Below are 113,859 nucleotides of genomic sequence, written 5' to 3'. Positions count from 1 at the left end.
TGCTTCCACTCTTGCAGTCCATCGCGGGTGAATCCGCTCCCTCCCTGCCGGCAAGCGGCCGAAGCCCTCGAAGGGGTTCCACCCCCGCCTCTCCCGCACGGGAGAGGCGCCAGGCGCCACCACGGACGGAAGACGTCGCCCGAAGGCACTCAATACGGCAAGGCCCGGCCCGCCTCGCCGCCCGCCCCCCGCAGCCTCGTACAGCAGCGGCCGAAGTCGGGCGGCAGGCCTCTTTCCCGGAGAAGCCCGATCATCGCGTAGTAGCAGGCGTTGAACAGGGGCCCGTCCTTCCAGTCGCGCCCCTGGTGTTCGGCGCTGTCCTCCAGCCCCTCGATGAACACGATCTCCGCGAACCCGGCGCCCGCCCGCCGGCACAGCGCGCCGCGATGCACGGGATTCACGTTCAGCAGGTCGCATAGATCGTCGAAGCCCAGGGTTTCGCTTATCCCCTGCCGCTCCCGCATCAGCCTGCGTCCGAAGCTCGCCAGGGCCCGACGGAGATCGTGCCGCGCGTCGCGCCGGCAGGCGCTGGCCTGCCGCTCCAGATCGCTCACCGCCAGCCCGGTGAACGGCAGGAAGACGCGCAGCCTGCCGGCCTGTCGTCTCAGGGCGCGACGCTCGGCGTCGATGGCTTCCAACTCCTGGGTGAAGGCCCGACAGAGACGGCGGATGGCGATCAACCGGGTGCGCGCGGTAGCCGTCGGCCGGCTGGAAATGTCGGCGAGAAGATGCAGATGCTCGGCTTTCATGAAAACGACTCCATCCTGGATACAGGACCGTGGACGACGTCCGGATCGGCCGCCAGGAAACTCCTGCAGCTCCCGTACGCTGCCTTGCGAATGGCGCAAGCCCTCCCTCCCAGTCTCGCGCCTCGTTCCGCTTTCGGCCAGTGCCGGCGCCTGCTGTCCGTCCGATCCGGCCGGCGTGTCCACATGCATTCGCATCCATGGGTACGGGCGGAATTCCGCCGTCCCGGACGAATTGGCCACCCTGCTCCTGGCGACATTTCGCCACATACGGCCGAAAAAATGCCGATTCATTGCTCCAGGACATGGATTTTCGGCACCTTCCGAAAAATGGCATACATCCTGCCTTTCGAATCCTCGTGCGATGCGGACAGCCCCGCATCCACCGACGAACGCCTTCGAATGCGAAGGCCAGCGCATCGAGGAAACCATGCTCGGTCCGAATCGGGCATGGCTCCAGGAGAAACGGCCCGGGACTGCCCCCATGCCCCGGGACGACGCCCGGACAGGCGGCCGAAAGGCACGACGGTCAGGGCCGTGGCGAACAAGAACAACAGTTGATCCGGATGCGACAGCTTTATCGACAGTAACGGCAGGCGCGCGTCGGCGATCCCGACCCGGCCATCGGCAGCGCGCGAACCAGTGCCCGCCGCAGCCTTGCGAAATCCATTCATAACTTCAACAGGTCCGTCTTATGAAGAAACTGTTACTGACCTTCTTGTGCGCCAGCATCGTCGGCTGCGCCAAGCAGGACGACGCGGAGAAGACCGTGGACGTCCTGCTGATCGGCGGCGGCATCATGAGCGCCAGCCTCGGCACTTACCTCAAGGAGCTGGAGCCCGACTGGACGATCGACATCTACGAACGCCTCGACCAGGTCGCCGAGGAAAGCTCCAATCCCTGGAACAACGCCGGCACCGGCCACTCGGCGTTCTGCGAACTGAACTACACCTCCGAGAAACCCGACGGCCATGTCGACATCAGCAAGGCGCTGGCGGTCACCGAATCCTTCGAGATCTCCCGGCAGTTCTGGGCCCACCAGATCGATAAGGGCGTGCTGAGCAATCCGAAATCCTTCATCAACGACGTGCCGCACATCAGCTTCGTCTGGGGCGACGAGAACGTCGCCTTCCTGAAGAAACGCCACGAGGCGATGCAGCACAGCTCCCTGTACCGCGGCATGGAGTACACGGAAGACCACGCGACCATCAACGAATGGGCGCCGCTGGTGATGGAGGGCCGCACGGCCGGCCAGAAGGTCGCCGCGACGCGCATGCCGATCGGCACCGACGTCAACTTCGGCGAAATCACCCGCCAATTGATGGGTGCGCTGACCAGGCACGGCAACGTCACGCTGAACCTCAAGCACGAGGTACGCGACTTCGTACGCAACGACGACGGCACCTGGAACGTGACGGTCGCCGACCTGGCCAAGGGCGGCGAGGAGAAGACCGTCAAGGCTAAGTTCGTGTTCATCGGCGCCGGCGGCGGCGCGCTGCCGCTGCTGCAGAAGACCGGCATCCCCGAGGCCGACGGCTATGCCGGCTTCCCGGTGGGCGGCCAGTTCCTCTACACCACCAACCCCGAGGTCGTCGAACGCCACCTGGCCAAGGTCTACGGCAAGGCCTCCGTCGGCGCCCCGCCGATGTCCGTGCCGCATCTGGACACCCGCGTGATCGACGGCAAGCGGGCGATCCTGTTCGGACCCTTCGCCACCTTCTCCACCAAGTTCCTGAAGAAGGGCTCGCTGCTGGATATGCCGCGCTCGCTGAGCACGGACAACTTCATGCCGATCATGCACGCCGGCCTCGACAACCTGCCGCTCAGCACCTACCTGATCGGCCAGTTGATGCTCAGCCAGGAAGAACGCATCGAGGAACTGCGCGAGTATTTCCCGCAGGCCAAGGCCGAGGACTGGAAACTGCTGACCGCCGGCCAGCGCGTCCAGGTCATCAAGAAGGACCCGGAGAAAGGCGGCGTCCTGCAGTTCGGCACCGAAGTCGTGGCCGCCGCGGACGGCAGCATCGCCGCGCTGCTGGGCGCCTCGCCGGGCGCCTCCACCGCCGCGCCGATCATGCTCACCGTGCTGGAAAAGACCTTCAAGGACAGGATCGGGACTCCCGAGTGGCAGGCCAAGCTGAAGGAAATCGTTCCCTCCTACGGCCAGAAGCTCAACAACAACATCGAGCTGACCAATAACATCCGCGCCATGACCAGCGAGCGCCTGCAACTGCGCTTCATGCCGGTCGAGCCGGAAGCCGCCGAGGCCCAGGCCGAGGCCACTGCTCCCCAACCCGCCCAGGCGGCCCTGTAAGGTCCGCCCCGCTATCCCCCTCGCCGAGGGGGATATGCCTTTCCCTGCCGTCGACCGCCGAAGTCCTCGTCCTCCGGGAACGCGCTTCAGGCCACCCCGCTCTCCTCCAGCGTCACCACGCAACCCGGATCGAAGGCGATCCGCTCGCTTTCGTAGCCGCGCGGATTGGAAATCACCCGGGTGCCGCCGAACTGGTAGTCGACCGGGTAATGGGTATGACCGTGAATCCACAGATCGAGGCCCTCGCCCATCAGTTCGTCCCAGGCGTTGACGAAGGCCGCGTCGAGGGGCGTGCCGGCATGGGGGTGGCCGGCGATCGAGCGCAGCGACGGCGCATGGTGACTGATCACCACCGTCGGCCCGGCGAAGGGCTGCGCCAGCGATTCGCGCAGCCAGCCGTGGGCGCGATCGGCCAGGGCGGCGAAATCCTCCGCTTGCGATGCCCGCGCCCCGTCGCCCCAACGGATCTGCCGGAAGTCCGAGAGCCGCTGCTGCGCGACCTGCCGCGCCAGCGCCTCCTCGCCGGTCGCCCGATAGTCCGTCCAGGCGGTGACGCCGAGAAAGCGCACCCCGCCCAATACCACCTCGTCGAAATCCAGCACCCGCACCCGCTCGTCCGCCGCCTCGCGCAGCCGCCGCCGGGTTTCCTCCAGGGCGCCGCCGTAATACTCGTGATTGCCCGGCACATAGAGCACCGGACAATCGAACGCCCGCCGCGCCCACTCCACGCCCCGCGCCCCGACGTCGATATCGCCGGCCAGCACCACCACATCCGCCGCCACCGGCGCCGGGGTGAAGGGGGAAAGCTCGTTGTGCAGGTCGGAGAGGATGTGGATGCGCATGGAAATGCTCCTCGAGGTTACGGCGAACTATGGACTATAACCGGGCGATGTTGCGAAGAGATGGAAGAGACGGCGGCCAACGGCTCGACCGGCAGCGCGGGCACCCGAAGCGCGGAAATCCCCCTCTGTCGCTGTCCGCCGGCAGGCGGTCCGTCAGCGCCTCACACCCGCGTCCCCCGGCAATCCGGGTAGTTCGAGCAGCTCCAGAAGTGAGTGCCGGCCTTGCCGCCGCGCTTGACGGTGCGCCGCACCATGGGCGAGCGGCAGAGCGGGCAGTGGCGGGACGAGGGTTCCGGAGCCGGACGGCCCGATACCATGGAGATCCAGGACTGCAGGGTTTCGCCATCGACCAGGGCGAGATCGCAAGTGGCGGCGAACTGCCGGGCATCCTCGGTGAAACTTCCCGAGGTCACCACGAAGCCGCCCGCCACCCCCTGCGCCGCGACCACCCCGTAGAGTTCGCGCACCACCTTGACGCCGACCTTGAGGGCGCGCCATTGCTTGCACTGCACCAGGTAGCGCTTGCGGCCCTTGCGCACGATGAGATCGACGCCGCCGTCCGGTCCGGCGGCTCCGGTTTCCTCGACGGCATAGCCCTGGCGGCGGAACACTTCGCCGACCAGGCGCTCGAACTGCTGCCAGTCCATCCCGTCGGAAATGGCCTCCGGGTTGTTCAGCGCCTTGCGGAACAGCCTGCCCCGCTTCATGCGCCTGGCGCCGGACAGCAGCGCGCCGATGCCCAGCAGGCCGGGTAGCAGGTACTGCCCGGCCCAGGCCGCGAGCGGCACGAGCGGCTCCAGGGCCTGCCGCGGATCGCGGCGCAGCTCCTGGAGCAGCTTTTCCAGGACCGCCGGATCGCCGAGCCCGGCCAGGCTGTCCAGGGTCGGCAGCGCGCCCTGTCCGGCCAGTGGGTGCAGAAACCACCAGGCGCCGAAGGCGGCGGACAGGCTCAGCCACCAGGGCAGCAGGGCGACAAGCCGGATCAGACCGGCGATGGACGAACGGCTTCTAGGGGGCAACGGAGGCTCCTGTCAGGCGATGGTGCGCGGTGTTCAGGAGCCTTGCCAGGGGAACATGCGGGTCGGGCGGACGGCGCTGCGGCGGTCCTGCCGCCGGTTCCCTGGCAGGCGAGGCAAGTGCTGGACTGAATCACGGTCAGCGGGGCGGAACGAAATCGGCTGCAAGATTACTGCAACATCGGGGCCATTGGCCATAAAGCCGCTCCGGGAGCGGATCGACCGCAGCCTTACCGGCGCAGCAATGCCAGTTGCGCTTCCAGGCGTTCGCAGTATCCCCGTTCGGCATGCAGCCCGCGGCACTCCCGCTGCCATTCCAGCTCCGATACCCCGATCTACACCGGGATGCGCGGGCACGTGCGCGCCTGCTGCGAGAAGAAGCGCGCCTACCGGGACTTCGTGCCGAGCCGCCTGCGCGGCGCGCCGGAGCTGCTGGATGCCTCGATCCATGGCCGGGACGAGGACGAAGGCGGGAACACCGAGGTGACGATCCGGATCGAACCGGACCCGCGCCTCAGCGCGCAGCGGAAAGCGATCATCGAGACCGACTACGGCATGCGCGACGGGCACCTGGCGATCGCCAGCCACGGCGCCCTGGTGCAGTACGTGTTGCAGCGCTTCCAGATCGATACCGCCAGGATCGAACCCAGGCCCGCCGCCCAGCAGATCGTGGTGGCCAACCTCGAGGAACTCGAACGCTGGCTGTACAGATAGGGCGCCAGCTCCCGCTTTCCGCCAGGCCTTGTAAGACATCGACCATGCGTGCGGTAGGCTGGAAGAGCTCCATCACATGCCGGCAAAGTGCCAAGCGATTGAAAAGCGCGGGGCCTTTTGCTGCACCGCAACATAAGCACGGACGGAGAGCGATTTTCGACTGCTTGTCCCCTTCCCCGGAGGGATTAATATCACTTCCACGTCGATGGAACGACGTCGGCTGACGGGGATGGCAGCCAAGGACATCGCAGGACGGCGATTCACCAGGATGGTGAACCAGGGAAGAAGGGAACAAACAAGGAGGCGGGGGCTACCCCGCCTCCTTTGTTTCGTTCGCGGAAAAATCCTCCCCGACGCCCGAGTTTCGCATCGAAGCGCCGCTCGTCCCCGCATGCCTGCCTCGATTACGGGATCGCCCCGACCTCGCTACACTGACCTCGCCCCACTATCGCCGGTTCAACGACGATTCGGCAGGATCATCGGGCTGGCCCAGGAAGGACTGCCAGGCAAAACGAACAGGAAAGCGCGGCCGGCCTGCCAGGATGCGGCCGCCTGCCGGGGTCCGTCGGCGCGGCTCGCACCGATAACCCCTAAGGACACGGTGTGTACAGGTCGTTTCTTCATCGCCGGCCCTGCCTCGCAGGTCTGCTTTGCGCTTTGCTGGCGGCTCCGCACGCCGCCGCCGAATCCCGGCAGTTCGCGCTGCTCGCCAAGCGCATCGATCAGCACTTCTTCATCCAGGCCGGCCGGGGCTGCGCCGAGGCCGCCGCGGCCGAAGGCGACACCTGCCTGCTGCTGGGCGCCACGGGACCGGCCCATTTCCGTCGGCAGAACGAGGCGCTGGAAGAGGCCCTCGGCCGCGATCTGGACGGTATCGCCCTGTCGGTGACCCATTCCCACTGGCTGGCCGAGCACGCGCTGCAGCACCTGGGCCGGACACCGCTGATCACCTTCGACTCGGACCTGGCGCCGGCCGAGCGTCATCTGCGTCGCGGCTACGTCGGCATCGACAACCTGGCCTTCGGCCGGCGGCTCGGCCAGTTCCTCCAGCGTTTCAGGCCCGCGGGCGGCCGGTTGTGCATCCTCAGCGGCAGCCACCAGGACCCCAACCTGCGCGAGCGCCTGGCCGGCATCCGCCAGCAATTGCGCGGCGCCGACGGCGAGCACGATGCCGACCGGCTGGCCGGCGAGAACGGCTGGTTCGAGGTGCAGCGCTGTCCGCTGTACACCGCCGACAATCAGGAGAACGCCCTGCTCCAGCTTGCCACCCTGCTGAAAGCCGCGCCGCCCGATGCGATCGTCAGCGTCGGCAGTTGGCCGGTCTACGAAGCCGAGGCCTTCCGCCGGCGACTCGGCCCGCTGCTCGCCGAACTCGACACCACGGGCAGGCGCCCGGCCATCGTCATCACCGTCGACGAACCCGACGCCCGGCAACTGGCGCTGCTCGAAGATGGCCTGATACAGGCCTATCTGGGGGTGGAAAGCACCGAACTCGGCCGGCAGAGCTACCACATGATGAAGCGCCTGGCGGAAGGCCGGCCGATCGCCGGCCAGGTCCTGGTCGGCGTCCGGAGCTACCTGTCCGGCAGCGCCTCCACGGAGCCCTGAGATACCCGGCTGCACTCGTCCAGGCTGCGCAGGTCGGCCTCCAGATGGCGCGGAATGTAGTCGCGCAGGAAATCCACCCAGGTGCGGGTCTTGGCGTCCAGATACTGCCGCGACGGATACAGCGCATAGACCCCGAGCGAATAGAGCGTGTACTCGGGCAGCACGCGCACCAGGCTGCCGCTCTGCAGACTCTCCAGCGCCGAGTAGACCGGCAGGGCGCCGACGCCCATGCCGGCCTTGAGCGCCACGGTCATGGCGTCGACGGTATTGACCTGGAAATGGGTCTGGCTGACGGTGACCAGTTCCTCGCCATCGGGGCCTTCGAGCAGCCACTTGTCGAGGCTCATCACCGGATAGACCAGGCGCAGGCAACGGTGCGCGGCCAGTTCGGCGGGCGTCCGGGGCAGGCCGTGGCGGGCGATGTAGAGCGGCGAGGCGCAGAGCACGCTGTAGATGTTGCCGAGCTTTTTCGAAATGAAGCCGGAATCGGCCAGCTCCGGCGCCGTCACCACCGAGATGTCGTAACCCTCCTCGAGGATGTCGGTGGTGCGGTTGGCCAGCGTCAGGTCGAAGCTGACTTCCGGGTACTGCTCGCTGTACTCGGCGACGGCCTTGATCAGGTAGTGATTGCCGATACCGGTCACCGCGTGGACCTTCAGGTTGCCGGCGGGACGTGCGTGGGCCTGGCTGGCCTCGGCCTCGGCCTCCTCGATGTAGCCGAGGATCTGCTCGCAACGCTGCAGATAGCGCTGACCGGCCTCGGTGAGGGCGATGCGGCGGGTCGTGCGGTGCAACAGGCGGGTGCGCAGGTGGCTTTCGAGGGAAGCGACCGCCCGCGAGACATAGGAGGTGGTCAGATCGAGGCGTGTCGCGGCGGCGGTGAAGCTGCCGGTTTCCGCCACGCAGGCGAAAATGCGCATGTGGGAGAGAATGTCCATGGATCGCTGTTCTGGAATGACGGGACCGAGCATGCCGCGAGCGGCTACCGGCAGGAAGTCTGCCAAGGATTATCGCTTTTTAGTACAAGATTCATCATCAAACTGTTGCCTTATTCTGCTTCTTGCGGGCTCTTAGAATTGACCTGTCTCAAGACTTCCCGTCTTCATTCCGTATATCAGGACCACGACAGTGCCTCGCAATCTGTGGTCGGGCCTCTGCCTGTCCAGTCTGCTCGCCGTGCTCTCGACCGTCTCCGGCTGCATCAGCAGCCAAGGCATTCTCCCCAAAGCCCTGCGCCTGAACGACGCCGAGTTGCTCACCGACAAGCCCATCGACAAGGCCGTCAGAAAGATGGAATGGCCGCGCGACCGCTGGTGGCAAGCCTACGGCGACCCGCAGTTGAACGCCTGGGTCGAGATGGCCCTGGCCGACAGCCCGAACCTGGCCGTGGCCGCCGCGCGGCTGCGCCAGGCCAGGACGCTGGCCGGAGTCTCCGAATCCGAACACGCCCCGCAGGTGAAATACGACGCCATGGTGCAGCGCAAGCACTGGCCGGACGACCAGTACTTCTACGGTCCCGGCATGCTCGCCGACACCACCGGCTGGAACGCCACCTCCTCGTTGGGCCTGAGCTACGACCTGGACCTCTGGGGCCGCCTGCACAGCCACACCGAACGGGCCCTGAGCCTGGCCGAGGTGGCGGCCACCGAGGAGCGCGCCGCGGCGCTGGAGCTGCAGAACAACGTGGTCGCCGCCTACATCCAGCTCGCCCTGCACCACGCCCGGCTGGAGATCGCCGAAGCCGAACTCAAGCAGCGCGAACAGCTCCTGGCGCTGGCCCGCGAACGCCTGGCGATCGGCCTCGGCACCCAACTGGAAATCAGCGAGGCCGAGGCGCCGCTGCCGGAAGCGCATCGGCGCATCGACCTGATCCACGAGGCCATCGCCCTGACCCGCAACCAGTTGGCCGCCCTGGCCGGCAAGGGCCCCGGCGAAGGCGCGCGGCTCGAACGGCCCAAGCTGTCGCTGCACGGCGAACCCAGCCTACCCTCGAACCTGCCGCTGGAACTGCTCGGCAGGCGCCCGGACGTGGTCGCCCGGCGCTGGCAGGTGGCCGCCGAGGCGCGCAGCATCGAAGTGGCCAAGGCGGATTTCTACCCCAACGTCAACCTGGTCGCCTTCTTCGGCTCGGGTTCGACGACCGGCGAGATGCTGAACTTCCTGACCAACGCCAACAAGCTGACCTACGGCATCGGCCCGACCCTGAGCCTGCCGGTGTTCGACGGCGGCCGCCGGCGCGGCCAGTTGGGCGCGGCCACCGCCGCCTACGACATGGCCGTCGAGCAGTACAACCAGACCCTGGTGGACGCGCTCAAGAGCGTGTCCGACCACCTGATCCGCCTGCACTCGCTGCACGAGCAGGAAATCTTCGTCGGCCACGGCCTGGAAACCGCCGAGCGGCGCTACCGGCTGGCCGAGGAAGCCTACCGCCGCGGCCTGACCGACTACCGCTCGGTGCTCGAAGCGCAGAGCGAACTCTTCGAGCAGCAATTCCTCGAACAGCGGGTGCACGCCGAACACCTGACCGCCCAGGCCGGACTCTGGGTAGCGCTCGGTGGCGGCGTACTCACGGACGACAGCGGCCCCGCCGCCCGGCAACTGGACGCGCACGAAATCTCCCTGCACCTCCCCGGCCGCCACTGAGGAACCTCCATGAAAACCGTGGCTGACGCGCCGGTCGGCGCCTTCCGCCGTGCCCTGAACGACTGGGCGCTGAGCGAGGGGCTGACCTGGGTGTTCGTGTTCAAGGCCCTGTTGACCTCCTTCGTCGCCCTCTGGCTGGCCTATCGCCTGGAGCTGCCGCAGCCGAGCACCGTGATGGCCACGGTGTTCATCGTCATGCAGCGGCAGAGCGGCGAAGTCCTGGCCAAGAGCTTCTACCGCATCATCGGCACCCTGCTGGGCCTGACCGTGATGGTCACCCTGATCGCCCTGTTCAACCAGGAACGCGTGCTGTTTTTGCTCTGCCTGGCGCTCTGGGTCGGCCTGTGCACCGCCGGCTCGGCGCGCTACCGGGACTTTCGCGGCTACGCCTGCGTGCTCGCCGGCTATACCGCGGTGATGATCGGCCTGCCGGCCACCTTCGACCCCGAAGGCGCCTTCATGCAGGCCCTGTGGCGCGTGCTGGAAATCACCGTGGGCATTCTCTGCACCGGCCTGGTGATGGGCCTGGTCCTGCCGCAGACCAGCGGCGCCACCCTGCACACCACCCTGGCCGCGCGCTTTCGCGAATTCGCCGGGTTCGCCTGCGCGGGACTGGCCGGCGAGCTGGAGCCGCAGCGCATGGAACAGCTCAGCGCGCGCTTCGCCGCCCAGGCCGTGGCCCTGGAGAACCTGCGCAACGCCAGCGCCTTCGAGGACCCCAACATCCGCCTGCGCAGCGGTCGCCTGGCGCGCCTGAACAACGAGTTCATGGTCCTCTCGACCCGCTTTCACGCGCTCTACCAACTGCTCCAGCGCCTGCAGGGCGAAACCGGCGCCCGCGTGCTCGAAGCCCTGCAACCATGCCTGGCGCAGGTCGGTTCGGAACTCGCGCCGCTCACCGAGCGCCTGTACAGCGACCAGGACGCGGCGAACCTGGCCCTGGGTCTCGAAACCAGCAAGCAGGCGCTGATGCAGCGTATCCGCGACGGCCGCCAGCAACTCGTCGAACAACAGGCCGACGAAGCGCAACTGACCGACTTCAACACCGCCGCCGAGCTGCTGTTCCGCTTCGCCAGCGACCTGCACGGCTACGCCCAGACCCAGGCCTCGCTGGCCGACCAGCACCACGACCGGGAGAACTGGAAAGGCAGTTTCACCACGCGCGCCAACGGCATGGCCGCGGCGGTCGCGGGCATTCGCTGCGCCCTGCTGATCCTGGCCTGCAGCGCCTTCTGGCTGGCCAGCGCCTGGCCCAGCGGCAGCACCTTCGTGCTGATGGCCGGTCTGGTTTCGGCGCTGGTCTCGACCTCGGCCAACCCCGCGCGCCTCAGCCTCCAGTTGCTGGTCGGCGCGGCCGGCAGTTCGCTGATCGGCTTCGTCCTGCAGTTCTGGGTCTTCCCCTGGCTGGACGGCTTCGCCCTGCTCTATTGCTCGCTGGCGCCGCTGATCGCCCTGGGCGCCTTCCTCATCGCCCGTCCGCAGACCGCAGGCTACGGCGTCGGCCTGCTGGTGTGGTTCTGCATCGTCTCGCTGCCGGGCAACCAGACCCACTACCTGCCCTACCGCTTCTTCAACGAATACCTGGCGGTACTGGCCTCCATGGGCCTGGTGGTGATGTCCATAGCGCTCCTGCCGCCCGACCGCCCCTGGCTGTGGCGGCGTCTGGAGCGCGACCTGCGGATGCGCGTGGTGTTCGCCGTCAGCGGCAAGCTCAAGGGGCTGGTCGACGGCTTCGAGAGCGGCACCCGCGACCTGCTCAACCAGGCCTACGGCCTGGCGACCCGCCATCCGGACGTGCAACACCAGTTGCTGCTCTGGATGTTCGTGGTGCTGGAAATCGGCCACGCGGTGATCGAGCTGCGTCAGGAGCAGGCCAGCCTGCCCGAGGACCCCTGCTACGCCGAGGATACCGCCTGGCAACAAGGCGTACGGGCCATGGGCCGCGCCCTGGTGCGGCTGTTCATCCAGCCCGACGAGAGCAACCGCCAGCGCGCCCTGGCTGCGGTCGAGCAGGCCATCCAGGCGGTACGCGACACCCCCGAACCGCGCCCGCCGCAATTCGACACCTCGCCGCTGCGCCGGGTCCTCAGCTACCTGCACTTCATCCGCAGCTCGCTGCTCGACCCGCGCTCGCCGCTGGCCGAGGGCTCCGCCAACGCCGCCGGAAGACTCGCCAATGCCTCATGAAATCGCCCTGTTCGGCGTCTACATGCCGAGCCTGACCCTGCTGTTCCTGGCCACCCTGGCCGTCGGCTGGGCCCTCGACCGGCTGGTCGCCTGGTTCGGCCTGTACCGCCACGCCTGGCATCCGACGCTGCTGCGCATGAGCCTGTTCACCTGCCTGTATGGGCTCCTCGCCCTCTATATCTACCGCTGACCGCCCACATAAGGCCCGGATATGTCCTGGAAAAGAGTCATCAGTGTCGTCTTCACCCTGCTGGTCGCCGCCGTCGCCGCCTACATCGTGCGCACGCTGTGGGTGCACTACATGGATTCGCCCTGGACCCGCGACGGCCGGGTGCGCGCCGACGTGATCAACATCGCTCCCGACGTCGCCGGCCTGGTGGTCGAGGTGGCGGTGAAGGACAACCAGCAGGTCAAGAAGGGCGACCTGCTGCTGCGCATCGACGACGAACACTACCGCCTGGCGGTCAAGCAGGCCGAAGCCCTGGTGGCCTCCCGCAAGGCCCAGTTGCAGATGAATCAGGAAAACGCCCAGCGGCGCAGCGACCTGGACGCCATGGTGGTGTCGCGCGAAAGCCGCATCAACGCCAGCCACATGGCCAGCGCCGCCCAGGCCGAATACCAGGAAGCACTGGCGCAGCTCGACCGGACCAAGCTCGACCTGAAGCGCACCGAAGTGCACGCGCCGGTGGACGGCTACGTCACCAACCTCAACGTCTTCGAGGGCGACTTCGCCAACCGTGGCGAGGCGGCCATGGCCCTGGTCGACAGCCATTCCTTCTACGTCTACGGCTACTTCGAGGAAACCCGCCTGCCGCTGATCCGCGTCGGCGACAAGGCCGAACTGCGACTGATGAGCGGCGAGCGCCTGAGCGGCCAGGTCGACAGCATCGCCCGCGGCATCTACGACCGCGACAACCCGGAAAGCCGCGAACTGGTCGCCGACGTCAACCCGACCTTCAACTGGGTGCGCCTGGCCCGGCGGATACCGGTACGCATCCGCATCGAAGAGGTGCCGGAAGGCGTGACCCTGGCGGCCGGCCTGACCTGCACGGTGATCGTCACCCCTCCCGCCGACCGGCCGCGCCCGGTGCCGGATCGCTGGTAGATCCCCGTTCTTCGTGGAGGCGCCGGACGTTCGGCGCCCACATACGAAGTTACAACTTCCGTATAACTTCCGGCGCTCTTTCGAATATGCCGTCGAGACGGCCAGGCGAAACCACGTACATACCCGCCAGCCAACTTCCCCGCACCATCCTGCAACGCTCATCGCGAACTTTCCGGCCCCGCCCCAAGTTTTCACGGCGATCCGCCGATGCGAATTCGGGCGCTCGTTCCGACCGCCAAGACGTCCCGAATCGTTGCACGCAACGCCCGTTGAATTACTGTAACTCAATGAAATAACACGCCTTTCATCCTTCCATCGGACAAACTTCCGGCCGCCTGCGATCGCCTCCCGGCATTATTGTCCTTCCACTCAACAGTCCTTGTGGTTATTGCTTATTTAATGGGGTTTTCACAACTTCTAAAATCAACTCACCTTCCGGAAGAAATTGAAAACCGGAGGCGACAATTGCCCAACCGCATTATCCCTACGGTGGACAAATACCTGGTCCGGCTCATGCGAGGCCGGACAGGTTATCGATAAAGTTTCGCGCTAAGGTGATTCTCGATGAAAGCGTTGGCCTTGCTGGCTTTGGCTGGGGTTTCGTGCATGGCGGTGGCCGAGGAACAGTCCTCCGCGCCTGCGAATACCCAGGAATCGTTGGAAGTGGAACGCTACGAATACGCCATGGATCTGGATATCGCCCACGTCATCAAAAGCCCCGACATCCCCAACGTCTGCGGCGTGGTGCCGGTACAGATGACCTACGAGGACCACCAGGGCAAGCGCCACATCCTCGAATACCGGGTCGCGGGCAAGGGCTGCCAGAACGGCTGATCGCCGCACGCCCCGGCGAGGAGCGCCAGTGCGGCAGGCGTCATTATTGCCGATCCGCTCAATGCTCCTTGTCGCAATCGGCCCTGTAATTCACTCTCCGCGCTCCTTAAAGTGGTTCCGCCTTCCGGAGCAATTGACGACACAGGAAGGCTCCTTGCCCAACGGCCGCTTCTCTCCGCATGTTGAGCATCGGCGCCGGCCGGCCCCTCCGCAGGGCCGGCCGGCGCGCCCGAAGCGGCCCACCCCGACAGGTACTCCGATGAAAGCCCTGATCTCGCTGGCACTGGCCGGTCTTTCGTGCATGGCCGCCGCCGCCGACGGCCGGACGCAGTCCGCGCAGGAGGCGAACGCCACGGATGTCGAACGCTACGAATACGCCACGAACCTGGACATCGCCCGGGTCATCCACACCGACGATATCCCCGACGACGTCTGCGAAGTGGTGCCGATCCACATGGTCTACGAAGACAGTCACGGCGAACGGCACACCCTCGAATACAGCGTCATGGGCCGCGGCTGCGGCGGCTTCTGAGGCCGGCCATGGCTCTCGCCCGGGCTTGCCCCTTCCCCGCCCGCGCGCGAAGCTGACGCCGGGAACCGGCGCCCTGCCGGTCCCGCCCGGCCAAGCAGCGAGGAAGACACCATGCCCAGGATCTATCTGGCCGGCCCGGACGTGTTCCGGCCCGATGCCATCGAACGCGGCGCCCGGCTCAAGTGGCTGTGCGCCGAGCATGGCCTCGAAGGCCTCTATCCACTGGACAATCGGTTGCCGCCGGGACTGACCCCGGCCGCGGCGGCGCGGTGGACTCTCGAAGCGAACATCGCCCTCCTGCGCAGCGCCGACGCCGTGCTGGCCAACCTGGAACCCTTTCGCGGCCTGGAGCCGGACTCCGGCACCGTGTTCGAAGTGGGCATGGCCGTGGCGCTCGGCAAACCGGTGTGGGCCTGCTTCGCCCCGGCCGGCGACCTGCGCGCCCAGGTTCCCCATGGAGCGGACGGACGCGACGCACGGGGCTGGCTGGTGGAGGATTTCGGCCTGCCGCGCAACCTGATGCTGGCCTGCAGTTGGACGGGGTACGACGCCACCCCGGAAGCGGCACTCGCCGGGCTGGCCCGCCATCTCGGCGTCTGACGCGGCAGCGACGGGCCGCCGCGAAGACGCGCCCGTCGCAACCCGGTCCCGTCACTCCCTGGGTTCGAGCGCGCCGGCGGCAGCGCTACCGGCCTCGCGGGTCGGGCGGATCGCCTCATCGGCCTGCGCCAGTCCCCGCCCGGCGACCTCCAGCCCGCGCCCGTACAGGCAGTCGATCTCCTTCGCCGCCGCCTGCAGGGCGTTCACCAGGGGCTTGGCGTCGGACGGCGCGTTCCTCGCCACCTCCGCGACCATGCCGTGCATCTGTCGGGCTCCGATGTCCATCTGCCGCCGGGCCAGATCGAGCAAGACCCTCTGACTCGCCGCCGCCACTTCCTGGGCCTGTCGCCCGTACTCCAGCATCCGCACCGCCTGGGCCGCCGGCGACAACTCGACGGCCGCCCGCGGGTCGGGCGCCGAAAGCAACCGCCGCCAGTTGGCGAAGAACAGGTCGCTGGCCGTGTGCAATGCCTGGAACTGCAACCGGACGAGCCGCTCGCTGCCCTCGATCACCCCCTCGCCGAGGTGCCGTGCGGTCTCCAGACCGGACGGCACGCCGTTCTGGAACACATTCGAATCAAAGCTGGACATGTCTCAATCTCCCAAAGGCAACGACCGGGTCGGCCAGACGCGCCGGACCGCGGCAGACCGTCCGGCGCATTATGACGTTCCCGGATGTCTCGCCGCATACGTTTTTGCGTTGCAAAAAAAGTTTGCTCCATCGTGTACCCTCCGCTATAAGAAACGGGCCATTGTCCCCGAGCCTCCATGACCCACGGATCCGAATCCGCTGGCTTCTTCCGGAGGAGCGCACCGTTTGGCCTTACTCCAGCACGAAGAGGGTGATCATGAGCCAGGAGACTTTTTTTGCGCAGCAGGAAGACTGCTTCTCCTCTTTCCACAACTACGTCCAGCATATCGGCAAGCTGCAGAAGCTGCAGTCGGACAACCTGCAGGACGGTATCCGGCGACGCCAGGAAAAATCGCTGCAGAAACTGACCGCCTGCGCCACGCGCCAGATCGGCCCCGGCGACTGGCTCGACTACCTGAGCGACTTCAACCAGCGCACCCTGCTGTTCTGGGACACCCTGCGCCGGCGCGCCGACGGCACCCTCGAGCACCGCCGCGCCGGCTACCCGGCACTGCTCAAGTTCAACTACGAACTGCTGCTCGACGGCCGTGACCTGCCGGCCCCGGTGAACTATTCGCTGCTGCATATCCTGCCCGGTCCGAGCCAGACGACCGACCCTTCCCTGCCGCCGGTGATCGTCATCGACCCGCGCGGCGGCCACGGCGCCGGCATCGGCGGCTTCAAGGAGGACTCGGAGATCGGCGAAAGCCTGCGCGCCGGGCACCCGACCTACTTCATCTCCTTCAGCCACAGCTCGGAACCGGGCCAGACGCTGAGCGACATCGCCCTCGCCGAGGCCCGCTTCATCGAACTGGTCAGCGAGCGCCACGCCCATGCCGGCAAGCCGGTGCTGATCGGCAACTGCCAGGCCGGCTGGGCGCTCATGGGACTGGCGGCGCTGCGCCCGGAACTGCCGGGGCTGCTGATCGTGGTCGGCGCCCCGCTGTCCTACTGGGCCGGGGTCAACGGCCGCAATCCCATGCGCTACGCCGGCGGCCTGCTCGGCGGCGCCTGGATGACCCGCCTGGGCAGCGACCTCGGCAACGGCCGCTTCGACGGCACCTGGCTGGTCAACAACTTCGAGAACCTCGATCCGGCCCATGCCCTGTGGGGCAAGTACTACGACCTTTTCTCCAGCGTGGACAGCGAAGCGCAGCGCTTCCTCGACTTCGAGCGCTGGTGGGGCAGCCCCAACCTGTTCAACAGCGAGGAGATCGAGACCATCGTCGACGAACTGTTCATCGGCAACCGCCTGACCGGCGGCCAGAACACCCTCACCGACCTGCGCAAGATCGAGGCGCCGGTGGTGGTGTTCTGCTCCTACGGCGACAACATCACCCCGCCGCAGCAAGCCCTGAACTGGATCGCCGACCTCTATCCCTCCGACCTGGCGCTGCATTCGTCCGGGCGCACCATCATCTACCTCAAGCACGCCAGCGCCGGCCACCTGGGCATCTTCGTCTCCGGCCAGGTGGCGCGCCGCGAGCACCGCCAGCTGATCGGCGCCATCGACGCGATCAAGGCCCTGCCGCCCGGCCTCTTCGAGCTGATCATCGACGAAGTGCCGCACCCCGACGGCGGCGCCCAGTCCTACCAGGTGCACTTCGAGTCGCGGCGGATCGCCGACATCCTCGCCGAGGACGACGGCCACGACGACGAGCGGGAATTCGAGCTGGTCGACCGCGTTTCGGCGATCAGCAGTACCTTCTACGACTGGACGGTGCGCCCCTGGCTGAGCCGGGCGATCAATGAACCGGTCGCCGAGCAGTTGCGCGAGCACCATCCCTTCCACCTGCAGCGGCAGCTCTGGAGCAGCCTGAATCCGGCGACCTGGTGGCTGTCCGGCACGGCCGAACTGGCCCGCCGGCGGCGTAATCCGGTGCGCCCCGACAACCCCTTGCTGGCCTGGCAGGAATTCTTCTCCGACAGCGTCGAGAACACCCTGGATACCTGGCGCGACCTGCGCGACGCCAGCCAGGAGCTGGCCTTCCATACGCTCTACGGCTGGTTCAGCACCCTCGCCGGCGGCCAGCGCACCAGCGCGGCCGAGAAGTTCGCCAGCGAGCGGGAGCGGACCCTCCTCGAACGCCTGTACGCCGCCTTGCCGCAGGGCGGCGCGCGGGAAGCGGCGATCCGCATCCTGCTGCTGCTCGCCAGGGCCAGCGGCCGGCTGGACAAGGCCATGCTGGAAGGCATCGTCAAGGACTACCGCCGCCGGGCCTACGCCGATCCGCACATCCCGGACGTCGCCACCCTGCGGGAAATCACCCGCCAGCAGAACCTGCTGGTGTTCGCCTATCCCGAGGAGAGCCTGCAGACGCTGCCCGAACTGCTGCCCGATACCAGCGTGCGCCAGCGCATCCTCGCCGAGGTGCTGAACATCGAGCCCGGCTGGCAGCGCAGCGACGGCCCGCTGGGCGCGCTCTGGCGCCAGTTGTTCGAGGTGCTGGAGCTGCCGACGGCGGAATTCGCCCTGCTGCGCCTGGAATCCCCCGCCACGGCCGAGCAACCCGCCGAGGTGGATGCGGCCGCGACCCCGGAAAGCACGCCGCCGACCGCCGAGCCGAAGATCCGTCCCGCGGCCGAGACCGCCGCCGTTCCGGCCAAACGGCAGGAGGTACTGATCGAGCCCGTCCCGACCGCCGTCCCCGAGCCCACGGAAACGGCGGCGGCCCCCAAGGCCGCGGCGCCCGAACCGATTGCAGCGCCGGCCGAACCCGCTGGCCAGGCACCGGCCGAAACCAGCCCGGCGGAGGCAGCGCCCAAGCCGCACATCCGCGTCCGCGCCAACACCGTGATCAGCGAGCCGCTGGAAACCCTGCCCAGCGCCGAGGCCGCGCCGGCCGACAGCGGAAAGCCCCCGGCCAAAGCCGCCGCGACCAAGCGCACGACGGCACAACGAACCGTCAAACCACGCCGGCCGCGCAAGCCCGGCGGCACTCAGCCTAGCGACAATACTTAGGCCTTCGAGATGGCCCCTGGACTCAAGGGGCAAACATGCCGGCGCGCAGAATGGGTACCGGTCCTCTATCCGGCCTGCGGCGCGGGCCGGCAAGTATTCGTCCCGGAACGTCGAGCCAGCGAGTTTTCGTTCGCCCCAGGAGCGGTCGGTCGAAATGGAGCGCTTCATGAGATCGACCTTTTCTCGTCACACCCCTATGGACCCACCTAGAAATCGAAGCCCGTCAACAGGAGACGGGCTTCAGGGAACGGATATGTTTCCAGCGAGAATAGGGGGTGAAGTGCTTCATGGCCGACAATGGATGAATCGTTTGATGCTCTTTAAAAGTCCCACCGAGTAGTCAGCATCATATTTCGAGGCTCACCGTACATTTTGCCGTTACCAAACCCATAGTTACTATAGTAATATTTATCCAACAGGTTATTTACATTCAATGTAGCGGAAAGGTTATTGGTGATCTGACATTTGCTCATCGCATTCAGTAACCAGAATGCCTCTTGTCTATATTGGTGGGGATTACCTAACGCATCATTTTCGTCACTCCAAGTCGTGCCCTGATAGTTGGCGCCAAGGCCAAGGGTGAGTTTATTCAGCGCACCTGGCAGCCGATAAGTCGTATAAATCTTGAATTGATTTTCCGGCTGATAGGTCGTCAGCTTTTCGTTGGTTTCATCCTCTCGAATAACCTGATGAGTGAAGCCTGCCTGAATGTTCCACCCCGGCATCAACTCGCCTGTTACTTCTAGCTCAATGCCTTTGCTTTTGGCTTTCACTCCTTCATATATGATATAGTTATGTTCCACATTGCGAACGCCAGTACTTTCGGCACGATTATCTTGACGAATTTCAAAATAGGCCAAACTGGCATTCAAGCGGCCATTGAACCACTCGCCCTTGAAGCCGGCCTCATAGCTATCTCCCTCATCAGGATCGAGTACGGCATTGTTTTCATCTCGAACACTTTGTGGCTGAAAAATCTTGGTATAGCTAGCGTAAATCGAGAAATTATCATTCAGATCATAGGTAACTCCAGCAAAGGGAACTACCTCTCCTGTTTCGCGCATATTACTATCGCCACCTCGGCGATAGTTGGTAACACGGCCGCCTAGAATCACGGCAAGGTCGTCGGTCAGGGTGAGGCGAGTGCTAGCATAATAGGCACGCTGGTTAATGTTCGTCTCTCTTCTTGAGTTGATCCCCCCCAGTCTGGCCTCTGTATATCACCATCCCACTCCCAGAAATTATCCACTGGCAGAATTAGGTAGCGATGCCCCTTTCCCTTGAGGTGGTTACGGTAACCACTAACCCCTACGGCTAGCTCATGGGTTCGCCCAAAGAGCTCAAAAGGTCCACGCGCATAGCCTTCCAATGCATGTGTTCTCGTTTTATATCTGTAATACCCAGTCTGTAAGGTAGTGCTACCATCGTCAGCATCTGGAGTGTCACTAAGGCTACCTAGTTTGCCAATGTAGGCATTTCTCTGGAATGTGAAGTAAAGCCGACTGTTCCAGCCATTATCGAACTCATGATCCAGTTGAGTGAAGAAAGCATGACTAAATTCTTCATTATAACTCCAGCTTGCCCCTGGATTGTAAGAGCGAGGTACGTTGGTTTCATTGTTATGGCTATCCATCAGTCGAATCCCACCCCACATGTCACCATTTGGAGTTCTCTTGTCATAATTACCGCCCAAGGTCCACAGCGTCTGCGGAGAAAGATCCACCTCCAATATTCCATAGGCTGCTCGGGTTTGCTCCTTGGCGTGATCTTGAAAAGATTGTTTATCCTGGAAGGCAGCAGCAACTCTTCCGCGAACGCTACCGCTTGTATTCAGGGGGCCGCCGATATCCCATTCGGTACGGTAGTTATCCCAGCGCCCCATCTCGGCAGTGGCATGTCCAGAAAATTCATGGGTAGGCTTTTTGCGTACCATATTGAGCGTAGCACCAGGGCTCCCTGCCCCCGTAGTCAAGCCACTGGCCCCTTTGATGACCTCCACCCGGTCATATTGGATCATATCGCTCGATGTCTGCCCCATGGAGTTTACGTTATCGTCGAACGTGGGGATTCCATCGTATTGAAAGTTACTAATTTGATAACCACGCGCATAGTATAGGGAGCGAAAATTACTCAGGCGCTGCAAGGTCACACCTGGAGTATGCTCTATTACTTTATCGATGTCTGTGAGGTTGAAATCATCCATATGCTGACGCGTCACAACAGTAACTGTCTGTGGCGTTTCGCGTGGCGTCAGTACCAATCGAGTAGCTGAAGCAATCGTGCCTGGCGTATAGGACTTGGTTTGCTCAGTAATAGTGCCAAGTGAGTTGTCCTCTATTCGCATGGCATCCAGGGCCATAGCTCCCTGCTGCTCAACCGACTTGACCAGCGTCACCCGATCCGGCGCCAGGAAATGCGCGGATAGGCCAGTACCGGATAGCAAGAGTGTCAGGGCTTCGGCGGCGTCGTACCGGCCGCTGACGGCGGTCGAGACGAGGTTTCGGGTCAGTCCGGTATCGGCGAACAGTTGCACGCCGCTGATCTGCGACCAGCTCACCAGCGCGGCACTGAGCGATTGGGCGGGGATGTTCCAGTTACGCTGCTGCTCGGCGGTGGTTTCCTGCTGGGCCTGTACGGACGGGATTTCCGCCAGTACGCAGCCGATCGCACTGGCCAGCAACAGGGGTCGGAAGCGGGCGCCGAGGCGTTGCTTCGGCGAAAAACGGCGAGGTGGGTAGGGCATTTCGGACATTGCTCCGTCAATATGGTGCGAATCCTTCTTGTTCGCATCACATAGGGGACGGGCCAATGCGCGACTACAACGATGCGCGTCGAAAACTTTTTTGCCAGTTCCTCAGCGGCCCACGAACGTTGGCCGGATCATTGCTGTCCCTGCGTCTCGCCGGGACGCACCAGGGTCAGCCAGGGACCGATGCGGGTCAGGCGCAGGGCCAACACATCGGCCAGGCTCTCCAGGGCTTGCCGTGGCTGGCGAGTGTCGAAGACAGCGGTCACCGACAGGCTTCCCAGTGCCGAATCGGTCAATTGCAGGCGGCCCGGCATGTAGCGCTGCAATTCGGCCAGCACCTGCGCCAGGGGCGCATCCTGAAAGACCAGTCGCTGGTTTTGCCAGGCCAGCTCGTTGGCCACATCGACGTTTCTCACCGGTGAGAAGCCATCGGCGTCATAGGTCAGCGCCTGCCCCGGCTCCAGGCGCTGCCGTTGCCGATCCAGACTGACCTGGACCTGGTGTTCGCTGACCAGTACCCGTACCCGATCGCCACGCCGGCGGATATCGAACGCCGTGCCCAATGCCTGCGTATGGCCGGTCGCCGACTCGACCACGAACGGCCGCGCCGGATCGGCGGCCACCCGGAACCAGGCTTCGCCGCGATGCAGGCGAATCCGCCGCCGCGCCGTACCGTAATCCACGTCCAGCGCGCTGTCGGGCGCCAGGCGGATCAGCGAACCGTCCTCCAGCCGCCACTCCCGCTGTTCGGCGACGGCGGTACGGTAGTCCGCCAGCCAGGCGGGATCGTAGCGCCAGCCCAGGATCGCGCCGAGCAGGAGCATGGCTGCCAGGGCGCGGAGCGCTCGGGTCTTGCGGCGGAATGCCGGCTTCAGCGCCTGGGGTCGGACCGGGGCGACGGCTGGCGTGGCTGCGAGCCGATCCGGGGACGGGCCGGCTCCGCTCGCCAGCCGCTCCGCCACGGGATCGAGGCGGCGCCAGACCTCCTCGGCCCGCCGCCAGGCCTGTCGGTGCGCTTCGCTGGTCTCCAGCCAGGCGGCGAAACCCGCCCGCTCCTCGGGACCTGCGTTTGGGTCCTGCAGCAGGACACACCATTCGAGGGCCTGTTCGAGCAGGTTGTCGTTCCGGGTATCGGTCATGCCTTGGCTATCCTGAATCGTCGGAGGCAAGCAGTCTAATGGGTTCATTCCATCGCCTGCTCGAGCCGCGCCAGGGCCTTGACCATCTGCGAGACGACCGTGCTCTTGGAAATGTTCAGGCGCTCGGCGATCTGCGCGTGGCTGAGCCCTTCGACCCGGCAGAGAATGAAGATTTCCCGGCAGCGCGGCGGCAGGTTGTCGATGATTTCCAGCAGGCGTTCGAGGTCGTCGTGCGACTGGACCTCGCGCGCCGGGTCCACGGCCTGGGCCGGCACCTGGGCGATCTCCTCGTCTTCGGCCTGGATTTCGACCCCCATGTTCTGGTGCCGCAGGTGATCGGTCCCCAGATTGGTGGCGATGCGGAACAGGTAGGCACGCGGATTGACGATATCCCGCTCCGGCGTATGCCTGGCAAGGCGCAGCCAGGTTTCCTGGACCAGGTCTTCCGCCAGGCTGGGACTGCCGAAGCGCTGGCGGAGATAACCCAGCAAGGCATCGCGGTGCTCGATGAAAGCGGACAGCAAGCGTTCGCGCTCCGTGGACATGAGCGGGCATTCCTCAGACTTCTTCAGGGCACCGGTATCGGATCGACGCAGGCGATCCGTCTTCATGAGAAATATTCTCAATATTTTTCCGAAACGGCCAGAACGATTTCCTGCCTGCTGCCACGGGGCAGGCAGGAGTCGCGCTGGATTTTCGCCAATCCCCCGTAGGGGATTCATCCCCGACCAATCCGTCCTGCGGGTCGCCGACGTTTGCCGCGCCCCTGGCGCGGGTCGCGAATGAATTCGCTCCCACATCGGATGGCCGTCATGCGACGGATTTTCACCAATCCCCCTGTAGGAGTGGAATTCTCCGCGACCGACCCGCCAGCCGCCGCCTCACCGCGCCGTCGGCGCGGGTCGCGAATGAATTCGCTCCCACAGTCGCGGGAGTCGCGCCGGCCAGCGTGCTGCCGGAACGCGCCCAGACCCGGCGCAAACGGCGCGGACCGGGCGCGGTGCTTCGGGTGTTTCCCTCAGCCTCCGCTGGCATTCATGAAACGCAGCACCTGAACCTCCCCGCCCGCGGAGAAGTCGTGCTGCTGCGGCTTGTGCAGCAGGGCGCGATCGATGGCGTCCACGAGCGGCCGGTCGTCGGTCGGGTGGCGGCGCAGCAGGGCGCGCAGGTCCAGCGACTGTTCGTGGCCGAGGCAGAGCAGCAGGCGGCCCTCGACGGTCAGCCGCAGGCGGTTGCAACTGGCGCAGAAGTTGTGGCTGTGCGGCGAGATGAAGCCGATGCGGCTGGCCGGATGCGCCGGCAGGCGCACGTAGCGCGCCGGCCCGCCGCTCTGCTCGGCGCAGTCGAGCAGCGCGTAGCGGCTGGCGATCCGCGCCCTCACTTCGTCGCTGGAGCAGAAGGCCTCGCCGCGCGAGCGGCCGACTTCGCCCAGCGGCATTTCCTCGATGAAGCTGATGTCCAGCCCGCGCGCCACGGCGTAGTCGACCAGGTCGAGCACCTCGTCGGCGTTGCGCCCCTGCATCACCACGGTATTCAGCTTGATCCGCTCGAAGCCGGCGCCGCGGGCCGCCTCGATGCCGTCGAGCACCCGCGCCAGCTCGCCGCTGCGGGTGATGGCGCGAAAGCGCGCCGGGTCCAGGCTGTCCAGGCTGATGTTGAGCCGCTTCACCCCGGCCTCGGCCAGCGGCCGGGCCAGCCTGACCAGTTGCGAGCCGTTGGTGGTCATCACCAGTTCGCGCAGACCGGGCAAGGCGGCGATCCGCTCGCACAGACCGAGGATGTCGCGACGCACCAGCGGCTCGCCGCCGGTGAGGCGGATCTTCTTCACCCCGCGGCCGACGAACAGCCGGGCCAGGCGGTACAGCTCCTCGAGGCCGAGGATCTGCCGGCGCGGCAAAAAGCGCATGTCCTCGGCCATGCAGTAGACGCAGCGGAAGTCGCAGCGGTCGGTCACCGACAGCCGCAGGTAGTCGATGGTGCGTCCGAAGCCGTCTTGCAGTGCACTGGCCATGGGGATTCTCGTCAAAGGGATTCGGTGAATCGTCGTAGGGTGGAAAACCGCGCAGCGTTTTCCACCGGAGTTCTGCACGGTGGATAAGGCTGTGCCGTTATCCACCCTACGCACTCTCCCCGTCGGGGAGAGGGTCGGGGAGAGGGGCAGCAGGCATCTCGACCACCGTCCATCTCCCCTGCCCCCGCTCAGCCCGGAAAAAGGAACGGATTGAGGCCGCTGCGGGAAAAGCCCTGGCGCTCCACCTCGGCATCCAGGGCCAGGGAGGCCAGGTCGTCGGCGATCACCTCCAACTGCGGGTCGCGGTCCTCGTGGAGGACCTTGAGGTAGCCGTGGCAGTCGCCGCAGCTTTCCGCGCGGATCGCCGCCTGCTCGCTGTCCAGCGACCAGTAGTCGAGCCGGCCGCCCTCCTCGCAGTTGCTGCACTTGGTGCGCACCATGTGCCAGCGGCTCTCGCACAGCCCGCAGTGCAGGTAGCGCAGGCCGCTCTGGGCGCCGCCGCGGATCACGCTGGCCACCGGCGCGCTGCCGCACACCGGGCAGAACTGGCGTCCTTCGCCGACCCCGGCGCGGCCGGCGGCCGGCAGGCGCGCGGCCATCTGCCGCCAGTACAGCGACAGCGCGGCCCAGAGGAAAAGCGCGCGGTCGCTGCCGACCCTGGCGTAATCGCCGGCCAGCAGGGCGTCGGCCAGCTTTTCCAGGGCCGTTGCGTCGCAACCGCGCAGGCCGGCGAGGGTCTGCGCCACGGCCGGGGTCGGGCTGGCGTCGCGCAGTTGCTCGAACAACGCCTGCAACAGTTCGCGCCAGTGCCGCTCGCGCGGCAGGCCGGCGGCCTCCAGCGGCGGCCGTGCGCCGCCCAGACGGGCGGGCAGGCCGGCGGCCAGCGCCTCGGGCAGCGGCAACGCCTGGGCGGCCTGCTGCTGCGCCTCGGCGATACCGGCGGCGAAGCGCAGGTAGTCGGCCATCGGGGGGCCCTCGGCGAGCTGGCGCAGGCGCGCGGCGCGGCGGCGGTAATGCGGCTGCGCGGCGGGCAGGATCAGCGGCACTATGGCGCCGACGCCGCCGCTCGGCCGTTCGTCGGCGACCAGGCGGATGCTGTTCATTCGCCGCCCTCGCTCTTGGCCGGCTTGGCGGATATCTGCCGATACCAGCGGTCGTGGTGGCTCCGGGCCCAGGCACGCGAGACGTAGCCGGTGATCATCCCGGCGATCGAGCCCTTGACCCAGAAGGCCAGGTAGGCGTGACCGAGGATCAAAAGGATCAGCGCGATGCCGGCGGCGGCGTGCAGGAACAGGCCGAGGCGGATCAGCGGGATGGGGAAGGCCGGGGCGAAGTACGGCCGCCAGATCACCAGGCCGCTGAGCAGCAGCACGGAAATCAGGCTCATGATGCCCCAGAACAGAATCTTCTGGCCGGCGTTGTACTTGCCGATCAGCAGGGGCTTGTCGTGCTTGCCGAGCAGCACGTCCTTGACGTTGGCGAACCAGGCCAGGTCCTCGCGCTCCGGCAGGTTGTACTTGACGAAGCGGACGAACAGGTAGACCAGGGCGAGGAACACCACGACGCCGAGGAAGGGGTGCAGGATGCGCGCCATCTGCGGCGTGCCGAGCACGGCCCCCAGACCGCTGAGAGTCGGGAAGAACCAGGACAGCCCGGAGAACGCGGCGAGGAAAAAGCAGATCACCATCACCCAGTGGCAGGCGCGCTCGGGGAAGCGGGTGCGCAGGATCATGTCGCGCTTGTTCATGCCTCGGTCTCCTCGTGCTCGTCGGCGTGTTCGTCCACCTGGTTCGGGCCGACGCCGACGTAGTGGAACAGGGTGCCGGCCAGGGTGGCGAAGAAGGCCACCGCGGCGGCTGGCTTCATCCAGCCCTTCCAGCCCTGGATCGCGCTGCTGATGCGCGGGTCCCTGGGCAGTTCGTGGTACAGCTCGGGCCGGTCGGCGTGGTGCAGCACGTACATCACATGGGTGCCGCCGACGCCCTGCGGATCGTAGAGGCCGGCGTTGGCGTAGCCGCGCCCCTGCAGCTCCTCGACGCGCTGGCCGGCCAGATCGCGCATGTCGGCCTTGGTGCCGAAGTTGATCGCCCCGGTCGGGCAGGTCTTGGCGCAGGCCGGCTCCTGGCCCACCGCCACGCGGTCGGAGCACAGGGTGCACTTGTAGGCCTTGTTGTCCTCCTGGCTGAGCCGCGGCACGTTGAACGGGCAGCCGGCGACGCAGTAGCCGCAGCCGATGCAGTGCTCGGACTGGAAGTCGACGATGCCGTTGGCGTACTGGACGATGGCGCCCGGGCTCGGGCAGGCCTTCAGGCAGCCGGGATCGGCGCAGTGCATGCAGCCGTCCTTGCGGATCAGCCATTCCAGCCGGCCGTTCTCCTGCTGCACCTCGTCGAAGCGCATCACCGTCCAGCTCTTGGCGCTGAGGTCGGTGGGGTTGTCGTAGACGCCGACGTTGTGGCCGACCTCGTCGCGCAGGTCGTTCCACTCCGAGCAGGCGACCTGGCAGGCCTTGCAGCCGATGCAGATGCTCACGTCGATCAGCTTGGCGACTTCCGCCTGGTGGTCGCGGACCTGGGTCGGCGGGGTCAGCGCGCTGGTCGCCGAGCGCTTGACGATGTCTTGGGATTGCATGGACATGAAGAACCCTCCGTCAGACCTTTTCGATGTTCACGAGGAAGGCCTTGTACTCCGGCGTCTGCGCGTTGGCGTCGCCAACCGCGGGCGTCAGGGTGTTGGCCAGAAAGCCCTTGCGGGTGGTGCCCGTAAAGCCCCAGTGACAGGGGATGCCGACGGTGTCGACCGGCTGGCCGTCGATCTCCAGGGTGGCGATGCGCTTGGTCACCACCGCCTTGGCCTTGATGAAGCCGCGCATCGAGCTGACCTTGACGGTGTCGCCGGCGCGGATGCCCTTCTGCGCCGCAAGCTGTTCGCCGATCTCGACGAACTGCTCGGGCTGGACGATGGCGTTGAGCCGCGAGGCCTTGGTCCAGTGACGGAACATCTCGGTGATCGAGTAGGTGGTGGCGACGTAGGGGAAGTCCGCCGCGGTGCCCATGCGCTGGCGGTCGTTGTCGAACAGCCGGGTGGTCGGGTTGAAGGTGACCTTCGGGTGCAGCGGGTTTTCCGCCAGCGGCGACTCGATCGGCTCGTAGTGTTCGGGGAAGGGCCCGTCGCCCAGAGCGCCGACCGCGAACAGCCGGCCGAGGCCCTCGGGCAGCATGATGAACGGATTGGCCTCGCTGCCCGGCGCGACGGTGGCGGCGAAGTCGGCGACGTCGATGCCGCTCCAGCGCTGGCCGTTCCACTCGATCAGCTTGCGTTTCGGGTCCCAGGGCTTGCCCTGCGGGTCGACCGAGGCGCGGTTGTAGAGGATGCGGCGGTTCTGCGGCCAGGACCAGGCCCAGCCCGGCGTGCTGCCGAGGCCCTGGCCGTCGCTGGCGTTGTCGCGCCGCGCCATCTGGTTGCCGGCCTCGGTCCAGGAGCCGGCGAAGACCCAGCAGAAGCTGGCGGTGCTGCCGTCGGCGCGCAGCAGGGAGAAGTCGCGCAGCAGCTCGCCCTTTTTCGCCAGCAGGTTGCCCTGCGGATCGTAGAGGTCGGCCAGGGCGTAGCCGTTGGCCTCCCGGGCGACCTCCTCGGGCGCCGGGTCCTCCGGATCGCTGTAGTTCCAGGCCATGTTGAGCAGCGGCGCGGGATTGGCGCCGCCCTCCCGCTCGTACAGCTCGCGCAGCCGGAGGAACAGGTGGCCGAGGATCTTGCCGTCGTGCCAGGCCTCGGCCGGCGGCGCCGCCCCGGCCCAGTGCCACTGCAGCCAGCGCCCGGAGTTGGCGATCGAGCCGTTCTCCTCGGCGAAGCAGGACGACGGCAGGCGGAACACCTCGGTCTGGATCTCGGCGGGATTCACGTCGTTGGCTTCGCCGTGGTTCTGCCAGAAGTTCGAGCTTTCGGTGACCAGCGGGTCGATCACCACCAGGTACTTGAGCCTGGACAGGGCGGCGACCGCCTTGTTCTTGTCCGGGAAGGCGGCGATCGGGTTGAAGCCCTGGGCGAGGTAGCCGTTGACCTTGCCCTCGTACATCAGCTCCATATAGCGCAGCACGTCGTACTCGACGTCCCACTTGGGCAGCCAGTCGAAGCCCCAGTCGTTGTCCCTGGTCGCCTTGTCGCCCCAGACGCTCTTCATCAGGCTGACGAAGAACTTCTCGGTGTTCTGCCAGTAGTTCACCTGGCCGGGCAGCAGCGCCTTGGGCGTGCTCTGCGCGAGGTAGGTGGCCAGGTCGGGCTGGCGCTCCGAGGGCAGGTTCAGGTAACCGGGCATGCGCACCGAGAGCAGGCCGAGGTCGGTGTAACCCTGGATGTTCGAGTGGCCGCGCAGGGCGTTGATGCCGCCGCCGGGCATGCCGATGTTGCCGAGCAACAGCTGGATCATCGCCGCGCCGCGGATGATCTGCACGCCGCTGGTGTGGTGGGTCCAGCCGAGAGCGTAGAGGAAGGTCGCGGTCTTGTCCGGCGCGCTGGTGTCGCCGAGCAGCCGGCAGATCTCCAGGAAATCCTCCTTCGGCGTGCCGCACAGGCGCGTGACCATTTCCGGGGTGTAGCGGCTGACGTGCTGCTTGAGGAGGTTCCACACGCAGCGCGGATGGCTGAGGGTCGGGTCGCGCCGGGCGTGGCCGTTCTCGTCGAGCTGATAGGCCCAGGAACTGCGGTCGTACTGCTTCTTCACCTCGTCGTAGCCGCTGAACAGGCCCTCGTCGAAGCCGAAATCGTCGCGCACCAGCAGGCTCGCGTTGGTGTAGGCGCGCACGTACTCGTGCTGGATCCTGTCGTTGGCGATCAGGTAGTTGACCACGCCCATCAGGAAGGTCACGTCGGAGCCGGCGCGGATCGGCGTGTAGAGGTCGGCGACCGCGGCGCTGCGGTTGAAGCGCGGGTCGACCACGATCAGCTTGGCGCCGTTGCGGATCTTCGCCTCGATGGCCCACTTGAAGCCCACCGGGTGGGCCTCGGCGGGATTGCCGCCCATCACCAGCACGACGTTGGCGTTCTTGATGTCCACCCAGTTGTTGGTCATCGCGCCGCGGCCGAAGCTGGGCGCCAGGGCGGACACCGTCGGACCGTGGCAGAGCCGCGCCTGGCAGTCCATGCCGAGAATGCCGAGGGCGCGGGTGAAGCGCCAGTCGAGGGCGCCGGTCTCGTTGCTGGCCGCCGAGGAGCAGAGCATGCCGGTGGTCAGCCAGCGGTTCACGGTGACGCCGGCGGCGTTCTTCTCGACGAAGTTGGCGTCGCGGTCGTCCTTCATCAGCCGGGCGATGCGCTCGATGGCCTCTTCCCAGCTTATCCGCTGCCACTTGTCCGAGCCCGGCGCGCGGTACTCGGGATACTGCAGACGCTGCTCGCTGTGGATGAAGTCGACCAGGCCGGCGCCCTTCGGGCACAGCGAACCGCGGCTGACCGGATGGTCCGGGTCGCCCTCGATGTGGAAGATGCGCGGCTTGGCGTTCTTCGCGCCGTCGCCCAGGCTGTACATCAGCACCCCGCAGCCCACCGAACAGTAGGTGCAGTTGTTGCGGGTCTCCTTGGCGCGCAGCAGCTTGTACTGGCGCGGTTGGGTGGCGTTGGCCACGCCGGGGGCGAAGCCCAGGGTGGCGGCGGTGGCGCCGGCCACCCCGGCGGTACAGAGCTTGAAGAACTGTCTTCTGCCAAGTTCCATGAGGATCTCCTGAAAAGAGGGACGAGCGCGCTCCGCGCTTCGCGGCGGGAAACGCTCGGGACTTTCGATCGGGTTGCAGGCCGCGCCGGCGGCGGAACGGCGCTTACGGAGCGCGGGGTACCGGGCTGTAGACCCGCGCCGCGCTGTGGTGCGGCAGGTGGATCAGGTTGAGATGGTGGCGGCGCGCCCAGTCCACGGTCAGCGCGGTGGGCGCCGACAGCCCGACCAGGGTGCCGATGCCGGCGCGCACCGCCTTGTGCAACAGTTCGACGCCGCAGCGGCTGGTGACCACGGCGAAGCCGCGGCCGGCCCCCAGTCGTTCGCGCACGAGGGCGCCGATCAGCTTGTCGAGGGCGTTGTGCCGGCCGATGTCCTCGCGGCACAGGCGGATCTCGCCGTCTCCGTCGACGAACAGCGCGGCATGCAGGGCGCCGCTGCGGCGGGCCAGGCGCTGCTCGGCGGCGATGCGCTCGCGCAGGTTCGCGAGCTGTCCGGCCGGCGGCAGCGGCGCCGGATCGAGCGCCGTGAGTCGCGGCAGCGCCTGCTCCAGCGCCTCCACCCCGCAGATGCCGCAGCCGCTGCTGCCGGCCAGCCGGCGGCGCTGCTGCTTGAGCCGCCAGAAGGCACGGCTGGAAATCCGCACCTCGGCCCGCCAGGCTTCGGCGTCCTCGACGAGCCGCATATCGTAGATTTCATCGGCACTATCGATGATGCCGGCGGTCAGAGTGAAACCCTGGACGAAGTCCTCCAGCGCCTCCGGGGTGACCATCATCACCGCATGGCCGAGGCCGTTGTAGCTGATCGCCAGCGCGCACTCGGTGGCCAACTGCGTCTCGCAAACCCGCGCAGGCTGGTCCAGATCGGCATAGCGATAAGTTCCCGCGACGGTCGGGGGAGGCTCCTTGGCGGGGTGACTGGCGTGATGCGGCATGGCGGCGCACTCGGCGATGATTTGACACAAGTCAAGTCTATTCGTGGCTCCTAGGGTCCGACCAATCGCTATTGCCGATCCTTTGATCGATATCGTCTATCGACCCGCCCGCAACTGCGACATCCTGCCGCGCAAGCCGCGCCGCTGCGCGCTCCGCCCTCCGGGACGCCACACCGTCCCCCTCGCGTCGACCGCTCGCCCTTAGCCTTTGGTCTACCCTGGAGCCCCTTTTTCGAATGCACGAAATGCACGCGAGAGCGGAATCATCATTGACTTAAGGAATTAGCCGGGCTCCAGCTGTGTAAACCCAGCGGGTTGTTCACGAAAGGCAGTCGTCGGAAAGGCGGCATGAAGCCCCGCCTCGACCGGCGGACCGGCAGGACTCCAGCACGCCCCGCCTCCTCGACCGGGGCCACCTCCGGACAGCGCGGTATCCAGGCGCATCCGGGCAGGACTTGCCGGTCGGCCCCGTTACATACTTGCGCCGGTCGCGGACCCGGAAGTCGGCTATGGACAAGATGCTCGCCCTGAAAATGTTCGTGGAAACGGTGAGAAGCGCCGGTTTCTCCGCCGCCGCCAGGCGTCTCGGTATCGCCACCTCGTCCGTCACCCGGATGGTCACCGCCCTGGAGTCCGAACTGGGGACCGTGCTGCTGAATCGCAACACCCGCAATGTCAGCGTGACCGAGGCCGGGGAGCGCTATTACGCACACGCGGTGGCCATCCTGAAAGCCATCGAGGAAGCCGACGCCACCATTACCGACCGGGGCAGCGAGGCCAGGGGACGCCTGAGCGCCAGCGTGCCGGTCGAGTTCGGGCGGCGGGTCATCGCGCCCCGCCTGGGCCGACTGCTCGATCGCCATCCGGCCCTGGAAATCAGCCTGATCTTGAGCGACGAAATCATCGACCTGCTCGGCGAGCGGGCCGATGTCGCCGTGCGCCTGGGCACTTCGATGCTCAACGACGATGTGGTCAGCCTGAGGATCGGCGAGTTTCGCCGCTGGGTGGTGGCGAGCCCGGAATACCTGGCGGGCCGGGACCGCCTAGTCCACCCGGAGCAGCTCGTCGAGCACGACTGCCTCACGTTCGCCTACGCGACGACGGAACCGCACTGGAGCTTCCGCAAAGGCGACGAGCGCATCCGGGTCGATGTCCGGGGACGTCTGCGAAGCAACAACGCGGACATCCTGCGCGAGGCGGCGCTCGCCGGCAGAGGTGTGGCCCTGCTATCCGACTGGCTGGTCGGGGAGGATGTCGGCAAAGGACTGCTGAGGCACCTTCTGGCGGACTACGAGGCCACGCCCGGCAACCTCAGTTCGGCCATCAATGTCCTGTACCTGCCCAATCACCGGGGTTCGCGGCGGGTCGGCGCATTCATCGAGTTTCTCCGGGAAATCATCGGCGAGCCCGGCTGAGCCGCGCGCCTCCCGGCAAAGCCCCGTTGCGGCCGCTCCGGCGCCGCGCGGAATCCCGGCCGGCCGGCGCCGTTCGAATCGGCGCAACGGACCGTTGCTCCGGGCGCCGATTCTCCGCGCCCCGGCCGGGAAATAACGTAAGGACTCCCGATGCGATAAGCCCTGGAGGCCTACCCGTGCACCCTTCTCTCTTCGACCCCATCAGCCTCGGCGAGCCGGACCTGCCCCAGCGGATCGTCATGGCGCCACCGAGACGCGCCGACGCCATCGCCTTCGGTCGGCCGTTCATCGCCAATCCCGACCTGCCCGAGCGATTCCGCCGCCGGGCGCCCCTGGACACGCCTGACAGCAGCACCTTCTTCGGTGGTGCTGCCGAGGGCTACATCGACTATCCGTCACTGATCGGCTGAGGGACCCGCCATGAACGCATTCGCCAACTCCAGCGCCACGAAGCTCGGGCAGGAATCGCTTTCCCGGGGCCTGGTCCTGCTCTTCGCGATCTGTTGCGGCGCCATCGTCGCCAATCTGTACTACGCCCAGCCGATCATCGGCCTGATCGCCCCCTCGATCGGCATGCGCCCGGAAGGCGCCGGCCTGATCGTCTCCCTGACCCAGATCGGCTATGCGCTGGGCCTGCTGCTCCTGGTACCGCTCGCCGACCTGCTGGAAAACCGCAGGCTGATGCTGCTCACCACCGCCGCCGCGCTCGTCTGTCTGCTGGGCGCCGGACTCGCCTCCTCGCCGGGCCTGTTCCTGGCCCTCTCGCTGCTGGTCGGCCTGAGTTCCGTCACAGTGCAGATGCTGATTCCCCTGGCCGCCCACCTGGCGCCGGAGCGGACCCGCGGACGGGTCGTCGGCAACATCATGAGCGGCCTGCTACTCGGCATCCTCCTGGCGCGTCCGGCGGCCAGCCTGATCGCCGGACAGTTCGGCTGGCGCGCGGTCTTCTTCGTCGCGGCGGCCATGATGGCCGGGATCGCCGTGGTCGTCGCCGTCACCATTCCCCGTCACGAGCCCGCTCGGCGCATCTCTTACGGCCGGCTGCTCGCCTCCTTGCTGGACCTGCTCCGGCGCTACTCGACGCTGCGCCGGCGGGCGCTCCATCAGAGCCTGATGTTCGCCTCGTTCAGCCTGTTCTGGACCGTGGCGCCGCTCGAACTGGCGCGCCACCAGGGGCTCGATCAGGGCGAGATCGCGCTGTTCGCCCTGGTCGGCGCGATCGGCGCCATCGCCGCGCCGATCGCCGGCCGCCTCGCCGATGCCGGCCACACGCGGCCCGCCAGCGTGGCGGCCCTGATCCTGGCTCCGCTGGCCTTCATCGCCAGCCTGCCGATACCCGGCGCAGGCTGGGTGGGCCTGGCGATCTGCGCGCTACTGCTGGACTTCGCCGTGCAGTTGAACATGGTGCTGGGCCAGCGAGCGGTCTACGCACTGGAGCCCGGCAGCCGGGCAAGGCTGAATGCGCTGTACATGACCGGCATCTTCCTGGGTGGCGCGCTGGGCTCCGCCATCGCCAGTCCCCTGTATGAAAGCGTCGGCTGGCACGGCGTCGTCGTGCTGGGCGCCGCATTGCCCGGTCTGGCGCTCATCGGGTTCCTGCATGCCGAACGGAGGTCGCGCGCCTGATCCCCACCCGGCAGGGCACCGGCCCGGCCGGCGCCCGGCGATCCAGCGCTGGCCGAGGCCAGCCTCCGGCTTCCCCCGAGCGCCCTTTTAAATGCACAAAACACATATAACAATAGAATTATTATTCACTTAATGAATTAAAAGCGGAGCGCTAGCATCCCTCTCCAGCATGGAATACCAAGAGAGGGAATACCGATGTCGCAACCTTCGGACGGCCTGTCGCGCCGCCGCTTTCTCGCCGGCAGCGCCGGCGCCCTGGCCCTGTCGCCGCTGCTGCTCCACGGCCGGCGCGCCGGGGCGGCCACGCCGGGCCGGCTGCGCGTGGCCCAGTACAAGGGCGGCGACAAGCTGCTGCTGGAGGCCGCCGGCCTCGCCGACACGCCCTACCCCATCGACTGGGCGGAGTTCGCCTCGGGCAACCTGATGGTCGAGGCGATGAACGGCGGTTCGCTGGATCTCGCCTACGGCAGCGAGATCCCGCCGCTGTTCGGCTACCTCAAGGGCGCGCGCATCCGCGTGGTCGGAGTGATCAAGGGCGACGTCAACGAACAGACGGTGCTGGTGCCGAAGGATTCGCCGATCCGCTCCATCGCCGATCTGAAGGGCAAGCGCGTCGGCTACGTGCGCGCCACCACCACCCAGTACTACCTGACCAAGATGCTCGACGAGGTCGGCCTGAGCTTCGCCGACATCCAGGCGATCAACCTCACGGTGCCCGACGGCGCCGCCGCCTTCCGCACCGGCCAGCTCGACGCCTGGGCCATCTACGGCTATTCGGTGCCGCTGGCGCAGACCTCGGTCGGCGCCCGGGTGCTCAAGCGCGCCAACGGCTACCTGTCGGGCAACTATCTGTTCTTCGCTGCGCCGGAGGCCATCGCCGATCCGCAGCGCCAGGCGGCGATCGCCGACTATTTCGCGCGCCTGCAGAAGGCCTTCGCCTGGCGCCAGGCCAACCACGAACGCTACGCCGCGGCGCTCGCCGCGGAGATCGGCGTGCCGATCGAGGCGGTGCTCACCCTGCTGCGCAACGAGAGCCAGGTGCGCCGCCTGGTAGCGGTGGACGATGAGGCGATCCGCAGCCAGCAGGACGTGGCCGATACCTTCCACAAGGCCGGGGTGATCGAGCGGTCGGTGGACGTGCGTCCGCTGTGGGACCGCAGTTTCGCGACCGCGTTCGCCGGCTGAGGCCGCGAAGGCGCGATGCCCCTTTTTCCACCTGACCTGCACGGAAACCTGCCATGACACATTGCTCCCGACGGCGTTTTCTCACTCTGGCGGGCGGCGCGCTGCTCGCCGCCCCCCTGGCCGGCCGCCTCGCCCTGGCGGCGCCGGGCGACTGGCCGCAGCGCCCGATCAGGTACGTCGTACCCTGGCCGGCGGGCGGCCCGACCGATACCTTCGGGCGGGTGATCGCCAACGAGCTCGCCACCCTGCTCGGCCAGCCGGTGGTGGTCGAGAATCGTACCGGCGCGACCGGGGCCATCGGCGTCCGGCATGTCGCCCGCAGCGAGCCCGACGGCTACACGCTGCTGGCGCCGAACACCACCTCGCTGATCGGCAACGTCGTGGCGACGCCCGAAGCCGTCGACTTCGACCCGTTGAAGGATTTCACCCCGATCGGCCTGTTCGTCGACTCCTCGGTGGTGCTCTGGGCGCAGGCCTCGACCGGCATCGCGAACTTCGCGGCCCTGCGCGAGCGCGCCCGCGACGCGGAGCGTCCGCTCTCCTTCGGCACCACGGGCGGCGGCTCGGTTTCGGAACTGTCGGTGGAACAGCTCGCCCGCCATTTCGGGCTGAACCTGCTGAAAGTGCCATACAAGGGCACCGCACCCCAGGTCGCCGACCTGGTCGCCGGGCATATCGACATCGGCGTGGCCGACTACCCGGTCGCCGCCGGGCATTTCGCCAGCGGCAAGCTGGTCCCCCTGCTGGTCATCGGCCGCCAGCGCCTGCCGGAACTGCCGGAGGTGCCGACCAACTTCGAGCTGGGTATCGAGGAGCCCGACTTCACGATCTGGAACGGCCTGTTCGCGCCGGCCGCGACACCGGCCCCGATCGTCGCCCGGCTGCGCGAAGCCCTGGCCGTCGCCGCCCGCAGCGAGGCCTTCCGCAAGGTCGCCGAGGGCCAGGGCAACCGGCCGATCTTCCAGACCGGCGAGGAAGCCAGCGCCCGCCTGCGCCGGGAGCTGGACAGCCGGCGGAAATTCAAGGAACAGATCGAACGAGGCGTCCCGGCGGCCTGAACGAGGGCCGGAGAACGGCCCCAACGCATGGCGCTGCGCGGATTTTCCAATACGAAAGGCCTGTTTGGACGACGATGACCACCTACACCGGCTCTTGCCACTGCGGTGCGGTCCGCTTCGAGGTCGAGGCCGAGATCGACCATGTGCGCGTATGCGACTGTTCGATCTGCTCGATGCGCGGGGCGCTGAACGTTCGGGTTCCGAAGGAGAACCTGCGCCTGCTGACGCCCTGGGAGGATTTGTCGCTCTATCGGTGGGGTTCCCGGACGGCGAAAGACTACTTCTGCCCTCGATGCGGCATCCTGCCGTTCAGGCTCCCCAGCGATCCGACACCGCGAGAGCTTCGCGAAGGCGTGCGCCCCTTCGACGGCTGGGCCGTGAATGTCCGGTGCCTGCAGGGGATCGATTTCGACTCGCTGCCGGTCAGGCGGATTCACGGAAGTCGAATCCGACTCGAACCGACCTGAACGGGCGGCGCGGATATTCCCGCCGGAAAATCGCCGCGCGGGCTTTACGCACCGCGCGGAAACCCAGCGTGGCGCACTTTCCGCCATCCCTGGCCCACGATGCCGCTTCCTCGACTGAACGCCATCGTGGAACGGCCGGCCGTCAGGCCGGTTGCCGCGCCTCGTCGTTCGCCAGCGCCAGGCAGCCGAGCAATGTCCTGAGCACCGGTACCGGTTCGCCGTAGCCCTCGGCGATGGCGATCGGCGCGGCGAGCAGCGCCTCGATCTCCAGGCGGCGCCCGGCCAGGCGGTCCTGCAGCATCGAAGTGCGCGTGCCGCCCACCTCCTCGGCGCGGCGCACCCGCTGTTCGGGGGTCAGGCTCGGCGGATGGCCGTCCCGTTCGGCCAGGCGGTAGATTTCCGCCATGCCGGCGAGCAGCACCTCGCGGGTGCGCGGCGTGCGCGCCAGTTCGCCGACCGTCGCCCCGGTGATCGCGCTCAGCGGATTGAGGGTGGCGTTGCTCATCAGCTTGGTCCACACCTCGCGGCGGATGTCGGCCGTGCTCTCGGCCGGAATCCCGGCCACCCGCCAGCCCTCCACCAGCGCCAGCAAGGGCGCGTCCGGCCCGCCCTGGACCCGCGCGCAGATGTAGCGGTCGCTGCCGGTGCGGCGCACGCGGATGCGCCCGGGCGCGGTGCGTTCCACCGCGTGCTGCACGACCAGCGCCACGCTGCGCGCCAGGAACGGCACGCCGGCGATCTCGCCGTCGCGGTGCGACCACCACCAGGGAATGCCGTTCTGCAGGAAGACGTATTCGCTGGCGGCATCGCCGAGGCTCGTCAGGCGCGGCAGCAGTTCGCCCAAGTCGTGCGACTTCACCGCGACCACGACCTGGGCGAAGGGCCCGCGCAGTTCGTCGAGCGGCGCATAGCGCACCGCCGGCGCCTGCCAGCTCTCGTCGCCTTCGGCAGCGATCCCGTCGGCCTGCGCGCCGGCGCCCGGACGCTGCGCCACGGTCACGGCATGCCCGGCCAGGCTCAGACGCCCGGCCAGGTACAGACCGAGACTGCCGCCTCCGACGACGGCGATGGAGGATTCCGTGGACATGTTCGTTCTCCTTGCAATGAGCCGGCCGACGGCCACGCGGCCGCCCCGCCGGCGGGGAAGTCAGAAAGGCGCGAAGGCCTCGATCGGCAGGCGCAGGGGAATCCGCTCGCGCACCCGCGGCAGCAGCTCGCGGCCGAACTCGATGGCATCGGCGAGCGGGTCGAAGCCGCGCACCAGGAAACTCTCGACACCGAGACGATGGTAGGCGGCGAAGGCTTCGGCGATCTGTCCGGGGGTGCCGACCAGGGTAGCCGAATCGCCGTCGAGGCCGCACCACAGGCAGTCGTCGAAGACCTGGCCGCGCGAGGCGAAGGGCAGCAGCCGTCCGGCCCGGCTCCAGGCCTCGGCTTCGCTGGCGCCGAGCACCACCCGCAACGAGAGACCGAAGCGCACCGCGGCGGCGCGTCCTTCGCGGGCGGCGGCGGCGCGCACCATGCCGATGCGCACGGCGACGGTGGCGAGCGGCTCGCCGGCCATCGCGTAGACGTCGGCATGCCGGCCGGCCAGCCGGGCCGCGGCCGGCGAGGCGCCGCCGCAATGGATCGGCAGACGCGCCTGCAGCGGATGCAGGGCGCTCAGATGACCTTTCACCCGGTAGTGGCGGCCGTCGAAATCGAAGGGTCTGGTGCTGCTCCAGGCACGCCGCAGCAGCGTCAGGTACTCGTCGCTGCGCGCCGGCCAGTCGCCGCGTTCGAGAAAATCGCCGTCGCTCTGCGGCCCGCCGTCGTCGAACAGGCGCAGCGCCGCGCGACCGTCGCTGAAGTGATCGAGAGTGGCGAACTGGCGTGCCGCCTCGGTCGGCGCCTGCAGGCCCGGCCGGTGCGCCACCAGCAGGCCGAGCCGGCGGGTCTGCTGGGCGACGTGGGCGGCCACCTGCAGGCCGTCCGGGGCCGCCTCCTGCCAGCCGATCAGTGCCGCGCCGAAGCCGCCGTGCTCCAGGGCGCGGGCACAGGCGCCGAGGTAGGCCTTGTCCAGCGGTACGGCGCCGGGCGGCAGGGGCTCGCGGATATCCCGGGCGGGAAGGACGCCGATGAATTCGAGGCGGCTGACACTGAGCATGCTGCGGCTCCGAGGGGCGAATGGATACGGAAGCGGAAGCCTACTGAGATGGCTTGTTAATATCCAAAAACCATTATTTATATGGTTATAAAGACCCGCAGGTTCTAAGTGCTATCCACAGGCCTTTCCCGTGTCATCGGTCGGCCGGGACCAGCCGTCCGGTCCGCCCCGCGCCGCAGCGAAGCCGTTCAGCGCGGCGTGCGGAAGAAGGCCTTGGCCTCGCGGAAGCAGGCCTCCGCCAGCGGCGAACGCGGTGCGGCGCGGCGGATGATCAGGCCCAGCGGGGCCAGGGTGCGGGCGTCCTCGATGGGGGTCAGGCGCAGGTGCTCGGACTCCCGCTCGAAACCGCCCTCCAGCGGCACGATGCCACAGCACAGGCCGGCGCCGACGGCGCGCACCAGCAGATAGACGGCATCGGTTTCCAGGCGCAGGTTGGGCGTCAGGCCGTGGCGGCGGAAACCGTGGTCGATCGACTGGCGAAAGTGCATGCCGGTCGACAGCAGGCCCAGGGGCAGCTCCGCCAGTTCCGTCCAGCCCAGCACCGGCGCGGCGAAATCGAAGCGCCGCGGGTCGTGCAGCAGGCCCATGTGGACCTCGGTCAGCGGATGGGCGTCGAACAGCACGCGGTCGAGCTGTTCGAGATAGGAGATCCCCAGATCGAGCTGGTTGCGTCCGAGCTGCTCGAAGATCTGCTCGCTGCTCAGCACACCGATCCGGAAGCGCAGGCTCGGATGCAGCTCGGCGAACAGGCCGACCAGGTTCACCGGGTCGAAGCCGGCCAGCGGCACCACGCCCAGGCGCAGGGTGCCGACCAGTTGCCCGCGGCAGGCGGCGGCCTCGGTATACAGGCCCTCCTCCGCCGCCAGCAGGGCCCGCGACCAGGCCAGCACGCGCAGACCTGCCTCGGTGAAGCCCTCGAAGCGATGACTGCGGCGAATCAGCTCCAGCCCCAGCTCCGCCTCGAGGTCGCGGATGCGCATCGACAGGGTCGGCTGGGTCACGTGGCAGCGCGCGGCGGCCTGGCCGAAATGCCGGGTCTGCTCCAGAGCGACGAGGAATTTGAGCTGCTTGATGTCCACGCGACGGCCTTTGCCATTGGAAACCGGTCGTCAGCTTGCCGGCAATCGTCCGCCGAGAAAAGCACGATGGCCTCACGGATGCTTGCACGATTCCTGCAAGCGGCATATGAGTCGAGACCCGGTCATCCACGATCCGCCATTGTGGGAAATAATGGATGACAGACCCATCCGATCCGTCGAGCGCCTCCTCATGCAACTGCCCGCCTTCCTCCGCCGTCCGCGCTGGCGCAGCCTGGCGCTGCTCGCCCTGCTGCTGGCGCCGCTGCTCTGGCCGCTGCAGCAACTGGCCGAGCGCTACTACCTCGGCGAACTGCTGCAGCAGAACCGCCAGACCCTCGACCTCTACGTCGCCAACCTGCTCGGCACCCTGCGCCGCTACGAGGTGCTGCCGCAGATCCTCGGCGACCTGCCGGCGCTGCACAACGTGCTGCGCCAGCCCGGACAGGCCGAGGCGGTGGCCGAGGCCAACGGGCTGCTCAAGAAGATCCGCGAGCGCACCGGCGCCGACTCGCTGTACCTGATGGACGCCCATGGGCGCACCCTGGCCGCCTCCAACTGGGACCAGCCGGACAGCTTCGTCGGCCGCAACTTCGCCTTCCGCCCCTATTTCAGCGAGGCCATGGCCGGCCGCCAGGGGCAGTTCTTCGGCCTCGGCACCACCTCCGGCAAGCGCGGCTACTACGTCGCCGCGGCGCTGCGCGAGGGTGGCGAGCCGCTCGGCGTGCTGGTGATCAAGGTCGACCTGGACCACACCGAGCAGCTCTGGGGTAACACCCCGGAACGCCTGCTGGCCACCGACAAGCACGGCGTGGTGATCCTCACCTCGCACTCCGACTGGCGTTTCCGCGCCACCCGGCCGCTGGACGCCGACGAACTGGCCGAGATCGCCACCAAACTGCCCTACCCCACGCGCGATCCGCAGCCGCTGCAACTGAACCCCGGGGACTGGCTGATCCAGCAGCAGCACATCGAGGAAACCGGCTGGACGGTGCGCATCCTCGCCCCGCGCAGCCTGCTCGAACGCCCGGTGCGCGCCGTGCTGATCAGCGGCGGCGCCGGGCTGCTGGTGCTGATGCTGCTGCTCAGCCTGCTGCTGCAGCGCCGCCGCCACTACCTCGAACGCATCGCCCTGGATACCCGCACCCGCCAGGAGCTGGAGCACCGCGTGCAGGAACGCACCCAGGACCTGGAAGAACTCAACCGGCGCCTGAAGCGCGAGGTGCTGGAGCGCGAGCAGGCCCAGCAGGAGCTGGTCCGCGCCCAGGACGACCTGGTCCAGGCCGGCAAGCTCTCGGCCCTCGGCACCATGAGCGCGAGCATCAGCCACGAACTCAGCCAGCCGCTCGGGGCGATCCGCAGCTACGCCGACAACGCCGGCGTACTGCTCGACCACGAGCGCTACCCCGAGGCGCGCGAGAACCTGCAGCAGATCAGCCAGTTGACCAAGCGCATGGCGCTGATCATCGCCCACCTCAAGGCCTTCGCCCGGCGCGACCGCCAGGCCCCGGAGAGCGTCGCCCTGCAGCCGGCGCTGGAGGACGCCCTGGCCCTGCTGGCCAATCGCCGGCGCAGCCTGGAAGTGGAACTGATCCGCGACCTGCCGGAGGCCACCCTGTGGGTCCAGGCCGGCGAGACGCGCCTGCGCCAGGTGCTCGGCAACCTGCTGGCCAACGCCCTCGACTCGCTGGCCGAGCGGGCGCCACCGCGCCGCCTGTGGCTGACCACGCGGCTCCTCGACGACGGGCGGATCAGCCTGAGCCTGCGCGACAACGGCCCCGGCTTCTCCGCCGAGGCCCTGGAGCGCGCCCGCGAACCCTTCTACACCACCAAGACCACCGCCCGCGGCCTGGGCTTGGGCCTGGCCATCTGCGACAGCCTGGTCAACGCCCTGGGCGGCGAACTGCTGCTGGCCAACGAGCCGGGCGGCGGCGCGCTGGTCACCCTCAATCTGCAGCCGGCCACCAGCGCGGTCGGCGCCCAGACCGTGGAGGACTATCCATGACCGTCGACGCCTCGATCCAGGTGCTGCTGATCGACGACGACCCGCACCTGCGCCAGGCCCTCAGCCAGACCCTCGACCTGGCCGGCCTCGGGGTCTGCGCCCTGGCCGACGCCCAGGGGCTGGCCGGACGCATCGACCGCGACTGGCCGGGCGTGGTGGTCAGCGACATCCGCATGCCCCGCATCGACGGCCTGGAGCTGCTCGGCCAACTCAAGGCGCTGGACGCCGAACTGCCGGTGCTGCTGATCACCGGCCACGGCGACGTGCCGCTGGCGGTGCAGGCGATGCGCGCCGGCGCCTACGACTTCCTGGAGAAACCCTTCGCCAGCGAGGACCTGCTCGACAGCGTGCGCCGCGCCCTCGACCTGCGCCGCCTGGTGCTGGACAACCGCAGCCTGCGCCTGGCGCTGGCCGACCGCCAGGCGCTGACCACCCGCCTGGTCGGCCAGTCGCCGGCCATCGCCCGCCTGCGCGAGCAGATCGGCGCCCTGGCGGCGACCAGCGCCGACGTGCTGATCCTCGGCGAGACCGGCAGTGGCAAGGAGGTGGTGGCGCGCGCCCTGCACGACCTGTCGGCGCGCCGCGACGGTCCCTTCGTGGCGATCAACGCCGGCGCCCTGGCCGAGTCGGTGGTGGAGAGCGAACTGTTCGGCCACGAGGCCGGCGCCTTCACCGGCGCGCAGAAGCGCCGCATCGGCAAGTTCGAGTTCGCCAACGGCGGCACCCTGTTCCTCGACGAGATCGAGAGCATGAGCCTCGATGTGCAGGTCAAGCTGCTGCGCCTGTTGCAGGAGCGGGTGGTCGAGCGGGTCGGCTCGAACCAGTTGATCCCGCTGGATATCCGGATCGTCGCGGCGACCAAGGAGGACCTGCGCCAGGCCGCCGACCGGGGCCGCTTCCGCGCCGACCTCTACTACCGGCTGAACGTCGCACCGCTGCGCATTCCGCCGCTGCGCGAGCGCGGCGAGGACATCCTGCTGCTGTTCCAGCACTACGCCGACGCCGCCAGCGCCCGCCACGGACTGCCGCCACCCGGCCTGCAGCCGGAGCAGCGCGCCCAGTTGCTGCTGCACCCCTGGCCGGGCAACGTGCGCGAGTTGCAGAACGTCGCCGAGCGCTTCGCCCTCGGCCTGGAACTGGGCCTGGGCCCGGCGCCGGGCCAGGCGCCGGACATGGAGCCGCCGGCGGCCGGCGGCCGGCTCACCGAGCAGGTGGAAGCCTTCGAACGCGCGCTGATCGCCGCCGAGCTGAGCCGTCCGCACGGCTCCCTGCGCAGCCTCGCCGAGGCCCTCGGCATACCGCGCAAGACCCTCTACGACAAGCTGCGCAAGCACGGCCTGAGCTTCGCCGATGGCGGAAATCCGCCGGACGATGCCGCCTGACTGGCGGCACACCGCCATACCGGGCGCTCCCGGCCAGGAACTCCGCGCCTCACGGAAGGTCTCTTGTCCGGCAGACGAACGGTTGTCCGGGTGTTTACCCGACATCGGGCCACCCGCCACAATGCGTCGCCTTTTCCCTGCATCAGAGGTTCGCAACATGCGCAAGACGCTTTCCATCCTGACCCTGAGCCTGCTCTGCGCCCAAGCCGCCATGGCCGGCGAGGGCACCACCCAGACCGCCATCGGTGGCGGCGTCGGCGGCGCCCTGGGCAACGTGCTCGGCCAGAGCATCGGCGGCAAGGCCGGAGCCGCGGTCGGTGCCGGCCTGGGCGCCGCGGCCGGCGGCGCCGTCGCCGCCAGGGACGGCAACAAGACCAAGGCGGCCATCGGCGGCGGTCTCGGCGCCGCGGGCGGCTCGCTGCTCGGCAACGCGCTCGGCGGCGGTACCGGCGCCACCATCGGCGCCGGCGTGGGCGGCGCGGCCGGCGGCGCCATCGCCAACGGCATGGGCAAGAAGCACGGCCATCGCCACCATCACGACTGATCGCCCGCACGGCGGGGACCGCGTCACGCGGCCCCCGCCAGCGCCGCAAACCTGCCAGCCTCTCGCCTCGCCAATAGCGGTTTCCCGCCGCCCATCCCGACCGTCCGCCCCTTCACGATTTCCACCGGCACGCCGCCGCGCGACAGGCCATCGTCCCGGCCGGGAGCGGCACGCCATTCATCCGACGCATCCCGGGCGAGTCCGTCGCCAAGCGATGGCGAATGCCGCCTAGACTTGTCCGAGACGCTTCGCCGAAACCCCATCCGAGGGGCCGCCGACAACAACGAACAAGAAAGGTAACGCCCATGTTTCGCTTCACCGCCAAGGCGCTCGTCTGCGCCCTGTCCATCGGCCTCGCAGGCCTGACCCAAGCCGCCGACCCGGTAGTCATCAAGTTCTCCCACGTGGTCGCGGAACACACCCCCAAGGGCCAGGGCGCCCTGCTGTTCAAGAAGCTCGCCGAGGAGCGCCTGCCCGGCAAGGTGCGGGTCGAGGTCTACCCCAATTCCTCGCTGTTCGGCGACGGCAAGGAAATGGAGGCGCTGCTGCTCGGCGACGTGCAGATCATCGCCCCCTCGCTGGCCAAGTTCGAGCACTACTCCAAGGGCGTTCAGGTCTTCGACCTGCCGTTCCTGTTCGACGACATGGCCGCGGTCGACCGTTTCCAGGCCAGCCCGGCCGGCCAGGGCCTGCTGCACTCGATGGAGGACAAGGGCATCACCGGCCTCGGCTACTGGCACAACGGCCTGAAGCAGCTCTCGGCGAACAAGCCGCTGTACGAGCCGAAGGACGCCCGTGGCCTGAAGTTCCGCGTGCAGGCCTCCGCGGTGCTCGAGGAGCAGTTCAAGGCGGTACGCGCCAACCCGCGCAAGATGAGCTTCGCCGAGGTCTACCAGGGCCTGCAGACCGGCGTGGTCAACGGCGCCGAGAATCCCTACTCGAACATCTACAGCCAGAAGATGCACGAGGTGCAGAAGTACATCACCGAGTCCGACCACGGCCTGCTGGACTACATGGTGATCACCAACACCAGGTTCTGGAACGGCCTGCCGGAAGAGGTGCGCGGCGAACTGCGCAAGATCATGGACGAGGTCAGCGCCGAGGTGAACAGGCAGGCCGAGGCTCTCAACCAAGGCGACAAGCAGCGCATCCTGGCCGCCGGCACCACCGAGATCATCGAACTGACCCCCGAGCAGCGCGCCAAGTGGCGCGAGGCCATGCAGCCGGTATGGAAGAAGTTCGAGGGCGAGATCGGCGCCGATCTGATCGAGGCCGCCCAGGCCGCCAACCGGCCGTGATGTCCCGCGGCCAGCCCCGCCGGGCCGCACGCGTCCCGTCACGGGGCCCCGTCCCTTCGCCCTACCGGAGACACCTGCCATGCATGCCCTGCGTCGGGTCTGGGAGCGCTTCGAGGAAGGTTTCATCGCCTTCCTGCTGGCGGCCATGACCCTGGTGACGTTCGTCTACGTCATGCTCAACAACCTGTATGCCTTCTTCTACGCGCTGGGCGACCGTTTCGCCTTCGCCAGCGACTTCTTCTACGCCCTCGGCGACCCCCTGCTCGACTGGGCGCAGGCGATGACCTGGAGCAATGCCCTGACCAAGGCGCTGTTCGCCTGGCTGATCTTCTTCGGCCTGTCCTACGGCGTGCGCACCGCCGGCCACATCGGCGTCGACGCGCTGGTCAAGCTGGCCAGCCGCCCGGTGCAGCGCATCCTCGGCCTGATCGGCTGCGTCGCCTGCCTGGCCTATGCCGGCCTGCTCGGCGTGGCCAGCTTCGAGTGGGTGAAGACCCTGTTCGACGCCGCCATCGGCGCCGAGGACCTCGGTCGGTTCGGCATCCAGCAGTGGCACATCGGCCTGATCGTGCCGCTCGGCTTCGCCCTGGTGTTCGTCCGCTTCGCCGAGATCTTCGTGCGCATCCTCAAGGGCCGGCAGACCGGTCTGGGGCTGGCCGACGAAGCCGCCGAGGCGGCCAAGCTGACCGACCACGAGGAGCCCGGCAAATGACCATCCTGTTCCTCTTCCTCGCCCTGTTCCTGCTGATGTTCATCGGCGTGCCGATCGCCATCGCCCTGGGCCTGTCCGGCTCGCTGACCATCATGCTGTTCAGCCCCGACTCGGTGCGCTCGCTGGCGATCAAGCTGTTCGAGACCTCCGAGCACTACACCCTGCTGGCGATCCCCTTCTTCCTGCTGGCCGGCGCCTTCATGACCACCGGCGGCGTGGCGCGCCGGCTGATCGACTTCGCCAACGCCTGCGTCGGGCACATCCGCGGCGGCCTGGCGATCGGCGCGGTGCTCGCCTGCATGCTGTTCGCCGCGCTGTCCGGCTCCAGTCCGGCCACGGTGGCGGCGGTCGGCTCCATCGCCATCGCCGGCATGGTGCGCTCGGGCTACCCGCAGGCCTTCGGCGCCGGCATCGTCTGCAACGCCGGGACCCTCGGCATCCTGATCCCGCCGTCGGTGGTGATGGTGGTCTACGCCGCCGCCACGGAAAGCTCGGTCGGCAAGCTGTTCATGGCCGGAGTGCTGCCGGGCATCCTGCTCGGCGTGGTGCTGATGGTGGCGATCTATATCGTCGCGGCGAAGAAACACCTGCCGGCCCTGCCGCGGGCGACCCCGAGCGAATGGCTTTCCGCCGCGCGCAAGGCGATCTGGGGCCTGCTCCTGATGGCGATCATCCTCGGCGGCATCTACTCGGGCATGTTCACCCCCACCGAGGCGGCGGCGGTGGCGGCGGTCTACGCGGCCTTCGTCGCGCTGTTCGTCTACAAGGACATGCGCTTGCGCGAGGTGCCCAGGGTGCTATTGGAGTCGGGCAAGCTGTCGATCATGCTGATGTTCATCATCGCCAACGCGATGCTCTTCGCCCATGTGCTGACCACCGAGCAGATCCCGCAGACCATCACCGCCTGGGTGATCGGGATGGGCCTGTCGCCGTGGATGTTCCTGCTGGTGGTGAACCTGGTGTTGCTGGTCGCCGGTGCCTTCATGGAGCCCTCGGCGATCATCCTGATCCTCGCGCCGATCCTCTTCCCCATCGCCATGCGCCTGGGCATCGACCCGATCCACCTGGGTATCGTCATGGTGGTGAACATGGAGATCGGCCTGATCACCCCGCCGGTGGGGCTGAACCTGTTCGTCGCCTCGGCGGTGACCGGCATGAGCGTCGGCCAGGTGATCCATGCCGCGCTGCCCTGGCTGCTGATACTGCTGGGCTTTCTGCTGGTCATCACCTACGTGCCGGCCATTTCCCTGGCCCTGCCGAACTGGCTGGGGATGGGCTGAGGCAGCGGGCAACCGCCGCTCGCCTCCGCCCGCCCCTGCGCCGGGCTTCTTCGACTTCGCGGCGCCGGGTGCGGCGGGAAGGTCCGTCGCAGCCTCCGTGGAGGACGGCCCGCATGTTCGGGGAAGGATCGACTCCCCGAACCGGGACCGCCGTCAGGCCTGGAAGAGGTTCTTCAAGGCCTGGCGCATCACCGATGCGTCGACATCGACGCCCGTCCAGTACTTGATGCCGATGACGCCCTGATTGACCAGCATGCCCAGCCCGTCGAGCACCCGGCAGCCGCGCGCCTCGGCGCTGCGGAGCAGATGGGTGCGCGGCGGATTGTGGATGCCGTCCGCGACCACCATGCCCGGATGCAGCGAGTCCAGGTCGATATCCAGGCGCTGGTCGACGTTCGGATACAGGCCGATGGACGTGGCGTTGATCACGATATCGGTATCGCGCGGCACCGCCACGCTGCCGTTCCACGGGCGCAGCTCGGCGCTGGTGCCGGTCTTGCCGTTCAGCAGATCGACCAGCGTCCGGCCGGTGTCGCGACTGCGGTTGACCACGGTGATGGCGCTGGCGCCGGCCAGGGCGAGCTCCACGCTCACCGCGCGCGCCGCGCCTCCCGCGCCGAAGATCACGACCGACTTGCCGCGCGGGTCGATGACTTCGCGCATGGCCTGCACGAACCCCTTGCCGTCCGTGTTCTCGCCGATGAAGGCGTCGCCGCGCCGGACAATGGTGTTGACCGCACCGATGATCTCGGCCGACCGGCCGAGTTCGTCGAGATGCTCGATGACCGCGACCTTGTGGGGAATGGAACAGTTGAAGCCGGCCCAGCCCATGGCTTTCGCGCCCCGCACGGCGTCGCCGAGAAAGTGCGGCGCCACCTCGCAGTTGATGTAGCGCCAGTCGAGCCCGTGATGGCGATAGGCGGCCTCGACCATCGCCACCGTCGGGTTTTCGGCGGCCGGCATCGCGAAGGACCCGGTCAGCGTGCTCAGGAAGTTCTTCTCCATGGTGTTCTCCCGCAACAGTCTGTGAATTGATGGCTCGAGCCGGCCGGAGCCGACTAATTCACGATGAATGAATTATTAATCCGAAGCAAGCCCGGCGACGAATGGCGCGCAGGCGCCGCCCGCCTTCGTGCGGGGATCGACGGCTTCGGGAAAAGCGCTGGGGAGAGTGGACGGCGCCTCAGCCGGCGCCGGCCGAGGCGAAGGCCTGCAGATCGAGCAGGAAGCGCGCCGACAGCGGCAGACTGGCCGCGCCGAGCGAGCGGGCATGGGCGCCGATGCTGCCCGCCTCGATCAGCGGCAGGTCGATGCCGCTGGCGGGGATGGCCGCCAGGTGGGCGCGCACCCGCTCCACCAGCAGGCTGCGCACCGGAACGGGCATCCAGCCATCGACGAGGCAAGCCTCGAAGTCGTAGACCGCCACCGCCGCCGCGGCCGCCGCGGCGATCGCGCGCCCCGCCGCGTCGGCCCAGGCCTCGACCAGAGGCACCGGGAAACGCCATTCCGACGGCGTGTCCCACAGGCGCTCGGCGGCCTCGCCCGCCTCGCCCAGCATCCGCTCCAGCACCGACAGCGAGGCGATGTCGAGCAGCACGGTCTGTCCGCCCCGCCCGTCCGGCACCGGCATGGAGCCGATCGCCCCGGCATTGCCGGTCCGTCCGGGCACCAGGCTGCCGTTCAGGACGATGCCGCCGCCGATGAAATAACCGAGGTGGAAATACAGGAAGTCCCGCGGTCCGCGCCCGTGCCCGAACAGCAGTTCGGCGCCGCAGGCGGCCGTGCCGTCGTTCTGCACCTGGACCGGCAGGCCGGTCGCCGCGCCGATCTCGGCGCCGATGTCGCGCCCGCGCCAGTCGAGCAGCGCCTCTTCCGGCACGCCCAGGGTGCGCCACCAGTGCCAGGTGTGGAACGGCATGGCGATCCCCAGGCCGGCGATCCGGGCGCGCTCATCGGCGCCGAGCTGGCTGAGAATGTCGGCGATCGCGCTGACGGCGAAGCGCACCACGGTATCGGGCGTCGGGTAGCGGTGGCGTTCGGTCACCCGCGTGCGGATGCCGCCGAGAAAGTCCACCAGCACCAGATCGAGGCTGCGCTGGCCGACCTTCAGGCCGAGGCTGAACGCCCCGTCGCGCGCCAGGCCGAGCGGCACCGACGGCTGGCCGATGCGGCCGCGCAGCGGCTGGCCGCGGCGGATCAGCCCGTCGTCCTCCAGCGCGCGCATGATGACCGACACCGTCTGCGCCGAGAGTCCGGTCAGCCGGGTGAGATCGGCCTTGCTCATTTCGCCCCGGCTGCGCAGCAGCGACAGCACCAGGCGCTCGTTGTGCGCCCGCACGCCGCGCAGGTTCGAGCCGCGCGGGCCGCCCGCGCCGTCGCGCCCCGTACCGGCGGGCAGGCTCATCGCGCCGTCCGCCCCGGATGCCGCCCACCGCGCCGGGACGGCTTCGCCGCCTCCCGGCCCGCTCGCCGATGACCCGCCACTATTTCGCGATCGTTCAAGACAACCCCTCAGCCCGTTCCGCAGGACGCCCCGCCGAAGCGCATGCCCGGCGAAACGAGGGGTATTTCAGCAGATCCGGCGGTCTTTTTTCAGGGAATCTTCGCAAAAGCGACGTGCATCGCACTCTCTCGAAATTGTTTCGAGACGAAAAACTATTGACATGAATCGTTTCAGCAAGCATTTTTCACGGCAATCCGGCGGTCCTCAGCACGCATTTCCCGCTCATGGGAGCGTCGGACCACGGCATTTCAAAAAATAATTCACAAGAATTGAATTTCTGGAGGCACAGCTATGCCGACGCGCCGAGAATTCGTATACCGGGACAAGCTCCTGCCCTTCATCCTGCTGGTCTGCTGCTTCGCCGCCTGGGGCGTGGTCGCGACCATGACCGACCCGCTCGTGCAGGTCTTCAGCACCGTCTTCAGCATGAGCACCCTGCAGGCCTCCCTGGTCCAGTTCGCCTACTACGGGGCGTACTTCCTGCTGGCCCTGCCGGCCGCCTTCATCAACCAGCGCTACTCCTACAAGACCGGTGTGCTGGTCGGCCTGGGCCTGGCCATCGTCGGGGCGCTGCTCTTCTACCCGGCCAGCCTGGCAATGACCTACGGCCTGTTCCTGCTGGCGCTGTTCACCCTGGCCGGCGGCCTGGCGATCCTGGAAACCTCGGCCAACCCCTTCGTCATCTCGATGGGCCCGGAAGGCAACGCGACCCGCCGGCTGAACCTCGCGCAGGCCTTCAACCCGGTGGGCACCAACATCGGCGTCCTGCTGGCGGCCACCCTGATCCTGCCAAACCTGCATGCCGCCAGTTCCGCCGAACGGGCGGCGATGACCCAGGCGGAACTGCTCGCCATCCGCTCCGGCGAACTGCAGGCGGTCATGCTGCCCTACGTCGGCTTCGCCTTCGTGCTCCTGGCGATCTGGATCGGCATCGCCCTGACCCGCATGCCGGCCCGGGAAAAGATCGAAGCGCCGGCGGCGCAGCCGGGCCACGACGGTTTCCCCGCCGTCTTCAGGCGCCTGATGCGCAACACCCATTACCGCTGGGGGGTCGTGGCGCTGTTCTTCTACATCGCGGCGCAGACCTGTACCTGGACCTTCACCATCCAGTACGCGCAGCAGACCACCGGCGCCGACCACGCCACGGCCGGCTACTACCTGCAATACAGCATGATCGTCTTCCTCGTCGCGCGCTTCGTGGCGACCTGGGCGATGGGCTACGTGCGCCCCTCCATACTGCTGGCACTGCTCGGCGCGACGGCCGCCGGCCTGTGCCTCTATGCGGCCTTCGCTCCCGGCCTGTCCGGCGTCTGGGCGCTGGTGGCGGTCTCCGCCTGCCTCTCGCTGATGTTCCCGACCATCTACGGCATCGCCCTGATGGGACTGGGCGAAGACGCGAAGTTCGCCGCCGGCGGGCTGGTCATGACGCTCCTCGGCGGCGCGCTGATGCCGATGGTCCAGGGCGCGGCGATCGACGCCTTCGGCGCGGCGACCTCCTTCGTGGTGACGGGGCTCTGTTTCCTGCCGGTCGTAGCCTACGGCCTGTTCCACCTGAGCACGTCGAAGGCCGGTCCGTTCGCGTTCCGCTCCAGCGCCCGCGAGGTGGCCGAAGTTCTCTGACGGGGTCCGCCGCCCCGCGCACCGCGCGGAATCGGGCGGGCCGGGGGTAACGCCCCGGTCCGCCCGATTCTTTTTCTCCGCCCCGCCGGCCCGGCGGCAAATACACGGGAGCATCGCTCCAAACGCGTGACGACCGTCAAGAACCCGCGCCTGCGGGCTCGGACGGCGCTTTCGCCGGCCCTAGACTGGCCGTCCCATCCCCGCGCAAGGATGCCTCGATGCAACGCCGGATCGCGTTTTCCCTCCTGCTTCTACTGCCCTTCGCCTCGCCCGCTCTCGCCGACTCCGCCTGTCCGGACTGGACAGCGCAACGCGCCGCCGCCGAACTGGCGGCGCTCGCCGAGCGCCTGCGCCAATGGGATGTGGCCTACCACCGCGACGGCCGCTCGCCGGTGGCCGACGAACTCTACGACCAGGCCCGCGCCCGCCTGGCCGACTGGAACCGCTGCTTTCCCGGCCAGGCCGACGCATCTCCCGAGCCCCTCGCCGGCAGTGCCGGCCCCCTGCTCCATCCGGTACCGCACACCGGTCTTGCCAAACTCGACGAGGCCGCGGTGCGGGACTGGATGGCCACGCGCGAGGACCTCTGGACCCAGCCCAAGGTGGACGGCGTGGCGGTCACCCTGGAATACGCCGACGGGCGCCTGCGACGCGCCATCAGCCGCGGCGACGGCCGGCATGGCCAGGACTGGACGGCCCGGGTCCGGCGCCTGCCAGCGCTGCCGCGGCAACTGGCGGAAAGGCGACGCCTGATCCTGCAGGGCGAACTCTACTGGCGGCTTCCCGGCCATGTGCAGGCCGAAGCCGGCGGACGGAGCGCGCGGGCCAGGGTCGCCGGCCTGCTGGCGCGCGACACCCTGGACGACGGGGACGCCGCCGGCATCGGCCTGTTCGTCTGGGACTGGCCGAACGGCCCGGCGGACATGCGCGCGCGACTGGACGGCCTGGAGCGGCTCGGCTTCGCCGAGGCGCGCCGCTACAGCCGGCCGGTGGCGGACTTCGCCACCGCGCGGCAATGGCGCGAGCGCTGGTATCGCGAGCCGCTGCCCTTCGCCAGCGACGGCGTGGTGCTGCGCCAGGGCCGCCGCCCGCCGGGCGAGCGCTGGCGGGCGGAGCCGCCGCACTGGGCGGTGGCCTGGAAGTATCCCCTCGCCCAGGCGCTGGCCGAGGTGCGCGCGGTGCGTTTTCGCATCGGCCGCAGCGGGCGCATCACACCGCAACTGGAATTGCAGCCGGTACGCCTGGACGACCGGCAGATCCGCCGGGTAGCCCTCGGCTCGCTGCGCCGCTGGCGGGAGCTGGACGTCCGTCCCGGCGACCAGGTGGCGATCCGCCTGGCCGGACAGAGCATTCCGCAGGTGGACGCCGTGGTCTGGCGCGCCGCCGAACGCCCGGCGCTGCCCTCACCCGATCCGGCCGCCCACCACGCGCTGAGCTGCTGGCGGCCGCTGCCGGGCTGCGAGGAACAGTTCCTCGCCCGTCTCGACTGGCTCGGCGGCCGGCGCGGCCTGGACCTCCGCGGAGTCGGCCGCGGCACTTGGGAGGCACTGCTGGAGAACGGTCGGCTCGACGACCTGCTCGGCTGGCTGGAGCTGGACGAAGCGCGCCTGGCCGAGCTGCCCGGCTTCGGCGAGCGCAGCGCCAGCCTGCTGGCCGAGCGTTTCCGCGCGGCGCGCCGGCGTCCCTTCCCGATGTGGCTGCGGGCTCTCGGCCTGCCGCCGGCCGGCGAGGCGACGCTGCCGCCCTCCTGGGACGAACTGGCCGGGCGCGGCCCGGAGCAATGGCAGCGCGAGCCCGGCATCGGCCCCGGCCGTGCCCGCCAGTTGCAGGCCTTCTTCGCGCATCCGGAGGTGCAGGCGCTGCGCCAGCGCCTGCGGGCGGCGGGAGTCGAGGGCTTCTGAATGCGCAGGAAGGCGCCGCGCGGCTTCCCCCTGCGACACGAACCGGGCCGCTGGATAACGGCGCCACCTCATCCAGCGCCCCAGGCCTCCTCAATAGGCGCGGAACTCCCGATGACAGGCCTCGCAGGCGTCCTCCACGCGCTGCACGTGCGGCGCCAGGGCCGCGGGCTCCAGCGGCCGGGCCACGGTCGCCGCGACCAGCGCCGCGGTGCCCCGCTCCAGGTCGCCGGCCAGTTGGCGGAAACGCTCCTGGCGCTGCCAGAGTTCGTCGCGGGCGCTGCTGTCCGCTTCCCTGACCGGCGGGAAGTGCTGCCAGGGCTGGCGCGACAGCGCGTCGAGGCGCGCCGCGCCGTCGACGAAGCGCTGCTCGTCGAAGCCCAGCCGGCCGCGCAGCATGCCGCCCAGGTTCTCGCTGGTCTCGAGCATCTGCTTGAAGATCGCCTGGCGCCTGCCGAGCGGCGAGTCGGGATCGACGCCGTCGCAGGCGACCAGGGCCAGGGCGATCACACCCGGAAGAAGCGGCTTGAAAATCATGGTTCGTGCAGGGATGGCTGGCGAAGGGCGGCGATTATCCTCCGCCTCGCCGGCCATTGCACGATCCGCCGCCCTCTTGGGGTTTGCCGGCGCAGGCGGCTATAATCGGGCGGATTTTCCGCGGCCGACTCCGCTTTGGCCGTTCCCGCCACCCTTCCGAGGGGCGCTGCAGCAGGCCTGCCAACGGCCTGTCAGGCTCGGAAGGGGCGTTTTCCGAACGCATCAACGGCGCCCATTCGCACATTACGAATGGAGACTCTGCATGAGCGCTGTCATGACGCCTGCCGCTTTCACCGATTACAAGGTCGCCGACATTTCCCTGGCCGACTGGGGCCGCAAGGAAATTATCATCGCCGAATCCGAGATGCCGGCGCTGATGGGCCTGCGTCGCAAGTACGCCGCCGAGCAGCCGCTCGCGGGCGCGAAGATCCTCGGCTGCATCCACATGACCATCCAGACCGCGGTGCTGATCGAGACCCTGATCGCGCTAGGCGCGGAGGTGCGCTGGTCGAGCTGCAATATCTTCTCGACCCAGGACCAGGCCGCCGCGGCCATCGCCGCCGCCGGCATCCCGGTGTTCGCCTGGAAGGGCGAGACCGAGGCCGAGTACGAGTGGTGCATCGAGCAGACCATCCTCAAGGACGGCAAGCCCTGGGACGCCAACATGGTGCTCGACGACGGCGGCGACCTGACCGCCATCCTGCACCGGAAATACCCGCAGATGCTGGAAAAAGTCCACGGCATCACCGAGGAAACCACCACCGGCGTGCACCGCCTGTACGACATGCTCAAGGCCGGCACCCTGAAGGTCCCGGCGATCAACGTCAACGACTCGGTGACCAAGAGCAAGAACGACAACAAGTACGGCTGCCGTCACAGCCTGAACGACGCCATCAAGCGCGGCACCGACCACCTGCTGTCCGGCAAGCAGGCGCTGGTGATCGGCTACGGCGACGTGGGCAAGGGCTCGGCGCAGTCGCTGCGCCAGGAAGGCATGATCGTCAAGGTCTCGGAAATCGACCCGATCTGCGCCATGCAGGCCTGCATGGACGGCTTCGAGGTGGTCTCCCCCTACCTGAACGGCGAGAACGACGGCAGCGAAGCCTGCATCGACAAGGTGCTGCTCGGCCGCATCGACCTGATCGTCACCACCACCGGCAACGTCGCTGTCTGCGACGCCAACATGCTGAAGGCTCTGAAGAAGCGCGCCGTGGTCTGCAACATCGGCCACTTCGATAGCGAGATCGACACCGCCTTCATGCGCGCCAACTGGGCCTGGGAAGAGGTCAAGCCGCAGGTGCACAAGATCCACCGCACCGGCCCGGACGGCTTCGACCCGCACAACGACGACTACCTGATCCTGCTCGCCGAGGGCCGCCTGGTGAACCTGGGCAACGCCACCGGCCACCCGAGCCGGGTGATGGACGGTTCCTTCGCCAACCAGGTGCTGGCGCAGATCCACCTGTTCGGCGTCCGCTTCGCCGACCTGCCGGCGGCCGAGAAGGCCGGGCGCATCGGCGTCGAGGTGCTGCCCAAGAAGCTCGACGAGGAAGTCGCGCTGGAGATGGTCAAGGGCTTCGGGGGCGTGGTCACCCGCCTGACCGGCCAGCAGGCCGAGTACATCGGCGTCGGGGTGGACGGTCCGTTCAAGCCGGACAGCTACCGTTACTGACAGGCCCGTAGGGTGGATGACCACCCCGTGGAAAACCCGCGCAGCGGTTTTCCACCACCGGCAGCACCCGGTGGAAGAGGCCTGCGGCCGTCTTCCACCCTACGCCCAAGGAATCCGCAATGTCCCAGGAACGCCGCTACAGCTTCGAGTTCTTCCCGACCAAGACCGAGGCCGGCCACGAAAAACTGATGAACGTGGCCCGCCGACTGGCCGGCTGCGACCCCGACTTCTTCTCCTGCACCTACGGCGCCGGCGGCTCGACCCGCGACCGAACCCTGAACACCGTGCTGCAACTGGACGGCGAGGTGAAGGTACCGACCGCGCCGCACCTGTCCTGCGTCGGCGACAGCAGGGCCGAACTGCGCAGCCTGCTGAACACCTACAAGGACGCCGGCATCCGCCGCATCGTCGCCCTGCGCGGCGACCTGCCGTCCGGCATGGGCCTGGCCAACGGCGAGCTGCGCCACGCCAGCGACCTGGTGGAATTCATCCGCGCCGAAACCGGCGGGCACTTCCACATCGAGGTCGCCGCTTACCCGGAGATGCACCCGCAGGCGCGCAACCTCGAGGACGACCTCGCCCGCTTCGCCGCCAAGATGAAGGCCGGAGCGGACAGCGCCATCACCCAGTACTTCTTCAACGCCGACAGCTATTTCCATTTCGTCGAGCGGGTCCGCAAGCTGGGCGTGGAACAGCCGATCGTCCCCGGCATCATGCCGATCACCAACTACAGCAAGCTGGCGCGCTTCTCCGATGCCTGCGGCGCGGAACTGCCGCGCTGGGTGCGCAAGCAACTGGAGGCCTACGGCGACGACCTGGAAAGCATCCAGGCCTTCGGCGAACAGGTGGTGACCGCGATGTGCGAGAAACTCCTCGAAGGCGGCGCGCCGGGCCTGCACTTCTATACTCTGAATCAGGCCGAACCCAGCCTGGCGATCTGGAACAACCTCGGGCTGCCGCGCTGAGCCGCCGCGCTGAAAAGCATGCCCGGCGCCGCGCGTCCCGAACGAGGCGCGCGGCGCCCTCTGCAATGCACTTCGCAAAGGCTCGGCTCTGATATACTCCAGACTTCCGCCAGGCTTGCGCCCGGCTGCTCGGCCAACGCAGGCCCAGCAAGACCGGTCGGGGTCACGCCCACTCGCGTGATTCGCACCCGGCACGTTCGTACCTTCGGGCCCCGCCCTAACCAGACAGGATTTCCCATGTCCTTTGCTTCCCTCGGGCTTTCCGAGGCATTGGTCCGCGCCGTCGAGGCCGCCGGCTATGCCCAGCCCACTCCCGTGCAACAGCGGGCCATCCCCGCCGTGTTGCAAGGCCGCGACCTGATGGTCGCCGCCCAGACCGGCACCGGCAAGACCGGCGGCTTCGCGCTCCCCGTACTCGAACGACTGTTCCCCGGCGGCCACCCGGACAAGGAACACCGCCATGGTCCGCGCCAGGCCCGCGTGCTGGTGCTGACCCCGACCCGCGAGCTGGCGGCCCAGGTGCACGACAGCTTCAAGCTCTACGCCCGCGACCTGAAACTGGTCAGCGCCTGCATCTTCGGCGGGGTCGGCATGAATCCGCAGGTCCAGGCCCTGTCCCGCGGCGTCGACGTGCTGGTGGCCTGTCCCGGACGCCTGCTCGACCTGGTCGGCCAGGGCAGCGTCGACCTCTCCCACGTGGAGATCCTGGTGCTCGACGAAGCCGACCGCATGCTCGACATGGGCTTCATCCACGACGTCAAGAAGGTTCTCGCCAAGCTTCCGCCCAAACGCCAGAACCTGCTGTTCTCGGCGACCTTCTCGGCGGACATCGTCAACCTCACCAACAAGCTGCTGCACGACCCCGAACGCATCGAGGTGACCCCGCCGAACACCACGGTGGAACGCATCGAGCAGCGCGTCTTCCGCCTGCCGGCCGGCCACAAGCGCGCCCTGCTCGCCCACCTGGTCACCCAGGGCGCCTGGGAGCAGGTGCTGGTGTTCACCCGTACCAAGCACGGTGCCAACCGCCTTGCCGAATACCTCGACAAGCACGGCCTGCCGGCCGCGGCGATCCACGGCAACAAGAGCCAGAACGCCCGCACCAAGGCCCTGGCCGACTTCAAGAGCGGCACCATCCGCATCCTGGTCGCCACCGACATCGCCGCCCGCGGCCTGGACATCGACCAGTTGCCCCATGTGGTCAACTTCGAACTGCCCAACGTCGAGGAGGACTACGTCCACCGCATCGGCCGCACCGGCCGCGCCGGCCGCAGCGGCGAGGCGATCTCGCTGGTCGCCCCGGACGAGGAGAAGCTGCTCAAGTCCATCGAGCGCATGACTCGCCAGAGCATTCCGGAAGGCGACTGGGCGGGCTTCGACATAGGCGCCGTCGAGGCGGAGAAACCCGAGGTCCGCGAAGCGCACCCGCCGCGCAACGCCAGTGCCGGACGCAAGGACAAGGGCAAGGACAAGGGCCAGGAGAAATCCCGGGAAAAAACCAGGAGAAGGCCCGCGGCAAGGAACGCGACCCGCAGGCCAAGGGCGCCGGTCAGCCGGGCCGCCCGCAGCCGAAGGCCAAGGCGCAACCCGCCAGCCAGCCGACGATCCCCATGCTGCCGCCGAATCGCGATCCCGAGGAATTCCTCGACGACGATATCGACAACTTCGGCAACCGCGCCGACTACGTCAGCCCCTACCAGAACAAGTCGCAGCGCGGCCGCCGTCCGGGCACGAACGGCCAGGCGGCCGGCCGTGGTCAGAGCCAGGGGCAAGGGCAGGGGCAAGGCCAAGGTCAGGGCCAGCGCGGCCCGAAGCGCCAGGGCCAGCAGGCACGCCGCGCACCGGTACCGGCCTACCGCAGCGAAGCGCCCCGCGAGGAAGCGCCGCGCAAGCCTGAACGGCAACCGCTGATCCTGCACAAGGAGTCAAAAAGCGAGCGCTTCCCCACCCCGGAACAGCTCGACCAAGTCCCCGGCCGCCGCCCGCGCAGCGAAAAGCCGGCGCTGCTGACGCGCAATCGGGAGGAGTGAGGTTCCCTCTTCCCGCCATGCAAGGAAGCCGGCTTCGCCGGCTTTTTTGTATCCGAAAACCGCGTGATGCGCGGGCTCGAGACGAACGTGCCAGCCTCCCGTGCCCCGCCGGAAGCGGCACGCCAGCCTCGGGGCGAGGCGCTGCGAAGGCTGGAGCCCATGCCTTGCGTTCGAACACGGCAGGACGGTCGGCCCCGCTATTCGTGGTTACCGGCGCCACCTTCCGATTCGGCCAGCCCTTTCGAGCGTCCTGGAGGCGTCCAGTCGATACACGGCCCGGAGCCGCCGAATCGCTCGAAGATGAGTTCCGCCACGAAGGAAAGAACGTGTCCCTCCTCCGAGGTTTTCCCGCCGGCCGGGGAACACACCAGCCCGCAAGCGGGTCCTCCAGTCAGGACAAGCCAGCCTCCCACAGACCCAACCAATCCCTTAAACCATTGAATCAAAAAGATTTCTTCATATCTTTCCGGGCCACCCTGGCCAAGCCCGGCACACGTATACGTACCGCACACGGACAGGTATCCTACATTTCCCCGCCCGCAGGGCCGAGCTCGCGGGCCGCTCTACAGGTTCGACATCGATGAACGTGATCGCTCGCCATGCCGCCTTCCTTCTGCTCGGCATGCCGTTGGCGGCGCTGGCCGCCGCACCCCAGCCGACCCACGAATACACCCTGGACAACGGCCTCAAGGTCCTCGTCCGCGAGGACCACCGCGCTCCGGTAGTGGTCTCGCAGCTCTGGTACAAGGTCGGCTCCAGCTACGAAACGCCCGGCCAGACCGGCCTTTCCCACGCCCTCGAGCACATGATGTTCAAGGGCAGCCGCAAGCTCGGCCCCGGTGAGTCCTCGCGCATCCTGCGCGAGCTGGGCGCTGAGGAAAACGCCTTCACCGGCGACGACTACACCGCCTACTACCAGGTACTGGCGCGCGACCGCCTGCCCGTGGCCCTCGAACTGGAGGCCGATCGCCTGGCCAGCCTGCGCCTGCCGGCGGAAGAGTTCGCGCGCGAGATCGAGGTGGTCAAGGAGGAGCGCCGCCTGCGCACCGACGATCGTCCCAGCGCCCAGGCCTACGAACGCTTCAAGGCCATGGCCTACCCGGCCAGCGGCTACCGCACCCCGACCATCGGCTGGATGCCCGATCTCGACCGGATGAGCGTTGACGACCTGCGCACCTGGTACCAGTCCTGGTACGTGCCGAACAACGCCACCCTGGTGGTGGTCGGCGACGTCGGCGGCGACGAGGTGAAGCAGCTCGCCGAACATTACTTCGGCGCCATTCCGTCGCGTCCGCTGCCGGTCGCCAAGCGCCCCCTGGAACCGGCCGAACCGGGCGAGCGGCGCCTCGCGCTGAACCTCAAGGTACAGTTGCCGAGCCTGCTCTACGGCTTCAACGTACCGGGCCTGGCCACTGCCGAGAGCCCCCGCGAGGCGCATGCGCTGCGCCTGATCGCCGGCCTGCTCGACGGCGGCTACAGCGCGCGCATTCCGGCCCGCCTGGAGCGCGGCGAGGAACTGGTGTCCGGCGCTGGCGCCGGCTACGACGCCTACGTGCGCGGCGATAGCCTGTTCGTCCTCAACGCCACGCCCAACGTGCAGAAGGGCCATACCCTGGAAGAGGTCGAGGCCGGGCTCTGGCGCCTGCTCGACGAACTCAAGGAAACCCCGCCGACGGCCGAGGAGCTGGAGCGCGTGCGCGCCCAGGTCATCGCCGGCCTGGTCTACGAGCGCGACTCCATCGCCCGTCAGGCGACCACCATCGGCCAACTGGAAACCGTGGGCCTGTCCTGGCAATTGATCGACGAGGAGCTGGCCGCCCTGCAGGCGGTCACCCCGCAGGACATCCAGGACGCCGCACGCCGCTACTTCACCCGCTCGCGCCTCACCGTCGCGCACGTCCTGCCCGAGGGGGCCAACCATGACTGAACGTACCCGGCTGGGCTATGGCCTGATCGGCCTGATCCTGTTGCTTCTGCTTGGCCTGATGGTCTGGCTGGCCAACCTGCCGCCGCGCCCGACCGCCCCTGCCGGCGAGGCCCCCACCGCTCCGGCCCGCCTGGAGTCGCTGGCCGGGCTGAATGGCGAGCCGCCGGTCCACCGCGCCCTGAACATCCAGGACTGGCGCACCGCCGAAGGCGCCCGTGTGCTCTTCGTCGAGGCCCGCCAGTTGCCTATGTTCGACCTGCGCCTGACCTTCGCCGCCGGCAGCAGCCAGGACGGCGACACCCCCGGGCTGGCCTTGCTGACCAATGCCATGCTCAACGAAGGGGTGCCCGGCAAGGATGCGACCGCCATCGCCGAGGGCTTCGAGAGCCTCGGCGCCCAGTTCGGCAACGGCTCCTACCGCGACATGGCCATCGCCAGCCTGCGCAGCCTGAGCGATCCGGCCAAGCGCGAGCCGGCGCTCGCCCTGTTCGGCGAAGTGCTCGGCCGACCGGACTTTCCCGCCGATGCCCTGGCGCGGATCAAGAACCAGTTGCAGGCCGGCTTCGAGATGCGCAAGCAGAGCCCCGGCAAGCTGGCCAGCCTGGAACTCAACCGCCAGTTGTTCGGCGTGCACCCCTACGCCCACCCGAGCGACGGCGACACCGAGTCGATCGCCCCGATCAGCCGCGAGCGGTTACAGGCCTTCCATGCCAGTGCCTACACCGCCGCCAACGCGGTCATCGCGCTGGTCGGCGACCTCTCGCGCAGCGAGGCCGAAGCCATGGCCGCGTCCATCTCCGCCGCGCTGCCGAAGGGACCGGCGCTGGCCAGGCCGGCCGATCCGATGCCGCCCAGGCCGGGCCTGCAGCACATCGAGTACCCCTCCCAGCAGACCCACCTGATGCTCGCCCAGCTCGGCATCGCCCGCGACGACCCGGACTACGCGGCCCTCTACCTGGGCAACCAGATCCTCGGCGGCGGCGGTTTCGGCGCCCGACTGATGGAGGAGGTGCGCGAGAAGCGCGGGCTGACCTACGGCATCTACTCCGGCTTCACCCCCATGCAGGTACGCGGCCCCTTCATGATCAACCTGCAGACCCGCGCCGACTACAGCCAGGGCACCCTGGAACTGGTGCAGAAGCTGGTCCGCGAGTTCATCGCCGAGGGCCCGACCGAGAAGGAGCTGAAGGACGCCAAGCGCGAGCTGATCGGCAGCTTCCCGCTGTCCACGGCGAGCAACGCCGACATCGTCGGCCAGCTCGGCGCCATCGGCTTCTACAACCTGCCGCTGAACCATCTGGAGCTTTTCCTGCAGCAGGTCCAGGCTCTCAGCGTGGGGCAGGTGAAGGCCGCCATGGCCAGGCACATCGACCCGAACGGTTTCGTCGTGGTCAGCGCCGGACCGACCGTCGAACAGAAGCCGCTGCCGCCGCCGACCACGCCCGCCGAACGCCCCGCCGCCATGCCGGAGCACTGAATGCGCCAACCCTCCCGGCCTTCCCGCCCGGCCGTCCGCCCCCACGGCGGCCAGGGCCAGTTGCGCATCATCGGCGGCGAATGGCGCTCGCGCCGCTTCGCCTTCCCCGAGGCGCCGGGCCTGCGTCCGACGCCCGACCGGGTACGCGAGACCCTGTTCAACTGGCTGGCTCCTTATATAGAAGGCGCCCGCGTGCTCGACCCCTTCGCCGGCAGCGGCGCGCTCTACCTGGAAGCCCTGTCGCGCGGCGCCGCCCAGGCGCTGGCGCTGGACCTGGACGGCGCAACCGTCGCCAGCCTGCGCCGCCACCTCGACAGCCTGCGCTGCGGCAACGGCCAGTTGCTGCAGGGCGATGCCCTGCGCTACCTGGAGTACCAGGCGCCGAGCCCTTTCGACCTGGTGTTCCTCGACCCGCCCTTCCACAAGGACCTGCTCGCGCCCGCCTGCCGGCTGCTCGAGGAGCGTGGCTGGCTGGCCCGCGACGCCTGGATCTACACTGAGAGCGAAGCCCCGCCCTCCGGCCTCGGCCTGCCGGACAACTGGCGCCTGCACCGGGAAAAGCAGGCCGGTCAGGTGCATTACGCGCTGTGGCAGAGGACCGGCTGAAGCGCCAAGTCCCTTGGCGCGATCATGGACGAGCCCACGGGTTCCGCCGATGAACGACGCCCCCTTCCGACCCGCCTGGTGGCTGCCCGGTCCGCACCTGCAAACCCTGTGGGGACCGCTGTGCCGCCGGCCGCCGCCGCTGGAGCGTCGTCGCGAGCGCCTGTGGCTGGCGGACGGCGACTTCCTCGATCTCGACTGGCACGGCCCGGACGATCCGCGCATGCCGCTGGTCCTGGTGCTGCACGGCCTGACCGGCTCCTCCCGCTCGCTCTACGTGCTCGGCCTGCAGCAAGCCCTGGCGGCGCGCGGCTGGGCCAGCGTGGCGCTGAACTGGCGCGGCTGCTCCGGCGAGCCCAACCGCTTGCCGCGCGCCTACCACTCCGGCGCCAGCGACGACCTCGCCGCGACCATCGATCACCTGCGCAGGCGGCGCCCGCACGCCCCGCTCCACGCGGTCGGCTATTCCCTAGGCGGCAACGTGCTGCTCAAGCACCTCGGCGAAAGCGGCGCGGACTGCGCCCTGCGGGCGGCCGTGGCGGTGTCGGTGCCGTTTCGCCTGGACCAATGCGCCGACCGCATCGGCCAGGGATTCTCGCGGCTCTACCAGGCCCACTTCATCCGTGCCATGCGCCTCTACGTGGAAGACAAGCAGCGCTGGTTCGCCCGTCTCGGCCAGGCCGAGCATCTCGCTACCCTGCAACGCCTCGGCCCGCTGCAGGACCTGCGCACCTTCTGGGATTTCGACGGGCGCATCACCGCGCCGCTGCACGGCTTTCTCGATGCCGGCGACTATTACCGGCGCGCCTCCAGTCGCTATTTCCTCGCCGAAATCCGTGTGCCGACGCTGATCGTCCAGGCCGCCGACGACCCCTTCGTGTTCCCCCACAGCCTGCCGCGAGCGCACGAACTGTCGGCCGGCACCGAGTTCGAGCTGCAGCCCGGCGGCGGTCACGTCGGTTTCGTCGAAGGCCCGCCGCACCGTCCGGGGCTCTACCTGGAGCGGCGCATTCCCGCCTGGCTGACGGCCCGCGCGGGCTGAGTCCGGCTTGGCCATGAGGTCCGGCTGAGCTACCATCCGGGCCTCCATGAACCCGCCAAGGACGCTGTGATGAACCGCGTAATCTACCCGGGAACTTTCGACCCCATCACCAAGGGACATGGTGATCTGGTCGAGCGCGCCGCCAAGCTGTTCGACCACGTGATCATCGCGGTGGCCGCCAGCCCGAAGAAGAACCCCCTGTTTTCCCTCGATAAGCGCGTCGAGCTGGCCCGGGAAGTCACCCGTCACCTGCCCAACGTCGAGGTGTTGGGCTTCTCCAGCCTGCTCGCGCAGTTCGCCCGGGAGCAGAAGGCCAACGCGCTGCTGCGCGGCCTGCGCGCGGTATCCGACTTCGAGTACGAATTCCAGTTGGCCAACATGAACCGCCAGCTCGCGCCGGAGGTGGAAAGCCTGTTCCTCACCCCCTCGGAGAAGTACTCCTACATCTCCTCCACCCTGGTCCGGGAAATCGCCGCGCTGGGCGGCAACATCGAACAGTTCGTGCACCCGGCGGTGGCCGACGCGCTGCGCGAGCGTTTCCGCGCCTAGCGGGCGGCGTCCGGCCGGCAGCCGCACGAGGCGACGAGCGGGCCGCGACCGGACGGGCGCCTCGCGCAATTGCCCCGGCGGCTGCCCGGCGGGCGTGCACGGCGGACGCCGATACGGCACAATGCGCCCCCGTCGTTATCCCAGTGCCGCGGTCTCGAGCGCGGCAGGAGCCCCACATGTCCCTGAAGATCACCGACGATTGCATCAACTGCGACGTCTGCGAACCCGAGTGCCCGAACGGCGCCATCTCCCAGGGGGAAGAGATCTACGTGATCGACTCCAACCTGTGCACCGAGTGCGTCGGCCACTACGACGAACCCCAATGCCAGCAGGTCTGTCCGGTGGACTGCATCCCGCACGACGAGAACCGCGTCGAGAGTCGCGAGGAACTGATGCGGAAATACCTGATCATCACCGGCAAAGCCTGACCGGTGGGCGGCGACGGAACGCCCGTGTTCCTGCGCCGGCTCCTCGCCGGCCTGGCATTGCTGGCCTGCGCCACGGCGCTGCAGGCGCAGACGCCCGGACGGGCCGTCCTCGCCACCCCTCATCCCCTCGCCGGCGCGGCCGGCCGGGACATCCTCCAGGCCGGCGGCAACGCCTTCGATGCCGCCGTGGCGGTCGCCGCCAGCCTGGCGGTGGTCGAGCCCTACGGCTCCGGCCTCGGCGGCGGCGGCTTCTTCCTGCTGCGCGAGGAGCGGGACGGCGCCCCGCCCCGCTACCTGTTCCTCGACGCCCGCGAACGCGCGCCCCTCGCCGCCCACGCCGAACTCTACCTGCGCGACAGCCGCGCGCTGGCGCATCTGTCCCGCGACGGTGCCCTGGCCGCGGCGATTCCCGGCCTGCCGGCGGCGCTGGTCGAGCTGGCCGCCCGCCACGGCCGCCTGCCGCTGCGCGACAGTCTGGCGCCGGCGATCCGCCAGGCTCGCGACGGCTTTCCCGTCGAGCGTATCTACCGGCAGCGCGCCCGGTTCCGCCTGAGCGCCCTGCGCGACGACCCGGAAAGCGCCCGGCTGTTCCTCGACGACGGCGAGGTCCCCGCCGAGGGCCATCTGGTGCGCCAGCCGGAACTGGCCGAAACCCTCGGGCGTCTCGCCGAACGCGGCCATGACGGCTTCTATGCCGGCACCACCGCCGAGCGGCTGGTCGCCGGGGTGCGCGCCGCCGGCGGCATCTGGAGCGCACAGGACCTGGCCGGCTACCGGGTGGTCGAGCGCCGGCCGCTGCGCTTCGCCCTGGAGCGGGGCTGCGAACTGATCGGCGCGCCGCCGCCCTCGGCCGGCGGCATCGCCCTGGCGCAGAGTCTCGGCATGCTCGCCCACCTGCCCTGGCGGACGGCCGACCGCGTGCAGCGTGCCCATTACGTGGTGGAAGTCTCGCGCCGCGCCTTCCGCGACCGTGGCCTGCTCGGCGACCCGGATTTCGTCGCCAACCCCGTCGAGCGCCTGCTCGCCCCCGCCTACCTGCGCGACCTGGCCGCCGGCATCGACCCAGGGCGGGCCACCCCCAGCGCCAGTCTGCCGCCCGCGCCGGCCTGGCGCGAGGGCGAGCACACCACCCACTTCGCCGTGCTGGATACCGAGGGCAACGCGCTGGCCGCCACCCTGTCGATCAACCTGCCGTTCGGCGCCGCCTTCGCCGTGCCGGGCACCGGGGTGCTGCTCAACGACGAGATGGACGACTTCGCCGCCGATCCGCGCGGCAGCAACGCCTACCGGCTCGTCGCCAGCCCGGCCAACCTCGTCGCCGCCGGCAAGCGCCCGCTGTCGAGCATGAGCCCCACCTTCATCGAAAGCGCCGACGACCTGGCCGCCTTCGGTACCCCCGGCGGCAGCCGCATCCCCGGCATGGTGCTGCTGGCCGTGCTGGAATACCTCGACGGCCGGCCGATCGAGCGCTGGCCGGCGCTGCCGCGCTACCACCACCAGTACCTGCCGGATGTCGTCGAGCACGAGCCGGACGCCTTCGACGCCGCCGAACTCGCCGAGCTGCGGCGGCGCGGCCACCGGTTGAAGGTGCGCGAACCCTACGGCAACCAGCAGGTGCTGCGCTGGGACAAGCGCAGCGGCGCGGTCGAGGCGGCCAGCGATCCGCGCGGCCTGGGCCACCCGCAATACCTGCCCGCCCGGCGCTGAACCGTGCCCGCTCGACCGTCCCGCGCTGGCATCCGTACCGGCACTTGCTTAGCATGGCCCATCCGTAATCCAGCCCGTACCTGCCCCAGCCATGATCATTAGTCGCCCCCGCTCGTCCCTTCGCCTCCCGTTCCCCGCCGTTCGCCGGGAGGAGCACGCCCGATGAAAACCTTCCTCGACTGGTCCGCCTACAAGGACTCGGGCATGGGCGACGCCTATGCCGACATTCCCAGACATGGCGGCGACTTCGCCAAGGCGGTGGCGGTGTGCATCAACAGCCGCCAGTGCGAAGCCGAGGGCAAGCAGGTGATGTGCCCGAGCTTCCGCGTCAGCGGCAACCAGAACCTCTCCACCGGTGGCCGCGTGCAACTGCTCAAGGCCGCGCTGAACAGCGACCTGGCCGAGCAGGCGCTGGCCGATCCCACCCTGGCCGAGGCCATGGACCTCTGCGTCGCCTGCAAGGGCTGCAAGCGCGAGTGCGAAGCCAACGTCGACATGCCGCTGATCAAGGCCGAATACCTCGCCCAGCGCGTCGCCCGCGACGGCCCGAGCTGGCGCGGCCGGCTGTTCGGTCACACGCCGCGCTGGCTGCACCGCGCGCCCTGGCTGAAACCCCTGGTGCGTCTGCGCAACGCCAGTCCGCTGCTGGCACGGCTGTCCGAGCGCCTGTTCGGCCTGGCCGCCGGGCGCCCCCTGCCGGAGCCGGCGCCAGCCCCCTTCGTCGCCACCCCGGCCGCCACCGCGCCCGCCGCCGGCCTGCCCGAGGTGGTGCTGCTGATCGACACCTTCACCCGCCACTTCGAACCGGGCATCGCCGAGGCGGCGCTCGCCGTGCTCCAGGCCGGCGGCTACCGGGTGTCGATCGCCGAACCGCAAGGCGACGACGAGGAGCCGGCGCGCGCCCTGTGCTGCGGCCGCACCTACCTGGCCCAGGGCATGATCGATCAGGCGCGCGACGAGGTCCGCCGCCTGGTTCGCGCACTGCTGCCCCATGTGCAGGCCGGACGCACCGTGGTCGGCCTGGAAGCTTCCTGCGTGCTCGGCCTGCGCGACGACGCCCAGGCGTATGGTCTCGGCGAAACCGTGGAGCAAGTGGCCAGGCACACCCTGCTGTTCGAGGAGTTCCTCGCCCGCGAGTCCACCGCCAAGCGCCTCGACCTGCCGCTCAAGGCCCTGGCCGGCAGCGAGACCCTGGTCCACGGCCACTGCCACCAGAAGGCGGTGGGCGCCATGAAGTCCATGCGCCGGGTGCTCAAGCTGATCCCCGACCACGAATTCACCCTGATCGAATCCGGCTGTTGCGGCATGGCCGGCACCTTCGGCATCGAGGCCGAACATGCCGAGCTGTCGTCGAAGATGGCCGAACAGGCGCTGATGCCGGCCCTCAGGGAAAAACCCGCGGCGCGGGTAGTGGCCAACGGTTTCTCCTGCCGCCACCAGATGCGCGCGCACGGCGACCAGCGCCCGCGCCACCTGGCCGAACTGCTGCGCGATGCGCTGCTGGAAAAGGCCGGCTGAGGCCACCGGAAGGCGCCTTGCAGGGCGGAGCGGCCCCCGCCCCGCTGCGTACGGCGCATTTGCCCGGCCCGGTTTCCGCCACTTAAACTCAGGCTACCGCGGCCGGGCCGGCGAATGCCGCCGGACAGGGAATCGGAAAAACGGCGAGGGAGGAGCGGTCCGTTCGTGCCCTGCGGACGATCGCCCCCGCACGGGCCTGGAACCTATCCGACGGCGCGTCCGTCCTGGGGGACCAGCGATGCCGAATCCGCGCTTCCTGATCGTCGTCCTGATGCTGGCGCTGGCTGGATGCGCCTCTTCGGGCCGTCCCCCCGAGCGGCCGGCGCCGGTGATCCCGGAAAGCACCTGGCGGCGGATCGACGACGACATCCTCGCCGCCTCGCGGGAGGCCACCCGACAGACCACCAACCACGCCCGCGAACTCATGGCGGAGTGGATGGACCTCGTCCACCGTCGCACCGATGCGGAATTCATCCCCTGGTTTTCCAGCTACTGGACCCGCCAGGCGCTGACCATGCGGCTGGCCTGGTACCGGCTGAACGCGGAGGGGAAACGCGACGAGGTCGTGGAGCGCCTGGCCCTCCATCTGCAGGAGCAATACCGGGAGCGCGTCCTGGAACCGGTCGCCAGGGAGCTCGATCCCGAGCGGATCATGGAGAAAACGACGAAATTCCACATCTGGCTCCTCGGCGAACTGCTCCGCAAGATTCCGCAGCGCTACGGTGTTCCCCAGGAGCAATTCGACCGCCGGCTCAAGGAGATCCCGGCGATCGCCCTGGCGCCACCGGACGCTCGCAGCGCTTCGCTCCATCAACTCCTGCACACCGAGCCGATCGACCGGCTGCCGGCCTATGTGGCGTTGGTCGCGCGAATCCACACGGCTTCGGCCGGCGCCGCCGAGGTGCGGACCGCGAGCGCGGGCATGACCTCGGTCGCCAGGCGCACCAGCGAGCGACTGACCAGCGAACTCACCACCAGCGGTGTCGCCAGCGCCCTCGCGGCGGCGGCCGGACGGGCGGCGGGCATGCTGATTTCCCTGGGCGCGGCCGGTTTCAACAGCCTCGCGCACGGGCGCGAACAACCGCGAACGGAGGCGCAACTGCGCAAGACCCTGAACGACGCCTTCGACGAAGAATGGCGCGAACTGCTGCGCGACCCCGACACGGGAGTGCTGGCAGGCGTCCACCACATGGCCGGGCGGATCGAGGAAAGCCTCGCCCATCGCCCCGTGCCATCTCCGCGATCCTCGCCGCCAGGAGCTTCCCGGCCGGCCGGGCCCGACGCGCCTCCCCGGCCGCCGTGGTAACGCGGACGAATGCCCTTTCGCAACGACGGCGACCGCTGCGTTGCCCAAGCCGCAACAGCCACGGAACCGCAAGAACATGAACCCGAAGTGTCCCATCCAGCCCGCCACCGCCGGGACCGCCATGCCGGAGCCGCGCCGTCGCGCGGCCGGCGCGCTGGGCCTGGCCCTGCTGCTGGCGCTGGCCGGCTGCGTCACGCAGCGCCCCGAGGAACCCCGCCCGGCCGAGGTGCGGGCGCGGATCGTGCGGCTGATGCCGGCCGGGATCGCCGACCGCGAGGGCTGGGCAACCGACATCTACGCGGCGTTCGCGGCGCAGGACATTTCTCCCAGTGCCGGGAACCTGTGCGCCGTGCTGGCGGTGACCGAGCAGGAGTCGACTTTCCAGGTCGATCCAGCGGTGCCCGGACTGGCCAGGATCGCGCGCAAGGAGATCGACCGTCGCGCCGCCCAGTCGCACATACCGGAGTTCCTGCTGCGCGCCGCCCTGGGGCTCGACTCGTCCAATGGCAAGACCTACAGCGAGCGCCTGGGCGCCGTGCGTACCGAGAAGGAACTGAGCGCGATCTTCGAGGACTTCATCGGCATGGTCCCGCTGGGCCGGCAGTTGTTCGGCAGCCTCAACCCGGTGCATACCGGCGGGCCGATGCAGGTCAGCATCGCCTTCGCCGAAAGCCGGGCGCGGGATTACCCCTATCCGCCCGAGGGCTCGATCCGCCACGAGGTGTTCAGCCGCCGCGGCGGCCTGTACTTCGGCATCGCCCACCTGCTGGGCTATCCCGCCAACTACGAGCGGCCGCTGTACCGCTTCGCCGACTTCAACGCCGGCTGGTACGCCAGCCGCAACGCCGCCTTCCAGAACGCCGTCAGCCGCGCCTCGGGCATCCCGCTGGAACTCGACGGCGACCTCATCCGCCACGGCTCCTTCGCCCCTGGCGCCACCGAACTGGCCGTGCGCTCGCTGGGCAGGAAGCTGGACATGGGCAACAGCGCCATCCGCCACGCTCTGGAGCGGGGCGACCGCCTCGATTTCGAGGACACGGAACTCTACGAGCGCGTGTTCGCGTTGGCCGAGCGGATCGAACGCCAGCCGCTGCCGCGCGCGGTGCTGCCGGGCATCAAGCTGCAGAGCCCGAAGATCACCCGCGACCTCACCACCGCCTGGTTCGCCAAGCGGGTCGACGAGCGCCACCGGCGCTGCATGGCGCGCGCCACGGGCGGCAAAGGGAAGTAGCGGCGCGGCGTCGCCGCACGCCTCACGACAACTGGATCAGCGGTTCGTCCCCGGTCGCCAGCCGGCGCAGTTCGCGGGACTGGCCGTCGCCGAGCTGCAGCACGTTGCGCAGGCTCTGGACGATGCGGCTGACGTAGCCCAGGTCGTTCATCAGCGAGCCGGTCTGCAGGCCGTCCAGTTCGCGGCGGCGGGCGGCGGCGAACAGCCGGGCGCGGAACTGCGCGTCGAAGTCCGCCGCGCGCTCGTCGAGCAGTTGCAGGCGCGCCTGCCATGCCTCGTCCGGCACCTCCAGGCGGCCGAGTTCGCGCACCTCGCGCAGCATCGCCAGCAGGTGCCGGCGCAGCTCGACGTAGGCCTCGCGGACCGGCGAGTCCCCGTCGCGCAGGTAGTGGCCAAGGTTCTTCTGCAGGTGCTTGGCGTCCTTCACCGCGTCCACCAGTTGCAGCGCGGCCAGTTGGCAGGCGATCCAGAACTGCTGGTGTTCCTCGTCCCGCGGCGCCTCCATGCGTCCCATGAAGCTCAGCAGGTCGCCGTAGACGCCCTTGACGTGGCGCTGGTAGAGCGTCTCGGCATCCAGGTGGTGGAGATCCGGACGCGCGTGCAGCAGCGCCTCGTCCGGCCGATCGCTGGTCAGTTGCTCCACCGGCAGGTAGAGCGCGTGGCAGATCACTTCCAGGCTCAGGCGGCCGAGGTGCTGCAGTTCCCGCAGCACCGCGCTGGCGGCGGCATCGGCCGACTCCAGCAGGCTGTCGTCGAGATAGCGGGCATGGGTCCGCGGCGCCTCGGCAGCGGCCGGCTCCAGCTCGGTGATCAGCACCCGCGGCTCGCGGCGTTCCGGCAGCCAGCGCTCCAGCAGACGCACCAGGCGCGCCTGCCAGGGCCAGAACAGCAGTACGCCGAGGGCGTTGAACAGGGTGTGGAACAGCGCCAGTTGGATCAGCCGGTTGTCCGCCAGCCCCAGCGGCGTCGCCAGCCACTGCACCAGGGCGGTCAGGGGATTCAGCAGGGCCAGCGCCACCAACGCGGTGACACCGTTGAACAGCACATGGGCCAGCGCCAGGCGCTGGCCGCCACGGTTGCCGCCGAGGGCGCCGACGAAGGCGGTGCTGATGCTGCTGCCGAGGTTGGCGCCGATGGCGATGGCCAGCCCCTGTCCGAGTTCGAGCTGGCCGCCGGCCAGGGCCGTCAGGGTCAGCATCAGGGTCGCGTGGCTGGACTGCAGGACCACCGTGAGCAGCGTGCCGACCAGCACGAACAGCAGTTGCCCGGCGAACCCGCCGAGCGGAACGCGGGTCATGTCCAGGGTCTCGCCGAAACTGGAAAAGCCCCCCTTGATCTGCTCGATGCCGATGAACAGGAAGCCGACGGCCAGCAGGATGCGCCCGGCCGCCCGGCTCTTCGGCCCGTCGAAGCCGATCAGCACGCCGAACACCAGCAGCGGCAGGGCCAGCGGCGCGAGGTCGAAGCCGTGCCCGGCCAGCGCCAGCAGCCAGATGCCGCTGGTACTGCCCAGGTTGGTACCGAAAAGAATGGCCAGCCCCCCCGGCCAGGGAGATCAGGCCGCCGCCGATGAAAGCGATGGTCAACAACGACACGAGAGTGCTGGACTGCAGCAGGAAGGTGCCGAAAAGGCCGAACAAAAAGCCCTTCAGCGGCGTGGCCGTGCTGCGCCCGAGCAGTTCCTCCAGGCGGCCGCCGGCGAGCTGCTTGAGCCCTTCTTCCAGACACTGCATGCCGAACAAAAAGAGCGCGAGCCCCGCGCACAAGCGCAGCCAGCCGGGGCTGAGCCAGAAGGAATAGGCCAGACCGGAGCCGACCAGGAAAATCAGAAGGAATTTGAGACGATTCAAGGGCCAGGACTTCCCGTTGTCGCGCAGCGCCTCGCCCCATCGGCGAGGACAGCAAGCCTACGCGGCCATCGGCATGCCGGGAAGCCTGGGCCGTTGCGACGGAGGCACGCCGGCGGCGTTTTCAGTCCTGCCGGTAGCCGCCGGCGGTGCAGCCGGGGCAACGCACGAAGGCCTCCCGCCCCGGCTCGACGAGCGGCACCCGGCCGGCTCCCTCGACGTTGCCGATCGGGGTGCCGGCAGGCCGGGCGACCGACGGATCGCCCGGCATCGCGAAGGCCGGCGGCGCCTCGATGGAATGGACGGGATCGCCGGCGATGCCGGCATGCGTCCCGTGCGCCGGCGGGGTCGAAAGGAGGGCGGGCGAGGGCGAGCGGGCGAAGCGAAGGCATGCGACGGTCCTTCATCGGTGTTTCCGGCGGAGCCGCGACTATGGCAACGCCCCCGGCGGGGCCGGCGTGATGGCCATCGAGCGGCGGAGATCGGCGCGGCCCTCCCGGAATCCTGCCGGGGAAGGAGATCGGCGATGCCCCGGCCATCGCCCCGCAGGGCCAGGCCTCAGCGCTGGCAGCGGCCGCAGTAGACGCTGGCGCGCTGGCCGAGGCGAACCTCGTGCAGGGTGCTGCCGCAGACCTTGCAGAACTCGCCGCCGCGTCCGTAGACCAGCAGGGTCTGCTGGAAGTAGCCGGGCTTGCCGTCGCCGCCGACGAAATCGCGCAGGGTGGTGCCGCCGCACTCGATGGCCTGGGCGAGGATGCGCCGGATCTCTTCGGCCAGACGTCGGTAGCGCGCCCGCGAGACCGAGCCGGCGGCGCGGCGCGGGTCGATACCGGCGGCGAACAGCGCCTCGCTGGCGTAGATATTGCCCACCCCGACCACCACCGCGTTGTCCATGATGAACGGCTTGACCGCCACGCTCTTGCCGCGCGACAGCCGGTACAGGCGCTCGCCGTCGAAGTCCTCGCCCAGCGGCTCCGGACCGAGCCGGCGCAGCAGCTCGTGCTCCAGCGGGTCGGCGCTCCACAGCAGCGCGCCGAAGCGCCGCGGGTCGGTGTAGCGCAGCGCCAGTCCCGACTCCAGCAGGATGTCGACGTGCTCGTGCCTGACCGCCGGCAACCCGGCCTCGACCAGGCGCAGGCTGCCGGACATGCCCAGGTGGCCGATCAGGGTGCCCGCTTCGGCGCGGATCAGGAGGTACTTGGCGCGGCGCTCCACCGCCTCGATGCGCTGGCCGGACAGGCGCACGTCGAGATCCTCGGGGATCGGCCAGCGCAGCCGGCGCTCGCGGACGACGACCCGCTCGACGCGCTGGCCGACGAGGTGCGGGGCGATGCCGCGGCGGGTGGTTTCGACTTCGGGCAATTCGGGCATGGCGGCACGGGATGGAAACGAGCGGGCACCGACCATAGCAGGAAGGCCGCGGCGCGCAAATCCCGTCTGCCGACGAGGGGCAGAACTTTGCCCGCGGGGAGGGTCGGATTCCTTGTGAACCCCGCGCCCGCAGGCGCTCCACCCAGCACTCCGGAGGTACCGCGATGACGCAATCCCTGAAAGGCAAACGCGTGGCTTTCCTGGTGACCGACGGCTTCGAGCAGGTCGAACTCACCGGCCCCAGGGAAGCCCTCGAAAAGGCCGGCGCCCGGACCCTGATCGCCGCGGCCAGGCCGGGCCAGGTGACCGGCTGGAAGCACACCACGCCCGCCGACCGCTTCCCCGTCGAGCACGGCTTCGACACCCTGCGCATCGAGGACTGCGACGCGCTGGTGCTGCCGGGCGGCGTGGTCAACGGCGACAACATCCGCCTGGACGAGATGGCCCAGGAACTGGTGCGCGATGCGGCCCGCGCCGACAAGCCCATCGCCGCGATCTGCCACGGCGGCTGGCTGCTGATCTCCGCCGACCTGGTCAAGGGCAAGACCCTGACCAGTTGGCCGTCGCTGCGGGACGACCTGCAGAATGCCGGCGCCAAGTGGGTGGACCGGCCGGTGGTGGTCGACGGCCACCTGATCACCAGCCGCCGGCCCGACGACATCCCGGCCTTCAGCCAAGCCCTGATCGAGATGCTGGGCGGCAAGACGGCGCAGTCGGCCGCCTGACGCGTCACCAGGCTCCCGGGCGAATGCCGGGAGCCCGGCGTGGGGAGGATCGTCGGCAGCCGCTCAAGGACGCCGGACGACGGCCGATCTAAGGGAACTCTCAGTCCGTGCCAGGAAATCCCTCCCGATGCTATCCCGCCGTCCCATCGGTGCCCGCCTGGGCATCGCCTTCGGTATCCTCGCTCTACTCCTCGTCTCGGCCACCGCCGTCGCCCTGTCCGGCCTGAACGGCCTGCGCGACGCGGCCGAGACGCTCGACCGCAATGCCGGACTGGCGCTGAACGCCGCCCAGGTGCGCCTGCTGGCCCTGGAGGAACGGCGCTTCGAAAAGGACCTGTTCATCAACCTGCGCGATGCGGAAAAAGTGCAGTCCTACAAGGAGCGCTGGGACGCGACCCTGCGCGAGCTGCGGGAAACCCTGCGGGCCGGCCGTGCCCAGGCGCCCGACGCGCAGCGCCTGTACGAGGCCTCGGCCACGGCGCTGGAGGGCTACGCCGAAGGTCTCGACGCGGTCTACCGGCGCCTTCACACGGGCGAGTTCGCCGACACGGCGGCCGCCAACGCCGCCATGGGCCGCTACAAGGACGAGATCTACCAGCTCGACGAGAGCGCCGCGGCGCTCGACCGCCAGGCCGCCGAGCGCATGACGCAGGCCCGGCGCCAGGTCGCCGAGCGCCTCGGCGACGCCCTCGCCGGCCTGCTCGGCTTCGCCGCCCTGGCCCTGCTGATCGCCGTGTTCATGGCCCTGTACATCACCCGCAGCATCACCGCCCCCTTGCGGCGGGCGCTGGCGGCGACCCGCCGGCTGGCCGAGGGCGATCTGACCCAGGATCTCGCCGGCCACGGCCGCGACGAAACCGGCCAGTTGCTCGATGCCATGGACGAAACCAACCACCGGCTCTCCGAACTGGTCGGCTCCCTGCGCAGCGGCAGCGAAAGCGTTCACGGCCACGCCCGCGAGGTTCTCCAGGGCAGCCGGGAGCTGGCCGCGCGCACCGAGGAACAGGTCAGCGCCCTGCAACAGACGGCGGCCAGCATGGAGCAGATCAGCACCATCGCGCAGCAGACCGGCGAGGCCACCGAGCAGGCCGACCGGCTCGCCGCGAGCGCCGCACGCACGGCGCAGAGCGGCGGCCAGGACGTGGAGCGGAGCATCCTGCTGATGCGCGAGCTGGCCGACAGTTCGAAACGGATCGACGCCATCATCGGCGTCATCGATTCGATCGCCTTCCAGACCAACCTCCTCGCCCTCAACGCCTCGGTCGAGGCGGCGCGCGCCGGCGAGCAGGGCCGCGGCTTCGCCGTGGTGGCCGCCGAAGTGCGCAACCTGGCCAGCCGCAGCGCCACCTCCGCCCAGGAAATCCGCGGCCTGATCGAGGCCATCGGCGAGAAGATCGGCGAAGGCGCCCGTCAGGCCGAGTACAGCGGGCGGAGCATCCGCGAGACGGTGGAGGCCATTCACCAACTGGCCGCCCTGATGCAGGAAATCTCCGCCGCCAGCCGCGAGCAACGCAGCGGCTTCGGCCAGATCAACAGCGCCATCGGCCAGATGGACGGCACCACCCAGCGCAACGCCGCGCTGGTGGAACAGTCCCGCGCCGCGGCCACCGCCCTGGAGGAGCAGGCGGCGAAGATGCAGCAACGGGTGGCCGTCTTCAGGACGCGCGAAGGCCGCGCGCCGGCGAAAGCCTGAAGCGCCCAGGTGCGACGCGGGGGGCCGGCTGGCTAAAATCGGCGCACGCCATCACCGGGAGATTCGTGTGCAGCCAGCCATTGCCATTCATGGCCTATCCAAGACCTACGCCTCGGGGCTCACCGCGCTACGCGATGTGAACCTGGAAATCCGCCGGGGCGAGATCTTCGCCCTGCTGGGCCCCAACGGCGCGGGCAAGACCACCCTGATCAGCATCATCTGCGGCATCGTCACCCCCAGCGAGGGCCGGGTCCTGGCCGACGGCCACGACATAATCGCCGACTACCGCGCGGCGCGCGCCGGGATCGGCCTGGTGCCTCAGGAGCTGTCCACCGACGCCTTCGAGAACGTCTGGGACACCGTTACCTTCAGTCGCGGCCTGTTCGGCAAGCCGGCCGATCCGGCCTACATCGAGAAGCTGCTGCGCGAGCTGTCCCTGTGGGACAAGAGAGACAGCCGCATCATGGCCCTGTCGGGCGGCATGAAGCGCCGCGTGATGATCGCCAAGGCGCTGTCCCACGAGCCGCGAATCCTCTTTCTCGACGAACCCACCGCCGGGGTGGACGTGGAGCTGCGGCGCGGCATGTGGGACATGATGCGGCGCCTGCGCGACAGCGGCGTCACCATCGTCCTGACCACCCATTACATCGAGGAGGCCCAGGAGATGGCCGACCGCATCGGCGTGATCCGCCGGGGCGAAATCATCCTGGTGGAAGAGAAGAACGCGCTGATGGCCAAGCTCGGCAAGCGCCAGCTCACCCTGACCCTGAACGCGCCGCTGGCGCGGATTCCGCAGATGCTGCAAGACTACCGCCTGGAGCTGTCGGAAGACGGCGGCCGGCTGGTCTACACCTACGACAACCGGGAGCACGGCGGCGACATCGCCCGCCTGCTGCAACGGCTGGGCGAGGTCGGCATCGAATTCAAGGACCTGAGCTCCTCGGAAAGTTCCCTCGAAGACATCTTCGTCAGCCTGGTGCACTCGCCCTCATGAATCTGTACGGCATACGCGCGATCTACCTGTTCGAAATGGCCCGCATGCGGCGCACGCTGATGCAGAGCGTGGCCTCCCCGGTCCTCTCCACCGCCCTGTACTTCGTGGTGTTCGGTTCGGCCATCGGCTCGCACATGGTGAGCATCGACGGGGTCAGCTACGGGGCCTTCATCGTCCCCGGCATGATCATGCTGGCCCTGCTCACCCAGAGCATCTCCAACGCCTCGTTCGGCATCTACATGCCGCGCTTCACCGGCACCATCTACGAGATCCACTCCGCGCCCATCTCCTACGTCGAGATCGTGCTGGGCTACGTCGGCGCGGCCGCCACCAAATCCATCCTGCTCGGCGCCATCATGCTGGCCACGGCGCGGCTCTGCGTGCCCTTCCAGATCGAGCATCCGCTGTGGATGGTCGCCTTCCTGGTGCTGACCGCGGTCACCTTCAGCCTGTTCGGCTTCATCATCGGCATCTGGGCCGATGGCTTCGAGAAGCTGCAGATCGTCCCGCTGATGATCGTCACGCCGCTGACCTTCCTGGGCGGCAGCTTCTACTCCATCGACATGCTGCCGCCCTTCTGGCGCACGCTGTCGCTGTTCAACCCGGTGGTCTACCTGATCAGCGGCTTCCGCTGGAGCTTCTACGGCGTGGCCGACGTCGGCCTGCCCCTCAGCCTGGGCATGACCGCGCTCTTCCTGGTCCTGTGCATGGCCGGCGTGCGCTGGATTTTCCGGACGGGCTATCGGCTGAAGAGCTGAAGCGGGACCGCCCTCCGCTATACTCCGCGCTTTTTGCGAGAGAGCCCCATGTCCCTGCCCAGCCTGCGACTGAAAGCCAACGCCGAGCGCCGTCTGCGCGCCGGCCACCTGTGGGTCTACAGCAACGAGGTGGACGTGCTCGCCACCCCGCTGACCGCCTTCCAGGCCGGCGACCAGGCGATCCTCGAGGCGGCCGGCGGCAAGGCCCTCGGCATCGTCGCGCTGTCGCCGAACAACCTGATCTGCGCGCGGCTGATCTCTCGCGATCTCAAGCATGCGCTGGACAAGTCGCTGCTGGTGCATCGCCTGAACGTCGCCCTGTCGCTGCGCGAACGGTTGTTCGACGCGCCCTGCTACCGCCTGGCCTACGGCGACTCCGACCTGCTGCCCGGCCTGGTGGTGGACCGCTTCGGCGACCATCTGGTGGTGCAGCTCGCCTCCGCCGCCATGGAGCGCCACAAGGACGCCGTGATCGAGGCGCTGGTGCAGGTGCTCAAGCCGCGCGGCATTCTGCTCAAGAACGACTCCAGCGCCCGCGACGCCGAAGGGCTGGAACGCTACGTCGAGACCGCCTTCGGCGTGGTGCCGGAGTGGGTGGCGCTGGAAGAGAACGGCGTGAAGTTCGAGGCGCCGGTGCAGGGCGGCCAGAAGACCGGCTGGTTCTACGACCACCGCCTGAACCGCGCGCGCCTGGCGCCCTACGTCAAGGGCAAGCGGGTGCTCGACCTGTTCAGCTACGTCGGCGGCTGGGGCGTGCAGGCCGCGGCGTTCGGCGCCAGCGAGGTGATGTGCGTGGACGGCTCGGCGCTGGCGCTGGACGGCGTCGAGCGCAACGCGGCGCTCAACGGCGTGGCCGAGAAGATGGCCTGCGTCGAGGGCGACGTGTTCGAGGCGATGAAGGAACTGAAGGCCGCCGAGGAGCGCTTCGACGTGGTCATCGCCGACCCGCCGGCGTTCATCAAGCGCAAGAAGGACCTGAAGAACGGCGAGGCCGCCTACCGCCGCCTCAACGAGGCGGCCATGCGCCTGCTGAACAAGGACGGCATTCTGGTCAGTGCTTCCTGCTCCATGCACCTGCCGGAGGACGACCTGCAGAACATCCTCCTCTCCAGCGCCCGCCACCTCGACCGCCACATCCAGTTGCTCGAGCGCGGCGGCCAGGGCCCCGACCACCCGGTCCACCCGGCCATCGCCGAGACCCGCTACATCAAGAGCCTGACCTGCCGGATACTGCCGAGCTGAGGAGACAGCTTCTCAACCGGCCGACTGAATCAACATCAACGCGCCGAGCCGGCCACTGCGCAGCGAACCGGCAAACGGCGCCCCCGAGCCCACGGGCGGATCCGGTTTGCGATCCAGTCATTGTCGACGAGCATGTTGCTGTCATCCCGGCAACGCAGCAGTGCCGCCCAGAGCTTGAGGCTGTAGTCCAGCGCCTTGGCGAGGCCGTGCCTTCATGCATCGACCGGTGCAGGGCGAGCATCCAACTGTGCAGAACATCGGCGATGGGGCCGGCGTCCTGGCGTATTCGCTGTCACTCATGGGGCGGCAGGTCGCTCGCCTCGTGCTCGATCTCGCACGACTGGCCGATGTACTGGAGCACCTTCGGCCGGCCGGGGCTTTCACGAGAGGCTTAAGGCCAGAATAAGGGTTTTCATACTGGTTCTTATGTATATAAATACACTCTAAAACAAGTCTTAACTTAAATGCTCAACCCATATAGAACATGCTATAGAAATCCTTATCCTATTTAAGATCGCCTAAAGAGCCTCTTAAGATGGCCACATTCCCTTTAGCCTGTGCCGACAGGCTCGAATCCATCGGACTCCTGGTCAAAGCGAGGCGTCTGGAGCGCAAGATTCGCCAAAAGGATCTCGCCGCGTTGACCGGGCTTTCCACGACCACTCTCGGAAAGATCGAGGCGGGTACTCCCACTGTCGAGATGCGTGGTTACATGACGGTTCTTTGGCATCTCGGCCTGCTGGATGAGGTTTTCCAGGAACCGCGGGTGCCCACTCCGCCCCCATACGCCACGGAGCACCGGGTTCGCCTCAGGAAACTCCCGGAGGACGATTTCTGATGGCCACCGCCTACATCTACATGCAATTGCCCGACTCGCTCGAGGTGACGACGATCGGGCGTTTGCAGGTACGGAGCGGCGTGGGCGAATTCGTCTACAGCCCCGCATATGTGAAGACGGGCGGCTGGGTACCGGACCCCGTGCGTTACTCACTGCGACCGGAGCCGTTCTCTCATATCACCAAGAACCGTGGCGTGCCGGGCTTCATCAGGGATGCCGCTCCGGATGGATGGGGCGAGCGCCTGGCCAACCGTGAAAGCGACACCCCCCTGGACGCCATCGGTTTTCTGCTGAAGTCGCCCAACCACGACCGCACCGGTAACCTCATGGCCGGGACGAGCAGAACACCTCCGGCCGGTATCGGCCAGGCCGGGCTGGGCAATATCGCCCAGCTCGATGAGTTCATAGCGTTCGCCGACGGCATCCAGAACGGATTTCCCAGGAGCGCGGACAAGGCGACGAAGGCAGCTCTGCAGCAACGCTCATCCCTCGGCGGGGCTCGCCCCAAGTGCACGCTACTCCATGGGGAACGACTGATCCTGGCCAAGCCGCGGGATCGTCACGATACCTGCGATATCCCGTCCCTCGAGTATGCCTGCATGTCTTTCGCGGCCGCCAAGGGCCTGGCTACCCCTGGCGTCGAGCTTCACCGGGGCAGGGTGAGCACGCTCCTGGTCGATCGATTCGACCGGGAGCCGGGTGGCGATGGCCGTTTCTACCGGATTCCGATGCTCAGCGGCCTGACCCTGCTCGATAGCGATTGGATGTCGACCACGAACAGAGACAAGGAGTGGCACTACGGTTACCTGGTGGATGAAATGGCGCGCCGCGGCGTTCCCGTAGAGGATCGCCAGGAGCTGTTCAAGCGGATCTGCTTCAACATCCTGGTCGGCAACGACGACGATCACCCGAAGAACGTCGCCGTGCTGTTCAAGGACGGCCGTTGGCGCCTGTCTCCGCTGTACGACGTGGTTCCGACCACGGAGGGGGCGGCACCGACTCGTCTGGCCATGGCAATCGGCAAGCATGGCCATGAACTTTCGCGTCGCAACCTGCTGAGCCAGACGGAGCACTATGGGCTGGCTCAAGAGCAGGCAATCGCAGTCATCGATGAAGTGGCCGGTTGGGCAGCCGACCTGGCCGCCCACTATCGTCGGCACCTGCAAGATCCCGAGCTGCAACTGGCGTTGGCCGCCATGGGAGCCGACAAGCTCGATGCTTGAGCCGAGGCCGCGAGCCATGGCTGCCGAATCGACCGGGACGAGCTGCAGAGTCGCCCCATGGCGAGCATGGGCCGCCTTCACTCACGAGCAGCCGAAATATTCGGCTTCTACCCCGCGTCTTCCCCCCACATCGCCCGCCCGATGCGCCCTCCCGTCAATCGCGTTATCCTCCACAGCCCCGTATCCGCCTGAAATTCCGAGAACCGTCATGCCTGACTACCGCTCGAAAACCTCCACCTTCGGCCGCAACATGGCCGGCGCCCGTGCGCTGTGGCGCGCCACCGGGATGAAGGACGAGGACTTCAAGAAGCCGATCATCGCCGTCGCCAACTCCTTCACCCAGTTCGTGCCCGGCCATGTGCACCTGAAGGACCTGGGCCAACTGGTCGCCCGCGAGATCGAGAAGGCCGGCGGCGTGGCCAAGGAATTCGACACCATCGCCGTGGACGACGGCATCGCCATGGGCCACGACGGCATGCTCTATTCGCTGCCGTCGCGCGAGATCATCGCCGACTCGGTGGAATACATGGTCAACGCCCATTGCGCCGACGCCCTGGTGTGCATCTCCAACTGCGACAAGATCACCCCCGGCATGCTGATGGCCTCGCTGCGCCTGAACATCCCGGTGGTGTTCGTCTCCGGCGGGCCGATGGAGGCCGGCAAGACCAAGCTGTCCCAGCACGGCCTGGATCTGGTGGATGCGATGGTCATCGCCGCCGACAGCAGCGCCTCCGACGAAAAGGTCGAGGCATACGAACGCAGCGCCTGTCCCACCTGCGGCTCCTGTTCCGGCATGTTCACCGCCAACTCGATGAACTGCCTGACCGAAGCCCTGGGCCTGTCGCTGCCGGGTAACGGCACCATCGTCGCCACCCATGCCGACCGCCGGGAACTCTTCCTGCAAGCCGGGCGCACCATCGTCGACCTGTGCCGCCGCTACTACCAGGAAGGCGACGAATCCGTACTGCCGCGCGCCATCGCCAGCCGCGCGGCCTTCGAGAACGCCATGACCCTGGACATCGCCATGGGCGGCTCGACCAACACCATCCTGCACCTGTTGGCGGCGGCCCAGGAAGCCGAAGTGGACTTCGATCTGCACGCCATCGACGCCCTGTCGCGCCAGGTGCCGCAACTCTGCAAAGTGGCGCCGAACACGCCCAAGTACCACATCGAGGATGTGCATCGCGCCGGCGGCATCGTCGCCATTCTCGGCGAACTGGCCCGTGCCGGCCTGCTGAACACCGAAGTCGCCACCGTTCACAGCAAGACCCTGGGCGAAGCCATCGAAAAATGGGATGTGCGGGTCAACCGGGATCAAGCCGTGCATACCTTTTTCAAGGCCGGCCCGGCCGGCATTCCTTCCCAGGAAGCCTTCAGCCAGAGCGAACGCTGGGACAGCCTGGACCTGGACCGCGCCGAAGGCTGCATCCGCGACCTGGAACACGCTTTCTCCACGGAAGGCGGCCTGGCCGTGCTGTACGGCAACATCGCCCTGGACGGCTGCGTGGTGAAGACCGCCGGCGTGGATGAATCCATCCTGGTGTTCGAGGGCACCGCGAAGATCTTCGAAAGCCAGGACGCCGCGGTGAAGGGCATCCTCGGCGACGAGGTCAAACCCGGAGACGTGGTGGTGATCCGCTACGAGGGTCCGAAAGGCGGCCCCGGCATGCAGGAAATGCTCTACCCGACCTCGTATCTGAAGTCCAAGGGACTCGGCAAGCAGTGCGCCCTGCTCACCGACGGCCGCTTCTCCGGAGGCACCTCGGGCCTGTCGATCGGCCACGCCTCGCCGGAAGCGGCCGCGGGCGGCGCCATCGGCCTGGTGGAAGACGGCGACAAGATCCTCATCGACATCCCCAACCGCAGCATCAACCTGCTGGTGTCCGACGAGGAACTGAAGGCCCGCCGCCTGCACCAGGACCACAAGGGCTGGAAGCCGGCCGCACCGCGCGCGCGCAAGGTCAGCACCGCGCTCAAGGCCTACGCCCTGCTCGCCACCAGCGCCGACAAGGGCGCGGTGCGCAACAAGGCGCTGCTGGATGAGTGAGCCGGATCGGGAAACGCATGCGTTTTCCCGACGAACGCCCTGAGCGCCGGAGGCGCGTGGGCCAGCAAGAGGTTCGCGGAATGGAGGCCGGCCCGTGGAAAGCCGCGCCGGCGTTTTCCAGCGCCGGCGCTATCGATGGGAAAGGCCTGCGGCCGTTTCCCATCCCACGAATCCGAAAAACCCCGCACGCTGCTGGAAGCCCTCTGCGGGGTCCGTTTTTTCGCAGAGCCCGGCAACAGCAACAGGAAGAAGGCTGGAGGCGCTGCGATGAAAATCGGCCTGATCTCCGACACCCACGGCCTGCTGCGCCCGGAAGCACTGGCCGCACTCGAAGGTTGCGAATGGATCGTCCACGCCGGCGACATCGGCAAGCCGGAAATCCTCGACGCCCTGCGCCGGCTGGCGCCGGTCGCGGCGGTGCGCGGCAACAACGACCATGGCGAGTGGGCCGACGTCCTGCCTCATGAGGTCGAGCTGGAACTGGGCGGCCTGCGCCTCCATGTCGTCCACCAGCCGGAACATCTGCCGGCCGACCTGGCCGCGCGCGGCGTCAGGGTGGCGATCTGCGGGCACTCGCACAAGCCGCGCATCGACGAACGGGATGGCGTGCTGCTGGTCAACCCCGGCAGCGCCGGGCCGCGGCGCTTCCGGTTACCGATAGCGGTCGGGCGGCTGCACATCGATGGCACCGAAGTGCGGGCCGAACTGATCGAGCTGTCCTGAAGCGGACTCGCCGCCAGGACATTTCTTGCCGGGACAGTGCGCTGCCGCGCCATTCGGCGACTGACGGGGCCGGAAAACCGCTCCCCGGAAAAGACATGCCGCCGGAGAACCGAAAGTTCGCCCGGCGGCATCGTTCATCGAATCGGCGAATGCCTGCAGTCGCAGGCGACTCGCCGATCGGCAGCGGTCAGTTCGCTTCGTCCTTGGCGTCGAACTCCAGGCCGCCAATGTACTTGACCATGAAGTTGTACAGGGCGCAGCCGATCAGAACGGCGAGATAGCCCATGACCAGGTAGAACAGCGGTACGAGCAGGATGGTGATGAACGGCGGACGGCCTGCGGCGGGCACGAACAGCGAGATGAACAGCAGGAAAGGCACGAAGACGAAGAAGGACGTGGCCGCCGTCAGAATGCCGCAGACCTTGCCATTTTGATGGGGGGACAAACGGGTAATCTGTTGTTTCATGTTCTGCTACTTCCGACGAGATTGATTGATCTGCTGTGACTAATGCTACCCCTGCAGGGGGGCGGGGGGCGAGCTTGAGGCCTTTGTGAAACTTGATATGGATCAACGGGTTATTCCAGAAGTTCAGTACCTGCGGCCAACTGCCACACCCGGCCGCACGGGCGCGCACGGGGCGGCTCCCCGGGGTTTTCCCGCTAGCGGCCGGCCCGGAGAAGCCCTTGGCCCGGCACGCTCTTTCAGGGGGCATGTTCGGGCTTCGCCTGGGGAAGCAGGGCGGCGACCAGCTCGCGCAGTTCGTCCGGGTCCAGTGGCTTGCCCAGCCTGCCCTGGCAGTCGAGCCCGACCAGACGCCCGGCATCGGCGGCCGCGCCGAGCACGATCACCGGCAACGAGCGGGTTTGCGGATGCTGGCGAAGCCTCTCCAGCACGCGCTCCCCGCCGATGTCCGGCAGGTCCAGGTCGAGCAGCAGCAGGTCCGGCGGGCTGGCCAGGACGCGCTCCAGGACGGCCCGGCCGTTGTCGATGGCGCTGACCTCGCCCAGGTCGACCAGCGCCTTGCGCACCTGGCACCGGCTGAAGGAGTCGTCCCCGACATGGCAGATGCGCGCCACGCTCCCCGCCCCCGTCTCGTCCTGCACGAGCGGCAGATCGATCCAGAAGCGGCTGCCGGTGCCCGGCTCGCTGCTCATGCCCATGCGGCCGCCCATCAGGACGGCGAACTGGCGGCACAGCGACAGGCCGATGCCGGTGCCCTGGATCGTCGAGTTTTCCCGCCCGAGGCGCTGGAAGGGCTCGAACAACTGGACCTGGCGCGACTCGTCGATGCCGGGACCGGTGTCCTCGACGATCAACCGGATGCGCCCCGACTCCGCCTGATGGGTCAGGGCGATCCGCCCGGCCGGGCTGTTGTACTTGATCGCATTGGACAGCAGGTTGAGCAGCACCTGGCGCAGACGGCGCGGGTCGGCCCGCACCAGCAGCCCCTTGTCGGGCGGCTCCAGGTCGAGGCGCAGGCCCCGGGTCTCCACGTCCAGGCGGACCATCTCGGCGCACTCGGCCATCAGTCCCGCCACCTCGACGGACTGCATCTCCAGGCTGAACTTCGCCGTCTGGAGATTGGACCAGTCGAGCACGTCGTCGACCAGTTGGTTGAGGTGCCGACTGGCCCTCAGAAGTTCGTCGAGGTAGGCCACTTCCTGCGTCTCGCCCCGTGCCTCATAGCCCAGGCGCAACAACTGGGCGAAGCCATAGATGGCGTTGAGCGGCGTGCGCAGCTCGTGGCTGATGCTGGAGATGAAGCGCGATTTCGCCTGGCTGGCGGCCTGGGCCTCGCCGATGGCCAGGCGCAGGTCGGCCTCGGTGCGCTTGAGCGTGTCGATGTCCACATGGGTGCCGGCCAGCAGGACGGCCTGCCCCGTCGCCGGGTCGCGCTCGACCACCCGGCCGCGGCCGAGCAGCCAGTGGTAGGAACCGTGGCTGTCGCGAAAGCGGAAATCCGCCTCGCACAACCCGCTGCGGCTGTCGGCGAGCCGGAAGCTCGCCTCGACCCGCGGCACGTCCTCGGGGTGAACATGCGCCATGAAGGCTTCATGATCGATCGGACCGGCCGGCAGCCCGAAGCGCTTGCAGAAGCGCCCGCGCAGGCTGATCCGCCGGCTGTGCAGGTCCTGCTCCCAGAGGCTTTCCGTGGCGCTGTCGAGCACCAGTTCGAGGCGCTCCTGGGTCCGCTGGCTCTGTCGTTCGCTCTGCTCGAGCTGTTCGCCCATGCGCTCGGCGTGGCCGGCCATGGCATCCAGCTCGACGATCCGCGAACTGACCCGGGCCGGACGCCAGTTGCCCCCGCCGATCTCCTCCATCATCCGCGAAATACCGTCGATGGGGCGCAACAGGCGCTCGCTGAGGTGGCGGGCACGCAGCCACATGCAGCCGAAGAAGACCAGGTAGAACACCAGCAGGCCGGCGATCATCAGGTAGCCGATGCGCTCGTACTGGCTGGCGAGGCTGTTGGTTTCGGCGAACACCCTGGCCTCGTCGACCACGGTCAGCAAATGCCAGCCGGTCTGCGGAATGGTGGTCCAGGCCACCAGGCTGGGCCGGCCGCGGAATTCCACCGTCATCATCCCCTCGTTGCGCTCGACGATGGCGGCGGCCAGTCCGGCGGTCGCGGGGCGCCGGCGCAGGTTGAAATCCTCCGGCTTGAACAGTTCGCTGTGGATGGCCTCGTCGTAGGAGTGCGAGGTCAGCTCGTCGAGGCCGAAATCGGCTTCGCCCGGCTCCGGCAGGGCCATGATGTCCAGGTCGTCGCTGACCAGCACGGCATAGCCGCTCCACGGCACCTCCAGGCGGCCGATCTGCTCCAGCAGGTTGCTGACCGTGACATCCAGGCCGACCACGCCTTCGAGAAAGTCGCCCCGATAGACGGGCGCGATGGCCGACATCATCCAGCCGTGGCCGGCCGGATCGAGGTAGACATCGGTCCAGACCATGCCGCGCCCCGGATTGTGCCGGGCGTCGGCCAGGTAGTAGAAGCTGTAGTTGGGGATGACCATGTCATGAGGGTACTGCTCATGAGTGAGAAACCACGGGTAAATGTGGTTGTAGTTGTCCCAACCGTTGAAATAGAGGCTGGCGACCAGCGGGTTGCGCTGCTGCAGTTCCTTCATCAGCGGATCGAGAGTGGCCATCCGTGCGACCTTGTCCAGATCCTGGCGCTCCAGCGGCGTGGAGCGGGCGTAGAAGACCGCGCTGCCGCCCTTGTCCTCGGGACTGTAGCGCACCCCGTCCGGCGTGCTCGCCAGCGCTGGCGGAACGAGCGGCTTCGCCTGCGTCTCCAGCAGGGTCCGGGCGGTCAGGTTGCGGAACATTTCGGTCAGAGCGCCGACCTGCGCCAGTTGCTGGTCGATGCTGCGCGACTCCTGGCGGGCGGAAGACTGCAGATCGAACAGGGCGACTTTCCGCAGGTGATCGATCTGCGCATCGCGGATCGAACCGTTGCTGATCAGATAGACGGCGATCAGCACCGTCTCGACCAGCAACAGCGGTATCAGTGCGCTCCGTGCAAATGCTCGCCAAATCCATTGGCGAAGTCCGATATGGGAGGGGGAAGGCATGCGCACAGCACCCGGGACATGGGAGATATGGGTTCAGACGAGATGATAATAATGAGAAATGTCGTCATGCTTGCGAGTCGGCACAGTAACGCAAACGCCGCCGTCTTCCAATGAAGGAACGCGGCAGCGGCCCACCGGCGGACGGCGCCTCGCCCGCGACTCCGATCGATGGCGCCCGGCCATGCCGGACATGCCCGCGAGACTGAAAAAGCCTGCCGCCGAATGGACATTGTGGGTGCGGGTGAAATACCGTGCGAGGAAATCCGTCCTCATGGTCTACCGGCTGTCCGGACGTGCCGCGCGGCGTCCCGCGGGAGTCCAGCCATGCCGGTGGCCGATCCCTGGCGCCAGATCATGACCATTCTGCTCCGACTGATATCCCTTCTTCTGGGCTGTGCCCTGATCGTCGCGCCGTCGTACCTGCTTCGGCTGTTCGCATCCAGCTTGGGCGAACACCTCGAGGCCAGGACGTTTTCCAGCTTCCTGGCGCCAACCCTGACGATCGGGCTGGCCCTCGGCAGCGGACCGCTGCTCATCGGCCTCCCCCGGCTGGTGGCGGGCGCGAGAACCCCCGGGACGCGCATCGTCGCCGGCCTGCTCATGCTCGTTTCGGGCGCAGGCTTTCTCACCATCGGTTTCGATGGCTATCTGACCCGGGTATTCACGCCGGCGGTCCTGCTCATCGAGGCAATACTGTTCGCCTTCTTCATCTGGCCCGCCTGGCGCTTCTCCTCCGCCGGCTCGCCGGGCGCGGACGGACGGCGCACCGGCTGAGCATCTTCGAGGCCGGGCGCATCGCACGCGCGCCGAGGGCGACGTCCCGGGAATCGGCCGGCGCCGACCGCTCGCACGGGCCATGAACGACAATGCCCGCATCTTGCGATACGGGCATCGGTCTTCTCTGCTGCCGGCTGGCCGGGCTCGCGCGCGCTCCGCCCAGCCGGCCTTTTCGCCAACGGCTCCTCGCCCTTTACTGGCGCACGCCTTCCACCGAGATGATCAGGTCCACTTCCTGGGAGGCCGGACCGAGGTCCTTCTGGATGCCGAAGTCCTTCAGCTTCAGCTTGGTGCCGCCCTCGAAGCCGGCACGGTAGCCGCCCCAGGGGTCCTTGCCCTCGCCGATGAACCTGGCGGCGATCACCACCGGCTTGGTCACGCCGTTGAGACTCAGGTTGCCGGTGATATCGAAGGTATCCTGGCCGGTGGACTTGACCCCGGTGGACTCGAAGGTCGCGGTCGGGTGCTTGGCGACATTGAGAAAGTCCGCGCTGCGTATGTGCTTGTCGCGCTCGGCGTGGTTGGAGTCGACGCTGGCGGTCTTCAGGTTCACCTTGACCTTGCTCGCCTCGGGCTTGGCGGCGTCGAAGCTGAAGCTACCGTCGAAGTCGCGGAAGGTGCCGTACAGCCAGCTGTAGCCCAGGTGGCTGATCTTGAAGTTGACGAAGGCATGCTGGCCTTCCTTGTCGATCACGTAGTCGGCGGCCATGGCCTGTCCGGCGCCCAGCAGGGCGGAACCCAGGGCCAGGGCGGCGAGCGTTTTCTTCAGCATGGTTTTTCTCCTTAGCGGGTGTCGCGTCCGAGCATGCGCAGCAGCGTCGCGTCACGGTCGATGAAGTGGTGTTTCAGGGCGGCCAGGGCATGCACGATGGCCAGTCCGACCAGTCCCCAGGCGAGCAGTTCATGCACCTCGCCGGCGGCGTCCTCCTGATTGGGCAGGCCGCTGAGCAGCGCCGGCACCTCGAACCAGCCGAACACCGAAATCGGCCGGCCGTCGGCGGTGGAAATCAGGTAGCCGCTGATCATCAGCGCGAACAGCCCGAGGTAGAGCAAGGCGTGACCGATCCGGCTACCCAGCCGGGTCAGCGGGCCGTGGCCGGGCAGGGGCTCCGGCGGCGGGCTGACGAAGCGCCAGGCGAGGCGCAGCAGCATGACCAGGAACAGCAGGATGCCGATGCTCTTGTGGATGTCCGGGGCGGTGCGGTACCAGGGGCTGTAGTAGTCCAGACCGCGCATCCACAGGCCCAGGCCGAACAGGCCGAAGACCGTCAGCGCCACCGACCAGTGCAGCAGGATGCCGACCAGGCCGAAACGAAGGGGGGAATTGCGCCATTGCATGTACGACATTCCTTGGCTCGGGGATGCGCACAGCCTAACGGCTTATCCATCGATTTAAAGTGGAAATTTTCGCTCGAAAGGATCGAACCGCTCGATCATCGAGCGAGCGCGGGCCGCGCCCCCGGCCTGCCGGCACTATTCCACGCGGCTCGTGGAGAGTAGTGCCGGCGGGCCCTCGGCTCCTCAGCGGAACAGCCGGGTCAGGCGGGAGAAAAAGCCCGTCCCGCGCTCGTTCTCGGCCGGTTGCCCGGCCACCAGCGCGGCCCCGGCCGGCGGCGGCGCCGGCTGGTCCAGGCGGGTGATCCGCGGTGCCGGTACCGGCCGTCCGGCATGCAGTTCGCGCAACTGCTCGGCGGCGCGCCGGCCGCTGCGCAGGGCTCCTTCCAGGGTGCCCGGATAGAGCGGATCGGTGTGTTCGCCGGCGAAGGCCACACGCTCCAGCGGCTGCTCCCAGAGCCGCCAGTAGCGGCTGATCTGCCCCGGTCCGTAGGCCAGGTAGGCGCCGCCGAGGCCGTTGTCGCCGCTGTAGCGGCGGATCTCGTAGCCGGCGAAAGCGCCGCGCGCCTTGGGATAGTGCTCGTGCAGGCGGATCAGCAACTGGTCGGCCACCTGGCGGTCGCCGAAGGCCTTCAGCAGGCGGGCGTTGTCGCCGGACAGGTTGATCAGCACGTTGGCGCCGCCCTTGGTCGCCGGTTCGACCCACAGCATGCCCAGGCCCTGGTTGCTGTAGATGTTGCCGCTCAGGCGCGCCTTGCTCTCCCATACCGGGCTCTTGAACTTCAGCAGCAACTGGTCGCGCCAGCCATAGTTGGTGCTCTGCAGCGCGCCGCGATGCCGTTCCGGCAGCGCCGGGCTGAACTGGATCTGCCCGAGGGCGCGCAGCGGCACGGCCAGCACCAGGTAATCGGCGCTGTAGCCGACGTCGCCGACCTTGGCCGTCACGCCCGCGCGGTCCTGGCTGATGGCGGATACCCGCACGCCGGTCTTGACCGTCTTCAGCTCCTTGGCCAGGGCCTGGGCGAGCACCTGGCTGCCGCCGGGCAGGCGGGCGACACGCAGCTCGCCGGCGTCGATGCCGTGGTAGACCCGGGTCTGCTGGGCGAGATAGAGCAGCGACAGGCGCGACGGCTCGTCGTAGTGCGAACGGATGCGCTGGTTGACCAATTGGCGGGCGGTGATCGGCAGGTTCAGTTCGTCCAACCAGCGCGCCGCGTTGCCCTGGTCGAGGGCGAACAGCTTGCGGTCGGAGGCCGGATCGAGCGGGTCCTTGATCGACGCCGCCAGCGCGCCGATCGCCTGCTCGTAGCGCTTCAGGCCTTCGGCGGTGGCCGGCTGCCGACTGGCCAGTTCGGCGGCGCTGAAATAGGCGCCGTCGATCAGGTAGCCGGTGCCGCGCACCGCCTCGGGCGCCGGCTGGGTCTTCAGCTTGAGACGCGCGAGGTAGTCGTTGAGCAGCGGCTGGGCCTTGGCGCTGCCGATCCATTCGCCGCCGGCCAGGCCGGAACGGCCGCCGACGCCGGAGCGCGCCTCCAGCAGGGTGACCTGCCAGCCATCGCGCTGCAGCTCCCAGGCCGCGGCCAGACCGGCCAGGCCGCCGCCGACGACCAGCGCCGTCGGCTGTTTCTCCTTGCCCAGCACTACCACACTGAACAGCCCCATCCCGACAAGTGCGGTCCCCCGCAGCCAGCTCCGGAACATGTCTTTTCGCCCCCGATTCAAAGAGTTGCCGGGCACCCCCGTGCGCGGCGAGGCGAGCATACGCGAGCGCCTTGCTGGCAGCCAGCCATGCCCATTGCCGGGCAGAAAGCGCGGCGCGGCTCTGCTAGGCTCTCGCCGGTGTTTTCCAGGAGAGCGCCCATGAGCCTCAACGCCGACTGGATGCAGCGCGACCTCGCCGTGCTCTGGCATCCCTGTACCCAGATGAAGGATCACGAACGCCTGCCACTGATCCCGATCCGCCGCGGCGAGGGGGTATGGCTGGAGGACTTCGACGGCAAGCGCTACCTGGACGCGGTCGGCTCCTGGTGGGTCAACGTGTTCGGCCACGCCAACCCGCGGATCAACGCGCGGATCAGGGAGCAACTGGAGAGCCTGGAGCATGTGATGCTCGCCGGCTTCAGCCACCAGCCGGCCATCGAACTCTCGGAACGCCTGGTGGCGATCACGCCGGCGGGATTGTCGCGGGTGTTCTACGCCGACAACGGCTCCTCGGGCATCGAGGTGGCGCTGAAGATGAGCTTCCACTACTGGCGCAACTGCGGGCGGACGGGCAAGAAGCGCTTCGTCACCCTGACCAACAGCTATCACGGCGAGACGGTGGCGGCCATGTCGGTGGGCGACGTGGCGCTGTTCACCGACACCTACAAGGCGCTGCTGCTCGATACCATCAAGGTGCCGAGCCCGGACTGCTACCTGCGCCCGGAGGGAATGAGCTGGGAGGCGCACTCGCGGGCGATGTTCGCCCACATGGAGCGGACCCTGGCCGAGCATCGCGACGAGATCGCCGCGGTGATCGTCGAGCCGCTGATCCAGGGCGCCGGCGGCATGCGCATGTACCACCCGGTCTACCTCGAACTCCTGCGCGAGGCCTGCGATCGCTATGAGGTGCACCTGATCCACGACGAGATCGCCGTCGGCTTCGGCCGCACGGGCACGCTGTTCGCCTGCGAGCAGGCCGGCATCGTTCCGGATTTCCTGGTACTGTCCAAGGCGCTCACCGGCGGCTACCTGCCGATGGCCGCGGTGCTCACCACCGACACCGTCTACCGGGCGTTCTACGACGACTACGCCAGCCTGCGCGCCTTCCTGCACTCGCACACCTACACCGGCAACCCGCTGGCCTGTGCCGCCGCCCTGGCGACCCTGGACATCTTCGAGCAGGACAACGTCATCGAGCGCAACAAGGCCCTGGCCGCGCGCATGGCCCGGGCCACCGAACACCTCAAGGACCACCCGCACGTCGCCGAGGTGCGCCAGACCGGCATGGCCCTGGCCATCGAGATGGTCGCCGAGAAGGCCGGCAAGGTCGCCTATCCCTGGCAGGAGCGGCGCGGCTTGAAGGTCTACGAGCACGCCCTCTCCCGCGGCGCCCTGCTGCGCCCGCTGGGCAGCGTGGTGTACTTCCTGCCGCCCTACGTGATAACCCCGGAACAGATCGACTTCCTCGCCGAAGTGGCCAGCGAGGGCATCGACCTGGCCACCCGCGACGCGGTCGGCGTGGCGCTACCGACCGGCGGGCCGCAGACCTTCCACGATCCGGGCTGAAGCCGGCCCGGCCATGCCCGCGCTCGTCCTGCCCGCTCCGGCGCATGGGTGAGCGGCAGCGTTTCTCCGGGGTTATTTACCGCGTGCCGGGAATGCCGCCTTCACCTCCTCGACCCAGCCGGGATGCAGGCGAGTCTGCTCGGTATCCAGCCCTTTTGCCTCCATAGACGCCTTGTGCCGGTCGATCTCGTCGAGCATCTGGCCCAGAGCGCTGGAGTTGCCATCGAGCCGGTACATCTGGGCGAGGCCCAGGTGGTAAAAGCGCAGCAGCCGCATGGCCGGCGGATCGCCGGCGGCCACGCCCCGCTCGACGCAGTGCATGGCGTTGGTGATGCTCATCAGGCTGCGCCTGAGCCGCCAGCCGTACACCGCCGCCGCCATCCACGGCTGCCGGCTCAGGTAGCCGCGCAGGATCGCGGCGGTGAGGATCGTTCCGGCGATCACTCCGCCGAGGTTGTAGCGCAGGTTGTCGCCGCCCGGCGTGCCGAACAACTGCACCGCCAGGGTCGACAAGCCCATCCCCAGCACGGCGAAGATCGCCACCACGATCAGGCTGCTCTTGCGGGTCTGCGCCCGGTATTCCTCGGGATTCCACGGCTGGATCTCGAACATCGCCACTCCTTTTCCTCTTGAACCGCCCGGGCCGGGCCGCCGCGGTTTTTCGCAGGATTCGCCGCCCGCGGCAAGCCACTACAAGTCCGCCGCTATCAGCGTTTAAGCTTGCAGGCCTTTTTCCCGCCGACCGGATGACCCGATGCGCCTGTCCCGCTTCTTCATCGACGCCCCCCTCGCCCTCGGCCTCCTCGATCTGCCGGAAGCCCAGGCCCACTATATCGGCCGCGTGCTCAGGCTCGCCCCGGGCGATGCCGTGCAACTGTTCGACGGCAGCGGCCGGGAGTTCCGCGGCGAACTGGTCGAGGTGGGCAAGAAGAGCGTGCGGGTGGAGCTGCGCGAACAGCTTCCCGGCCTGGCCGAATCGCCGCTGCGCATCCATCTGGGCCAGGGCCTGTCGCGCGGCGAGCGGATGGACTGGGCGATCCAGAAGGCCACCGAACTGGGCGTGGCGGAAATCACCCCGCTGCTCAGCGAGCGCTGCGAGGTACGCCTGAAGGACGAGCGCGCCGACAAGCGCCTGGCCCACTGGCAGCAGATCGCCATCAGCGCCTGCGAGCAGTGCGGCCGCTCGGTGCTGCCGACGATCCACCCTCCGGCACCGCTGGAAGACTGGCTGAAGGGTATCGAGGCCGAACTGAAGCTGGTCCTGCACCCGTTCGCCGAGCCCCTGGCCAGCCATGCCCGGCCGGCCTCGCTGGCCTTCCTGATCGGCCCCGAGGGCGGCCTGTCCGAGACGGAGGTGGACGCGGCGCGGCGAGCCGGCTATCGGGCCGCCCGCCTCGGTCCGCGGGTACTGCGCACCGAGACGGCGCCGGTGGTGGCGCTGAGCGTGGCCCAGCAGTTGTGGGGGGATTTCTGAGCGCTTCGGCGCCAGAACCTGTTCGCGACCCGGCAAGGCAAGATCGGCTGAGGAAGCAGAGTTTGCGAGTGGCAAACGAGCATGACTCGCTCCGCTCGCCCCTTCGCGGCCCGCCGAAAGCGCGTCAGCCGCGAACGGCTTCCGGGCCGATCGCCGAGATGGCGCGGTGCGCGACGCTTGCCGGCGTATTCGAGACCCGCCGGCTCTCCACCGTCGGCGCGATGCGCGTAGAGCGCCTCCAGCTCGGCAACGCGGCCAGCTTGTACGTCCCGGCCGGCGAATCATCGACAATCAGAGTTCGAGATTCGAGCCATGGATTTCCCCATGCGGAATAAGGCGGCGCGGCCGGCGTTCAGGATGCTTGTTCCAGCGGGACGAAATCGGGCACGTGGGCCCTGATCGCGCCCAGCAGTTCTTCCTTGCCGAAGGGCTTGGTCAGATACTGCTCGGAACCGACGATACGTCCCTTGGCCTTGTCGAACAGGCCGTCCCTGGAGGACAGCATGATCACCGGCGTGGACTTGAATGCGCTGTTGTTCTTGATCAGGGCGCAGGTCTGGTAGCCGTCCAGGCGCGGCATCGCGATGTCGACGAAGATGATCCGCGGATGACCGTCGGCGATCTTGGCCAGGGCATCGAAGCCGTCCACGGCGGTGATGACCTCGCACCCCACCCTCTTCAGCAGGGTTTCCGCAGTGCGACGAATCATCTTTGAGTCGTCGATCACCATGACCTTCAAACCGTCGGAATGATGTTCCATATCCACCTACCGGCCTCCTGGCCGCCGACCACGTGTTGCTCCCGGGCCACCTGGGACTCGCCGGCGAAGGATCACCCCAGCGCCGGGACCTTTCGGCAAACTCGCTCCTCCCCAACGTGCATCCGCTCAAGGTTTTCTTGACCGGGCGCCGGGCCGACGCCAATCTGGGCCCCTTCCACTCTTTGCACCCCGGCCGCTTCCGGCCGCCTTTCCCCGGAGGACACCCCATGAGCATTCGCCTCGGGATCGTCATGGACCCCATCGCGCAGATCTCCTTCAAGAAGGACAGCTCGCTGGCCATGCTGCAGAGTGCGCAGGCACGCGGCTGGTCGCTGCACTACATGGAACCGCAGGATCTCTACCAGCACGGCAACGAGGCGCGGGCGCGGATGCGTCCCCTCAGGGTGTTCGACGACCCGGCGCGCTGGTTCGAGCTACAGGAGGAGAACGACACCCCGCTGGGCGACCTGGACGTGATCCTGATGCGCAAGGACCCGCCCTTCAACAGCGAATACGTGTACGCCACCTACCTGCTGGAACTCGCCGAGAAGGCCGGTTGCCTGGTGGTCAACCGGCCGCAGAGCCTGCGCGACTGCAACGAGAAATTCTTCGCCACCCAGTTCCCGCAGTTCACGCCGCCGACCCTGGTGAGCCGGCGTGCCGACATTCTGCGCGAGTTCGCCGCCGAGCACGGTGATGTCATTCTCAAACCACTGGACGAGATGGGCGGGGCCTCGGTGTTCCGCCACCGCGAGGGCGACCCCAACCTGTCGGTGATACTGGAAGTGCTGACCGAGCACGGCGCCCGGCAGATCATGGCGCAACGCTATCTGCCGGCGATCAAGGATGGCGACAAGCGCATCCTGATGGTCGACGGCGAGCCCGTTCCCTACTGCCTGGCGCGCATCCCGGCCCCCGGCGAGACCCGCGGCAACCTCGCCGCCGGCGGTCGCGGGGTGGCCCAGCCGCTGACCGAGCGCGACCGCGAGATCGCCGCCCATGTCGGCCCCGAACTGCGCCGGCGCGGCCTGCTGTTCGTCGGACTCGACGTGATCGGCGAGCACCTGACGGAGATCAACGTCACCAGCCCGACCTGCATCCGCGAGATCGACAACGCCTACGACACGCGCATCGGCGAGCGCCTGATGGATGCGATCGCCCAGCGGCTGGCGGCCAGGGGCTGAGCCGCCGGGGCGACGAAGCTACCGCCTGGTTCATGGACTTTTCGCCGCCCCCTCGGCAGACTGCGCGGCAATCCGTAGCCAGCCGAAAGATCCATGACCGCAGCCTCTCCTCCGCCCGTACCCGCCCGCCAAGGCGTCCGTCCCGCGGATCGCCTGGGCCTGCCCCTGGTCCTCGCCGCGCTGCTGCACCTGGCCCTGATCCTCGGTATCAGCTTCGAACTGCCGAAGCCCGCCGAGGTCAGCAAGACCCTGGAGATCACCCTGGCCACCTTCAAGAGCGAGGAAAAGCCCAAGGAGGCCGACTTCCTCGCCCAGGACGACCAGCAGGGCAGCGGCACCCTGGAGCACCAGGCCGAGCCCAAGACCAGCGAAACCGCGCCCTTCCAGGACACCGAGATCGAGCAGGTCGCGCCGCCGCCCGCGGCGCCGCCGGCAGCTCCCAAACAGGAACCGAAGGCCGCGCTGGCGACGCGCAAGCCGCGCCCGGAAAAGACGCCGGTCAAGCACGAGCCGGCCAAGCCGGCGCCACCGCTCCCGGCGACGCCGACCTTCGACAGCGCCCAGTTGTCCAGCGAGATCGCCAGCCTGGAGGCCGAGCTGGCCGAGGAAACCCAGCGCTACGCCAAGCGTCCGCGGATCCACCGCCTCAACGCGGCCTCGACCATGCGCGACAAGGGCGCCTGGTACAAGGAGGAATGGCGCCGCAAGGTGGAAAGGATCGGCAACCTCAACTACCCCGAGGACGCCCGTCGCCAGCACCTTTACGGCCATCTGCGCCTGCTGGTGTCGATCAACCGCGACGGCACCCTCTACGAGGTGCAGGTCCTGGAATCCTCCGGCGAGCCCCAGCTGGACCAGGCGGCGCAGCGTATCGTCCGCCTGGCCGCGCCTTATGCCCCCTTCACCGGGGACCTGGCCGACATCGACCGGCTGGAAATCATCCGCACCTGGCGTTTCGAGCGCGGCGACCGGCTATCGAGCAACTGACGCGCTCCGCCGGAGCGATCGTGCAGACTCGCCGCACCGGCCTGTGCCACTCTTGAAGCCTGCGCCCCTAAGCTCGAAACTAGGCCGATGAAAATGAATACAGCCCCCCAGTACCTGAAGAACCATTTCCTGATCGCCATGCCGCACTTGGCCGATCCCAACTTCGCCCAGTCCCTGATCTACCTGGTCGAACACAACGATCAGGGCGCCATGGGTCTGGTGGTCAACCGCCCGGGCGAACTCGACCTCGGCCAGGTGCTCGCCCAGCTGCGTCCGGACAGTCCGCCCCGCGAGGACCGCAGCGCCCTGCCGATCTACACCGGCGGCCCGGTGCAGACCGACCGCGGCTTCGTCCTGCACGAGCCCGGCTACAGCTTCCAGGCGACCCTGGGCCTGGGCGAACTGGCGCTGTCCACCTCCCAGGACACGCTGCTGGCCATCGCCGACGGCAGCGGTCCGGCACGCTGCCTGATCGCCCTCGGCTATGCCGGCTGGGATGCCGGCCAACTGGAAGCCGAACTGCTGCAGAACGCCTGGCTGACCTGCCCGGCCGATCCCGCCATCCTCTTCGATACCCCGGCCGAGCAGCGCCTGCCCGGCGCCGCCGCCCGCCTGGGCATCAACCTCGCCCTGCTGACCTCCCAGGCCGGCCACGCATGAGCGGGCCGCGCCTGCTGCTCGGCTTCGACTACGGCACCCGGCAGATCGGTGTCGCCGTCGGCCAGGCGATCACCGGCCAGGCCCGCGAGCTGTGCGTGCTCAAGGCGCAGAACGGCGTGCCCGACTGGAGCCGAGTCGAGCAACTGGTCAAGGAGTGGCGACCGGACGCCATGGTCGTCGGTCTGCCGCTGAACATGGACGGCACGCCGAGCGAAATGAGCGAGCGCGCCGAGCGCTTCGCCCGCCGCCTGCACGGCCGCTTCGGTCTGCCGGTGCATACCCACGACGAACGCCTGACCACCTTCGAAGCCAAGGGCTATCGCCTGGCCCAAGGCCAGCGCGACGGCTACCGTCGGCGCCCGGTGGACGCCCTGGCTGCCGCCCTGTTACTGGAAGGCTGGCTGGCCGAGCGCCCGGCCGGCTGAAACCACGGCGCCGCGGCCCGCAGCGCCCCCGAGGAGACCGCCCATGACCCTGCCCGATCCCGCCGTGCTGCTGCCCAGGATGGCTGCCGAGCTGAAACGCCACCTGCAGGCCCATCGCATCGACACGCCGCGCTTCGTCGGCATCCACACCGGCGGCGTCTGGGTCGCCCAGGCGCTGCTGGCCGCCCTCGACAGCGAGGAACCGCTGGGTGTGCTCGACGTGTCCTTCTACCGCGACGACTTCACCCAGAGCGGCCTGCACCCGCAGGTCCGTCCTTCCGCGCTGCCCTTCGAGGTCGAAGGCCAGCACCTGGTGCTGGTCGACGACGTGCTGATGACCGGCCGCACCGTGCGCGCCGCCCTCAACGAACTGTTCGACTACGGCCGCCCGGCCAGCGTGACCCTGGTCTGCCTGCTCGATCTCGACGCCCGCGAACTGCCGATCCGCCCGGACGTGGTCGGCCAGACCCTGTCGCTCGCCCCCGACGAACGGGTAAAATTGCTCGGCCCCGCACCGCTCGCTCTCGAGCGTCAGGTTCTTGCCTAGGGCCTGTCATCACTTATTTCTCACGTTGCGACGGAGCCTGTTTTGGCACAGGGCAAGGCGTGAGGAGAGAGGTTTGGTTATTCCAAATGAACGACGAACAACGCAGCACTGTGCCAAAACAGGCCCGTCCCTTCGGGTTGCGCCTGAAATCAGCCCATCCGGCGTTGCAGCCTTTGGCAAGGGAGTGGCCATTGCCTGCAGGCTGCGCCTTGTCTGGGCTGATTTCAGGCAGCAACGCAACCGGAGAAATAAGTGATGACAGGCCCTAAAAGAGTCCCCGCGATGACGCCGAACGACGCCAAGCGCCCGCTGCAGCTCAACGATCAGGGCCGGCTGCGCCACTTCCTCTCGCTCGACGGCCTGTCCCGCGAGCTGCTGACCGAGATCCTCGACACCGCCGATTCCTTTCTCGAGGTCGGTACCCGCGCCGTGAAGAAAGTCCCGCTGCTGCGCGGCCGGACCGTCTGCAACGTGTTCTTCGAGAACTCCACGCGTACCCGCACCACCTTCGAGATGGCCGCCCAGCGGCTGTCCGCCGACGTGATCACGCTCAACGTGTCGACCTCCTCGACCAGCAAGGGCGAGACCCTGTTCGACACCCTGCGCAACCTCGAGGCGATGGCCGCCGACATGTTCGTCATCCGCCACGCCGACTCCGGCGCCGCACACTTCATCGCCGAGCACGTCTGTCCCGACGTGGCGGTGATCAACGGCGGCGACGGCCGCCACGCCCACCCGACCCAGGGCATGCTCGACATGCTGACCATCCGCCGCCACAAGGGCGGCTTCGAGAACCTCTCGGTGGCCATCGTCGGCGACATCCTGCATTCGCGGGTGGCACGCTCGGACATGCTCGCCCTGCGCGCCCTCGGCTGCCCGGACATCCGCGTGATCGGCCCGAAGACCCTGTTGCCGATGGGTCTGGAGCAGTACGGCGTGCGCGTCTTCCACGACCTGGACGAAGGCCTCCGGGACGTCGACGTGGTGATCATGCTGCGCCTGCAGCGCGAGCGCATGCAGGGCGGCCTGCTGCCCAGCCAGGGCGAGTTCTACCGGCTCTACGGCCTCTCCACCGCGCGCCTGGCGCGGGCCAGGCCGGACGCCATCGTCATGCACCCGGGACCGATCAACCGTGGCGTGGAAATCGAATCGGCGGTGGCCGACGGCGCCCAGTCGGTGATCCTCAACCAGGTCACCTATGGCATCGCCGTGCGCATGGCGGTGCTGTCCATGGCCATGAGCGGGCAGACCGCGCAGCGCCAGCTCAATTCCGAATCCGAGGAGCAGATCTGATGCGTACCCGTATCCTCGGCGCCCGCCTCATCGACCCGACCAGCGGCCTGGACCGGGTCGCCGACCTCTATCTGGCCGACGGCAGGATCGCCGCCGTCGACCAGGCGCCGGCCGCCTTCGAGGCCGACGAGACCCTCGACGCCCGCGGCCTGATCGCCGCGCCCGGCCTGGTCGATCTGTCGGCCGCCCTGCGCGAGCCCGGCTACGGCCGCAAGGGCAGCATCGCCAGCGAAACCCGCGCCGCGGCCGCCGGCGGCGTCACCAGCCTGTGCTGCCCGCCACTGACCAGGCCGGTGCTGGACACTCCGGCGGTGGCCGAACTGATCCTCGACCGCGCCCGCGAGGCCGGCCATGCCAAGGTCTTCCCGATCGGCGCCCTGACCCGGGAGCTGGCCGGCGAGCAACTGGCCGAACTGGTCGCCCTGCGCGACACCGGCTGCGTCGCCTTCGGCAACGGCCTGGCCAGCTTCGCCAGCAACCGCCACCTGCGCCGCGCCCTGGAATACGCGGCGACCTTCGACCTGACCGTGGTGTTCCACTCCCAGGACGCCGCCCTCGCCGAGGACGGCCTCGCCCACGAGGGCCCCATGGCCGGTTTCCTGGGGCTGGCGGGCATTCCGGAAACGGCGGAAACCGTGGCCCTGGCCCGCGACCTGCTGCTGGTCGAGCAGACCGGCGTGCGCGCCCACTTCAGCCAGCTCTCCAGCGCCCGCGGCGCGCGGATGATCGCCGAGGCCCAGGCCCGCGGCCTGCCGGTGAGCGCCGACGTGGCGCTGTACCAGTTGATCCTCACCGACGAGGCGCTGGCCGACTTCTCCAGCCTCTACCACGTACAGCCGCCGCTGCGCTCGCGCGCCGACCGCGACGGCCTGCGCGACGCGGTGCGCCAGGGCACCATCCAGGCCATCGCCAGCCACCACCAGCCTCACGAGGCGGATGCCAAGCTGGCGCCGTTCGGCGCCACCGAGCCAGGCATCAGCAGCGTCGAACTGCTGCTGCCGCTGGCCCTGAGCCTGGTCCAGGAGAACGTGCTCGACCTGCCGACCCTGCTCGCGCGCCTCACCAGCGGTCCGGCCCGGGCCCTGCGCCTGCCGGTGGGCCGCCTGGCCGCCGGCGCCCCGGCCGACCTGGTGCTGTTCGACCCCGAGGCCGCCACCCTGGCCGGCGAACGCTGGCTGTCCAAGGGGCGCAACTGCCCGTTCATCGGCCACGTCCTGCCCGGCGCGGTGCGCTACACCCTGCTCGACGGACGGATCAGCTACCAGGCCTGATCGCGGGCATGCCCGCACGACGGCCAGGCTCGCCGACGGCGGGCCCGGTCCTCCGGGAAATCACTGACCGCGCTGGGCGTTGCGCAGGGACACCTGCTCGTTCAGCGTCCAGAAGTCGTAGAGCACGCCGATCAGGAACAACCCGCCGGTCAGCAGGTAGAGCAGGCCGGTGAGCCACTTGCCCAGGTACATGCGGTGCACGCCGAAGACGCCGAGAAAGGTCAGCAGGAGCCAGGCGATGTTGTAGTCGGTGGAGCCGGCATGGAAGCGCAGGTCCGCCTCGCGGTCCATCGACGGGATCAGGAACAGGTCGATCAGCCAGCCGATACCGAGCAGGCCCAAGGTGAAGAACCAGATCGTCCCGGTCAGCGGCCGGCCGTAATAGAAACGGTGCGCGCCGAGAAAGCCGAAGATCCACAACAGGTAGCCGATGAGTTTGCTGTGGGTGTCCTGAACCTGCATGACGAGTCTCCAGAAAGACATTGAGGATGGGCGAAAGCACCCGTGGCGACAAGCCTCCCGGCCCAGGGCAAGCGCATGGAATGCCCGCCGGATATCGATGCCCAGCTCGCGCCAGGTGACGATGCGGCCCCGGGCGGTGAATGAACTCGATGGGGTCCTCGATGGAAATGATGCGGCCGTTCCGGTTGCGGTAGCCGGTCATCGCCACCAGCGAGGTGGACTTGCCGATGGTGCCGACGGACAGCATCAGGCCGCGCCCGGCCATCGACAGCTCGCGCGGCCCGTCCGGCAACTCGAATTCGTCGAAGGCCGGGACGCGCTGCTGGAAGGCGCGGTCCCGGAAGCGGCGGCCGCTGGCGAAGTCGCGTTCGCGGCTGGCGGTGCAAATGTTCGTTCATCAGCGCGAGCACGGCTTCCCGGACCTGCTCCGCCGACAAGCGGGGCGCGACCCGGTGGCAGTGGACGCCGTCAAGCCTCATCGACGGCGGTACGCCCGCGGTGATGAACCGAACGGAGGCGCCCTTCTCCATCATCGGGCGCAGCAGCTTTCCGAAGTCCATGGCCGTGGTCGCCCGTGCCGTGCCCGAAGGTACGGCCGGTCTAGAAACTGTCGGGAATCTTCGCCTTCTCGCGGGCGCTCTCGCGGCTGATCGCGCCCCTGGACAGCAGGCTCTTCAACGCCATGTCCAGGGTCTGCATGCCCAGCGAGCCGCCGGTCTGGATCGCCGAGTACATCTGCGCCACCTTGTCCTCGCGGATCAGATTGCGGATCGCCGGGGTGCCGATCATGATCTCGCGGGCCGCCACCCGGCCGCCGCCGACCCTCTTCAGCAGGGTCTGGGAGATCACCGCCTGCAGCGATTCGGAGAGCATCGAGCGGACCATCGCCTTCTCCTCCGCGGGAAACACGTCGACCACCCGGTCGATGGTCTTGGCCGCCGAGGTGGTGTGCAGGGTGCCGAACACCAGGTGGCCGGTTTCCGCGGCGGTCAGCGCCAGGCGGATGGTTTCCAGGTCGCGCATCTCGCCGACCAGGATGACGTCCGGGTCCTCGCGCAGCGCCGAACGCAGCGCCTCGGCGAAGCCCAGGGTGTCGCGGTGCACTTCGCGCTGGTTGATCAGGCACTTCTTCGGCTCGTGGACGAATTCGATCGGGTCCTCGATGGTGAGGATGTGCTGGTGCCTGCTGCCATTCAGGTAGTCGAGCATGGCCGCCAGGGTGGTCGACTTGCCCGAGCCAGTGGCGCCGGTGACCAGCACCAGGCCGCGCGGCACCTCGGCGATCTTCCTGAACACCTCGCCCATCTCCAGCTCGTCCATGCTCGGGACGCGCGACGGAATGGTGCGGAACACCGCGCCGGCGCCACGGTTCTGGTTGAAGGCGTTGACCCGGAAGCGCGCCACGCTCGGCACCTCGAAGGAGAAGTCGGTTTCGAGAAACGTTTCGTAATCCTTGCGCTGCTTGTCGTTCATGATGTCGTGGATCAGTGCGTGCACCTGCTTGTGGTCCAGCGGCGGCAGGTCGATGCGGCGCACGTCGCCGTCGACGCGGATCATCGGCGGCAGGCCGGCGGAAAGGTGCAGGTCCGACGCGCCCTGCCTGGCGCCGAAGGCGAGCAGTTCGGTGATGTCCATGGGGGTCCCCAATCGCCAACAAGCGGGTAGAATGCCGCGACAGCCGGCGGCCCGGGCAGGAAACGGAACAAGATGTCCAGCATTCCAGAAAGTGTTGCAAAGGTTCGCGCGCGCATCCGTGAGGCGGCGCAAGCTTCCGGCCGCGATCCGCAGAACGTGCGCCTGCTGGCCGTGAGCAAGACCAAGCCGGCGAGCGTCCTGCGCGAAGCCTTCGCCTGCGGCCAGCGCGACTTCGGCGAGAACTACCTGCAGGAGGCCCTGGCCAAGCAGGCCGAACTTGCCGATCTGGAGCTGACCTGGCACTTCATCGGGCCGATCCAGTCCAACAAGACCCGCGCCATCGCCGAACATTTCGCCTGGGTCCATTCGGTCGACCGGGCGAAGATCGCCCAGCGCCTGTCCGAGCAGCGTCCGGCGCACCTCCCGCCCCTGAACATCTGCCTGCAGGTGAACGTCAGCGGCGAGGCGAGCAAGTCCGGCTGCGAACCCGAGGAGCTGGCGGAACTCGCCGGAGCCGTGGCGGAACTGCCCAACCTGCGCCTGCGCGGCCTGATGGCGATTCCCGAGCCGAGCGACGATCCCGCCGCCCAGCACGCGCCTTTCGCCCGCCTGCGCGAGCTGCAGGAAAGCCTCGGCCAGCACCTCGGCCTCGATCTCGACACCCTCTCCATGGGCATGAGCCACGACCTGGAGGCCGCCATCGCCGAAGGCGCCACCTGGGTCCGCATCGGCACCGCCCTGTTCGGCGCCCGCGACTACGGGCAGCCTTCCCGTTAGACAGAAGGAAAGTCCCCCATGACCGACCCCCGCATCGCCTTCATCGGCGCCGGCAACATGGCCGCCAGCCTGATCGGCGGGCTGCGCGCCCAGGGCGTGCCGGCCGGCGCGATCCGCGCCAGCGCCCCGAGCGCCGAGCGGCGCGCGCGCATCGCCGCCGAACACGGCATCGAGCTGTTCGCCGACAATGCCGAGGCCGCCGCCGGCGCCGACCTGGTGGTGCTGGCGGTCAAGCCGCAGGTGATGAAGTCGGTCTGCCAGGCGCTCGCCGCCCACCTGCGCCCGGAGCAGTTGATCGTCTCCATCGCCGCCGGCATCACCTGCGCCAGTCTGGAGTCCTGGCTGGGCGAGCGGCCGCTGGTACGCTGCATGCCGAACACGCCGGCGCTGCTGCGCCAGGGCGTCAGCGGCCTGTTCGCCAACGCCCGGGTGTCCGCCGCCCAGCGCCAGCAGGCCGCACGCTTGCTGGGCGCGGTCGGCCTGGTCCTGTGGCTCGACGAGGAGCGCCTGATCGATGCCGTGACCGCCGTCTCCGGCAGCGGCCCGGCGTACTTCTTCCTGCTCATGGAAGCCATGACCGCCGCCGGCGAACGGCTCGGCTTGCCGCACGGCAGCGCCGTGCAACTGACCCTGCAGACCGCCCTGGGCGCGGCGCGCATGGCCACCGAAAGCGGCGTCGACGCCGCCGAACTGCGTCGCCGGGTGACCTCGCCGAACGGCACCACCGAGGCGGCGATCAATACCTTCCAGGCCGGCGGCTTCGAAGCCCTGGTGCAGCAGGCGCTGGACGCCGCCGCCCGACGCTCCGCCGAACTGGCCGAACAGTTGGGCCGATAAGGAACCTTGATTCGATGAACGGATTGAACACTGCGATCATCTACCTCGTGCAGACCCTCGGCAGCCTCTACCTGCTGATCGTCCTGCTGCGCTTCATCCTCCAGTTGGTGCGCGCCGACTTCTACAATCCCCTCAGCCAGTTCGTGGTTAAGGCCACCCAGCCGCTGCTCAAGCCGCTGCGGCGGGTCATTCCCGGTTTCGGCGGAGTGGACTTCGCCTCCCTGGCGCTGGCCATCCTGGTCCAGCTGGCGCTGATGATCGGCGTCCTGCTGCTGATGGGCTACGGCGTCGGCGGCTACCTGATGCCGCTGCTGGTCTGGTCGGTGATCGGCGTCACCTCGCTGTTCCTCAAGGTGTTCTTCTTCGCCCTGATCGTCAGCGTGATCCTGTCCTGGGTCGCTCCCGGCAGCTACAACCCGGCCGCGCAACTGGTCAACCAGATCTGCGAGCCCCTGCTGTCGCCGATCCGCCGTGTCCTGCCGAATCTCGGCGGCCTGGACATCTCGCCGATCTTCGCCTTCATCGCGCTGAACCTGATCGACATGCTGGTGATCAACAACCTCGCCGCCATGAGCGGCATGCCGCGGGCGCTCAGCCCCTTCCTCTGATGAGTTGGTACCGTTGGGACGGCGAGGACCTGATCCTCGCCTGCCACCTGCAGCCCAAGGCCAGCAAGGACGAATTCGCCGGGCTGCATGGCGAGCGCCTGAAGATCCGCCTCACCGCCCCGCCGGTGGAGGGCAAGGCCAACGCCCACCTGCTGGCCTTCCTCGCCGGCGTCTTCGGTGTGCCGAAGAGCCAGGTGAGCCTGGAAAGCGGCGAGTCGAACCGCCAGAAGCGGGTGCGCATCCGCCGGCCCCGGCAGCTTCCGGCGCTGCCCGGCCTGGCGCCGCGACCGGACGCCTGAGCGCCTCGCACGCCCGCCGCCGTGGCGCTTTCGCCTTTGGCGAGGAATGGATTCCAGACGGCGACGCAAGCGTGGAAATAATCGATGCCAGGCCCTAGACTGGCGTTCTTTTTTGCGAGAGCAGGGGCCTGCGATTGGCTTTTCCCGAAGATTCTGTCGGTCTGGTTCGCCCACAGATGCTGCACTTCAGCGAACCCTTGACGCTTGCCTGCGGACGCAGCCTGAGCGACTACGAACTGGTCTATGAAACCTACGGCGAACTCAACGCGGCACGCAGCAATGCGGTGCTGGTCTGTCACGCGTTGTCCGGCCATCACCATGCCGCCGGCTACCACAGTCCCGAGGACCGCAAGCCCGGCTGGTGGGACAGTTGCATCGGCCCCGGCAAGCCCATCGACACGCGGCGCTTCTTCGTCGTCGCCCTGAACAACCTCGGCGGCTGCAACGGCTCCACCGGCCCCGGCAGTCTCAACCCGGCGACCGCCCGCCCCTATGGCGCGGACTTCCCGGTGGTGACGGTGGAGGACTGGGTGCACAGCCAGGCGCGCCTGGCCGATGCCCTGGGCATCCAGCAATGGGCCGCGGTGATCGGCGGCAGCCTCGGCGGCATGCAGGCCCTGCAGTGGACCATCAGCTACCCCGAGCGGGTCCGCCACTGCCTGGCCATCGCCTCGGCGCCCAAGCTGTCGGCGCAGAACATCGCCTTCAACGAGGTGGCGCGCCAAGCGATCCTCTCCGATCCGGAATTCCACGGCGGCCATTTCCAGGAGCACGGGGTGATCCCCAGGCGCGGGCTGATGCTGGCGCGCATGGTCGGTCACATCACCTACCTGTCGGACGACGCGATGGGCGAGAAGTTCGGCCGCGAGCTGAAGACCGACCAGCTCAACTACGACTTCCACAGCGTGGAGTTCCAGGTGGAGAGCTACCTGCGTTACCAGGGCGAGGAGTTCTCCGGGCGTTTCGACGCCAACACCTATCTGCTGATGACCAAGGCGCTGGACTACTTCGACCCGGCCGCCGCGCACGGCGACGATCTGGCGAAAACCCTGGCGGTGGCCCGGGCCGATTTCTGCCTGATGTCCTTCACCACCGATTGGCGCTTCTCGCCGGCCCGCTCGCGGGAGATCGTCGACGCGCTGATCGCCGCCGGCAAGAACGTCAGCTACCTGGAGATCGACGCGCCGCAGGGCCACGACGCCTTCCTGATGCCGATCCCCCGCTACCTGCAGGGGTTCGCCAGCTACATGAACCGAATCGCGGTATGACATGCCCATGAGAGCCGATCTGGACATCATCCAAGAGTGGATTCCCGCCGGCAGCCGGGTGCTCGACCTCGGCTGCGGCGACGGCGAACTGCTGGCCCGGCTGCGCGAGCACAAGCAGGTCAGCGGCTACGGCCTGGAGATCGACCCGCAGAACATCGCCGCCTGCCTCGACAAGGGCGTCAACGTGATCGAACAGAACCTGGACAAGGGCCTCGGCAACCTCGCCAGCGACAGCTTCGACGTGGTGGTGATGACCCAGGCGCTGCAGGCCGTGCACTACCCGGACCGTATCCTCGAGGAGATGCTGCGGGTCGGCCGCACCTGCATCATCACCTTCCCCAACTTCGGCCACTGGCGCTGCCGCTGGTACCTGGCGAGCAAGGGACGGATGCCGGTTTCCGAGTTCCTGCCCTACACCTGGTACAACACGCCGAACATCCACTTCTGCACCTTCAAGGACTTCGAGGCGCTGTGCCGGGAACGCCAGGTGCGGGTGCTGCAGCGCCTGGCGGTGGACCGCGAGCACCGGCATGGCTGGGCCAGCCGGCTGTGGCCTAATCTGTTGGGTGAAATCGGCATCTACCATGTCAGTCGCCGCTGACCGCCGCGGCGGCATGGCCGGCCGCCCTCGCCCGGTTCTTCCGTAAGGAGATCGTCATGCGTCGCCCAATCCCGTTCCTGCTCGCCCTCTGCCTGTCGCTGTCGGCCACCGCAGCCGAGCGCCTGCAGAAGTTCGCCGACCTCGATGTGCACTACAGCGCCTTCAACTCCGGCTTCCTGCAGCCGGAGATCGCCAGCGCCGCCGGCATCGTCCGCGGCAAGACCCAGGGCGTGCTCAACATCTCCGTGCTCAAGAGCGGCAAGGCCCAGCCCGCGACGATCAAGGCCCAGGTGCGCAACAACCTGGGGCAGGTCCGCGCGCTGAGCTTCCGCGAGGTGCGCGAGGACGAGGCCATCTACTACCTGTCGCAGTTCCCCTTCGACAAGGAAACCCTGCACTTCAAGGTCGACGTCCAGAGCGGCGGCGGCCCCCTCAACAGCTTCGAATTCGACCAGGAATTCTTCCCCGACGAATGATGACTCTCAGCCAACTGGTGCTGGCCAGCCACAATGCCGGCAAGCTCAAGGAACTCCAGGCCCTTCTGGGCAACGCCGTGCGGGTACGCTCGGTCGGCGAATTCAGCGACGTCGCGCCGGAAGAGACCGGCCTGTCCTTCGTCGAGAACGCCATCCTCAAGGCCCGTCATGCGGCGCGGCTGTCCGGCCTGCCGGCGCTGGCCGACGACTCGGGCCTGGCGGTCGATGCCCTGGGCGGCGCACCGGGCATCCATTCGGCGCGCTATGCCGGCGGAGGCGGCGACGCGGCGAACAACGCCAAGCTGCTGGAGGCGCTCCGCGAGGTGCCGGACGCCGAGCGTGGCGCCCGCTTCGTCTGCGCCCTGGCCCTGGTGCGGCATGCCGAGGACCCGCTGCCGATCATCTGCGAGGGCCTCTGGCAGGGGCGCATCCTGCACGCACCGCGCGGCACCGAGGGCTTCGGCTACGACCCGCTGTTCTGGGTGCCGGAGCGCGGCTGCTCCAGCGCCGAGCTGGCCTCGGCCGAGAAGAACCGCCTGAGCCACCGCGCCCGCGCCATGCTCCAGCTCAGGCAGCGGCTGGGACTGGCATGAGCCACCAAGCCTCTCCCCCCGCCCCTCTCCCGGAGGGCGAGGGGAGAAAAAGCGGACTCCTGCTGCCGCCCTTGGCGCTGTACGTCCACATTCCGTGGTGCGTACGCAAGTGCCCCTACTGCGACTTCAACTCCCATGCCGCCGGCGCGGAATTGCCGGAAGAAGTCTACGTCGACACCCTGCTCGCCGATCTCGCGGCGGACCTCCCGGCCGCGCACGGCCGCGAACTGGTGTCGATCTTCTTCGGCGGCGGCACGCCCAGCCTGTTCTCCGCCCGTGCCTTCGAGCGCTTGCTGGACGGGATCGGCCGGCATCTCTCCTTCGCCCGCGATATCGAGATCACCCTCGAAGCCAACCCCGGCACCTTCGAGCAGGAAAAATTCGCCGACTACCGCCGCCTCGGCATCAATCGCCTGTCGATCGGCGTGCAGAGTTTCCAGAACGCGCAGCTCCAGGCCCTGGGCCGCATCCACGACGCCGGCGAAGCGATCCGCGCGGCCGGAATGGCGCGCCGCGCCGGCTTCGACAACTTCAACCTCGACCTGATGCACGGCCTGCCGGGACAGGACCTCGCCGGCGCGCTGGCCGACCTGCGCCAGGCCATCGCCCTGGAGCCGACGCACCTGTCCTGGTACCAGTTGACCCTGGAACCGAACACCCTGTTCTGGAGCCAGCCGCCAGAGATTCCCGAGGACGACCTGCTCTGGGACATCCAGGAAGCCGGCCAGACGCTGCTGGCCGCCGAGGGCTTCGTCCAGTACGAGACCTCGGCCTATGCCCGAAATGGCCGGCGCGCGCGGCACAACCTCAACTACTGGACCTTCGGCGACTTCCTCGGCATCGGCGCCGGCGCCCACGCCAAGCTCAGCGATCCGCACGGGCGTATCCGCCGCACCTGGAAGACCCGCCAGCCCAGGGACTACCTGGCGCCGGAGCGGCGCTTCCAGGCCGGCGAGCGCCTGCTGGAGGCCGACGAACTGCCGTTCGAGTTCATGATGAACGCCCTGCGCCTGACCGAAGGCGTGCCGGCGGGGCTCTTCGGCGAACGTACCGGCTTGCCGCTCGCCGGCATCGCCGCTCCCTGCGCCGCCGCCCGCGCCGCCGGCCTGCTGGAGAACGACCCGCAGCGCTTGCGGCCGACCGCCCGCGGCCAACTGTTCCTCAACGACCTGCTGCAGTATTTCCTGCCGTAAGCCTGTCCACCGAAACCACCAACGGTGGGCAAGGCCTACGGCCGTTGCCCACCCTACGGGACTGCAACATTTCCTGCCGTAGGCGTGGCCGGCGTAGGGTGGAAAACGACCGCAGGTCTTTTCCACCATCGGCGCGGCGGCAGTGGTGGAAAATCGTTACGCGAGTTTTCCACCCTACGCCCGCTCAATCGACACGCTGGAACTTCAAATCCCATACCCCGTGCCCGAGACGTTCGCCGCGGCGTTCGAACTTGGTCACCGGGCGCTCTTCGGGACGCGGCACGTAACCACCGTCCGCGGACAGGTTGCGGTAACCCGGCGCGGCGTTCATCACCTCCAGCATGTGCTCGGCATAGGGCCGCCAGTCGGTGGCCATGTGCAGTACGCCGCCGACCCCGAGCTTCTGCCGCACCAGTTCGGCGAACGCCGGCTGGACGATGCGCCGCTTGTGGTGGCGGCTCTTGTGCCAGGGATCGGGGAAGAACAGCAGTACCCGCTCCAGGCTGGCATCGGCCACGCACTGGCGCAGCACGTCCAGCGCGTCGCAACTGTAGACGCGCAGGTTGGTCAGGTTTCGCGCCAGGGCGCCGGCGAGCAGGGCGCCGACGCCCGGCTTGTGCACTTCGACACCGATGAAGTCCTGTTCCGGCGCCGCCGCGGCCATCTCCAGGGTGGAATGGCCCATGCCGAAGCCGATCTCGAAGGTGCGTGGTGCGCTACGCCCGAATACCCGGTCGAAGTCGCGCGGGCCGTCCTCCAGTTCCAGGCCGAACCTCGGCCAGCCCTGCTCGAGGCCACGCTGCTGGCCTTCCGTCATGCGCCCGGCGCGCATCACGAAGCTCTTGATGGTGCGCAGGCGCGGCGCGTCGCCGGCGGTTCGCGGCACCTGTTGTATTTCGTCGGTCATAACGCTTCCTGAAAAGACGAACGAGCCCTGCCCTCACGGACAGGACTCGCTGCACTGGACACGGGCGGCGCCGGGCGCCGCCCGGCAAATCAACGGATCAAGCCTTCCAAGGGCGACGAGGCGCTGGCGTAGAGCTTCTTCGGCATGCGTCCGGCCAGCCAGGCCAGGCGTCCGGCCTCGATGGCATGCTTCATCGCCCGGGCCATCAGTACCGGGTCCTGGGCATGGGCGATGGCGCTGTTCATCAGCACCGCCTCGCAGCCCAGCTCCATGGCGATGGTCGCGTCCGAGGCGGTGCCCACGCCGGCATCCACCAGCACCGGCACCGTCGCCTCCTCGAGGATGATGCGCAGGTTGTAGGGGTTGCAGATGCCCAGGCCGGTGCCGATCAGGCCGGCCAGCGGCATCACCGCGATGCAGCCCATTTCCGCCAGTTGGCGGGCGATGATCGGGTCGTCGCTGGTGTAGACCATCACATCGAAGCCGTCCTTGACCAGCACCTCGGCGGCCTTGAGGGTCTCGATCACGTTGGGGAACAGGGTCTTCTGGTCGGCCAGCACCTCCAGCTTGACCAGTTTGTGGCCGTCCAACAGCTCGCGGGCCAGGCGACAGGTGCGCACCGCCTCCTCGGCGGTATAGCAGCCGGCGGTGTTCGGCAGGATGGTGTAGCGCGCCGGGTTGATCACGTCGAGCAGGTTCGGCTCGCCGGGATTCTGGCCGATGTTGGTGCGGCGCACCGCGACGGTGACGATCTCGGCGCCGGAAGCCTCGATGGCCTGGCGGGTCTCCTCGAGATCCTTGTACTTGCCGGTGCCGACCAGCAGGCGCGACGCATAGGTGCGGCCGGCCAGGGTGAAGGGCTTGTCGTTGCGAGCGGGACTCATCGGGATTTCCTCCTGAGCAGGCGGTTGAAAGGGTGGTGCCGGAGCGCCGCTCCGTGGTCGGGCCGGGCGCGAGGGTGTTTCAACGACCTGCTAACCACCACCGATGGCATGCACCACCTCGACCCGGTCGCCCTCGCGCAAGGCGGTGGCGGCATGCAGGCTGCGGGGTACGATATCGAGATTGAGTTCGACCGCGACGCGCCGGCCGGCCAGATCCAGGCGGGCCAACAGGTCGGCGATGGTCTGGCCATCGGCAAGTTCGTAGGGTTCGCCGTTCAACTGAATGCGCATGACGGGTTCGCTGCGTCCGGAAGGTCCGGCATTCTAGCCCCGATCCACGGCGATCACCAAGGCAGTGGCGGGGCGCCGTCCGTCGCTCAGGCCGACGTGCCGAGGCGCCAGCCGACCAGCCCCAGGCACAGCCAGCCGAGCAGGAAGGCCAGACCGCCGAACGGCGTGACGAGGCCGAGCTTGTGGCCGCCCAGGGTGAGCAGGTAGAGGCTGCCGGAGAACATCAGGATGCCCAGGCCGAACAGAATGCCGGCCGCCGCCAGCAGGCGCCCCGGCCGGTGCAGGGCGAGCAGGCCGGTACCGAGCAGCGCCAGGGCATGGAACTGCTGGTAGTGCACGCCGGTCTGGAACACCTCCAGGTATTCCGGGCTCAGCAGACCGCGCAGACCGTGGGCGCCGAAGGCGCCGAGGGCCACGCCGGCGAAGCCGAACAGGGCAGCCAGCACGAGAAAGGCACGCGCCATGAAGGAACTCCAGACAGAAAAGACGGGGCCGCTATAATGGCCCGCTCGACCGTCCCGGCCAAGTCGACCATGCCCCGCTCCCTGCTCCTCCGCCTGCTGCAGCTTCCGCTCTGGCTCGCTGCCGGCTCCATCCTGCTGGTACTGAGCCTGCGCTGGGTGGCGCCGGTGGGCAGCGCGTTGATGGTGGAACGCAAGCTGGAGTCCTGGTTCGACGACCATCCCATCGAACTGCGGCGGGAATGGCGCCCCTGGGGCGAATTGCCGAATGCCCTGAAGATGGCGGTGATCGCCGCCGAAGACCAGAACTTCGCCGAGCATTGGGGCTTCGACCTCGCGGCGATCCGCGCCGCCCTGAAGCACAACGAGCTGGGTGGCACGCTGCGCGGGGCCAGCACCCTCAGCCAGCAGGTGGCGAAGAACCTGTTCCTCTGGTCCGGGCGCAGTTGGCTGCGCAAGGGCATCGAGGCCTGGCTCACCGCACTGATCGAACTCTTCTGGTCCAAGCAGCGGATTCTCGAGGTCTACCTGAACACCGCCGAGTGGGGCGAGGGGATATTCGGCGCCGAAGCCGCCGCCCGCCACCATTTCGGCATCGACGCATCCGCCCTGTCGCCCCGCCAGGCCAGCCTGCTCGCCGCCATCCTGCCCAATCCGCGAAACTGGAGCGCGTCCGCGCCGAGCGCCTACATCGGCCGCCGCGCCGACTGGATCGCCCGGCAGACGCGCCAGTTGGGCGGCAACGCCTACCTGGATCGGCTCGACGGCCCGTATCCGGCCCGCTGAGCGCAACGCCCCCTACAGCCAGCCCTGCTCGGCCATCGACAGCGGCTCGCCGTCGCCGACGATGAAATGATCGAGTACCCGCACATCGACCAGCGCCAGCGCCTCCTTCAGCCGCCGGGTCAGGCTGAAGTCCGCCTGGCTCGGCTCGGCGATGCCGGAAGGATGGTTGTGGGTGAGGATCAGCGCGGCGGCGTTGTGCGCCAGGGCGCGCTTGAGCACTTGGCGCGGATAGACGCTGGCGCCGTCGACGGTGCCCTGGAACAGCACCTCGAAAGCCAGCACCCGA

Annotated in this window: 101 protein-coding genes, 5 pseudogenes and 1 riboswitch (2 of these 107 cut by a window edge); of the genes and pseudogenes, 68 read left to right on the top strand and 38 right to left on the bottom strand. The window is 68.2% G+C overall.

The genetic code is table 11. From position 1 onward, the window contains the following. Positions 1–31 carry the 3' end of a hypothetical protein gene (locus AVCA_RS01910; RefSeq protein WP_012699096.1) on the top strand. The gene continues 326 nt to the left of window position 1, outside the view, so 31 of the gene's 357 nt are visible here — the last part of the coding sequence; its start codon lies off the left edge, out of view; its stop codon occupies positions 29–31. Positions 32–149: 118 nt separating this feature from the next. On the opposite strand, the gene AVCA_RS01905 is transcribed toward AVCA_RS01910, so the two are convergent. Both AVCA_RS01905 and AVCA_RS25855 read right to left on the bottom strand, forming a co-directional pair. Then, positions 150–749 (bottom strand): hypothetical protein, encoded by a 600-nt coding sequence (locus AVCA_RS01905; RefSeq protein WP_012699095.1) that lies wholly within the window; start codon positions 747–749, stop codon positions 150–152. 287 nt (positions 750–1,036) lie between these two features. Further along, positions 1,037–1,420, bottom strand: coding sequence for a hypothetical protein (locus AVCA_RS25855; RefSeq protein WP_139239891.1), 384 nt, complete (start codon positions 1,418–1,420; stop codon positions 1,037–1,039). A gap of 20 nt (positions 1,421–1,440) precedes the next feature. Between AVCA_RS25855 and AVCA_RS01900 the strand changes: the two genes are divergently transcribed. Next, positions 1,441–3,060 carry a malate:quinone oxidoreductase gene (locus AVCA_RS01900; RefSeq protein ID WP_012699094.1) on the top strand — a complete coding sequence of 540 codons (1,620 nt, stop codon included), beginning with the start codon at positions 1,441–1,443 and terminating at the stop codon, positions 3,058–3,060. An 86-nt stretch (positions 3,061–3,146) separates the two neighbouring features. Here AVCA_RS01900 and AVCA_RS01895 read toward each other — a convergent pair whose 3' ends face one another. Continuing rightward, on the bottom strand, positions 3,147–3,902 hold the full coding sequence (locus AVCA_RS01895) for a metallophosphoesterase (RefSeq protein ID WP_012699093.1): 756 nt from the start codon (positions 3,900–3,902) through the stop codon (positions 3,147–3,149). Positions 3,903–4,063: 161 nt separating this feature from the next. After that, positions 4,064–4,921 carry a restriction endonuclease gene (locus AVCA_RS01890; protein WP_012699092.1) on the bottom strand — a complete coding sequence of 286 codons (858 nt, stop codon included), beginning with the start codon at positions 4,919–4,921 and terminating at the stop codon, positions 4,064–4,066. A gap of 324 nt (positions 4,922–5,245) precedes the next feature. On the opposite strand from AVCA_RS01890, the pseudogene AVCA_RS01885 reads away from it, so the two are divergent. Next, positions 5,246–5,632, top strand: a pseudogene (locus AVCA_RS01885) (WYL domain-containing protein); the annotation flags it as partial. A 657-nt stretch (positions 5,633–6,289) separates the two neighbouring features. Further along, positions 6,290–7,240 carry a substrate-binding domain-containing protein gene (locus AVCA_RS01880; protein ID WP_012699089.1) on the top strand — a complete coding sequence of 317 codons (951 nt, stop codon included), beginning with the start codon at positions 6,290–6,292 and terminating at the stop codon, positions 7,238–7,240. Here AVCA_RS01880 and AVCA_RS01875 read toward each other — a convergent pair. Continuing rightward, complete coding sequence (locus tag AVCA_RS01875) at positions 7,207–8,178, bottom strand: LysR family transcriptional regulator (protein ID WP_012699088.1); 972 nt, start codon at positions 8,176–8,178, stop codon at positions 7,207–7,209. The genes AVCA_RS01880 and AVCA_RS01875 overlap by 34 nt on opposite strands. A 190-nt stretch (positions 8,179–8,368) precedes the next feature. On the opposite strand from AVCA_RS01875, the gene AVCA_RS01870 reads away from it, so the two are divergent. The 7 genes from AVCA_RS01870 to AVCA_RS01840 all read left to right on the top strand — a co-directional run bounded on the left by AVCA_RS01870 (position 8,369) and on the right by AVCA_RS01840 (position 15,141). Continuing rightward, entirely contained in the window at positions 8,369–9,883 is a 1,515-nt protein-coding gene (locus AVCA_RS01870; protein ID WP_012699087.1) for an efflux transporter outer membrane subunit, read from the top strand. A gap of 9 nt (positions 9,884–9,892) precedes the next feature. Continuing rightward, positions 9,893–12,070 (top strand): FUSC family protein, encoded by a 2,178-nt coding sequence (locus AVCA_RS01865; RefSeq protein ID WP_012699086.1) that lies wholly within the window; start codon positions 9,893–9,895, stop codon positions 12,068–12,070. Further along, positions 12,060–12,260, top strand: a complete 201-nt coding sequence (locus AVCA_RS01860) for a DUF1656 domain-containing protein (RefSeq protein WP_012699085.1) — start codon at positions 12,060–12,062, stop codon at positions 12,258–12,260. Before AVCA_RS01865 ends, AVCA_RS01860 begins: the two co-directional genes overlap by 11 nt. A 21-nt stretch (positions 12,261–12,281) precedes the next feature. Continuing rightward, the gene (locus AVCA_RS01855) at positions 12,282–13,175 is read left to right on the top strand and encodes an efflux RND transporter periplasmic adaptor subunit (protein WP_012699084.1); all 894 of its coding nucleotides are present in this window, start codon (positions 12,282–12,284) and stop codon (positions 13,173–13,175) included. A gap of 564 nt (positions 13,176–13,739) precedes the next feature. Next, complete coding sequence (locus AVCA_RS01850) at positions 13,740–14,009, top strand: DUF2790 domain-containing protein (RefSeq protein ID WP_041806870.1); 270 nt, start codon at positions 13,740–13,742, stop codon at positions 14,007–14,009. Positions 14,010–14,268: 259 nt separating this feature from the next. After that, positions 14,269–14,541 carry a DUF2790 domain-containing protein gene (locus AVCA_RS01845; RefSeq protein ID WP_012699081.1) on the top strand — a complete coding sequence of 91 codons (273 nt, stop codon included), beginning with the start codon at positions 14,269–14,271 and terminating at the stop codon, positions 14,539–14,541. A gap of 111 nt (positions 14,542–14,652) precedes the next feature. Then, on the top strand, positions 14,653–15,141 hold the full coding sequence (locus AVCA_RS01840; RefSeq protein WP_012699080.1) for a nucleoside 2-deoxyribosyltransferase: 489 nt from the start codon (positions 14,653–14,655) through the stop codon (positions 15,139–15,141). Positions 15,142–15,192: 51 nt separating this feature from the next. On the opposite strand, the gene AVCA_RS01835 is transcribed toward AVCA_RS01840, so the two are convergent. Then, positions 15,193–15,732, bottom strand: coding sequence for a phasin family protein (locus AVCA_RS01835; RefSeq protein ID WP_231876241.1), 540 nt, complete (start codon positions 15,730–15,732; stop codon positions 15,193–15,195). A gap of 257 nt (positions 15,733–15,989) precedes the next feature. Here AVCA_RS01835 and AVCA_RS01830 point away from each other — a divergent pair, with 257 nt between their 5' ends. Continuing rightward, positions 15,990–18,734: a DUF3141 domain-containing protein gene (locus AVCA_RS01830; protein WP_012699077.1), complete on the top strand. Its 2,745-nt coding sequence runs from the start codon at positions 15,990–15,992 to the stop codon at positions 18,732–18,734. Positions 18,735–19,054: 320 nt separating this feature from the next. Here AVCA_RS01830 and AVCA_RS27100 read toward each other — a convergent pair. From AVCA_RS27100 to fdhD, 9 genes and pseudogenes are all read right to left on the bottom strand, one after another. Further along, positions 19,055–21,477 (bottom strand): annotated as a pseudogene (locus AVCA_RS27100) (TonB-dependent siderophore receptor). Positions 21,478–21,614: 137 nt separating this feature from the next. Further along, positions 21,615–22,622, bottom strand: coding sequence for a FecR family protein (locus AVCA_RS01820; protein ID WP_012699076.1), 1,008 nt, complete (start codon positions 22,620–22,622; stop codon positions 21,615–21,617). Between the two features lie 44 nt (positions 22,623–22,666). Further along, complete coding sequence (locus AVCA_RS01815) at positions 22,667–23,167, bottom strand: RNA polymerase sigma factor (protein ID WP_231876240.1); 501 nt, start codon at positions 23,165–23,167, stop codon at positions 22,667–22,669. Positions 23,168–23,640: 473 nt separating this feature from the next. Beyond that, positions 23,641–24,633, bottom strand: coding sequence for a GTP 3',8-cyclase MoaA (gene moaA, locus AVCA_RS01810; RefSeq protein WP_041806867.1), 993 nt, complete (start codon positions 24,631–24,633; stop codon positions 23,641–23,643). Positions 24,634–24,821: 188 nt separating this feature from the next. Then, positions 24,822–25,736, bottom strand: coding sequence for a formate dehydrogenase accessory protein FdhE (gene fdhE, locus AVCA_RS01805; protein ID WP_012699072.1), 915 nt, complete (start codon positions 25,734–25,736; stop codon positions 24,822–24,824). Then, positions 25,733–26,380 (bottom strand): formate dehydrogenase subunit gamma, encoded by a 648-nt coding sequence (locus AVCA_RS01800; protein WP_012699071.1) that lies wholly within the window; start codon positions 26,378–26,380, stop codon positions 25,733–25,735. The genes fdhE and AVCA_RS01800 overlap by 4 nt, the downstream gene beginning before the upstream one ends. Next, complete coding sequence (gene fdxH / locus AVCA_RS01795) at positions 26,377–27,264, bottom strand: formate dehydrogenase subunit beta (RefSeq protein WP_269147686.1); 888 nt, start codon at positions 27,262–27,264, stop codon at positions 26,377–26,379. Before fdxH ends, AVCA_RS01800 begins: the two co-directional genes overlap by 4 nt. A gap of 19 nt (positions 27,265–27,283) precedes the next feature. Further along, positions 27,284–30,340 (bottom strand): formate dehydrogenase-N subunit alpha, encoded by a 3,057-nt coding sequence (gene fdnG / locus AVCA_RS01790; protein WP_012699069.1) that lies wholly within the window; start codon positions 30,338–30,340, stop codon positions 27,284–27,286. A gap of 103 nt (positions 30,341–30,443) precedes the next feature. Further along, positions 30,444–31,271: a formate dehydrogenase accessory sulfurtransferase FdhD gene (gene fdhD, locus AVCA_RS01785; protein ID WP_012699068.1), complete on the bottom strand. Its 828-nt coding sequence runs from the start codon at positions 31,269–31,271 to the stop codon at positions 30,444–30,446. Between the two features lie 509 nt (positions 31,272–31,780). Here fdhD and AVCA_RS01780 point away from each other — a divergent pair. The 6 genes from AVCA_RS01780 (at position 31,781) to AVCA_RS01755 (ending at position 37,022) form a co-directional block, all read left to right on the top strand. After that, complete coding sequence (locus tag AVCA_RS01780) at positions 31,781–32,686, top strand: LysR family transcriptional regulator (protein ID WP_012699067.1); 906 nt, start codon at positions 31,781–31,783, stop codon at positions 32,684–32,686. Positions 32,687–32,862: 176 nt separating this feature from the next. Further along, a complete protein-coding gene (locus AVCA_RS01775; protein ID WP_012699066.1) occupies positions 32,863–33,096 on the top strand; it encodes a hypothetical protein in 234 nt (77 codons plus the stop codon). Between the two features lie 10 nt (positions 33,097–33,106). Next, positions 33,107–34,312: an MFS transporter gene (locus AVCA_RS01770; protein ID WP_012699065.1), complete on the top strand. Its 1,206-nt coding sequence runs from the start codon at positions 33,107–33,109 to the stop codon at positions 34,310–34,312. Between the two features lie 195 nt (positions 34,313–34,507). Beyond that, positions 34,508–35,497, top strand: a complete 990-nt coding sequence (locus tag AVCA_RS01765; protein ID WP_012699064.1) for an ABC transporter substrate-binding protein — start codon at positions 34,508–34,510, stop codon at positions 35,495–35,497. A 53-nt stretch (positions 35,498–35,550) separates the two neighbouring features. After that, the gene (locus AVCA_RS01760) at positions 35,551–36,555 is read left to right on the top strand and encodes a Bug family tripartite tricarboxylate transporter substrate binding protein (RefSeq protein ID WP_012699063.1); all 1,005 of its coding nucleotides are present in this window, start codon (positions 35,551–35,553) and stop codon (positions 36,553–36,555) included. 74 nt (positions 36,556–36,629) lie between these two features. Then, entirely contained in the window at positions 36,630–37,022 is a 393-nt protein-coding gene (locus tag AVCA_RS01755; RefSeq protein ID WP_012699062.1) for a GFA family protein, read from the top strand. A 142-nt stretch (positions 37,023–37,164) separates the two neighbouring features. Here AVCA_RS01755 and AVCA_RS01750 read toward each other — a convergent pair whose 3' ends face one another. The 3 genes from AVCA_RS01750 to AVCA_RS01740 all read right to left on the bottom strand — a co-directional run bounded on the left by AVCA_RS01750 (position 37,165) and on the right by AVCA_RS01740 (position 40,247). Further along, positions 37,165–38,109, bottom strand: coding sequence for a ketopantoate reductase family protein (locus tag AVCA_RS01750; protein ID WP_012699060.1), 945 nt, complete (start codon positions 38,107–38,109; stop codon positions 37,165–37,167). A 60-nt stretch (positions 38,110–38,169) separates the two neighbouring features. Beyond that, positions 38,170–39,168: an LLM class flavin-dependent oxidoreductase gene (locus AVCA_RS01745; protein WP_012699059.1), complete on the bottom strand. Its 999-nt coding sequence runs from the start codon at positions 39,166–39,168 to the stop codon at positions 38,170–38,172. Positions 39,169–39,356: 188 nt separating this feature from the next. Then, the gene (locus AVCA_RS01740; protein WP_012699058.1) at positions 39,357–40,247 is read right to left on the bottom strand and encodes a LysR family transcriptional regulator; all 891 of its coding nucleotides are present in this window, start codon (positions 40,245–40,247) and stop codon (positions 39,357–39,359) included. 190 nt (positions 40,248–40,437) lie between these two features. Here AVCA_RS01740 and AVCA_RS01735 point away from each other — a divergent pair, with 190 nt between their 5' ends. The 6 genes from AVCA_RS01735 to dctM all read left to right on the top strand — a co-directional run bounded on the left by AVCA_RS01735 (position 40,438) and on the right by dctM (position 47,465). After that, a complete protein-coding gene (locus AVCA_RS01735; protein ID WP_012699057.1) occupies positions 40,438–42,249 on the top strand; it encodes a sensor histidine kinase in 1,812 nt (603 codons plus the stop codon). Then, positions 42,246–43,631, top strand: a complete 1,386-nt coding sequence (locus AVCA_RS01730) for a sigma-54-dependent transcriptional regulator (RefSeq protein ID WP_012699056.1) — start codon at positions 42,246–42,248, stop codon at positions 43,629–43,631. The genes AVCA_RS01735 and AVCA_RS01730 overlap by 4 nt, the downstream gene beginning before the upstream one ends. Positions 43,632–43,788: 157 nt before the next feature. Beyond that, positions 43,789–44,175: a glycine zipper domain-containing protein gene (locus tag AVCA_RS01725; protein ID WP_012699055.1), complete on the top strand. Its 387-nt coding sequence runs from the start codon at positions 43,789–43,791 to the stop codon at positions 44,173–44,175. A gap of 305 nt (positions 44,176–44,480) precedes the next feature. Then, entirely contained in the window at positions 44,481–45,473 is a 993-nt protein-coding gene (gene dctP, locus AVCA_RS01720; RefSeq protein ID WP_012699053.1) for a C4-dicarboxylate TRAP substrate-binding protein DctP, read from the top strand. Between the two features lie 79 nt (positions 45,474–45,552). Further along, positions 45,553–46,185, top strand: a complete 633-nt coding sequence (locus AVCA_RS01715) for a TRAP transporter small permease (RefSeq protein WP_012699052.1) — start codon at positions 45,553–45,555, stop codon at positions 46,183–46,185. Continuing rightward, a complete protein-coding gene (dctM, locus tag AVCA_RS01710) occupies positions 46,182–47,465 on the top strand; it encodes a C4-dicarboxylate TRAP transporter large permease protein DctM (protein ID WP_012699051.1) in 1,284 nt (427 codons plus the stop codon). Before AVCA_RS01715 ends, dctM begins: the two co-directional genes overlap by 4 nt. 153 nt (positions 47,466–47,618) lie before the next feature. Here the strand turns inward: dctM and aroE are convergent, their stop codons facing one another. Both aroE and AVCA_RS01700 read right to left on the bottom strand, forming a co-directional pair. Beyond that, a complete protein-coding gene (gene aroE, locus AVCA_RS01705; protein WP_012699050.1) occupies positions 47,619–48,470 on the bottom strand; it encodes a shikimate dehydrogenase in 852 nt (283 codons plus the stop codon). Positions 48,471–48,648: 178 nt separating this feature from the next. Beyond that, on the bottom strand, positions 48,649–49,869 hold the full coding sequence (locus AVCA_RS01700; RefSeq protein ID WP_012699049.1) for an ROK family transcriptional regulator: 1,221 nt from the start codon (positions 49,867–49,869) through the stop codon (positions 48,649–48,651). Positions 49,870–50,259: 390 nt separating this feature from the next. On the opposite strand from AVCA_RS01700, the gene fucP reads away from it, so the two are divergent. Both fucP and ligB read left to right on the top strand, forming a co-directional pair. Further along, positions 50,260–51,588 carry an L-fucose:H+ symporter permease gene (fucP, locus tag AVCA_RS01695; protein ID WP_012699048.1) on the top strand — a complete coding sequence of 443 codons (1,329 nt, stop codon included), beginning with the start codon at positions 50,260–50,262 and terminating at the stop codon, positions 51,586–51,588. A 218-nt stretch (positions 51,589–51,806) separates the two neighbouring features. Then, positions 51,807–53,489 (top strand): NAD-dependent DNA ligase LigB, encoded by a 1,683-nt coding sequence (ligB, locus tag AVCA_RS01690; RefSeq protein ID WP_012699047.1) that lies wholly within the window; start codon positions 51,807–51,809, stop codon positions 53,487–53,489. Between the two features lie 90 nt (positions 53,490–53,579). Here the strand turns inward: ligB and AVCA_RS01685 are convergent, their stop codons facing one another. Then, a complete protein-coding gene (locus AVCA_RS01685; RefSeq protein ID WP_175555864.1) occupies positions 53,580–54,023 on the bottom strand; it encodes a c-type cytochrome in 444 nt (147 codons plus the stop codon). A gap of 152 nt (positions 54,024–54,175) precedes the next feature. After that, positions 54,176–54,264: riboswitch (S-adenosyl-L-homocysteine riboswitch) on the top strand. A gap of 21 nt (positions 54,265–54,285) precedes the next feature. On the opposite strand from AVCA_RS01685, the gene ahcY reads away from it, so the two are divergent. From ahcY to AVCA_RS01620, 13 genes and pseudogenes are all read left to right on the top strand, one after another. Further along, positions 54,286–55,695, top strand: a complete 1,410-nt coding sequence (gene ahcY / locus AVCA_RS01680; protein ID WP_041806865.1) for an adenosylhomocysteinase — start codon at positions 54,286–54,288, stop codon at positions 55,693–55,695. Positions 55,696–55,814: 119 nt separating this feature from the next. Next, positions 55,815–56,660, top strand: a complete 846-nt coding sequence (gene metF, locus AVCA_RS01675) for a methylenetetrahydrofolate reductase [NAD(P)H] (RefSeq protein ID WP_012699043.1) — start codon at positions 55,815–55,817, stop codon at positions 56,658–56,660. A 237-nt stretch (positions 56,661–56,897) separates the two neighbouring features. Continuing rightward, positions 56,898–58,690 (top strand): annotated as a pseudogene (locus tag AVCA_RS01670) (DEAD/DEAH box helicase). Between the two features lie 580 nt (positions 58,691–59,270). Beyond that, entirely contained in the window at positions 59,271–60,617 is a 1,347-nt protein-coding gene (locus tag AVCA_RS01665) for a M16 family metallopeptidase (RefSeq protein WP_012699041.1), read from the top strand. Further along, a complete protein-coding gene (locus AVCA_RS01660) occupies positions 60,610–62,094 on the top strand; it encodes a M16 family metallopeptidase (protein WP_012699040.1) in 1,485 nt (494 codons plus the stop codon). The genes AVCA_RS01665 and AVCA_RS01660 overlap by 8 nt, the downstream gene beginning before the upstream one ends. Then, positions 62,095–62,700, top strand: coding sequence for a 16S rRNA (guanine(966)-N(2))-methyltransferase RsmD (rsmD, locus tag AVCA_RS01655; protein ID WP_012699039.1), 606 nt, complete (start codon positions 62,095–62,097; stop codon positions 62,698–62,700). A 49-nt stretch (positions 62,701–62,749) separates the two neighbouring features. Further along, positions 62,750–63,739, top strand: a complete 990-nt coding sequence (locus tag AVCA_RS01650) for a hydrolase (protein WP_012699038.1) — start codon at positions 62,750–62,752, stop codon at positions 63,737–63,739. Between the two features lie 69 nt (positions 63,740–63,808). Continuing rightward, positions 63,809–64,288, top strand: a complete 480-nt coding sequence (gene coaD / locus AVCA_RS01645; RefSeq protein WP_012699037.1) for a pantetheine-phosphate adenylyltransferase — start codon at positions 63,809–63,811, stop codon at positions 64,286–64,288. 176 nt (positions 64,289–64,464) lie between these two features. Then, on the top strand, positions 64,465–64,716 hold the full coding sequence (locus AVCA_RS01640; RefSeq protein WP_012699035.1) for a YfhL family 4Fe-4S dicluster ferredoxin: 252 nt from the start codon (positions 64,465–64,467) through the stop codon (positions 64,714–64,716). A gap of 3 nt (positions 64,717–64,719) precedes the next feature. Then, positions 64,720–66,423: a gamma-glutamyltransferase gene (ggt, locus tag AVCA_RS01635; RefSeq protein WP_012699034.1), complete on the top strand. Its 1,704-nt coding sequence runs from the start codon at positions 64,720–64,722 to the stop codon at positions 66,421–66,423. A gap of 162 nt (positions 66,424–66,585) precedes the next feature. After that, a complete protein-coding gene (locus AVCA_RS01630; protein WP_012699033.1) occupies positions 66,586–67,941 on the top strand; it encodes a (Fe-S)-binding protein in 1,356 nt (451 codons plus the stop codon). A 238-nt stretch (positions 67,942–68,179) separates the two neighbouring features. Continuing rightward, the gene (locus AVCA_RS01625) at positions 68,180–69,247 is read left to right on the top strand and encodes a hypothetical protein (RefSeq protein ID WP_012699032.1); all 1,068 of its coding nucleotides are present in this window, start codon (positions 68,180–68,182) and stop codon (positions 69,245–69,247) included. A 121-nt stretch (positions 69,248–69,368) separates the two neighbouring features. Continuing rightward, on the top strand, positions 69,369–70,478 hold the full coding sequence (locus AVCA_RS01620; protein ID WP_175555867.1) for a DUF1615 domain-containing protein: 1,110 nt from the start codon (positions 69,369–69,371) through the stop codon (positions 70,476–70,478). Between the two features lie 22 nt (positions 70,479–70,500). Here AVCA_RS01620 and AVCA_RS01615 read toward each other — a convergent pair. Together AVCA_RS01615 and mutM are read right to left on the bottom strand one after the other, a co-directional pair. Further along, positions 70,501–72,328 (bottom strand): annotated as a pseudogene (locus AVCA_RS01615) (Na/Pi cotransporter family protein). 555 nt (positions 72,329–72,883) lie between these two features. Continuing rightward, positions 72,884–73,696: a bifunctional DNA-formamidopyrimidine glycosylase/DNA-(apurinic or apyrimidinic site) lyase gene (gene mutM / locus AVCA_RS01600; RefSeq protein WP_041807494.1), complete on the bottom strand. Its 813-nt coding sequence runs from the start codon at positions 73,694–73,696 to the stop codon at positions 72,884–72,886. A gap of 164 nt (positions 73,697–73,860) precedes the next feature. Between mutM and AVCA_RS01595 the strand changes: the two genes are divergently transcribed. The 5 genes from AVCA_RS01595 (at position 73,861) to AVCA_RS01575 (ending at position 79,108) form a co-directional block, all read left to right on the top strand. Then, a complete protein-coding gene (locus tag AVCA_RS01595; protein ID WP_012699027.1) occupies positions 73,861–74,421 on the top strand; it encodes a type 1 glutamine amidotransferase domain-containing protein in 561 nt (186 codons plus the stop codon). Between the two features lie 127 nt (positions 74,422–74,548). Beyond that, positions 74,549–76,114 carry a methyl-accepting chemotaxis protein gene (locus AVCA_RS01590; RefSeq protein WP_012699026.1) on the top strand — a complete coding sequence of 522 codons (1,566 nt, stop codon included), beginning with the start codon at positions 74,549–74,551 and terminating at the stop codon, positions 76,112–76,114. Positions 76,115–76,181: 67 nt separating this feature from the next. Continuing rightward, positions 76,182–77,108 (top strand): ABC transporter ATP-binding protein, encoded by a 927-nt coding sequence (locus AVCA_RS01585; protein ID WP_012699025.1) that lies wholly within the window; start codon positions 76,182–76,184, stop codon positions 77,106–77,108. Continuing rightward, the gene (locus AVCA_RS01580; RefSeq protein ID WP_012699024.1) at positions 77,105–77,866 is read left to right on the top strand and encodes an ABC transporter permease; all 762 of its coding nucleotides are present in this window, start codon (positions 77,105–77,107) and stop codon (positions 77,864–77,866) included. Before AVCA_RS01585 ends, AVCA_RS01580 begins: the two co-directional genes overlap by 4 nt. Before the next feature lie 48 nt (positions 77,867–77,914). Then, positions 77,915–79,108 carry a class I SAM-dependent rRNA methyltransferase gene (locus tag AVCA_RS01575; protein WP_012699023.1) on the top strand — a complete coding sequence of 398 codons (1,194 nt, stop codon included), beginning with the start codon at positions 77,915–77,917 and terminating at the stop codon, positions 79,106–79,108. Positions 79,109–79,126: 18 nt separating this feature from the next. On the opposite strand, the pseudogene AVCA_RS25840 reads toward AVCA_RS01575, so the two are convergent. Beyond that, positions 79,127–79,308 (bottom strand): annotated as a pseudogene (locus AVCA_RS25840) (IS66 family transposase); the annotation flags it as partial. 335 nt (positions 79,309–79,643) lie between these two features. Between AVCA_RS25840 and AVCA_RS01570 the strand changes: the two are divergent. The 4 genes from AVCA_RS01570 to AVCA_RS01555 all read left to right on the top strand — a co-directional run bounded on the left by AVCA_RS01570 (position 79,644) and on the right by AVCA_RS01555 (position 83,939). Continuing rightward, positions 79,644–79,946, top strand: coding sequence for a helix-turn-helix domain-containing protein (locus tag AVCA_RS01570; protein WP_012699021.1), 303 nt, complete (start codon positions 79,644–79,646; stop codon positions 79,944–79,946). Further along, entirely contained in the window at positions 79,946–81,169 is a 1,224-nt protein-coding gene (locus AVCA_RS01565) for a type II toxin-antitoxin system HipA family toxin (protein ID WP_012699020.1), read from the top strand. The genes AVCA_RS01570 and AVCA_RS01565 overlap by 1 nt, the downstream gene beginning before the upstream one ends. 208 nt (positions 81,170–81,377) lie before the next feature. Next, the gene (ilvD, locus tag AVCA_RS01560; RefSeq protein ID WP_012699019.1) at positions 81,378–83,216 is read left to right on the top strand and encodes a dihydroxy-acid dehydratase; all 1,839 of its coding nucleotides are present in this window, start codon (positions 81,378–81,380) and stop codon (positions 83,214–83,216) included. A gap of 267 nt (positions 83,217–83,483) precedes the next feature. Beyond that, entirely contained in the window at positions 83,484–83,939 is a 456-nt protein-coding gene (locus AVCA_RS01555; RefSeq protein ID WP_012699018.1) for a metallophosphoesterase family protein, read from the top strand. 187 nt (positions 83,940–84,126) lie between these two features. On the opposite strand, the gene AVCA_RS01550 is transcribed toward AVCA_RS01555, so the two are convergent. Next, on the bottom strand, positions 84,127–84,405 hold the full coding sequence (locus AVCA_RS01550; RefSeq protein ID WP_012699017.1) for a hypothetical protein: 279 nt from the start codon (positions 84,403–84,405) through the stop codon (positions 84,127–84,129). Positions 84,406–84,641: 236 nt separating this feature from the next. After that, positions 84,642–87,515 carry an ATP-binding protein gene (locus tag AVCA_RS01545; protein WP_012699016.1) on the bottom strand — a complete coding sequence of 958 codons (2,874 nt, stop codon included), beginning with the start codon at positions 87,513–87,515 and terminating at the stop codon, positions 84,642–84,644. Between the two features lie 324 nt (positions 87,516–87,839). Between AVCA_RS01545 and AVCA_RS01540 the strand changes: the two genes are divergently transcribed. Further along, a complete protein-coding gene (locus AVCA_RS01540; RefSeq protein ID WP_012699014.1) occupies positions 87,840–88,289 on the top strand; it encodes a hypothetical protein in 450 nt (149 codons plus the stop codon). Positions 88,290–88,485: 196 nt separating this feature from the next. Here the strand turns inward: AVCA_RS01540 and AVCA_RS01535 are convergent, their stop codons facing one another. The 3 genes from AVCA_RS01535 to AVCA_RS01525 form a co-directional block, all read right to left on the bottom strand. Beyond that, entirely contained in the window at positions 88,486–89,064 is a 579-nt protein-coding gene (locus tag AVCA_RS01535; RefSeq protein ID WP_012699013.1) for a YceI family protein, read from the bottom strand. Between the two features lie 11 nt (positions 89,065–89,075). Continuing rightward, positions 89,076–89,630: a cytochrome b gene (locus tag AVCA_RS01530; protein WP_012699012.1), complete on the bottom strand. Its 555-nt coding sequence runs from the start codon at positions 89,628–89,630 to the stop codon at positions 89,076–89,078. 183 nt (positions 89,631–89,813) lie between these two features. Further along, entirely contained in the window at positions 89,814–91,328 is a 1,515-nt protein-coding gene (locus AVCA_RS01525; RefSeq protein ID WP_231876177.1) for a flavin monoamine oxidase family protein, read from the bottom strand. A 159-nt stretch (positions 91,329–91,487) separates the two neighbouring features. Between AVCA_RS01525 and AVCA_RS01520 the strand changes: the two genes are divergently transcribed. Then, positions 91,488–92,894 carry an adenosylmethionine--8-amino-7-oxononanoate transaminase gene (locus tag AVCA_RS01520; RefSeq protein WP_012699009.1) on the top strand — a complete coding sequence of 469 codons (1,407 nt, stop codon included), beginning with the start codon at positions 91,488–91,490 and terminating at the stop codon, positions 92,892–92,894. A 72-nt stretch (positions 92,895–92,966) separates the two neighbouring features. On the opposite strand, the gene AVCA_RS01515 is transcribed toward AVCA_RS01520, so the two are convergent. After that, a complete protein-coding gene (locus AVCA_RS01515) occupies positions 92,967–93,506 on the bottom strand; it encodes a DUF3087 domain-containing protein (RefSeq protein WP_012699008.1) in 540 nt (179 codons plus the stop codon). A 142-nt stretch (positions 93,507–93,648) separates the two neighbouring features. Between AVCA_RS01515 and AVCA_RS01510 the strand changes: the two genes are divergently transcribed. Next, positions 93,649–94,368, top strand: a complete 720-nt coding sequence (locus AVCA_RS01510; protein ID WP_012699007.1) for a 16S rRNA (uracil(1498)-N(3))-methyltransferase — start codon at positions 93,649–93,651, stop codon at positions 94,366–94,368. A 352-nt stretch (positions 94,369–94,720) separates the two neighbouring features. On the opposite strand, the gene pilG is transcribed toward AVCA_RS01510, so the two are convergent. Then, a complete protein-coding gene (gene pilG / locus AVCA_RS01505) occupies positions 94,721–95,128 on the bottom strand; it encodes a twitching motility response regulator PilG (protein ID WP_012699006.1) in 408 nt (135 codons plus the stop codon). 227 nt (positions 95,129–95,355) lie between these two features. Here pilG and gshB point away from each other — a divergent pair, with 227 nt between their 5' ends. The 7 genes from gshB (at position 95,356) to AVCA_RS01470 (ending at position 101,495) form a co-directional block, all read left to right on the top strand. After that, positions 95,356–96,312, top strand: coding sequence for a glutathione synthase (gene gshB, locus AVCA_RS01500; RefSeq protein ID WP_012699005.1), 957 nt, complete (start codon positions 95,356–95,358; stop codon positions 96,310–96,312). A 93-nt stretch (positions 96,313–96,405) separates the two neighbouring features. Then, positions 96,406–97,299: an energy transducer TonB gene (locus tag AVCA_RS01495; RefSeq protein WP_012699004.1), complete on the top strand. Its 894-nt coding sequence runs from the start codon at positions 96,406–96,408 to the stop codon at positions 97,297–97,299. Between the two features lie 93 nt (positions 97,300–97,392). Continuing rightward, entirely contained in the window at positions 97,393–97,959 is a 567-nt protein-coding gene (locus tag AVCA_RS01490) for a YqgE/AlgH family protein (RefSeq protein WP_373860935.1), read from the top strand. After that, complete coding sequence (gene ruvX / locus AVCA_RS01485) at positions 97,956–98,384, top strand: Holliday junction resolvase RuvX (protein ID WP_012699002.1); 429 nt, start codon at positions 97,956–97,958, stop codon at positions 98,382–98,384. The genes AVCA_RS01490 and ruvX overlap by 4 nt, the downstream gene beginning before the upstream one ends. A 43-nt stretch (positions 98,385–98,427) precedes the next feature. After that, complete coding sequence (gene pyrR / locus AVCA_RS01480) at positions 98,428–98,931, top strand: bifunctional pyr operon transcriptional regulator/uracil phosphoribosyltransferase PyrR (RefSeq protein WP_012699001.1); 504 nt, start codon at positions 98,428–98,430, stop codon at positions 98,929–98,931. A 282-nt stretch (positions 98,932–99,213) separates the two neighbouring features. After that, entirely contained in the window at positions 99,214–100,224 is a 1,011-nt protein-coding gene (locus tag AVCA_RS01475) for an aspartate carbamoyltransferase catalytic subunit (protein WP_012699000.1), read from the top strand. Then, complete coding sequence (locus AVCA_RS01470) at positions 100,224–101,495, top strand: dihydroorotase (RefSeq protein WP_012698999.1); 1,272 nt, start codon at positions 100,224–100,226, stop codon at positions 101,493–101,495. The genes AVCA_RS01475 and AVCA_RS01470 overlap by 1 nt, the downstream gene beginning before the upstream one ends. Positions 101,496–101,555: 60 nt before the next feature. Here the strand turns inward: AVCA_RS01470 and AVCA_RS01465 are convergent, their stop codons facing one another. Continuing rightward, positions 101,556–101,957 (bottom strand): NINE protein, encoded by a 402-nt coding sequence (locus AVCA_RS01465; RefSeq protein WP_012698998.1) that lies wholly within the window; start codon positions 101,955–101,957, stop codon positions 101,556–101,558. Between the two features lie 600 nt (positions 101,958–102,557). Further along, the gene (locus tag AVCA_RS01460; protein WP_012698997.1) at positions 102,558–103,592 is read right to left on the bottom strand and encodes a type IV pilus twitching motility protein PilT; all 1,035 of its coding nucleotides are present in this window, start codon (positions 103,590–103,592) and stop codon (positions 102,558–102,560) included. 72 nt (positions 103,593–103,664) lie between these two features. On the opposite strand from AVCA_RS01460, the gene AVCA_RS01455 reads away from it, so the two are divergent. From AVCA_RS01455 to hemW, 9 genes are all read left to right on the top strand, one after another. Beyond that, positions 103,665–104,369 (top strand): YggS family pyridoxal phosphate-dependent enzyme, encoded by a 705-nt coding sequence (locus AVCA_RS01455; protein ID WP_012698996.1) that lies wholly within the window; start codon positions 103,665–103,667, stop codon positions 104,367–104,369. Between the two features lie 18 nt (positions 104,370–104,387). Further along, complete coding sequence (proC, locus tag AVCA_RS01450) at positions 104,388–105,206, top strand: pyrroline-5-carboxylate reductase (protein ID WP_012698995.1); 819 nt, start codon at positions 104,388–104,390, stop codon at positions 105,204–105,206. A gap of 14 nt (positions 105,207–105,220) precedes the next feature. Then, on the top strand, positions 105,221–105,814 hold the full coding sequence (locus AVCA_RS01445; protein WP_012698994.1) for a YggT family protein: 594 nt from the start codon (positions 105,221–105,223) through the stop codon (positions 105,812–105,814). Further along, entirely contained in the window at positions 105,814–106,113 is a 300-nt protein-coding gene (locus AVCA_RS01440; protein WP_012698993.1) for a DUF167 domain-containing protein, read from the top strand. The genes AVCA_RS01445 and AVCA_RS01440 overlap by 1 nt, the downstream gene beginning before the upstream one ends. Positions 106,114–106,241: 128 nt before the next feature. Next, a complete protein-coding gene (gene metX, locus AVCA_RS01435) occupies positions 106,242–107,381 on the top strand; it encodes a homoserine O-succinyltransferase MetX (RefSeq protein ID WP_012698992.1) in 1,140 nt (379 codons plus the stop codon). Between the two features lie 7 nt (positions 107,382–107,388). Further along, the gene (metW, locus tag AVCA_RS01430; RefSeq protein WP_041807492.1) at positions 107,389–107,982 is read left to right on the top strand and encodes a methionine biosynthesis protein MetW; all 594 of its coding nucleotides are present in this window, start codon (positions 107,389–107,391) and stop codon (positions 107,980–107,982) included. Between the two features lie 56 nt (positions 107,983–108,038). Then, a complete protein-coding gene (locus AVCA_RS01425) occupies positions 108,039–108,458 on the top strand; it encodes a DUF4426 domain-containing protein (RefSeq protein WP_012698990.1) in 420 nt (139 codons plus the stop codon). Then, positions 108,455–109,051, top strand: a complete 597-nt coding sequence (gene rdgB, locus AVCA_RS01420) for an RdgB/HAM1 family non-canonical purine NTP pyrophosphatase (protein WP_012698989.1) — start codon at positions 108,455–108,457, stop codon at positions 109,049–109,051. Before AVCA_RS01425 ends, rdgB begins: the two co-directional genes overlap by 4 nt. Then, positions 109,048–110,244, top strand: a complete 1,197-nt coding sequence (hemW, locus tag AVCA_RS01415) for a radical SAM family heme chaperone HemW (RefSeq protein WP_236616332.1) — start codon at positions 109,048–109,050, stop codon at positions 110,242–110,244. Before rdgB ends, hemW begins: the two co-directional genes overlap by 4 nt. Positions 110,245–110,428: 184 nt before the next feature. On the opposite strand, the gene trmB is transcribed toward hemW, so the two are convergent. The 4 genes from trmB to AVCA_RS01395 form a co-directional block, all read right to left on the bottom strand. After that, a complete protein-coding gene (gene trmB, locus AVCA_RS01410) occupies positions 110,429–111,151 on the bottom strand; it encodes a tRNA (guanosine(46)-N7)-methyltransferase TrmB (RefSeq protein ID WP_012698987.1) in 723 nt (240 codons plus the stop codon). An 89-nt stretch (positions 111,152–111,240) separates the two neighbouring features. Next, positions 111,241–112,035, bottom strand: a complete 795-nt coding sequence (locus AVCA_RS01405) for a thiazole synthase (protein ID WP_012698986.1) — start codon at positions 112,033–112,035, stop codon at positions 111,241–111,243. Between the two features lie 90 nt (positions 112,036–112,125). Beyond that, positions 112,126–112,326, bottom strand: a complete 201-nt coding sequence (thiS, locus tag AVCA_RS01400) for a sulfur carrier protein ThiS (protein WP_012698985.1) — start codon at positions 112,324–112,326, stop codon at positions 112,126–112,128. Positions 112,327–112,412: 86 nt separating this feature from the next. Next, a complete protein-coding gene (locus tag AVCA_RS01395; RefSeq protein ID WP_012698984.1) occupies positions 112,413–112,790 on the bottom strand; it encodes a DUF423 domain-containing protein in 378 nt (125 codons plus the stop codon). Positions 112,791–112,859: 69 nt separating this feature from the next. On the opposite strand from AVCA_RS01395, the gene mtgA reads away from it, so the two are divergent. Next, a complete protein-coding gene (gene mtgA / locus AVCA_RS01390) occupies positions 112,860–113,573 on the top strand; it encodes a monofunctional biosynthetic peptidoglycan transglycosylase (RefSeq protein ID WP_175555865.1) in 714 nt (237 codons plus the stop codon). Between the two features lie 12 nt (positions 113,574–113,585). On the opposite strand, the gene radC is transcribed toward mtgA, so the two are convergent. Continuing rightward, positions 113,586–113,859 carry the end of a RadC family protein gene (gene radC, locus AVCA_RS01385; protein WP_012698982.1) on the bottom strand. Its footprint extends 401 nt past the window's final position, so the window shows 274 of its 675 coding nt (coding positions 402–675); the start codon falls outside the window, past its right edge; its stop codon occupies positions 113,586–113,588.

It is taken from the genome of Azotobacter vinelandii CA, from assembly GCF_000380335.1.
GTDB classification, from domain to species: domain Bacteria; phylum Pseudomonadota; class Gammaproteobacteria; order Pseudomonadales; family Pseudomonadaceae; genus Azotobacter; species Azotobacter vinelandii.
Note: the sequence above shows the minus strand (reverse complement) of the source record. Positions and strands in the feature narration are given on the sequence as shown.

Bases quoted from the DNA above. Each gene is read 5' to 3' on its own strand.
- AVCA_RS01905 (WP_012699095.1), bottom strand. From the start codon at position 749: ATGAAAGCCGAGCATCTGCATCTTCTCGCCGACATTTCCAGCCGGCCG.
- AVCA_RS25855 (WP_139239891.1), bottom strand. From the start codon at position 1,420: ATGAATGGATTTCGCAAGGCTGCGGCGGGCACTGGTTCGCGCGCTGCC.
- AVCA_RS01900 (WP_012699094.1), top strand. From the start codon at position 1,441: ATGAAGAAACTGTTACTGACCTTCTTGTGCGCCAGCATCGTCGGCTGC.
- AVCA_RS01895 (WP_012699093.1), bottom strand. From the start codon at position 3,902: ATGCGCATCCACATCCTCTCCGACCTGCACAACGAGCTTTCCCCCTTC.
- AVCA_RS01875 (WP_012699088.1), bottom strand. From the start codon at position 8,178: ATGGACATTCTCTCCCACATGCGCATTTTCGCCTGCGTGGCGGAAACC.
- AVCA_RS01865 (WP_012699086.1), top strand. From the start codon at position 9,893: ATGAAAACCGTGGCTGACGCGCCGGTCGGCGCCTTCCGCCGTGCCCTG.
- AVCA_RS01860 (WP_012699085.1), top strand. From the start codon at position 12,060: ATGCCTCATGAAATCGCCCTGTTCGGCGTCTACATGCCGAGCCTGACC.
- AVCA_RS01855 (WP_012699084.1), top strand. From the start codon at position 12,282: ATGTCCTGGAAAAGAGTCATCAGTGTCGTCTTCACCCTGCTGGTCGCC.
- AVCA_RS01850 (WP_041806870.1), top strand. From the start codon at position 13,740: ATGAAAGCGTTGGCCTTGCTGGCTTTGGCTGGGGTTTCGTGCATGGCG.
- AVCA_RS01845 (WP_012699081.1), top strand. From the start codon at position 14,269: ATGAAAGCCCTGATCTCGCTGGCACTGGCCGGTCTTTCGTGCATGGCC.
- AVCA_RS01840 (WP_012699080.1), top strand. From the start codon at position 14,653: ATGCCCAGGATCTATCTGGCCGGCCCGGACGTGTTCCGGCCCGATGCC.
- AVCA_RS01835 (WP_231876241.1), bottom strand. From the start codon at position 15,732: ATGTCCAGCTTTGATTCGAATGTGTTCCAGAACGGCGTGCCGTCCGGT.
- AVCA_RS01830 (WP_012699077.1), top strand. From the start codon at position 15,990: ATGAGCCAGGAGACTTTTTTTGCGCAGCAGGAAGACTGCTTCTCCTCT.
- AVCA_RS01820 (WP_012699076.1), bottom strand. From the start codon at position 22,622: ATGACCGATACCCGGAACGACAACCTGCTCGAACAGGCCCTCGAATGG.
- AVCA_RS01815 (WP_231876240.1), bottom strand. From the start codon at position 23,167: ATGTCCACGGAGCGCGAACGCTTGCTGTCCGCTTTCATCGAGCACCGC.
- moaA (WP_041806867.1), bottom strand. From the start codon at position 24,633: ATGGCCAGTGCACTGCAAGACGGCTTCGGACGCACCATCGACTACCTG.
- fdhE (WP_012699072.1), bottom strand. From the start codon at position 25,736: ATGAACAGCATCCGCCTGGTCGCCGACGAACGGCCGAGCGGCGGCGTC.
- AVCA_RS01800 (WP_012699071.1), bottom strand. From the start codon at position 26,380: ATGAACAAGCGCGACATGATCCTGCGCACCCGCTTCCCCGAGCGCGCC.
- fdxH (WP_269147686.1), bottom strand. From the start codon at position 27,264: ATGCAATCCCAAGACATCGTCAAGCGCTCGGCGACCAGCGCGCTGACC.
- fdnG (WP_012699069.1), bottom strand. From the start codon at position 30,340: ATGGAACTTGGCAGAAGACAGTTCTTCAAGCTCTGTACCGCCGGGGTG.
- fdhD (WP_012699068.1), bottom strand. From the start codon at position 31,271: ATGCCGCATCACGCCAGTCACCCCGCCAAGGAGCCTCCCCCGACCGTC.
- AVCA_RS01780 (WP_012699067.1), top strand. From the start codon at position 31,781: ATGGACAAGATGCTCGCCCTGAAAATGTTCGTGGAAACGGTGAGAAGC.
- AVCA_RS01770 (WP_012699065.1), top strand. From the start codon at position 33,107: ATGAACGCATTCGCCAACTCCAGCGCCACGAAGCTCGGGCAGGAATCG.
- AVCA_RS01765 (WP_012699064.1), top strand. From the start codon at position 34,508: ATGTCGCAACCTTCGGACGGCCTGTCGCGCCGCCGCTTTCTCGCCGGC.
- AVCA_RS01760 (WP_012699063.1), top strand. From the start codon at position 35,551: ATGACACATTGCTCCCGACGGCGTTTTCTCACTCTGGCGGGCGGCGCG.
- AVCA_RS01755 (WP_012699062.1), top strand. From the start codon at position 36,630: ATGACCACCTACACCGGCTCTTGCCACTGCGGTGCGGTCCGCTTCGAG.
- AVCA_RS01750 (WP_012699060.1), bottom strand. From the start codon at position 38,109: ATGTCCACGGAATCCTCCATCGCCGTCGTCGGAGGCGGCAGTCTCGGT.
- AVCA_RS01745 (WP_012699059.1), bottom strand. From the start codon at position 39,168: ATGCTCAGTGTCAGCCGCCTCGAATTCATCGGCGTCCTTCCCGCCCGG.
- AVCA_RS01735 (WP_012699057.1), top strand. From the start codon at position 40,438: ATGCAACTGCCCGCCTTCCTCCGCCGTCCGCGCTGGCGCAGCCTGGCG.
- AVCA_RS01730 (WP_012699056.1), top strand. From the start codon at position 42,246: ATGACCGTCGACGCCTCGATCCAGGTGCTGCTGATCGACGACGACCCG.
- AVCA_RS01725 (WP_012699055.1), top strand. From the start codon at position 43,789: ATGCGCAAGACGCTTTCCATCCTGACCCTGAGCCTGCTCTGCGCCCAA.
- dctP (WP_012699053.1), top strand. From the start codon at position 44,481: ATGTTTCGCTTCACCGCCAAGGCGCTCGTCTGCGCCCTGTCCATCGGC.
- AVCA_RS01715 (WP_012699052.1), top strand. From the start codon at position 45,553: ATGCATGCCCTGCGTCGGGTCTGGGAGCGCTTCGAGGAAGGTTTCATC.
- dctM (WP_012699051.1), top strand. From the start codon at position 46,182: ATGACCATCCTGTTCCTCTTCCTCGCCCTGTTCCTGCTGATGTTCATC.
- aroE (WP_012699050.1), bottom strand. From the start codon at position 48,470: ATGGAGAAGAACTTCCTGAGCACGCTGACCGGGTCCTTCGCGATGCCG.
- AVCA_RS01700 (WP_012699049.1), bottom strand. From the start codon at position 49,869: ATGAGCCTGCCCGCCGGTACGGGGCGCGACGGCGCGGGCGGCCCGCGC.
- fucP (WP_012699048.1), top strand. From the start codon at position 50,260: ATGCCGACGCGCCGAGAATTCGTATACCGGGACAAGCTCCTGCCCTTC.
- ligB (WP_012699047.1), top strand. From the start codon at position 51,807: ATGCAACGCCGGATCGCGTTTTCCCTCCTGCTTCTACTGCCCTTCGCC.
- AVCA_RS01685 (WP_175555864.1), bottom strand. From the start codon at position 54,023: ATGATTTTCAAGCCGCTTCTTCCGGGTGTGATCGCCCTGGCCCTGGTC.
- ahcY (WP_041806865.1), top strand. From the start codon at position 54,286: ATGAGCGCTGTCATGACGCCTGCCGCTTTCACCGATTACAAGGTCGCC.
- metF (WP_012699043.1), top strand. From the start codon at position 55,815: ATGTCCCAGGAACGCCGCTACAGCTTCGAGTTCTTCCCGACCAAGACC.
- AVCA_RS01665 (WP_012699041.1), top strand. From the start codon at position 59,271: ATGAACGTGATCGCTCGCCATGCCGCCTTCCTTCTGCTCGGCATGCCG.
- AVCA_RS01660 (WP_012699040.1), top strand. From the start codon at position 60,610: ATGACTGAACGTACCCGGCTGGGCTATGGCCTGATCGGCCTGATCCTG.
- rsmD (WP_012699039.1), top strand. From the start codon at position 62,095: ATGCGCCAACCCTCCCGGCCTTCCCGCCCGGCCGTCCGCCCCCACGGC.
- AVCA_RS01650 (WP_012699038.1), top strand. From the start codon at position 62,750: ATGAACGACGCCCCCTTCCGACCCGCCTGGTGGCTGCCCGGTCCGCAC.
- coaD (WP_012699037.1), top strand. From the start codon at position 63,809: ATGAACCGCGTAATCTACCCGGGAACTTTCGACCCCATCACCAAGGGA.
- AVCA_RS01640 (WP_012699035.1), top strand. From the start codon at position 64,465: ATGTCCCTGAAGATCACCGACGATTGCATCAACTGCGACGTCTGCGAA.
- AVCA_RS01630 (WP_012699033.1), top strand. From the start codon at position 66,586: ATGAAAACCTTCCTCGACTGGTCCGCCTACAAGGACTCGGGCATGGGC.
- AVCA_RS01625 (WP_012699032.1), top strand. From the start codon at position 68,180: ATGCCGAATCCGCGCTTCCTGATCGTCGTCCTGATGCTGGCGCTGGCT.
- AVCA_RS01620 (WP_175555867.1), top strand. From the start codon at position 69,369: ATGCCGGAGCCGCGCCGTCGCGCGGCCGGCGCGCTGGGCCTGGCCCTG.
- mutM (WP_041807494.1), bottom strand. From the start codon at position 73,696: ATGCCCGAATTGCCCGAAGTCGAAACCACCCGCCGCGGCATCGCCCCG.
- AVCA_RS01595 (WP_012699027.1), top strand. From the start codon at position 73,861: ATGACGCAATCCCTGAAAGGCAAACGCGTGGCTTTCCTGGTGACCGAC.
- AVCA_RS01590 (WP_012699026.1), top strand. From the start codon at position 74,549: ATGCTATCCCGCCGTCCCATCGGTGCCCGCCTGGGCATCGCCTTCGGT.
- AVCA_RS01580 (WP_012699024.1), top strand. From the start codon at position 77,105: ATGAATCTGTACGGCATACGCGCGATCTACCTGTTCGAAATGGCCCGC.
- AVCA_RS01575 (WP_012699023.1), top strand. From the start codon at position 77,915: ATGTCCCTGCCCAGCCTGCGACTGAAAGCCAACGCCGAGCGCCGTCTG.
- AVCA_RS01570 (WP_012699021.1), top strand. From the start codon at position 79,644: ATGGCCACATTCCCTTTAGCCTGTGCCGACAGGCTCGAATCCATCGGA.
- AVCA_RS01565 (WP_012699020.1), top strand. From the start codon at position 79,946: ATGGCCACCGCCTACATCTACATGCAATTGCCCGACTCGCTCGAGGTG.
- ilvD (WP_012699019.1), top strand. From the start codon at position 81,378: ATGCCTGACTACCGCTCGAAAACCTCCACCTTCGGCCGCAACATGGCC.
- AVCA_RS01555 (WP_012699018.1), top strand. From the start codon at position 83,484: ATGAAAATCGGCCTGATCTCCGACACCCACGGCCTGCTGCGCCCGGAA.
- AVCA_RS01550 (WP_012699017.1), bottom strand. From the start codon at position 84,405: ATGAAACAACAGATTACCCGTTTGTCCCCCCATCAAAATGGCAAGGTC.
- AVCA_RS01545 (WP_012699016.1), bottom strand. From the start codon at position 87,515: ATGCCTTCCCCCTCCCATATCGGACTTCGCCAATGGATTTGGCGAGCA.
- AVCA_RS01540 (WP_012699014.1), top strand. From the start codon at position 87,840: ATGCCGGTGGCCGATCCCTGGCGCCAGATCATGACCATTCTGCTCCGA.
- AVCA_RS01535 (WP_012699013.1), bottom strand. From the start codon at position 89,064: ATGCTGAAGAAAACGCTCGCCGCCCTGGCCCTGGGTTCCGCCCTGCTG.
- AVCA_RS01530 (WP_012699012.1), bottom strand. From the start codon at position 89,630: ATGCAATGGCGCAATTCCCCCCTTCGTTTCGGCCTGGTCGGCATCCTG.
- AVCA_RS01525 (WP_231876177.1), bottom strand. From the start codon at position 91,328: ATGTTCCGGAGCTGGCTGCGGGGGACCGCACTTGTCGGGATGGGGCTG.
- AVCA_RS01520 (WP_012699009.1), top strand. From the start codon at position 91,488: ATGAGCCTCAACGCCGACTGGATGCAGCGCGACCTCGCCGTGCTCTGG.
- AVCA_RS01515 (WP_012699008.1), bottom strand. From the start codon at position 93,506: ATGTTCGAGATCCAGCCGTGGAATCCCGAGGAATACCGGGCGCAGACC.
- AVCA_RS01510 (WP_012699007.1), top strand. From the start codon at position 93,649: ATGCGCCTGTCCCGCTTCTTCATCGACGCCCCCCTCGCCCTCGGCCTC.
- pilG (WP_012699006.1), bottom strand. From the start codon at position 95,128: ATGGAACATCATTCCGACGGTTTGAAGGTCATGGTGATCGACGACTCA.
- gshB (WP_012699005.1), top strand. From the start codon at position 95,356: ATGAGCATTCGCCTCGGGATCGTCATGGACCCCATCGCGCAGATCTCC.
- AVCA_RS01495 (WP_012699004.1), top strand. From the start codon at position 96,406: ATGACCGCAGCCTCTCCTCCGCCCGTACCCGCCCGCCAAGGCGTCCGT.
- AVCA_RS01490 (WP_373860935.1), top strand. From the start codon at position 97,393: ATGAATACAGCCCCCCAGTACCTGAAGAACCATTTCCTGATCGCCATG.
- ruvX (WP_012699002.1), top strand. From the start codon at position 97,956: ATGAGCGGGCCGCGCCTGCTGCTCGGCTTCGACTACGGCACCCGGCAG.
- pyrR (WP_012699001.1), top strand. From the start codon at position 98,428: ATGACCCTGCCCGATCCCGCCGTGCTGCTGCCCAGGATGGCTGCCGAG.
- AVCA_RS01475 (WP_012699000.1), top strand. From the start codon at position 99,214: ATGACGCCGAACGACGCCAAGCGCCCGCTGCAGCTCAACGATCAGGGC.
- AVCA_RS01470 (WP_012698999.1), top strand. From the start codon at position 100,224: ATGCGTACCCGTATCCTCGGCGCCCGCCTCATCGACCCGACCAGCGGC.
- AVCA_RS01465 (WP_012698998.1), bottom strand. From the start codon at position 101,957: ATGCAGGTTCAGGACACCCACAGCAAACTCATCGGCTACCTGTTGTGG.
- AVCA_RS01460 (WP_012698997.1), bottom strand. From the start codon at position 103,592: ATGGACATCACCGAACTGCTCGCCTTCGGCGCCAGGCAGGGCGCGTCG.
- AVCA_RS01455 (WP_012698996.1), top strand. From the start codon at position 103,665: ATGTCCAGCATTCCAGAAAGTGTTGCAAAGGTTCGCGCGCGCATCCGT.
- proC (WP_012698995.1), top strand. From the start codon at position 104,388: ATGACCGACCCCCGCATCGCCTTCATCGGCGCCGGCAACATGGCCGCC.
- AVCA_RS01445 (WP_012698994.1), top strand. From the start codon at position 105,221: ATGAACGGATTGAACACTGCGATCATCTACCTCGTGCAGACCCTCGGC.
- AVCA_RS01440 (WP_012698993.1), top strand. From the start codon at position 105,814: ATGAGTTGGTACCGTTGGGACGGCGAGGACCTGATCCTCGCCTGCCAC.
- metW (WP_041807492.1), top strand. From the start codon at position 107,389: ATGAGAGCCGATCTGGACATCATCCAAGAGTGGATTCCCGCCGGCAGC.
- AVCA_RS01425 (WP_012698990.1), top strand. From the start codon at position 108,039: ATGCGTCGCCCAATCCCGTTCCTGCTCGCCCTCTGCCTGTCGCTGTCG.
- rdgB (WP_012698989.1), top strand. From the start codon at position 108,455: ATGATGACTCTCAGCCAACTGGTGCTGGCCAGCCACAATGCCGGCAAG.
- hemW (WP_236616332.1), top strand. From the start codon at position 109,048: ATGAGCCACCAAGCCTCTCCCCCCGCCCCTCTCCCGGAGGGCGAGGGG.
- trmB (WP_012698987.1), bottom strand. From the start codon at position 111,151: ATGACCGACGAAATACAACAGGTGCCGCGAACCGCCGGCGACGCGCCG.
- AVCA_RS01405 (WP_012698986.1), bottom strand. From the start codon at position 112,035: ATGAGTCCCGCTCGCAACGACAAGCCCTTCACCCTGGCCGGCCGCACC.
- thiS (WP_012698985.1), bottom strand. From the start codon at position 112,326: ATGCGCATTCAGTTGAACGGCGAACCCTACGAACTTGCCGATGGCCAG.
- AVCA_RS01395 (WP_012698984.1), bottom strand. From the start codon at position 112,790: ATGGCGCGTGCCTTTCTCGTGCTGGCTGCCCTGTTCGGCTTCGCCGGC.
- mtgA (WP_175555865.1), top strand. From the start codon at position 112,860: ATGCCCCGCTCCCTGCTCCTCCGCCTGCTGCAGCTTCCGCTCTGGCTC.